Consider the following 113622-nt stretch of genomic DNA (forward strand, 5'->3'; position numbering starts at 1 on the left):
CCACCGTTCTCGTACGCGACGTACGGGAAGCGCCAGATGTTGCCCAGCCCTACCGCCGACCCGATGGCCGCGAGGATGAAGACCTTGCGCGAGGAGAACGCCCCGCGACGGGCCTCCTGCTGGCCGGGTGCGGCCGCACTGCTGGAGTGTTCTGCGCTCGCCATGGGTGTGTCTCCTGACGTCGTTGTCGGGCTCCCGGCATCGTAGGACACGACCGCGCTTCGTGCGCTCCGGCTGGCCGGGCCGTTCCCGCCCCGCCCCGCCCCGCCCTGGTGCGGTGGCGGTAGCGTGCGATCCACCCTGACCCCGCCTCATGGAGGAGATCACCATGGCCGTCGACCCCACCGGATCGGACCTCAAGCGCTACCTGGCCGAGGACGAGGGAGGCGAGGTCGTGATGCTGAACTTGCTGCGATTCAAGCCCGAGGGACGTGACTCGTACGCTGCCTACTCCCGCGCGATCGCGCCGTTCGTGGCCAAGGTGGGCGGCTCGGTCGTGTACGCGGGGGAGTGCGGCACCGCGTTGGTGCCGGCCGCCGGCAGCGGCTGGGACGCCGTGCTCCTGGTGCGTTACCCGTCCCGCTCGGCGTTCTCACAGATGGTGGCCGACCCCGACTACCAGCAGATCACGCACCTGCGCACCGAGGCGTTGGAGGAAGCCGTCCTGCAGGCCACGTCTGACTGGGGCTGACCGGCCGCTGACGGCTCAGGTGCCGCAGTAGCTGACGTACCGACCGAAGTCGGGTGGGGCCGGTTCGGCGAAGCGCTCCAGTCCGGGATGCTCGTCGAAGGGGTGCTGGACGGCCGCCAGGAGCTCGCCGAACGGCCCGAGGTCGCCCGCGGTCGCGGCGTCGAGCGCTTCCTCGACCCGGTGGTTGCGTGGGACGTAGGCGGGGTTGGTGCGCTCCAACAGCTCCGCGTCGGGAAGGAGCTCACGCCAACGCGCCAACCACGCGTCGAGGCCAGCCAGGTTGGCGACGAGTCCGCGGAGCGGCTCGGCGTCACCGCGTGCGGCGCCAGCGAGCGCCCGGAACCCGCTGGTCCAGTCGACGTGGTTCTCGCCCAGCAGCACCAGCAGCTGCTCGCCGAGGTCGACCGCTTCCTCGGTGCCGGACGCGAAGCCGATCTTCGCGACCAGGCCCGCCGCGTACGTGGCGCCGTAGCGGGAGCGGAACGCGCCGAGCGCCTGCGTCGCGAGCTCGACGCTGCTGTCCTGGTCGTCGGCGATCAGCGGCAGGAGGGTCTCGGCGAACCTGGCGAGGTTCCACTCGGCGACCAGGGGCTGGTTGCCGTAGGCGTAGCGGCCGCCGGTGTCGATCGAGCTGTGCACGGTGGCGGGGTCGAACGCCTCCATGAAGGAACACGGTCCGTAGTCGATCGTCTCGCCGGAGATCGTCATGTTGTCGGTATTCATCACGCCGTGGACGAAACCGATCAGCATCCACCGTGCGACGAGGTCGCCCTGGGCCGTGGCCACGGCCTCGATCAGCGCGAGCGCCGGGTTCGCGGCCTGGGCCGCAACCGGGTGGTGGCGCGCGATCGCGTGGTCGGCCAGGCGACGCACCAGCTCGACGTCGCCGGTCGCGGCCGCGTACTGGAAGGAGCCGACGCGCAGGTGACTGCTCGCCACCCGGGCCAGGACGGCGCCTGGCAGATCTCTCTCGCGACGAACCTGGCGTCCGGTGGCCACGACTGCCAGCGATCGCGTCGTCGGTACGCCGAGGGCGTGCATCGCCTCGCTGGTGAGGTACTCGCGCAGCATCGGCCCGACCGCGGCCCGGCCGTCGCCTCCGCGGGAGAACGGCGTGCGTCCCGAGCCCTTGAGGTGCAGGTCGTGGAGTCGCCCTTGGGGGTCGCTCAGCTCGCCGACCAGCAACGCGCGGCCATCGCCGAGGCGAGGTGAGTACCCGCCGAACTGGTGTCCGGCGTAGGCCTGCGCGACTGGGGTGGCGCCCGCCGGCACGAGACTGCCGGTGAGCAGACGCGCCCCGGCGTCGCCGCCCAGCATCTCCGGGTCGATCGCGAGCTCCGCGGCCAGCGGCTCGTTGAGCACCAGCACCCGAGGGTCGAGGGCCTCCTCGGCCTGCCAGGGGAGGGCAAGCTCGGGCAGCTCCGTCGCGAACCGGTTCGCGATCGGGAGCAGTTCGGGATTCGTCGTCACCTCGTCGAGCCTACGGACCGCGTCTGGCTCGAGGAGCGGGTTCACGGTGACGGGTTGCAGATCTGGTCATGGCCCAGCGCACCCTCATGACCTCCGCGTCCGCCCCCGCAGCAGTGGCGTCGCCGGGCCGGCCCCAGCCGCGGCGTCGACACGGTGGCCGCCTGACAGGTCCGCGCGCCCAGCGCCGCTGAATCGTGTCTCTCCACCGGCACACGCGCACGGACTGCCCGAGGGCCCGTCCTGGACGGTCAGCTGGGCGAGCCTCGACCGGCGGCGCAGTCCCTGGACCACACGCCGAGGCCTACGGCGCCGGGATCGAGTCAGGTCGTCACGACGTCACCGTGGCGCTCAGCCGGCATCGCGCAGGATCGCCTGGGTCGCCGAGTGGCGCTCGCTGCGGCGGTCCAGGTAGGGATTGAGCACGCCGCGCAGAACCGACATCGGGCTCCACCGTCGTGGCGCGATGACGCGGGGTGCTCGGCGCTCGATACCCCGAACGATCACCCCGCCCGCGACCCGTGGCTCGAGCTTCTTCATGAGGACCTGCGGGAACGTCGCCTTGAGGCGGGCGCCGATCGGGTCGGCGAAGGCATCGTGCGTCATGGCCGTGTCGATGAATCCGAAGTACGCGACCGTCGCGGAGGCGCCGTGCTGGACCAGCTCGCTGCGCAGCGCTCGGCCGTACTGCTCCACCGCGGCCTTGGACATGGCGTAGGGCGCCACCAGCATGCCATTGGAGAAGGCGTAGATCGACGACACGACGACGACGTGCCCCCCGTTGGCGGTGATGTGCGGCAGGGCGGCTCGGACGGTCCGGTGGACGCCGTGGATGTTGACGTCGATCACGCGCTCGAACTCGCCCGCGCTCATGGCCCGGATGGTCGCCGGCTGGTTGGCGATCCCGGCGTTGGCCACGACGACGTCGAGGCGACCGAGCTGGGCCACGACCTGGGTCACGATGTCCTCCATCGCGGCCGAGCTCGTCACGTCCGCGACCAGGCCGATCGCGCCTTCTCCGAGCATCTTGGCCGCCATCGAGGTCGCCTCGGGATCGAGGTCGACGATCGCGACTCGAGCTCCTCGCTCGAGCAGCGCGCGGGCGGTCTCCAAACCGATTCCGCGGGCGCCGCCGGTGACGAGGGCGACCTTGGAGGTGAGGGGGTAGGCGCTCATGAGTGAACCGTTCTCTCGCGGGGACTGCTCGACCGGCCGAGGTGCCGATCGAGGAAGGTGATCTGGTCGCACAGGGCCTGTTGCTGCCAGGGGCCGTCGTAGACGTCGAAGTGGTCGACCGGGTAGGACAGCAGCTCGGCGGTCCCGGCGGCTCGGCGGACCACCTCGACTGCCGCGGCCGGAGGGGCCACCGCGTCGTTCTCGCCGACCTGTACCAGCAGGGGGAACCTCGCGCGCCGCGCTTGACGCAGGGGCCGGCTGAAGGCCACGGTCAGCGCCGCACGGGCGCCGACCAGGTTGCGCCAGGTCGGACCCGCGACTGCGGTGTAACCGGCCACGGCCCCGGGCGCAGTGATGATCGCGACCGATCCGGGTTCGCCGACGACGGGCAGGTAGTGGGGCTGTCGGGATGTCAGGGCCCGCGCGACGTCCCGCAGCCCGTGAACCAGCAGAGGCGCGAGGCGACGGACACCGCCGTGCCGCGCGATCGCCAGCAGGGCGGCCCGACCGTCCATCGCCGGTGTCAGGGAGATCGCTGCAGCGACCCGTCGGTCCTGGACGGCCACCGGGAGCACGTGCCCGCCGGAGTACGACGTTCCCCACAGAATGATGCGGTCGGGGTCGACGCCGACGAGCCGGCGGGCCGCGGCAATCGCGGCGTGGTAGTCGGCACGTTGGCGGCGGTACGACACGAGCTGGCGAGGCTCGCCGCCCGAGGCGCCGAAGCCGCGGTAGTCGAAGAGCAGCACGTCCAGGCCCGCCGCCGCGAGCCCCTCGGCGTACCCGAGGAGTCCGGTGTCGCGGGTGCCCCCGAAACCGTGCGCCATCACGACGCACGGCCGGCCCCTTGACCCGTCATCCGCGGGCACTCGTGCGACGAAGTGCCACGCGGCACACCTCACGCCGTCGCTGCTGAACGTGAGGTCTTGGCGCACGACGTTCATGCGGTGGTCAGGGTCGTGGCCGGGGACTCGAAATGCAGCAGGCCGTCGTCGATCGGCTCCTCCACGAGCATCCGGCAGTCGCGCCCGTAGTGCATGAGCACCTTCCACGGCTCCTTCGAGCCCTGGCGCGGCAGGGTGTCCTTGGCCCGCTGGACGTATCCGGACTGGAGCTGGTCGAGCATCCCGATGTCGAGGCGGGAGCCCTCCTCGTCGCGGGGTGTGGCGACGGTGTGGCCCGCGTCGTCCATCTGCTGCATCAGGCGGCACAGGTACTCGCCGGCGATGTCGGACTTCAGGGTCCACGGCGCGTTCGTGTACCCGAAGATCCACGCCAGGTTCGGGACGCCTTCGACGAGCACGCCCTTGTACGTCAGCTGGTCGTGCAGCTCCTTGGCCTCACCGTCGACGAACAGCTTCAGCCCGCCGAGCATCTGCACCTTCAGGCCGGTGGCGGTGATGATGACGTCGGCCTCCAGCTCCTGCCCGGACTCCAGCAGGATGCCGCGGGGCGTGAACCTGTCGACATGGTCGGTCACGACCGAGGCTGCTCCGCTGGCGAGGGCGTCGAACAGGTCGCCGTTCGGCACGGCGCAGAGCCGCTCGTCCCAGGGCATGTAGGTCGGCGAGAAGTGGCTCATGTCGACGTTGGGTCCGACCTTGCGACGAACCTGGGAGAGCAGGAACCGGCGCATCGTCCTGGGCCAACGTCGGCAGGCGAGGTAGAGCCCACGGTGCACGAGGATGTTGCGCTGACGAGAAATCGCGTACACCCAGGAGTCCGGCAGGAACCGGTTGAGGACGCCGGAGATGCTGTCGACAGCGGGCACCGACAGCACGTACGACGGCGATCGTTGGAGCATCGTGACGTGCTCGGCTGTGCCGGCCATCGAGGGGACCAGGGTCACCGCAGTGGCGCCACTGCCGATGACCACGACCTTCTTGCCGCTGTAGTCGAGGTCCTCGGGCCACCGTTGCGGGTGGACGACGAGCCCCTCGAACTCGCCGGCCCCGGGGAACGTCGGCTCGTGACCCCGGTCGAAGTCGTAGTAGCCCGTGCAGCTGACGAGGTAGCCGCACGTGTACGAGCGGGTCTCGCCGCTGGCCTCGTGCACTGCGGTCACGGTCCACTGTGACTGCGCGGTCGACCAGTCGGCGCGGACGACCTGCATCCCGAAGTGGATCTTCTCGTCGATGCCGTGCTCGGCCGCCGTGTCGGCGATGTACTGGCGAATGGATCCGCCGTCGGCAAGCACCTTGCGGTCGTTCCACGGGCGGAACTTGTAGCCGAAGGTCAGCATGTCGGAGTCGGAACGGATTCCGGGGTACTGGAAGAGGTCCCAGGTGCCTCCCAGTCGGTCACGCCGCTCGAGGATCGCCACCTCCTTGTCGGGGAACTGCCGGGCCAGCTGGCAGGCGGTGCCAATGCCCGAGAGGCCGGCTCCGATGATCAGGACGTCGAGGTGGGGGGTCGTGGACATGAGTTCAGCGTCGCCGCCACTGGACGAACAGGTCTTGACACGGCACGACATACTTTTGACAGTTGCGGACAGGAGGACCGATGTGGCAAGCCTCATCCGCGCGACCAACCTCTGGGGTTACGCCGAGGTCGTCCGCGAGCTCGGGGGCGATCCGGACGAGCTCTGCGCGAGGTTCCACCTTCCCGCGGGCGTGGCCCGAGAGCAGGAGGCGTTCGTGGCGTTCGACGCGTTCGTGCGGTGCCTGGAGGCCGCGGCCACCGAGCTCGCGTGTCCGGACTTCGGCCTGCGAGTCTCGAAGTGGCAGGGGCTGGACATCCTCGGACCCGTTGCAGTCATCGCCCGCAACGCCCCAACGGTGCACGATGGCCTGACGTCGGTCGCGCGCTACCTCTACGTCCATTCCCCAGCGCTCGAGCTGGCGATGCAGCCTCGCCCGGCCGGAGCGGGCCTGCGGTTCACCTACACCGTGCGGGAGTCGACGCTCACGCACCTTCGCCAGGGCTACGAGCTCAGCATGGCCAACGCGGCGCGCATCGTGCGCCTGCTGGGTGGCGCAGGTGCGGGCCCGAGCCTGGTGTCCTTCCTCCACCCGCGGCAGGGGCCGCAGGCCGCCTATGAAGAGGCCCTCGGATGTCCGGTGCGTTTCGAGCAGCCGTGGTGCGGTTTCGAGATCGGCGCCGACCTGGCGACCCGGTCGATCGACGGCTCCCACCCCGAGACCAGGCGCATGGCCACGATGTACCTCGAGTCGACCTACGCACCCGGTTCGGCCACCTGGAACCAGCGGGTCGCTGAGCTGGCGCGTCGACTGCTTCCCACCGGGAACTGCACGGCCACCGCGATCGCGGAACAGCTGGCCGTGCACCCGCGCACCCTGCAGCGGCTCCTGGCGGCCGAGGGGGATCGGTGTCAGGACGTCATCGAGCGCGTCAGGCGGGACCAGGCGGCGGCCTACCTGGCAGATCCACGCCTGCACCTGAGTCAGATCGCCGGCCTGCTCGGCTATTCCGAGCAGAGCACGCTCAACCGTTCGTCTCGGCGGTGGTTCGGGACGACGCCACGCCAGTACCGCGCTGAGGTGACTCGCTCGGCCCCGTGAACATCGTCGGGGTCGTGCGGACGACGGCGTCACGCCCGACGCCGGCGAGATCGTTGGCCCGAGCCGTATCGCGCTGACGAGCGCCCGCCAACGAGCGGCGGGGATCGATGCCGGACCGGACCAGATCGGCGTCGAGCAGCCGCATGAGGGCGTCAGAACCCGCGTCAGTAGCCGCGGCCGGGGTTGAGGATGCCGGACGGGTCGAAGGCCGTCTTGATCCGATGCATGAGGGCCCGCTCGGCGGCGCCGACCTGGCGCTCGAGGTAGTCGATCTTGAGCGAACCGATGCCGTGCTCGCCACTGACGGTCCCGCCGAGGTCGATGGCCGCCAGGACGATCTGGTCGAAGCATGCGTAGGCGCGCTCGGCAGCGCCGGCCTCCGTGGCGTCGTAGACGATCGTGGGGTGCAGGTTGCCGTCCGCGGCGTGTCCGAAGACGCCGACGGTGACGCCGTGCTCGGCTGCTGCCTTCGCGATCCGCGCCTCGAGATCGGGCAGGCGATGGATCGGCACGCAGACGTCGTCGAGCAGGGTGGTGCCGAGTCGTTCGAGTGCCGTGAGCGCCACGCGGCGGGCTTCCATCAGGGCCGTGCCCTCGTCGGTGTCGTCGGTGTGGAAGGCCGCGAGGGCACCGTGGGCGGCTGCGACCTCGACCACGGCGGCGATCTCGGCGGCGTGATCGCTTCCATCGGTGACCACGAGCAGAGTGGGCACCTCGTCGAGGCCCATCCGCGTCATCAGGTTGACCGCGCGCACGGTGGTCTCGTCCATCAGCTCGACGGCGCTGGGCCGCGCCACCCGCTCGATCGCCAGCACGGCCTCGACGGCGGCTGCAACGGTGGGGAAGGTGAGCGCGGCCGTGGCAGTGCCGGGCGATGCGGGCAGCAGGCGCACGGTCGCCTCGACGACGACACCGAGGGTGCCCTCCGAGCCGACGACCAGACGGGTCAGGTCCAGCCCGGCGACGTCCTTGTGAGTCGCTCGGCCGGTGCGGATCGTCTCGCCCCCAGCCAGCACCACGGTGAGTGCAAGCGTGTGATCTGCGGTGACGCCGTACTTCGCGCAGCACATGCCGCCGGCGTTGGTCGCGATGTTGCCGCCGATCGACGAGATGGCCCGGCTGCCGGGGTCGGGTGCGTAGAAGAGTCCGTGCTCCCGAGCGGCAGCGTCGAGGTCGGCATTGAGCACGCCCGGTCCGACGGTGGCCGTGCGCGCGACGGGGTCGATGGTCAGGGCCGTCAAACGCGACACGTCGAGCACGATGCAGCCGTCGAGAGCGTTCGCGGCACCGGCCAGGCCCGTTCCTGCTCCGCGGATGACCACGGGAGCTGCGTGCTGATCAGCGATGGTCAGGACCGTCACGACGTCGGCCGCGTCGCCGGCACGCACGACGGCCAGCGGCCTGCCCGCGACGGCGACCAGACACTGGTCGCGGCGGTACGCCTCCATCGACGTCGGCTCGGTGATGACCCGGCCGGCCAGGGCGTCGACCAGCTCCTCGAGCAGCCCATCGGCCAGGCTCATGACTCGGTGACGGGCTCGTAGAAGCCGCGGATGTGCGCCACGACGAGATCGGCGGCGCGCCTTTGGGCGCCCGAGTCGAGGGCCGTCACGATCGCCTCGTGCTCGTCGCAAAGGCCGCTCAGCACCGAGACCGGATCGCCATGCTCGCTCAGGGCCGTGCGAAGGTAGCCCGCGATCGTGCCGCGCATGACCTCCACCACGAGACCGATAGCGGCATTCCCGCCCGCATGGGCCAGGCTGACGTGAAAGTCGACGTCGGCGAGGTGGAAGGCCTCGATGTCGCCGGCGTCGGCGGCGACGCGCATGATCTTCAGGCACTCGCGCGTCGAGGCCGGCACGACGTTGACGGACTGGACCGCGTCACGCTCGAGCAGCACGCGAAGTGCAACCAGGTCGGGCAGCGTCACAGCCGAGACCCGCAGGGCGGTCGTCAGCGCTGAGGCCGCCGTCGAGGCAAGGCGGTCGTGGGTCACTCGCGGGCGAGAGGTCGATACCGACTCGGCGCCGGTCACCAAGCCCTGTGACTGGAGGACCCGCAGCGCCTCACGCACACTGGACCGCCCGACGCCGAAGGTGCTCGCCAGGTCGGACTCCGTCGGCAGCTCCTCGCCAGGAGGGAGGTCGCCGACGACGATCGCCTCACGCAGTCGCGAGGCGATCTCCAGGCTCAGCGGCAACCGTGCGACCGGCGCGAGATGGGTGGACATGCGAGTCACTGTAGCGCTTGCCCGCCCGCTTGCCTGCTTGTCAGACAAGTGGTTGACTCAGGGGCGTGATGCGATCCACATCACATTCCTGATGGTCCACCTGGAGGTCCGCCATGTCCGAGCAGCTCACCCTTGACCCCGCCACCACGGCCGTCGTGCTGATCGAGTACCAGAACGAGTTCACCACTCCCGGCGGCGTGCTCCACGACCCTGTCGCAGCGGTCATGGAGAAGACCGGCATGCTCGCCAACACGGTTGCCTTCGTCGAGCAGGCCCGCGCCGCCGGCGTGACGATCATGCACGCCCCGATCACGTTCGCTCCCGGGTACGGCGAGCTCACGCGCCACCCGTACGGGATCCTCGCCGGGGTCGTGAACGGCAAGGCCTTCGAGAAGGGCAGCTGGGGCGCGGCCATCGTCGATGACCTCGCGCCGACCGAGGACGACATCCTGATCGAGGGCAAGCGTGGGCTCGACACCTTTGCCAGCACCAACCTCGACTTCATCCTGCGCAGCAAGGGCATCACCACGGTGATCCTCGCCGGATTCCTCACCAACTGCTGCGTCGAGTCGACGATGCGTTCGGCCTACGAGAACGGCTATCGCGTGATCACGTTGACCGACTGTGCGGCCGCGACGTCCGTCGAGGAGCACGACAACGCCATCACGTACGACTTCCCGATGTTCTCGCTGCCGATGGAGTCGAAAGCCGTCGCCGCGGCGCTCTGACGGGTGTGCCGCCCCCGTCGTCCCGGCCCCCGCAGGCACGGGGCGCGTCCAGGTAGGGCGCAGTGGATCCACTCCGGCGACCTGGTCGTTGATTTGCGATCCGTCGGCCAGGCGTGGTGATGGACCGATTCTGCGACAGGAGGTCGGCTAGCCATGCGGAACGCCCCGAGCGACCGAAGGCCACGTGGGGCGTTTCCACTGACTAGACGGGGCTTTCGCCGTCGAGGTCGAACGACCGGAACTGATCGAGACCCACCAACTCAGATGCCTGTAGCGAAGCGCCGGGGTCTGCCCCGAGTCTTGCTGACGCTCGGGGGTCGGAGTGATCAGGCCGCGTCTGCGGCGGTGTAGATCGTCTCAAACTCGACGGGGGTGAGCGTGCCGAGGACCCTCTGGCGAGGTCAGCGGAGATGCGGGTGGGCCACCTGCTGGCGACGGTGAGGCAGGCGCCCCGCCTGCGGCAGCCGCGTGCCGATTCTGCGGGTGCTTCACCTGACCTGACGGATGCGGCGAAGACGCTCGGGGTGTCGGTGACCAAGCTCGAGTCGGCGCTGGGGGGTCCGCCACCCGACTTCGAGGAGGCTGCCAAGACTCTGGGCCTTTCCGTCGACGAATTGATGGCTGCACTCCCGTCGGATGCCACCACCAGTCAGGGGTCGTGACTCACGTGCCGGCTTCCTGACGGCCGTGGGGGAGGAGGAGCGTGAAGGTTGACCCACCTCCGGTGGTCGGGCTGACCGTGACCGATCCGTGGTGCTCGTGGGCGATCTGTTGGGTGACGGCGAGTCCGAGGCCGGCACCGCCCTCACCGTGTCGAGCGCGGGACGAGTCGGTTTGGTAGAAGGGCAGGAAGATCCGCTGCTGCTCGGCCTTGTCGATCCCGGCTCCGTGGTCGATCACGCTGATCTCCACGGCCCCCGGCGGCGCCTCCACGGCAATGGTGATGGGCGTCGAGCTGGGGGTGTGCGTGCAGGCGTTGGCACCAAGATTGAGGATGGCCTGATGGATCCGGGCGGGGTCGCCGGCCAGCGCCGCAACGTTTCTCGGACCGATTTTGGCCTCGATCTGGCGGTCGGGGTGCGCCGCCCGCAGGTCGTCGGTCACCGCTCGCACGACCTGAGGAACGTCGACGTCGGACACGACGTGGGCGCGCGTCTCGTCTCCACGGACCAGCTCCAACATGGAGTTGACCAGCCAGTTGAGTCTGACGCTCTCGTTGCCGACGCGTGACATGGCGCGGTCCAGGGCTCCCGGCTCGGCGAGCATCCCACGCTCGTACAGGTCGCTGTACCCCTTGAGCGCGGTGAGTGGAGTGCGGATCTCATGGGAGACGTCACCGAGGAAGCGCCTCATGTCGTCGCGCGCCTGTGTGGCTGCTGCCTCCGAGTGCTCGCGCTCAGCAAGTGCGGCGCGAAGCCGGGCGACCATCCGCTCGATGTCGGTCGAGAGGTCGGAGACCTCCCGGGACCCACCGGCCGTGGCCACGTCGGTGTCGAGCGCCCCTTCCGCGATCTGGTTGGCCGTGGTCGCCATCGTCGCCAGGGGTCGGACCAGCCGGCCGGCCAGCCACCACGCCATCGCGGACTCAAGCAGGGCGATGCTGATCCCGCCGATGATCAGGGTCCGCCGGAGGGCGTCGGTCGTGGCGCGGTAGCCGTCCAGGGACAGGGCGGTGATCCGGACGCGTCCGTCGGGCTGCGGTGAGACGAGGACCCGGTAGGCACCGATCTCGCTGGTCGTGCGCTCCCGAGTCGCGCTCAGAGCGACGAGGGTGTCGCTGGCAAACGGGTTCTCACCACCTTGCGTGGCAGTGACGTCGCCGTCGGGCGACACGGTGAGCTGGACGGGCGCCTCCGCCCCGGTGGTCGCGTAGTCGGTGGGGCCCGTGCTGGTCGGCGGGGTCGCCCCGCTTGGTGGACCGGTCGGTGGCTGGGTCAGATCGACGCGTTCGGCGCGGGCGAGCTCCTGGTCGATCGCGGCCATCCGGGTCGAGCGATCGCTCGAGTCGACGTAGATGGCGAAGGCCATGAAGCCCACGGCGATCGTGGCCAGGAGCGGGACGAGGATCACCCAGTGCAGCGAGATGCGGTTCATCGAGGGCCTTCGCGCAGGACGTAGCCGAGGCCGCGGCGGGTGTGGATCAGCTGCGGGCGATCGTCGTCGAGCTTGCGGCGCAGGTATCCGACGTACAGTTCCACGACGTTCTCGGTGCCGTCGTGGTCGCGGCCCCAGACGTTGTCGAGGATCTGTGCCTTCGACAGCACGATTCCTCGGTTGACCATGAGGTATTCGAGCAGCCGGTGCTCGGTGGCCGAGAGGTCGATGAGCACCCCGGCCCGGCGTACTTCACGACCGGCGGGGTCGAGGGTCAGGGACCCGACCTGGATCAGACCGCCGGAGTCGTCGGACGTGGTGCGGCGGAGGATGGCTGCCACCCGCATCACGAGCTCGTCGACGCTGAAGGGTTTGGTGAGGTAGTCGTCGCCGCCGGTGGCGAAGCCGCGGATGCGGTGCTCGGTCTCGTCGCGGGCGGTCAGGAAGAGGACCGGTGCGCCCGATCCTGCCTCGCGCAGACGGCGGCAGACTTCGAACCCGTCGATGCCGGGGAGCATCACGTCGAGCACGATGAGGTCGACCCCACCTGCCATCGCGAGCTCCAGGCCCGCGTGTCCCTGGGCTGTCTGGGTGACGGAGTGCCCCTGGAACCGCAGCGCGGTGGACACGATGTCGTTGATCGAGGGGTCGTCCTCGACGACGAGGATCCGGCGGGGGGATGCCGGGGTGAGGTCAGGGCGCATCGGTGCCATCCAGGGTGTGGAAACTGTGATGAGGCTGTGATTGGCTCCACAGTGCTGTCACAGTGGCGCCCCCCATGCTTCGATCATGGACCACCCACGCGATCGCCACTCGGGAGCACCTCGCTTGCTTCGCCGACTCCCGGTGCTGGCAGTGTCAGTGGCAGGCATGATTCTGCTCGCCTCCTGCAACTCCTCGACCTCCGACTCCGGATCCGGCGAGGCGACCACGTCCGACTCCACGGCGACGGTCGGCCTCGACACCTCCCTGTTCCTGGACGGGGCACTGACCGAGGAGCCCACGACCGAGGACTGCACCCTCAGTGGCGGCGCCGAGACCACGTGCTTCCGGATCACGGTCGCCGGCTATCCGGTCGATCGCGAGGTCGGGCCGTTCTGCCCTGCGACGATCACCGATGGCCCCGATGCGGGCGGCATCTGGTTCGACGGCGACAACCTCTACGACCTCGACGGGGCGTTCATCGAGGGCCTCGCGGAGACCTACGACGACGACGGCTGGAAGATGTACGACGACGAGGGCAACGTGCTGGTCACTGAGACCCAGGCCGAGTTCGAGGCTGCCGCCCGCCCCGACGTGGACCCCGCCCTTGCGAACCACTGCATCCAGGGCGAGGTGGCGTGGCTCGACAACGGTGAGCCCATCACGAGCGAGGTGCTGATTCCGACGACGCCCGTAGCGGCGGACGAGGCCACCAGCGCGCAGGCCGTCCTGGGTGTCACTCTCGACGGGGTGCGCATCGACGCCTCCGCGCCGGTCGAGCAGATCCTTGGCGCCTACACGATCGCGGCGTTCGACGACTGCGGCGGCCACTTCAACCCGGTAGAGGGCTACCACCTGCACGGGGCAGTCGGCTGTTCCGAGGTCGGCGAGGCCCTTGACGGGGAGACCGCGCAGTTCGGGTACGCGCTCGACGGCTACGCGGTGCACAGCCCGTACGAGGAGGGCGAGGCCCCTGACGACCTCGACGCGTGCAACGGACACACCACCGACGACCTCGGTTACCACTACCACGCCAACCCCGCGTCCGAGAACCTCGTGATCGCCTGCCTGGTGGGCCAGACCGTCGAGTCCGAGGATGGAGGGGGAGGACCGCCCGGCGGAGGAGCCCCCGGCGCCGGTGCCGGCGGATGAGACACCCGAGCATCCCTGCCACGCCCGCCCGGCCGCTCCGTCTCGTCGCCCTGACTGCGGCCGTCCTGCTGGCCGCCGCAGCGTGCGGGTCGAGCTCGACCGACGCCGCGGGGGGCACCACGGCCGGCGATGGGAGCGTGGACATCTCATCGCTGTTCGTCGACGGCGCCTTGACCTCGGAGGCCGCGACGGTGGACTGCACGCTGGAGAACGGCAGCGAGACCACGTGCTACCAGCTCGAGGTCGCCAGCCTGGCCTCGACTGTCGACACCGATGGCCCATACTGTCCCGCCACCACCAGCGACCTCGGTGGCGTGTGGGTCTGGGACGGCGACGCACCCGGTCTCTACGCCCTCGACAGCGGCTTCTGGGACCTCGTGTCTTCGCAGGGCTACGAGTTCGCCGACGCCGACGGCAATATCACCATCACCGACCCGGCCGAGGGTGCTGCTTCGTCCTCGACCACGGCGAATTCCTGCCTGGAGGCCACTGCTGACGGCTCCTACCACCTGCAGGTCCTGATCCCGACCACTCCCGAGCTGCTCGACACGCCCACCGACCTGTCGACCATCTCGCAGGTGGGGCTTGCGGTGGACGGCGTCACGATCTTCGGTGACGCGCCGTCGGTGGCTGACCGGGGAGGGCTGCCGGCCCTGGATGCGTGCGGCGGCCACATCGACCCGTCGGGCTACTACCACTGGCACTTCGGCGCCGCGTCGATCCAGACCAACCTCGACGAGGCAGGAGCTCCCGTGACCTGTTCGGTCGAGCAGGACGCAGAGGCGCTGGTCGGTTTCGGCTACGACGGCTTCGGGATCTATGGCCCCGAGGAGGACCGGGACATCCCCAGCGACCTTGACGAGTGCTCCGGCCACATCTCCGAGACCGCCGAGTTTGGCGAGACCTACCACTACCACCTCACCTACGACTCCCCGAACCTGCCGACCTGCCGGGCCGGGGCGACGGCCGAGTCCGCGTTGACCAGCCCCGACAATGCCGACGTCGCGCTGCCCAACGGCGAGGGGCCCGGCGGTGGTGGCTCGCCGCCGTCCGGTGGCTGACGGGTGACCCGGCCACGAATGACCCGATGGCTCGCGTCCACGCTGGTGACGTTCGGCTGCGCTGGCGCGATCCTCGCCGGCGCCGTGCCCGCCCTGGCCCACGACGACACCAGCGGCGCGATCGTCCTCGACGTCACGGACCAACGAGTCCTCGGCACCGCGCAGGTCTCCTTCGCCGAGCTCGGTTACCAGGACACCTCCGGTGACGGGCTGGTGGGTGCCGACGAGCTGCGAGCCCAGGAAGCCAACGTGACGACGAGCCTGGTGAAGGTTCTGCGTGAGCATGCGGCACTCGAGGTCGACGGCCAGAAGGTCGACATCATCGGGGCCGGACCGGCCCCGATCGGTGAGGGCCAAGTCCCCGCCACGAAGTACGTGGAGATCATCTTCGCGACCGGCCCCCACGACGGCGACGTCTCCCGCGTGGACCTTTCCTGGTCCTTCACCTCGCCGACCGACCAGGTGGTGCTGTCCGGACCGAACGGACCCGTGACCGGCCGACTGGGAGACGACAGCACCATGTCGATCTCCCTCGACGCCGCCTCGACCGTCCGATCGTTCTTCCTCACCGGCCTCGACCACGTGCGATCCGGCCTCGACCACATGCTGTTCCTGGTGGTCCTCACCTTCGCCGTGGTGGGCTCCACGGTCTCCCGCACCACCACGTGGCGCGTCGTCAAGCTCGTCACCGCCTTCACCATCGGCCACGCGACGAGCCTCTGCTTGGCCTACTTCGACATCGTCTCGATCCCCCCGCAGTGGGTGGAACCAGCGATCTCGCTGTCCATCGTCGCTGCCGCCGTGCTCGCCCTGCGGGGCAGGGGCGAGACGATCCGCCCCTGGATCGCCGCGACAGTCGGCCTCGTGCACGGCCTGGGATTCGCCTCCAGCCTCGGCGGGCTCGGCCTGGCCACCACCCACGAGGTGGGCGCTCTGGCCGCCTTCAACATCGGCATCGACGTCGCGCAGACCGCGGTCGTCCTCCTGGTCATCCTCGGCATCTGGATCTCCGGTCGAATGCTCGCTGAACGCCACCAGTGGGTCCGCATGGCCGTCTGCAGTGGCGCCGGTCTGGTCGGGCTCGGCTGGACGGCCTCACTTCTGGCCGCCTGACCCATCCATCCCCCTCCGACAGGCGAACGCCCGTGACCACCCCGACCGCTTCCCTCTCCGTCCTGCTGACCTCGTCGGAATCGACCGACACGTCCTCGACGATGGTCTGGCTCTTCTGGATCGCCACGGCCGTCGCCATCTCACCCCTGGTCGCTCGCGCGACCCGCGGACTGGTGCCCGACGTCGTCTCGCTATTGGTCCTCGGCGCTCTGATCGGCCCCGGCGTGCTCGGTCTGGCCTCAACCGGGTCGGGCATCGACCTCCTCAGTGAGCTCGGCCTCGGACTGCTGTTCCTGATCGCGGGCACCGAGATCCAGCCGGCGACCCTTCGCGCCGCACAGGGACGTCAGGCCGCCGCCACCTGGATCTTGTGCATGCTCCTCGGATTCTCGGTGGCGTGGGTGTTCATCCCGGTGGCGGACTTCTCGGTGGCACTCGTCCTGGCCCTGGCGATCAGCTCCACGGCACTGGGGGCCCTGACCCCGATCCTGCGCGACATCGGCCTGGAGTCCACACCGCTCGGCAGAGCCGTCGTCACCCACGGAGTCATGGGCGAGCTCGGACCCATCCTGGTGATCGCCGTACTGCTGGGCTCGCGCGCGAGCCTGACCACCGTGGCGGTGCTTCTCGGGTTCGCCCTGCTCGCGGTCCTCGTGGCGATCGCGCCTCGCGCCCTCCTGCTCCGCATTCCCGGGGTCAGCCGCGCGATCGTCCAGGGCATGCACGGCACCGGCCAGACCGGCATGCGCTTCATCTTCTGGCTCCTTCTTTCCCTGATGGCCGCCGCTGCCGTACTGGATCTCGATCTCGTGATCGGCGCCTTTGCCGCGGGTTTCGTCCTTCGCGCGATCGCACCGGACGATGCCCACTTCCTCGACGAGAAGCTCACGGTCGTGGCGTGGAGCTTCCTGGTGCCGGTCTTCTTCCTCACCACCGGCATGGATGTCGACGTCGCCGCGGTGGCCACCTCCCCGGGACTGCTGACGGTCTTCGTCCTGATGATTCTCGGGGTTCGCGGAGGCGTCGTACTGCTCAGGGAGCAGTTCACCCCCACGGCCTCCGAGCTCACCACCGCCACCGAGCGCGTGCAGCTCGGCTTGTACGCCGCCGCCGGATTGCCCATCATCGTGGCCGTCACCGAGGTCGCCGTCGAGGGCGATCTCATGCCCGGCCACGTCGCCTCCGTGCTGGTCGCGGCCGGCATCATCTCCGTGACCCTGTTCCCGGCGTTGGCGCAGGGCCTGCCGCATGTAGCCTCAGCCAGGTCACGACAGCACCTCAGACGAATGCGTCGAAGCCGGCGGCCATGATCGCCCCGGCGAGTCCGGAGACTCTGGTGTGTCCCGGCTTCCACGGAGTCGACGTTTGTGGATTCTGGCGTCTGACATCAGGAGGTACAGAGGGGACGACTGGGCTGTTCGGCCGAGTTCAGACGCAGGGTCCTTGACCTGCTCGCTGCCGGGCGGAGCGTCGCGAGTCTCGCGCACGACCTCGACATCAGTGATCAGACGATCTACGACTGGCGCCGTCAGGATCGTCTTGATCGAGGCGAAACGTGTGGCATGGGCACGAGCGAGAGAGGCGAGCTCGTGATGGCGAACAAGCGGATCCGTGAGCTCGAGACCGAGCTGGCTGTTGCCCGCCGGGCGGTCGATTTGCTGAAGGAGGAGACCAGCCCAAAAGGCGGTTCGCGGCGGTCGAAGTGATCGCCGCGGAGGATCACCCCGCGCAGGTTGCCTGCCGGGTGCCGGGTGTCTCCGAGGCTGGGTCCTACGAGCACGCCCGAGCGTGTGGGTCTCCGATTTCACCCATGTCCGCAGTTGGGGGCTGGGTCTATGTCGCGTTCATCGTCGACGTCTTCGCCCAACGGATCGTGGCCTGGCACGCGCAGACGTCCAAGGAGACCGACCTGGTGATGGTCCCGCTGCGGATGGCGTTGTGGCAACGAGGTCGCGAGGGGCATCCGACCGTCGCTGGCGGGCTGATCCATCACTTGGATGCCGGCTCGCAGGGACTTGACCCAGACCACCGCCACCGCCGATCCGAAGCCCCCGTTTCTGACCAAAATGTTGGTCGAAACGGGGGCTTTGGTGTCTCGGGGTGGGCGTGCGGTGAGCCCGGGGTGTGTCGATGTCTGCCGCTCGCTACGCCGCGCCTGGCCTCGCCGCGTTATGGCCATCATCGGCGATGCGGTTGGGTGTGTGGCTGCCGACCCCGGGTCAGGCCTGGCTCAACGCCGACGCCGCTGGGGTCGACGTCTGGAGGCTCGGTCGTCGCGCATCTGATCCCGTGGAAATGCCGCGATGGCGATCGGCCAGTTCAGAGATCTGCAGGAGTCGTCGATGTGGGAGAGTGCCGTCATGGCGAAGACGAGCGTCCTCGACGACTACGAAGAAACCGGACGGCGCTTCACCGCAGACGGCGTGGGCAGTTTCGTGCTCGACCAGGGGTCTGGCGACCCGGTGGTCTGCATGCACGGTGTGCCTGCGTCGGCTTACCTTTATCGCAAGGTTGTGCCCAAGCTGGCGGCGCATGGGCTGCGTGGAATTGCGTTCGATCTGCCTGGCCTGGGCCTCGCCGAGCGCCCCGTCGGATTCGACTACACGTGGTCGGGACTGGGGCGGTGGAGTGTTGCCGCCATCGACGCGTTGGGTCTGGAGCGGTTCCATCTCGTGGTGCACGACATTGGCGGACCGGTGGGGTTCGAGGTGGCGGCGGCCATGCCCGAGCGGGTGGCGTCACTGACCGTGTTGAACACCGTGGTCGACGCCGAGGACTTCCGCCGGCCGTGGTCGATGGAGCCCTTCGCCCACCGGTACGTGGGGCGCGCCTACCTCTCCATGCTGAACAAGCCGATCTTTCGAACACTCATGCGCATGCAGGGTGTGGCAGACATGAAGGCGGTGCCAGCCCGGGAGCTGGACGCCTACGTCGACCTGCTGAAGCGTGGTGACAACGGCGCCGCATTCCTGCAGATCATGCGCGGCTTCGAACGCACAGCGCAGAAGCAGAAGCTGTATCGGGGAGTGGTCGCCGGCGATCGTTACCCCGTGCAGGTGGTGTGGGGCGAGAGGGATCCCGCCTTGACGCTGGATGAGCACGGTCAGATCGTTCTACGTGCGGCAGGGCTCTCCTCGTCGGTGAACCTCCCGGGCAAGCACTTCCTGCAAGAGGACCAAGCCGGGCCTCTCGCGGCGCAGATCGCCGCATTCGCCAACGGGAGCTCCATCACGTCCTAGGTGTACTCAGCAGACACGTTGGTGACGGTTGGGTCTTGTGAAAGGTAAGGACCTCCGGGCTTAACGGAGATGTCTAAGTCGCCCACTGGCCCAGGAGGTCTGAATCGCCCCGGGTCTGGTGGAGGCATTGGTGTGTCCCGAGTTCAACGTGGTCGGAATTTCGTGGATTCTCGTGCCACTGTGATGATGCGGTTGCGTTCGAATTCTACCGGGCTGAGCATGCCGAGCTGACTGTGCCGACGCTTGCGGTTGTGCCAGATCTCAAGGTATTCGAACATCGCGTTGGCCAGCTCGATGCGCGTGTTCCACTTCTGTCGGTCGAGGAGTTCGACCTGCATCCGTGACCAGAAGTCAGTTGTCACCTACGGCTGCATCACGCCCGTGTCCTGTTTTAGCTGGGGTCCAGCTGTGACCCGGAGACGATATCGTGAATCAAGTCGCGGCCTGTGGCATCCGACCCGTCCGGAAGCACGCGTCCCTGGCGCACCTCGGAAGGTCGTCGATGAGAGCGGGCGCGTCCTTAGTCGCCTCGCTTCGGCTCACGGCGCAACGCGACGCGCGGTCATCTTGCTGAGACACGTGCGACTGCCAGTGGGATCTCGATCGGCAAGGTGGGTTCCGCACGCGGATCCTAGGCCGTGGGATGTACCAATTCTGTAACAAGAGGGCGACTAGATATGCCGAACGCCCCCAAGTGACCGAAGGTCGCTTGGGGGCGTTCGTCCTGATTTGGCGGGGTTTCCGCAGTCGAGGCCTAACTACCGAAACTGACGGAAACCTGCTGGATCAGATGTCGTAGTACAGCTCGAACTCGTGCGGGTGCGGTCGCAGCTGCACGGGGAGGATCTCCTCGCTGCGCTTGTAGTCGATCCACGTCTCGATCAGGTCGGGGGTGAAGACACCGCCGGCCGTCAGGAACTCGTGGTCGGCCTCGAGGTTGTCGAGCACCGCGTTGAGCGAGGTCGGGACCATGTCGATGGCCTCGTACTCCTCGGCGGGGAGCTCGTAGATGTTCTTGTCGATCGGGGCGGCGGGCTCGATCTTGTTCTTGATGCCGTCGAGACCCGCGAGCAGCAGCGCCGAGAACGCCAGGTACGGGTTCGCCGACGGGTCGGGGCAACGGAACTCGATGCGCTTGGCCTTCGGGTTCGAGCCGGTGATCGGGATGCGCACACAGGCCGAGCGGTTGCGGGCCGAGTACACGAGCGCGATCGGGGCCTCGAAGCCCGGGACCAGACGGTGGTACGAGTTCACCGACGGGTTCGTGAACGCCAGCAGGCTCGGGGCGTGCTTCAGGATGCCGCCGATGTAGTGACGCGCGAGGTCGGAGAGTCCGCCGTAGCCGGCCTCGTCGTAGAACAGCGGCTCGCCGTTGTTCCAGATCGACTGGTGCACGTGCATGCCCGAGCCGTTGTCGCCGAACAGCGGCTTCGGCATGAAGGTGACCGTCTTGTCGTTCGCCCACGCGGTGTTGCGCACGAGGTACTTGAACTTCATGACGTCGTCGGCCGCCTTGAGCAGCGTGTCGAACTTGTAGTTGATCTCCGCCTGGCCGGCCGTGCCGACCTCGTGGTGACCACGCTCGAGCACCAGGCCCGCGTTCGACAGGTTGGTCATCATGTCGTTGCGCAGGTCCTGCGTCTGGTCGGTCGGCGAGACGGGGAAGTAACCACCCTTGAACCGGACCTTGTAGCCGCGGTTGTCGTCGATGCCGTCGCTGGTGGACCAGGCGGCCTCCGCGGACTGGATCTCGTAGAACGACTTGTTGGCGCTCGTGCCGTAGGCGACGCGGTCGAAGATGTAGAACTCGGCCTCGGGGGCGAAGAACGCGGTGTCGCCGATGCCGGTGGTGGCCAGGTAGGCCTCCGCCTTGCGGGCGACGTTGCGCGGGTCGCGCGAGTAGGCCTCGCCCGTGATCGGGTCGTGGACGAAGAACTCCATCGCGAGCGTCTTGCGACGCTTGAACGGGTCGAGGTACGCCGTGCCGAAGTCGGGGAACAGGACCATGTCGGACTGGTCGATGCTCTGGAACCCGCGGATCGACGAACCGTCGAAGGCGACGCCGTTCTCGGCCGCGTCGGCGTCGAACGTCCACGCGGGCAGGGTGACCTGCTGCTGGATGCCGGGAAGATCGGTGAAACGGACGTCGAGGTACTCGACGCCCTCGTCCTTGACGAACTTGAAGAACTCGTCGGCATTGCCGAACATTGGGCCTCCTTGGCCGCTGGGCGGCACAGGTAGTCGGGTTTCCACGTGGCAGACGCCAGCGCCTGCCCCCACGAAACTAGGCGGGGGCAGTTTCCCGACCGTCAACGGTTTGTTTCAGCCAAGTTACATGTGTCGGGCAGGTATCGCGCAGGCCGCATCGCCTGCCTCGCTAGGCTCGCCATGTGAACGACACCGAACCGTCGCTCGGCCGGCGCCTCGCGGCGCTGTTCATCGACTGGGTCATCGCCGCCATGGCAGCGGCCCTGTTCTTCGGCGTGAGGTACCCGCCGGAGAACATCCCGCAGAACCTGGTCATCACGGCGATCTTCGTCGGTCAGGTCGCGATCCTGACGGGGCTGCTCGGGGTCTCGATCGGCAAGCGGATCATGAAGCTGCGCGTCGAGAACCCGGCCGGGCGCCCGATCGGCGTCCCGCGCGCGCTGCTGCGGTCGCTGCTGCTGACGCTGATCATCCCCGCCCTCGTCATGACCGACGACAAGCGCGGGCTGCACGACCTCGCGGCAGGGTCGCGCGTCGTGCGGTTCTGAGGCGTGCGGTTCTCGGCGGTCAGTCGGTCGGGACGGGGGAGGCCTCCACGGGGTTGCGCTCGACGCTGACCGAGCGGTCCTGCGCATCGAAGCAGAACCGGGCCGTGCCCTCGTACTGCTCGTCCTCGGGGGCGCTGAGGACGAGCGTTCGTGCGTACCGGCACCGGTCGACGTCGAGGGCCGGGAAACCCCCCTCGGCCACGAAGTCGCGCTCGAGGTCCTCGGACACGATGGCGCCCTCGGCCTCGACGTCCTCGATGGTCAGGCCGTCCTTCGCGATGAGCTCCCCGTAGGTGTCGGGGGTTATCTCGCCCGACGTGAGCTCGCGCGGCGTGGGCTCGGCGGCGCCGCACGCGACGAGCACGACGGTGGTGGCGGCGAGCACGAGGGCCCGGCGGAACACGGTCAGCCGCGCATCATCTTGCGCGCCGACTTCATCGACGTGGGCACGGGACCGCGCGGCATGGGGGCAGCGGGACGCATGGCGTCGAGGGCCTTGAGCTTGTTGACGATCGCGGTCTGCTCGGCCGGCTTGACGGCCTTCTTCATCTTCTGGATGTGCCGGTTGAGCTTCGGGAGCGGCACCTGGCCCTCCTCGCGACCCACGATGACCTCGACGATCGGCACGGACTCGCCCACGATGCGGGCGTGCTTGCGCTTCTCGGAGGCGATGAGCGACTTGACCCGGTTGGGGTTACCCTCGCCGACCAGAATGACGCCGGGCTTGCCGACGACCCGGTGGACGATGTCCTGGTTCTTCGTGAAGGCCACGACCGGCTTGACGATCCAGCCACGGCGCAGCATCTGCAGCGCGCTCGCGGCGGCACCGGCCTGACCCTCGACCTGGGCGTAGGCGGCCCGCTCGGCGCGGCGTCCGAAGACGATCAGTGCGGCGAGGACACCCGTGAGGATGCCGAACACGACGGCCAGGATGATGCCGAGCACGCCACGGTCGAACAGCAGCAGCATCGCGACGGCGAAGACGCCACCGACGAGCAGGAACCACAGCAGCAGGATCAACCCGATGTTGGGGTCGGAGTTCTTCGTGATGCGGAAGGCCTGACGCATCTGGGCGATGCGGCCGGTGGCCGGGGCGGGAGTTCCTGCAGACATGCCGTCAGTCTAGGTGGTCGGTGGGACGTCGGGGCAGCGCACCTCGGGGAGGGTTTCGAGGCTCGGGCGCCAGAGCGCACTCGCACCTCAACCAGCGGGGGCCGGTCAGCGCGCGAGAGCGCACTCGCACCTCAACCAGCGGGGCGGGAGCACTCCACCAGCGGGGTCGATCAGGCGCGCGCGCTCTCGCGGGCCTCGATGGCCTGCTGGTAGAGCCGGCCGGCGCGGTACGACGACCGCACGAGCGGGCCGGACATGACGCCGGCGAAGCCGATCTCGGTGGCCTCGGTGGCGAGCTCGACGAACTCCTCGGGCTTGACCCACCGCTCGACGGGATGGTGGCGCTTGGAGGGGCGCAGGTACTGCGTGATCGTGATCAGGTCGCAGCCGGCCTCGTGCAGGTCGCGCAGCGCCTCCGAGACCTCCTCGCGCGTCTCGCCCATGCCCAGGATCAGGTTGCTCTTGGTGACCAGGCCGAAGTCACGGGCCTGGGTGATGACGTCGAGCGAGCGCTCGTAGCGGAACGCCGGGCGGATGCGCTTGAAGATGCGCGGCACGGTCTCGAGGTTGTGCGCCAGGACCTCGGGGCGGGACTCGAAGACCTCGGTCAGCAGCTCGGGGACGCCGTTGAAGTCGGGGATCAGGTTCTCGACGCCGGTGTCGGGGTTGAGGGCGTGGATCTGGCGGACGGTCTCGGCGTAGAGCCAGGCGCCGCCGTCGGGGAGGTCGTCGCGGGCGACACCGGTGATGGTGGAGTACCGCAGCTGCATCTTCTGCACCGACTCGGCCACACGACGCGGCTCGTCACGATCGAGCGCGGAGGGCTTGCCGGTGTCGATCTGGCAGAAGTCGCACCGACGCGTGCACTGCTCGCCGCCGATGAGGAACGTGGCCTCACGGTCTTCCCAGCACTCGTAGATGTTGGGACAACCGGCTTCCTGACAGACCGTGTGCAGGCCCTCGCCCTTCACCAGGCCCATGAGCTCGGTGTACTCAGGACCCATCTTCGCGCGGGTCTTGATCCACTCGGGCTTCTTCTCGATCGGGGTCTCCGCGTTGCGGACCTCGAGTCGCAGCATCTTGCGTCCGTCAGGTGCGATGGTCACGCCTTCCACTGTACGCCTGCACACCAGCGCCGAGCCGAGGGCCGGAACCCGTACTCTCGGGGCGTGACCTGGCTGACCCGCGACTGGCAGCGCCCCGTGCCGACGCCTCGTCTGCTGCGCAACGACCTGGTCCTCGGAGTCGTGCTGGCCCTGCTGTCGGTCTTGTCGCTGGTGGTGTTCCGCAGCGCCGGAGGTGTCGCCGAGCCGGAGCACGGCAACGAGTCGTACCTCTGGTTCGTCGCGGCGGGGGGCCTGCTCGGCCTGCGACGCCGGTTCCCGCTCGCCGTGCTGCTGCTGGAGTCGGTGATCTTCGTGGTGATCGGCGAACGGTTCGCCGATCTCGCGCTCGTCTTCACGATCCAGATGGTCCTGTTCACCGCTCTCTACGCGGCGTGGGCGTGGTCGCGCACGGCGAGGGCGCTCTACGCCACGACATTGGTCGTCCTGGTCGGCATGTTCGGCTGGCTCTTCTGGAGCTTCACGCAGCCGGGGATGCTGCCCGGCGAGGGCGACGGTGGCCTCCTCCTGCCGCGTGACACCGCCGTCATCATCTACTCCGTGGCGATCAACGTCGTCTACTTCTTCGGCGCGATCGCCTGGGGGCAGGCGGCCTGGATGAGCGCGCGTCGCCGGGCCCTGCTGGAGGCCCAGTTCGAGCGCGAGCGAGGCCACCAGGTCGCCGAGCGACGGCAGGCGGTGCAGGCCGAGCGGGTGCGCATCGCCCGTGACCTGCACGACGTCGTGGCGCACCACGTCAGCAGCATCGGCATCCAGGCCACCGGCGCCCGCCGCATCCTCGGCCGTGACCCGGACCGTGCCGCAGGCGCCCTCGCCACGATCGAGGCGTCGTCACGCCAGGCCGTCGCCCAGATGCACCAGCTCGTCGGCCTGCTGCGCGAGGGCGACGAGGACTCCACCCGCGAGCCCCAGCCCGGTCTCTGCGACGTCCTGACGCTCGCCGATCCGCACGGCGTGCCGCGGGTCGAGGTCGAGGTCGTGGGGCAGCGCACCGACGTCGACGGCAGCGTGTCGCTCAACCTGTTCCGCATCGCGCAGGAGGCGGTCACCAACGCCCGCCGGCATGCCCAGGCCAAGCGGGTGCTGGTGACCCTGCGCTACCTCGACGACACCGTCGAGGTCGAGGTCGTCGACGACGGCCACGGCACACGCGACGACGGGCCCGCCCCCGCGGACGAGGGTGGGTTCGGCCTGGCCGGCATCCGCGAGCGCGTGGCCATGCTCGGCGCGCACCACGAGATCGGCAACCGCCCGCACGGCGGCTTCCGCGTGCGCGTCCGGGCGCCGCGACAGACCCGCTGAGCGACACCACCCGAGGGAGACACCATGACGACGGTCCTGCTGGTCGACGACCAGGACCTCATCCGTACGGGGTTCACGATGATCCTCGACGCCGAGGACGACATCGACGTCGTCGGCGAGGCCAGCGACGGCGCGGAGGCCCTCCGGCAGGTCGCCGCCCTGCAGCCCGACGTCGTGCTGATGGACGTGCAGATGCCCGGCGTCGACGGCATCGAGGCCACCCGGTCGATCGTGGCGGCCCACGCCGACACCCGGGTCGTCATCCTCACGACCTTCGACGACGACCAGTACCTCTTCGACGCGCTCAATGCCGGCGCGAGCGGGTTCCTGCTCAAGAACTGCCCGGCCGACGACCTGGTCAACGCGATCCGCCTGGCGGCCGGCGGCCACTCGCTGCTGGCGCCCGAGGTCACCGAGCGGGTCATCGCCCGGTCCGCACGCAGCGCCCGCGCGGCCGACCCGCGGCTCGACGACCTCACCCAACGGGAGCGGGACGTGCTGGTCGCGATGGCCAAGGGCATGAGCAACGCCGAGATCGCCCAGGCGCTCTTCGTCAGCACCGCCACGGTCAAGTCCCACGTCTCGCACGTGCTCGCCAAGCTCGATGCTCGCGACCGCGTGCAGGCCGTCATCACCGCCTACGAGTCCGGCCTGATGAACTGAAGGACGCCGTCCCTCCGTCGGAGGGATGAAGTCCTTCGACGCACGGGTGAGGCTCGGAAGCGGTCCTGCGGCCGATGTGGCACGCCGCAGTTCCTCTTAGGTTTGAGACATGATCGACGTCCGCAACCTCAGCCGTCAGTTCGGCGACCACCTCGCCGTCGACGACGTGAGCTTCAGTGTCCGACCCGGGCGCATGACCGGTTTCGTCGGTGCCAACGGCGCCGGCAAGACCACCACCATGCGCATGATCATGGGCGTCCTCGCGCCCAGCGCGGGCGAGGTGCGGTGGAACGGGGAACCGATCACCGCCGACACCCGTCGCACGTTCGGCTACATGCCGGAGGAGCGCGGGCTGTACCCGCGCATGAAGATCCGCGAGCAGCTCGTCTACTTCGCCCGGCTGCACGGCTTCAGTCGCGCCGACGCCAGCTCGCGCGCCGAGGACCTGCTCGAGCACTTCGGCATCATCGACCGCGCCGACGACCTGCTCGACGACCTCTCGCTCGGCAACCAGCAGCGCATCCAGATCGCCGCGGCGCTCATCCACCAGCCGTCCGCGCTCGTGCTCGACGAGCCGTTCAGCGGCCTCGACCCGCTCGCCGTCGACGCCATGGTCGACCTGCTGCGGCGTGAGGCCAAGGACCTGCCGCTGCTGTTCTCGAGCCACCAGCTCGACCTCGTCGAGCGACTCTGCGACGACCTGGTCATCCTGTCCGGCGGTCGGCTCGTGGCCTACGGCCCGGTCGACGAACTGCGCGGGCAGGGCGCCGAGCGGTACCGGGTCGTGATGGACGGCAGCGACGCCGCCTGGCTCCGCGACCTTCGCGGGATCGAGGTGCGCGACGTCGACGGAGCGACGGCCCTCGTCGACCTCGACGGCATCACGCCCACCGATCTCACCCGTGCAGCGCTCGACCGCGGCCCCGTCGTCGAGATCAGCCGAGCACGCCAGCCCCTGTCCGAGATCTTCCGGGAGGTCATCCGATGAGCACGTCAACCCCCGCACGCGGCGCCTGGCGCCTCGTCGCCGAGCGCGAGATCACCACCCGTGTCCGTGAGAAGTCCTTCCTCATCGGCGTCGTGGTCACCGTCCTGCTCGTCGCCGGCGCCGTCGTGGCCGCGTCACTGCTCTCCGGCAAGGCCAGCACCGAGGAGATCGGCGTCGTCGGTCCCGAGGCGTCCGCCATCGTGGAGGCCGCTGACGGCGGGCCGATCGCCGAGAACGACAACACGTCGTTCAAGGCCACCGAGCTCGACTCCGTCGACGAGGCCGAGAAGGCCATCGAGGCCGAGACGATCGACGTCGCCCTGGTGCCGGCCGATGACGGCGGGTTCCGGATCATCAGCCTGACCGCGGTCGACGGCACGATCGAGCAGGCGATCACCGCCGCCGTGTCGCAGACCGTGCTGCAGAGCAACGCCTCGGCCCAGGACGTCGACCTCGACGCCCTGAGTGCCGGCACGACCACCACCACGAGCGTCCTCGAGCCCGTGCCGGAGAACGACGGCGCGCGCACGGCGGTCGCCACGGTCATGGTCGTGCTGTTCCTGCTGACCGTCATGATCTTCGGCCTGCAGATCGCCCAGAGCGTGACGCAGGAGAAGGAGAGCCGCGTCGTCGAGATCCTGGCCGCGGCCGTCCCGATCCGGGCACTGCTCTGGGGCAAGATCGCCGGCAACACCGTGCTCGCGCTGACCCAGGTGCTCCTGGTCGTGGCCGCCGGTGTCGGTGCCGGCTTCGCGATGGGTGAGACCGCGTTCATCAGCGACGTGGGCTGGTCCCTCGTCTGGTTCCTGGTGCTGTTCCTGCTGGGCTTCATCGCCATGGCGACCCTGTGGGCCGTGGCCGGTTCGCTCGCGGCCCGCGTGCAGGACATCAACTCCACGACGTTGCCGATCCAGGGGCTGCTGTTCCTGCCCTACTTCGCGGTGTTCGCGGGCAACGACGGTCTCACCGAGGTGTTCTCGATGCTGCCGATCTCGGCCACGATGGTCATGCCCATGCGGCTCGCGACCGAGACGGTCCCCGCCTGGCAGCTGGGCATCGCGGTCGGCGGCACGATCGTCGCCGCGGTCCTGCTGGTCAAGCTCGGCGTGCGGATCTACGAGCGCTCGCTGCTGCGCACCGGCAACAAGCTGGGCTATCGCGAGGCACTGAGCCTCGCGGCCGACTGACCCGGCGTCAGGACCGACGCGTCGTGAGCACGGGCACCGTGGGGTGCTCGTGCTCACGCGCGACGTCGGGGCTCGACACGTACGGGTCCCAGCGCAACAGCTCCACCAGGTGGGGGCGCACGGCAGCGGCCGCCTCGGGCACCGTGACGTCGCGACCGAGCTCGGCCGAGAGCGTCGTGACGCCGGCATCGGCGATGCCGCACGGCACGAAACGGTCGTACCACCCGAGGTCGACGTCGGCGTTGAGGCTGAATCCGTGCATCGTGATGCCGCGAGAGACGCGGATGCCGATCGCGGCGATCTTGCGCTCCTGGCGACCAGGACCCGCGGCGAGCCAGACCCCGGAGCGGCCCTCGACCCGCCCCGCTGTGACCCCGAGGTCGCCGACCGCGCGGATCAGCGCCTCCTCGACCCGGCGGACGTAGTCGACCACCAGGACGTGCGAGGGCAGCTTGGTGATGGGGTAACCGACCAGCTGGCCAGGACCGTGGAAGGTGATCTTGCCGCCGCGGTCGACGTCGATCACGGGCGTGCCGTCCTGGGGCCGCTCGAACGGCTCGGTCCGTCGTCCCGCGGTGTACGTGGGCGGGTGCTCGAGGAAGAGCGCGGTGTCGCCGATCTCGTCGTCGGCCCGCTGCGCGAGCAGGGTGCGCTGGAGGTCCCAGGCCTCGGAGTACTCGAGGGCGTGGTCCCCGAACCAGTCGTCGCGCACCTGCAGATCGCTCACGCCACTCAGGGTACGCCCGGGCCGGCGGCGCTGTGGACGGGCGTTTGGCACGGACCGCCTCACCCACCACGCTGGCGCCATGGACCTCTGGGGGATCACCGCGGTCGGCTACCTGGTGTCGCTGCTCGGCGTCGCCGGCGGTGGCCCGGGCTGCACGGAGCTGGCCGGCCTCGACCTGCAGCGCAGCCTCGCGTGGGAGTCGGGGTCCCCGTCCGACGTCGAGTCGCTCTACGTCACTGCGGCGTCGGCGGAGCCTGACGTGGCGGCGCTGCGGCAGTGGACCGGTCGCGGGCTCGAGGTCGAGTCGGCGATGTTGGTGATCGGGTCGTGCACCGCGGACACGCGGACACCGGACCTCGTGCGGCTCACGGTCGTCGACCGGCTCGCGCCCACCCGCGCCGTGGACGGCTCCGGTGTCGCCACCTCGTTGCCCGTCGACACCTGGTCCGGCCGCCACGTCGTCCTGCAGCAGGTCGACGGCAGGTGGCGGTACGCCGAGGTCACGCCGGAGTAGGCCCAGGTGGTGGGCTTGATGGTTTCGAGGCTCACGCCGCAGGCGGCGTTCGCACCTCAACCAGCGGTCGGGCTCATCAGGACTTCAGGCCGAGCCCCAGGGTCGACTCGATGTCGGGGGCGTCGAAGCGGAACCCGGCCTGCGACAGCGCCATCGGTTCCAGGCGCAGCGATCCGAGCAGCTCGTCGGAGAGCCCTCCGAGGGCCAGCTTCAGCGCGGGCGCGGGCGCCTTGAGGAACGCCTTGGCGTCGACCGCCTCGGCGAGGGCCTTCGTGAACTGCCGGTTCGTGACCGGATCGGCGGTGGCCAGGTTGACCGGGCCGGAGACGTCGCCCTCGGCCAGGTGCACCACGGCGCGCACCCAGTCGCGGCGCGAGATGTACGACATGTACTGGTCGCCCGAGCCGAGCACGGCCCCGCCGTAGCGGCGGAACGGGATGGCCATGAGCTTGAGCGCGCCGCCGGACTCGTCGAGCACGAGCGAGGTGCGCAGGAAGCAGACGCGGGAGCCGGCGTCGACGGCCGGGCGGGCTGCGGCTTCCCACTGCTGCGAGACGGTGGCGAGGAATCCCTCGCCCGCCGTGGCGGACTCCCGGAGCACGGTGTCGCCCCGGTCGGCGCCGTAGTACGACATGCCGGACGCCGACAGCATCGCGGCCGGACGCTTCGACCGCGCGACCGCCCGCGCGAGCGTGGACGTGGCGGCGACGCGCGAGCTCAGGATCTTCTCGCGGTACGACGCGGTGCGGGGCCACCGGGAGATCGGCGCGCCGCTGAGGTTGATCACGACGTCGGCGTCGTCGATCAGCCGCTGGTCGAGATCGCCGGAGTACGGGTCCCAGCGCGACGCGTCGGCATCCTCGGCGCCGCCGCGGACGAGCCGCGTGACCGAGTGTCCCCGGTCGCGCAGCTCATCGACGAGGGGGACCCCGAGGAAGCCCGAGGCACCCCCGACGACGACCCGCAACGTGTCAGCCATGGCTCAGGACCCGAGCTCGGCCTCGAACTGGCCGCCCTGCAGGCGCTGCTTGACCGCCGTGAGGAATCGGCCGGCATCGGCGCCGTCGATGATGCGGTGGTCGTACGTCAGCGCCAGGTACGCCATGCTGCGCACCGAGATGCTGTCGTTGCCCTGCTCGTCGGTGGTGACCACGGGGCGCTTGACGACAGCACCGACACCCAGGATCGCGACCTGCGGCTGGTTGATGATCGGCGTGTCGAACAGGGCCCCGTTGCTGCCGAGGTTCGTGATCGAGAACGTGCCACCGGACAGCTCGTCGGGCTTGATCTTGTTGGTGCGGGTGCGCTCGGCGACGTCGGCGATCTTGCGGGCCAGTCCCGCGATCGACAGGTCGCCGGCATCGCGGATGGTCGGCGCGAGCAGACCACGCTCGGTGTCGACCGCGATCGAGAGGTGCTCGCCGTCGGGGTAGGTGACGGTGCCGGCCTCGATGTCGAGGGCCGCGTTGAGCTGCGGGTACGCCTTGAGCGCCTCGACGGCGGCCTTGGCGAAGAACGGCAGGAACGTGAGCTTGACGCCCTCGCGCTCACCGAATGACTCCTTGTGCTTGGAGCGCAGCCGCGCCACCTCGGTGACGTCGACCTCGTGGACCTGGGTGAGCTGGGCCGAGATCTGGAGGGACTCGACCATGCGCGAGGCGATCACCTTGCGCAGGCGCGAGACGTTCTCGGTCTTGCCGCGCAGCGCGGACGGCTCCGGTGCCGACGCGGCGGGAGCCGATGCGGCCGGGGCCTCGGAGGCGGGTGCTGTGTCCTCGGCCGGGGCCTTCTGCTTCTCGGCGGCCTCCAGCACGTCGGCCTTGCGGATGCGGCCACCGACACCGGAGCCGGTGACGGTCGACAGGTCGACCCCGTGCTCCTTGGCGAGCTTGCGGACGATCGGGGTGACGTAGCCCTCGCCCTCGTGGGAGGAGGAGGTGGACGGCGAGTCGACCGACTCGGTGGTGCCGCCCTGCGACTCGGGGTTGGCCGGTTCGGGCTCCGACGACTTCTCCTGCTCCGCGGTGTCCTCGGCCTTCGGCTCCGGCTCGGGGGCCTTCTCGGGCTCCGGCTCGGGCTCGGGGGCCTTCTCGGGCTCCGGCTCGGGCTCGGAGGCCTTGTCCTCGGCCTTCGGCTCGGCCGGCTTGGCGTCGCCGGAGCCGATGATCGCGAGCTCGGCGCCGACCTCGACGGTCTCGTCCTCGTCGACCTTGATCTCGAGGAGCGTGCCGGCGACGGGGGAGGGGATCTCGGTGTCGACCTTGTCGGTGGAGATCTCGAGCAGGGGCTCGTCGACCTCGACGGTGTCACCGACGGCCTTCAGCCACTGCGTGACCGTGCCCTCGGTGACGCTCTCACCGAGCGCGGGGAGCGAGACCGAGGGCACCTCGGTCACGCCCGTGGCGGGCTCGGCCTCGGCCTGGGGGGCCTCCGCCGGCTTGTCGTCGTCCTGGGCCTCGGGCTCGGGCTCGGGCTCGTCGGCCGTGTCGTCGGCGGGCTTCTCGACCTCGGCGTCCTCGGTCTCCTCGGGCTCGGCGGGTGCCTCGTCCTCGACCGGGGCGTCGTCGGAGCCGCTCTCGTCGGCGTCGCCGATGATCGCCAGGATCGCTCCGACCTCGACCGTGTCGTCCTCCTCGGCCTTGATCTCGAGGAGCGTGCCGGCGACGGGGGAGGGGATCTCGGTGTCGACCTTGTCGGTGGAGATCTCGAGCAGGGGCTCGTCGACCTCGACGGTGTCACCGACGGACTTGAGCCACTGGGTGACGGTTCCCTCCGTGACGCTCTCGCCGAGGGCGGGCAGGGTGACTTCGGTAGCCATGTTCGGTGTTCCTTCCGCCGGCTCAGGCGTGGGAGTGGAGGGGCTTGCCGGCCAGGGCCAGTGCGGCCTCGCCGAGGGACTCGTTCTGGGTGGGGTGCGCGTGCACGAACTGCGCGACGTCCTCGGGGTAGGCCTCCCAGTTGACGATGAGCGAGGCCTCGCCGACCTGCTCGCCGAGGCGGGTGCCGATCATGTGGACGCCCACGATGGGGCCGTCCTTCTCGCGGACGAGCTTGATGCTGCCGGCGGTCTGCAGGATCTGGGACTTGCCGTTGCCGCCGAGGTTGTACTCGACGATCTCGACGTTGTCCTCGCCGTACTTCTCCTTGGCCTGCGGCTCCGTGATGCCGACACTGGCCAGCTCGGGGTCGCAGTACGTGACGCGCGGGACCCCGGCGTCGATGACCGGAGGCGGGTTGAGGCCCGCGATCTCCTCGGCCACGAAGATGCCGTGCGCGAAGCCGCGGTGGGCCAGCTGCAGGCCGGGGACCAGGTCGCCGACGGCGAAGACGCCCTTGGCGTTGGTGGCGAGGCGCTCGTTGGTGGGCACCCAGCCGCGGTCGACCTCGACACCGGCCTCCTCGAAGCCCATGCCCTCGCTGCGTGGGCCGCGGCCCACGGCCACGAGCACGAGGTCGGTGTCGATCGTGTCGCCGTTCTCCAGCGTGACGACCGCGCCGGAGTCGTTCTGCTCGACGCTCTTGAACTTCACGCCGGTCTTGAAGGCGATCTTGCGCTTGCGGAACGCGCGCTCCAGCTGCTTGCTCAGTGACGGGTCCTCCAGCGGCACGAGCGTGGGCAGGCCCTCGATGATCGTGACGTCGGCGCCGAACGACTTCCAGACGCTCGCGAACTCCACACCGATGACCGAGCCGCCGATGATGACGACGCGATCGGGAACCTCGCTCATCTCGAGAGCCTCGTCGGAGGTGACGATGCGCCCGCCGATGTCGAGGCCGAGTGTGCGGGCGGTGGAGCCGGTCGCGAGGATCACGTTCTTGCCGGTGTACTGCTCACCGTTCACCTCGACCACGCCGCCGCCGTCAGGGTTGGTCGAGGCGAGCTTGCCCTCGCCCTCGACGACCGTGATGTTCTTGGCGGACTTGATCAGGCCCTGCAGGCCCTTGTAGAGCTTCTCGACGACGCCGGCCTTGAAGGCGTTGACGCCCTTCATGTCGATGCCGTCGAAGGAGGCGTTGACGCCGAAGGTCTCGGACTCACGGGCCGCGTCGGCGACCTCGGCGGAGTGCAGCAGCGCCTTCGTGGGGATGCAGCCGTTGTGCAGGCACGTGCCGCCGAGCTTGCCCTTCTCGACCAGGGCCACCGTCAGGTCCAGCTGGCTGGCGCGAAGTGCGGCCGCGTAGCCGCCGCTCCCGCCGCCGAGGATCACGATGTCGTAGGTGCCAGGGCCGTTCGGGGCGTCCGCCACGATGTCCTCCGTTGAAGCGTCGTCGTCGAGTGGTGATTCACTCACCTGACAGCCATCTTTGCACTCGGCGGGTGACCGCGCGCAGCGGGGCTGGAGGGGTGTCGCACCTACTCCGGAGTCACTTCTCGACCGCCCGTCCGGCACACTGTCTGCCATGGGTTGGTGGAGCAGGCGCAAGGGCTCGCGGACGGCGTCGGGTGCCGCAGTGTCGGACCGGGACGCGAGTCGCGCGGACCTCGAGCACCTGCGCGGGTTCGCCCGGTCGCGGTCCGGGGTCGAGGCGTTCGTGGAGCCGGCGACGTCGGTGACGCAGACCACGGTGGTCTTCGTGGCCGGTGACGGCGAGTGGACGCGCCGCCGCGTCGCCTCGCCGAAGGTGGCCGGCGACGTCGCGCGCAAGCTCGGCGTGCCGATCTACGACACCAACCTCGTCGGGTACCCGCAGCGCATGCGCGACTTCGACCAGCGCCAGCGTCTCAACCCGACCGCCCGTGGCACGGTCAACGCCACGCCCGCGCCGTCGCAGACTCCCCAGGAGCAGGCGGCCATGATGACGCTCGAGGTCCTGGCCGGGGTCGACCCGTTGCCGGACGACCCGACCCGCGACGAGCTCGTGCACCTCTGGCGCCAGGCGCGTGCCAAGGCGCACCCGGACCGTCGTGAGGGCAAGCGCGACGCATGGGACAAGGTCGAGAGCGCCGCGCGGGTCCTGGGGCTGGACAACTAGGGCGCGGTACTTCCGACCGTCTTTCCGCCCAGCGTGGTTTCGGACAAGCGGCCACGGACCAGGCGAGCGGGGTCGCGAGCGCCGGCAGGTGGCCGCCGCCGGACCGACGATGATGCATCGCGGTAGCTGGGGCCACCCAGATGCATCGGTGTCCGTTCCCGGGAGACCAGCGATGATGCACGGCGGTCGCTCGGACAGCCGGGATGCATCATCGTGCGTCCCGGCCCCCGCGTTGGTCCGTGGCCGCTTGTCCTCGACGACGGCGGGCCCCAGGACGAGATCCGAGCCGCGGGAGCGGCCGGAGACCTACGCCGTCAGGTCGCGCGCGAGCTGCACCAGGGTGCGGACCGCGACGCCGGTGCCGCCGTTGGGGATCTCGCCGTAGGGCGCGCCGTCGTTGAACGACGGCCCCGCGATGTCGAGATGGGCCCACGGGACGTCCCCGACGAACTCGCGCAGGAAGGCCGCGGCGAACAGGGTGCCGCCGTAGGGCTTCGGGTTGTGCTGGCGCAGGTCGGCGATCTTGGAGGTCTTGACCGCCGCGGTGATCTCGGTCGGGATCGGCAGTGGCCACATCGGCTCACCCGCCGTGCCGGAGGCAGAGGCCAGGCGGTCGATCGTGGCGTCGTCGCTGCCGAGGATGCCGCTGGTGCGCTCGCCGAGGGCCACGACGCAGGCGCCGGTCAGCGTCGCGACGTCGACGATGAGGTCGGGCGTGGTCTCGGTGGCCAGGGCGAGACCGTCGCCGAGGACCAGGCGGCCCTCCGCGTCGGTGTTGAGCACCTCGACGGTGGACCCGTTGCGCATCGTCAGCACGTCGCCGGGTCGCGTCGCGGTGCCGCTGGGCATGTTCTCGGCCAGGCAGGCGTAGGCCGTGACCTTGATCGGCAGGCCGAGCTTCGCGATCGCGAGCGTCGCGGTGACGACCGCGGCAGCACCGGCCATGTCGATCTTCATCGTCGCCATGCCGGGCCCGGTCTTGATCGAGAGTCCGCCGGAGTCGAACGTGATGCCCTTGCCGACGAGCGCGAGGTGCTGCTTCGCGCCCCGGGGGGCGTAGGACAGCGTGACGAGGCGCGGCGGGGTCTCGGAGCCGCGGCCCACGGCCAGGATGCCGCCGCACCGCTCCTTGGCGAGACGCTTCTCGTCCCACACCTCGACCTTCACCGCGGACCCGGTGACGTCGGCGGTGAGCGCGCTGATGGCGTCGGCGAACGTCGGCGGACGCAGGTCGCCGGGCGGCGTGTTGACCCAGTCGCGGGCCTGCGCCACGGCATCGGTCACGGCCTCGGCCTCCTCGACCGCGCGGCCGGCGGCCGACTGCCGGGCGAACGAGCTCAGCACGACGTGCTCGGCCGGTCCGCTCGCGTCCTCCGACGACGAGGTCTGGTAGGCCGTGAAGCGGTAGCGACCGAGCCGGACGCCCTCGGCGATCGCGACGGTGTCCTCGATGCTGGCCGGGTGAAGCGCCACGGCGACCGAGCCCTTCGGTGCACGCCGCACGCCGCGCGCCGCGGCGGCTCGCAGGTCGCTCGCGGTCGGCTCCGCGGGGAGCGCGACGGCCACGACGACTCCGGCCGAGGCGCGATCACCCGCCGGGAAGACGACGATCTCGTCGTCCTTGCCCGAGAAGCCCAGCAGGTCGAGGGCGTCGGCGACGCCCTCGCGTTCCTGATCGCCACGGATTCCCAGGACCAGGACGTCGGCCTTGGCGGTGAGCGGCTGGGCCGTGCTCAGGGACACGGTGGGGAGGTCGGTGCGGACGGTGCTGTTTCCGGTCGGGGCAGCCATGACCTCAACCTAGCGTGGGCCGCTAGGTTGGCCGCCATGGATCTGCTCCACTCGCCCCTGCACGATCGTCACGTCGCCCTCGGCGCGAAGTTCGCCGAGTTCGGCGGCTGGGAGATGCCCCTGGAGTACTCCGGCGTCGTCAGCGAGCACACGGCCGTGCGCGAGGCCGTGGGCGTGTTCGACGTCAGCCACCTGGGCAAGGCCGTGGTGCGCGGCACCGGGGCCGCCGAGTTCGTCAACCGCTGCCTGACGGCCGACCTCGACCGGATCGCGCCCGGCAAGGCGCAGTACTCGCTCTGCTGCGACGACGACGGCGGCACGATCGACGACCTCATCGTGTACCTGCGCAGCTCGTTCGAGGTCTTCCTGATCCCCAACGCCGCCAACACCGCGGCGGTCGTCGCCCGGCTCCAGGCCGCCGCGCCGGCAGGCATCGAGGTCGTCGACCAGCACCGCGAGCTCGCGGTCATCGCCGTCCAGGGCCCGCGGAGCGACGAGGTGCTCGCGGCGCTCGGCCTCCCGAGCGACCACACGTACATGTCGTTCGAGCCCGGCGCGGTCGACGGCCACGAGTTCACGGTGTGCCGCACGGGCTACACGGGGGAGCGGGGCTACGAGCTCGTCGTCCCCGTGGCCGGTGCCGTCGCGGTGTGGGACGCGGTCCTCGCCGCGGGCGAGCCGCACGGCATCGCGCCCGCCGGCCTCGGCGCCCGCGACACGCTCCGCACCGAGATGGGCTACCCGCTGCACGGGCACGAGCTCTCGACCGAGATCAGCCCGGTCATGGCCCGCACCGGCTGGGCCGTGGGCTGGAACAAGCCCGAGTTCTGGGGCAAGGCCGCCCTGGAACAGCAGCGCAGCGAGAAGACCGTCCGCACCCTGCGGGCCCTCCGCGCCGACGGCCGCGGCATCCCCCGACCGGGCATGGTCGTGCGCGACGTCGACGGCTCGGCGATCGGCGAGATCACCTCCGGCACGTTCTCGCCGACGCTGCGCCAGGGAATCGGCCTGGCCCTGCTCGACCCCGGTGTGCCGGAAGGCGCCCAGGTCACGGTCGACGTGCGCAAGCGTTCCGAGGCGTTCACGGTGGTCAAGCCCCCGTTCGTCAGCCCCTCGACCAGCAGCTGAACCCCCACCACCCCACCGACATCGGGAGATCGACATGACCTGGACCTGGAAGTACGAGGACGCCGACGGCACCGAGGTCGGCACCTCGGCCCCCTTCGAGGCCCGCGGCGACGCGGAGTCGTGGATCGGCGAGGCGTTCGGCGAGCTCGCCGACGACGGCGTCGCCCAGGTGCGGCTGTTCGAGGGCGAGAAGGAGATCTACGGCCCGATGTCGCTCAGCCCCGAGTGATCGGCCGCCGCAGAGCCGCGGGATGCGGGCGGAGCCCCGCCCCTTGAGGTGCGACGAGGAACGAGGAGCCTCGAAAGGGGTACCTCAGCCCGCCGCGTGACGGTGGTTTCGAGGCTCGCGCGCTGGCGCGCACTCGCACCTCAACCAGCGGGTGGGGCGAGCTGGTCAGCCAGCGGGAGCCGTCAGTAGCGTGACTTGAAGGGCTCGCCGCGCTTGATCGCGGGCTTCGGCAGGCGCAGGCGACGGATCTGGCTGCTGCGAAGCACCGCGTAGGACGTCGTGCCCTTGAACGAGGCGACGTCGGGGAACTGCTCGCGCATGCCCTTCTTGAGGCTGCGGACGAGCAGCACCTCGTCGAACAGGGTGGCGACGATCGTGAACGACCAGAGCAGGCTCACGATCGTGGCCGTGGCACGCGCGTTGAGGAACTGCGGGCCGAAGATGTTGAACAGCAGCATGAACACCAGGGTCGGGAGCAGGAACTCCGCGATGTTGTGACGACGGTCGACGTGGTCGCGCACGTACGCCTTGACCGGACCCTGGTCGCGCGGGGGGAGGTAGTCGCCCCGGCCCGAGTTGAGCGCCTCGCGCTGCTTGGTGCGGATCTCCTGGCGTCGCCGACGGTCCTGCTCGGCGCGCTGCTTGCGCGTCAGGGCGGGGCGGCGCTCCTGGCGACGGGCGGCCTCGGCCTCCTTGCGGCTCGGCGTGGGCCGGTTCTTGCGCTCGGGCGGGGGCGTCTGCTCGTCGGTCACGGCGTCACCCTATCGAGCGGGCCCCATGGGCCGGTCGAGGCGTCACGCGGGAACTTCCGCGGGCCCCGTACGCTGCTGGCATGGGGCTGTGGGACCGGATGCGCGGTATCGCCCGCTCACGTCGCGACACCGGCGACGCGGGCTGGAGCGAGCGCATGGACACGACCGTCCGTGACCAGCAGGCCACGCTCGCGCAGCTGCGTCGGGCCCTGGCCGACCTCTCCACCAACCGTCGCCGCGTCGAGTTCCAGCTGAAGAAGCTCCAGCAGCAGGCCGCCCAGCTCGACGCCACCGCCCAAGAGCGCGTCACCGCGGGCGACGACGAGGGCGCGCGATCGGCCCTGACCCGCAAGGTCACGACCGACCGGGCGATCGCCGACCTCACCGACCGCCACGCCACGTTGCTGGCCGACGAACGTCGCCTCACCGGCACCGCCGACGAGGTCCAGACCCAGATCGAGGACTTCCGCATCCGCAAGGACACCCTCGTGGCCCGCGAGTCCGCCGCCACGGCGAAGACCGAGATGCACCGCATCAATCGCGACCACGGGGCGATCGCCGGCGACCTCGACGACGTCGAGCGCCACACGCGCGAGGCCGAGGCCACGGCGGCGGCGTACGACGAGCTCGCCGATCCCACCGACGCCGCGAGCTGGGACCGTGCCTTCGAGGGCGGGTCCGTGGAGGCCGGCGCCCCACCGCAGACGCTCGAGGAAGGTGGCACCCGTGGCCCGAAGTCGCTTCCGGAGTGATCGGGGCCTGACCCTGCGGATGGGCGGCGTCAGCTTCGCGCTGGGTCTGCTCTACGTCGCGTTCGGCGCCGTGCTGATCTCGGTGTTCTTCAACGGCGGCGGCGTCGGCGGCGGAGTCATCGCGCTCGCCATCGTGCTCGGCATGGCCTGGAGCCAGTGGTACTTCTCCGACACGCTCGCGCTGAAGTCGATGCGCGCCAAGGTCGTCGAGCCGCACCAGGCACCCGAGCTGCACGCCATGATCGACCGACTCTGCGCCCTGGCCGACATGCCGAAGCCGCGCGTCGCCGTCGCCGAGACCGACATCCCCAACGCGTTCGCCACGGGCCGCACCCCGAGCCACTCGGCGGTCTGCGTCACGACCGGGATCCTGCAGCGCCTCACGGCCGAGGAGCTCGAGGGCGTCCTGGCCCACGAGCTCGCCCACGTCGCCAACCGCGACGTCACCGTCATGACCGTGGCGTCGACCCTCGGCCTGCTGGCCGGTTTCATCACCCGGTGGGGCATGTACCTCGGGATGGGGCGGTCGCGCGACCGCAACGGCGCGGTCGGCTTCCTCATCGTCTTCCTGGTCAGCATCGTGGTCTACGCGATCAGCTTCGTGCTGACCCGCTCGCTCTCGCGCTACCGCGAGCTCAGCGCCGACCGCTCGGGCGCCTACATCACGGGCAAGCCGTCGCAGCTCGCCTCGGCCCTCAGCAAGATCTCCGGCGACATGGCCCGCATCCCGTCCAAGGACCTGCGCGACACCGGGGCCGTCAGCGCCTTCTTCTTCGCGCCGGCGCTCAACCGCGACTCGGTCTCCGCGATGTTCTCGACGCACCCGCCGCTGGAGAAGCGCATCGCCCAGCTGCAGCAGATCTCCCGAGAGCTGGGGGAGCACTGATGGGCTTCCTCGACTCCCTGCTCGGCCGCAGCAAGCCGCCGCAGGCCGATCTCGACATCCTGTTCCAGGTGCCGCAGGCCGTCATCTCGCTCGAGACCCAGGGATTCACGTTCACCGGCACCGGCGGCGTGTGCTTCCGCGACGTCGAGGGCAATGCCGACAACGTGTCGATCGACGAGGCCGAGCAGCTGGTGCGACTCGACGGCAGCGCCACGGTCGAGCGTTCCGACGACGCGTTCGGGTTCCACTGGATCACCGTGACCCGTCCAGGCGACGCCCCGGGCCTGTGCACCGACCTCCACGCGGTCAACTCCGGTCTCGACCAGGCCGGGTTCGGCAGCTCGCTGCTGTGCTCGACGGTCGTCTTCACGACACCGGCCGGAGGGCGCCTGGGTCTGGTCTACCTGTTCAAGCGCGGCACGTTCTACCCGTTCGCGCCGAGCGGCGCCCAGCAGCGCGACAACGCCCTCGAGCTCCAGGTGCGCGGCATCGTCGGCCACGACGTCCCGGTCGAGGCCGACCTGACCCGCTGGCTCGCCCTGTGGGGCGCCCCGCACCTGGCGTGAGCCCCCTGTCGTGGGTCCGGGCCTCCTTGTAGGTTGAGTGACGTGAGCCTCACGTCCCTGACGACCGACGAGCTGTCCGCCTTCAAGACCGACCAGGAGACCGCCTACGCGGCCCTGGGGTCGGCCGGGCTCAAGCTCGACATCACGCGCGGCAAGCCCTCGCCCGAGCAGCTCGACCTCGCGTCGGACCTGCTGACACTGCCGGGCGCCGACTACCGCGCCGCCGACGGCACCGACACCCGCAACTACGGCGGACTCCAGGGGCTGGCGGAGCTGCGCGGCATCTTCGCGGAGCTCCTCGGCCTGCCGGTCGAGCAGCTGCTGGCGGCCGACAACGCCAGCCTGTCGCTCATGCACGACACGCTGACGTTCGCGCTGCTGCACGGCACGCCGGAGTCGCCCACGCCGTGGGTCGGCCAGGACATCGCGTTCCTGTGCCCGTCGCCGGGGTACGACCGCCACTTCGCGCTGGCCGAGCACCTCGGCTTCCGCCTGATCCCCATCGACCTCCACGAGGACGGCCCCGACGTCGAGCAGGTGCGCCAGCACGCCGCCGACCCGGCGGTCAAGGGCATCTGGATCGTGCCCACGTACGCCAACCCGTCCGGCGCCGTCGTCAGCGAGGCGGTCGCCGCCGAGCTGGCCTCCATCGAGACCGGCGCCCCCGACTTCCGCATCTACTGGGACAACGCGTACGCGGTGCACCACCTCACCGATGAGCGCGTCAAGACGCCCGACATCGTCGGTCTGTCCTCGGCCGCGGGCCACCCGAACCGGCCGCTCGTGTTCGCCTCGACCTCCAAGATCACCTTCGCCGGATCCGGAGTCTCGTTCCTCGGCGGATCGCCGGAGAACATCGCCTGGTACCTGAAGCACGTCGCGGTCCGCACGATCGGGCCCGACAAGGTCAACCAGCTCCGGCACGCGCGCCTGCTGCGCGACGCCGACGGCGTGCTGGCGCTGATGGACCAGCACCGGCAGATCCTCGCGCCGAAGTTCGCGATCGTGGAGCGGGTGCTCACCGAGCGTCTCGCCGCTCACGACGTCGCCACCTGGACGCAGCCCCGCGGCGGCTACTTCGTGAGCCTCGACGTGACCGACGGCACCGCCAACCGCGTCGTCCAGCTCGCGAAGGACATCGGACTGGCCCTGACGCCGGCCGGCTCCTCGTTCCCCTACAAGTCCGACCCCCGCGACCGCAACATCCGCATCGCGCCGTCGTTCCCGTCGCTCACCGATCTCGAGGCCGCGATGGAGGCGCTCGCGACGTGCGTGCTGCTCGCCGCCGCCGAGAAGACCCTGACCGCGTGACGCGGTCGGCCTGACGTGATCGTCCCCGGGTGAGGGTCCTCGTCGCGCCCGACAAGTTCGCGGGAACCCTGAGCGCCGCCGAGGCCGCGGCGGCGATCGCCGAGGGCTGGAACCGGCACGCGCCGGCCGACGTCGTCACGTGCCTGCCCGTCGCCGACGGCGGCCCCGGCTTCTCCGGCGTCCTGGCAGAGGCCCTCGGGGGCCGCGTCGAGGCCGTGACGGTACGAGGTCCGCTCGGGACGCCGGTCACGGTGGATCTCGTGGTGACCGAGTCCGACCAGGGTGTGGTCACGGTGCACGTCGAGTCGGCCCAGGCCTGCGGCCACGACCTCGAGCCCGAGGTGGCGCCCCTGCGCGCCTGCAGCGCCGGTGTGGGCGAGGCGCTGGGCGCCGCGATCGACCTGGGGGCCGACCGCGTGGTGCTCGGGCTGGGGGGCTCCGTCACGACCGACGCAGGTGCCGGGTTCCTGGCCGCGCTCGGTGCCACCGCCGACGTCGACCTGACCGGCGGGCCGGAGGCGCTCGACGGGGTCACACGGGTCGACCTCACCGCGGTGCGCGAGCGCGTGGCCGGAGTCGAGCTCGTCGCGGCGATCGACGTCCGGGCGCCGCTCCTCGGCATGTTCGGGGCGGCCCGGACCTTCGGTCCGCAGAAGGGCATGGACGACGAGCAGATCTGGCGGGTCGACCGCCTGCTCGACGGCTTCGTCGACGCCGTCTGCGGCTCCGCTCCCTCCCAACGCCGGACGGCCGAGGTCGAGGGCGCCGGAGCGGCGGGCGGCCTCGGGTTCGCACTCGCCGTCCTGGGCGCCGTGCTGGTACCCGGCACGCAGGTCGTGTTGGACGCGATCGGCATCGACGCCCACGTCGCCGCCGCCGACCTCGTCGTGACGGGGGAGGGGGCCTACGACATCACGTCGCGGTCGGGCAAGACCGTCTTCGGGGTCGCGGAGGCTGCCGCCCGTCAGGCGCGGCCGTGCATCGTGCTGGCGGGCCGCGTAGACGTGGGAGCCCGCGAGATGCGAGCCATGGGTGTCGAGTCCGCCTATGCGGTCGTCGACGTCGTGGGGGAGGCGGCGGCGGTCAGCGACGCGGCCACCCACCTGGCGTCGCTCGCCGAGCGGGTCGCCCGCACGTGGTCGCCCGCGTCCTGAGGTTCGGCGCGTACGATGGACGGGAGCGGGAACAGAATCGTGCGAGGCGCGGTTGACCCGATCAACACCTCGAACCCGACCGCAGGAGATGACATGACTGTCGAGAGCAGCACCGACGTCGAGATCCAGTCCAGCCCGCCGGCCGACGGCATCACGCTCTCGTCGGTCGCGGCCGCCAAGGTCAAGAGCCTCCTCGAGCAGGAGGGTCGCGACGACCTCGCCCTGCGCATCGCGGTCCAGCCCGGCGGTTGCTCGGGCCTGCGCTACCAGCTCTTCTTCGACGAGCGCACGCTCGACGGCGACGAGATCCGCGACTTCGACGGCGTCAACGTCGTCGTCGACCGCATGAGCCTGCCGTACCTGCACGGTGCCACGATCGACTTCGTGGACACCATCGAGAAGCAGGGCTTCACGATCGACAACCCCATGGCCACGGGCTCGTGCGCCTGCGGCGACTCCTTCCACTAGTCACACCAGCTGCTCCGCAGCACAGGCTCCCCGCACCACCCACCGGTGGTGCGGGGAGCCTTCTGCGTGGCGGGGTCCTGACATCCGCGGGTGGTGGCCTCACCGACATGCTCCGGGTACCGGTCTGCAGCGCCGGCAAGACCGTCTAGGCTCGCCCCATGCATCTCGCCATCGCCGGTTCGATCGCCGCCGACCACCTGCAGACCTTCGCCGGACGCTTCTCGGACTCCCTGGTCCCTGACCAGCTCGACAAGCTGTCCGTCTCGTTCCTGGTGCAGGACCTCGACATCCGCCGCGGTGGCTGCGCCGGCAACATCAGCTTCGCCCTGGCGAACCTGGGCCAGCGCCCGACGCTCGTGGCCGCGGTGGGTCGCGACTTCGCCGAGCAGGGCTACCAGGCCTGGCTCGAGAAGGCCGGCGTCGACTGCTCGCGCATCCACGTCTCGCCGTCGCTGCACACCGCGCTGTGCACCATCACGACCGACGAGGCGCACGCCCAGATCGTGACGTTCTACCCCGGCGCCATGGCCGAGGCCGGCACGATCGACGTCGCCGCGCTCCACGCGGAGGCTCCCGTCGACCTGCTGCTCATCGGACCCGACGACCCGGGTGCGATGCTGCGCCACACGCAGGCAGCCCGGGAGATCGGCCTGCCCTTCGCCGCCGACCCGTCGCAGCAGCTCGCGTGGGCCGACGGTGACCTCATCCGCCAGCTCATCGAGGGCGCCGCGTACCTGTTCACCAACGACTACGAGGCCGCCCTCGTCGAGCAGAAGACCGGATGGTCCGCCGACGAGGTCAAGGCCGCCGTGGGCGTGCAGGTCATCACGCGAGGCAAGGACGGCGTCACCGTGATCGACGCCGACGGCACCCGCCTCGAGGTCTCCGCGATCCCGGACGTCGTGGCCGTCGACCCCACGGGTGTCGGCGACAGCTTCCGCGGCGGATTCCTCGCCGGCCTCGCCGCCGGCCTCGACCTCGAGACGTGTGCGCAGATCGGCAGCACCATCGCCGCCAGCGTCGTCGAGACCACCGGCACGCAGGAGTACACGCTCGACGGGGAGGCCTTCCTGGCCCGCCTGGCAGGCGCGTACGGTGATGCTGCGGCCGAGCGTGTCGGTGGCGCCCTGATGATCTCCGACAACCTGTCGTAGATAGGATGTACTTATCTGCTGACGGCGGGCGCGCTGGAGTACTGTGCACCTGTCATCACGTGACGATCTTGAACCAGAAAGGCGCCCCGTGGGTCGATTGAAGTTGGCGATTCTCGCCCTTGCAGCGGTCGTGTTGAGCGGCTGCTCTCCTGTCGACGACTCCGACATCAAGCGCTTGGCGCTCCCGGTGGCCGGAAGCGATCGCACCCAGTACGTCTGGGACCTCTGGCTCGGCGCCTGGATCGCCACGGCCGTCACCTTCGTGCTGGTCTTCGGCCTGCTGGTGTGGTGCATGGTGCGCTACCGCCGACGCAGCGACGACGAGATCCCCGTGCAGGTCCGTTACAACCTCCCGATCGAGGCGCTGTACACCTTCGCGCCCGTCATCATCGTCGCGGTCTTCTTCTTCCACACCGTGACCGCCCAGAACGCGATCCTCGAGAAGGTCGACGAGCCGGACCACACGATCGAGGTCGTCGGCTCCAAGTGGCAGTGGGCCTTCAACTACCTCGACGAGGACACCACGGCGGGCGAGGACGTCTACGACTTCGGCACCCCCGAGAACCCGGCCGAGCTGTGGCTCGCCGTCGACGAGTCTGTGCGCTTCGACCTCAAGTCGCCCGACGTCATCCACTCGTTCTGGATCCCCGAGTTCTACTTCAAGATGGACGTCGTGCCGGGCAAGGTGAACTCCTTCGACGTCACGCCGACGCGCGAGGGCACCTTCACCGGTCGCTGCGCCGAGCTGTGCGGCCTCTATCACTCACGCATGATCTTCAAGGTCAACGTGGTCTCCCGCGCCGAGTACGACGCGCACCTCGAGTCGCTCCAGAGTGATGGCAACATCGGTCGACCGACCGGTGCCGAGGAAGCCGACAAGATCGCCGGTCTGGATCCCGAAGGAGCCGAGGACTGATGGCCACCACCACCGCCGCGTTCGACACCGGTGAGGCTCACGTCGAGCCGGGTCCCCAGATCGCGGGCAGGACACTGCCGCAGAAGATCATCACGTGCCTGACGACGACCGACCACAAGGTCATCGGCAACATGTACCTGGTCACGTCCTTCGCCTTCTTCATCATCGGCGGCGTCATGGCCCTGGTGATCCGCGCCGAGCTGGCCCGGCCTGGCACCACGTTCGTCGACGACGAGACGTACAACCAGCTCTTCACGATGCACGGCACGATCATGCTGCTGCTGTTCGCGACGCCACTGTTCTTCGGGTTCGCGAACGTCATCATGCCGCTGCAGATCGGCGCTCCCGATGTCGCCTTCCCCCGGCTCAACATGTTCAGCTACTGGCTGTACCTGTTCGGTGCGCTCATCACGGTCTCGGGCTTCCTGGCGCCGACCGGGGCGGCGAGCTTCGGGTGGTTCGCCTACGCGCCGCTCTCGGACGGCGTGAACTCACCCGGTGTCGGTGGTGACCTGTGGGTCATGGGCCTGTACCTCGCCGGCATCGGCACGATCCTCGGCGCGGTCAACTTCGTGACGACGATCTTCTGCATGCGCGCCCCGGGCATGACGATGTTCCGGATGCCGATCTTCGTCTGGAACGCGCTCGTCACGAGCCTCCTGGCGTTGATCGCCTTCCCGATCTTCGGTGCGGCGCTCCTGGCGCTCGCTGCCGACCGCATGTTCGGTGCCCACGTGTTCGACGCCGCCAACGGCGGACCCATCATGTGGCAGCACCTGTTCTGGTTCTTCGGCCACCCCGAGGTCTACATCCTCGCGCTGCCGTTCTTCGGCATCGTGACCGAGATCCTGCCGGTCTTCGCCCGCAAGCCCATCTTCGGTTACGTGGGGCTGGTCGGTGCCACCCTGATGATCGCGGCCCTGTCGGTCGCGGTGTGGGCCCACCACATGTACGTCACGGGTTCGGTCGACCTCGCGTTCTTCAGCTTCATGACGTTCCTGATCGCGGTGCCCACCGGGGTCAAGTTCTTCAACTGGATCGGCACGCTATGGGGGGGATCTCTGTCCTTCGACACCCCGCTGATCTTCTCGCTCGGCTTCCTCACGACCTTCCTCTTCGGTGGTCTGACGGGTGTCATCCTGGCCTCGCCGGCCCTCGACTTCCAGCTGTCGGACTCCTATTTCGTGGTCGCGCACTTCCACTACGTCGTGTTCGGCACGGTCGTGTTCGCGATGTTCGCGGGGTTCTACTACTGGTGGCCCAAGATGACCGGGCGCATGCTCGACGAGAAGCTCGGCAAGATCCACTTCTGGCTGCTGTTCATCGGTTTCCACCTGACGTTCCTCGTGCAGCACTGGCTGGGCGTCGAGGGCATGCCACGCCGGTACGTCGACTACGCCCCGAGCGACGGCTTCACGACCCTGAACGAGATCTCCTCGGTCGGCGCGTTCCTGCTCGGCGCCTCCATGATCCCGTTCTTCCTCAACGTCTGGAAGTCGCGCAAGAGCCCGCTGGTCGGGCTCGACGACCCGTGGGGCTGGGGCCGGTCGCTGGAGTGGGCCACGAGCTCGCCCCCGCCGCGCCACAACTTCCACTCGTTGCCGCGCATCCGCTCCGAGAGCCCGGCGTTCGACCTGCACCACCCCGAGATCGCGGCGCTCGAGCTCCAGGACAACCCGGACGAGCAGTCGATCTTCGCCGATGCGCCCGACGTCGCGGGCAAGCCCGGCACCGAGGGCACGCCGAACAGCCCCACCTCGAACGACAGGGAGTCCTGACCCATGAAGGCCGAGCTCTGGACCATCGCGTCGTGTGGCATCTTCTTCGCGCTGATCACCCCGATCTACTGGGTGCTCACGAGTGACCCCACCGGTTCGGTGGCGCTGCTCATGACCACGCTCCTCTGCGTGCTGATCGGGTTCTACCTGGCCGTCGTGGCCGGACAGATCCCGGAGCGACCCGAGGACCGCAGCGACGCCGAGATCATCGACGGCGCCGGCGAGCTCGGATTCTTCCCGGCCTCGAGCTGGTGGCCGCTGTTCGCTGGGCTGTCGTTCGCGACCGTCGTGCTGGGTGTCGTGTTCGGCTGGTGGCTCTTCATCATCGGCGTCGCGGTCGGAGCTGTGTCGCTCGTGGGCTGGGTCTTCGAGTTCTACCGCGGCGTGCACAAGCACTGAGCCGCCACCAGCACTGAGCCGTCCTGCGACACCCGCCCGTCCGCACCTCGTGCATGGCGGGCGGTTCGCATCCGGCACGTAGCATGTACGGGTGAAGAAGCTACTCCTCGTCCTCCTGGCGGCCGTGCTCGTCCTGTCAGGCTGCACCGGCAACGGATCGAGCTCGAGCGACGACCAGGACTCGGCTGAGGCCGCCGTCCTCGCCGCGAACGTCGATGACGCTGTGGCGGACGTCGACGTCGCGACCGTGGTCGAGGTGTCGCTGCAGCACGGCACCTTCGAGTCCGTGGCGCTCACGGCGGCCGACGGCAGCGTGATCGCGGGTGCCCCCGTCGAGGACGGTGGCAGCGATGCCGTGGACCCCGACGCCACGGGAAGCACCACCGAACCCTCGAGCGACGAGCAGGTCTCCGGCACGACGTGGGCCGCCTCGGATCGGCTCGAGCCGGCCACCGCGTACACCCTGACGGCGACAGCGGTCGGCGACGACGGCGAGACCGTGGACCTCACGCGAACCTTCACCTCGATGGCGGTGGCGGAGGACGACGAGATCTTCCCGTCGGTGGCCCCCCTGGCGGGTGAGACGGTCGGGGTCGGCATGCCGGTCGTGGTGCTGTTCGACCACCCCGTCACCGATCGCGCGTCGTTCGAGACGCACATGTTCGTGGCCAGCACCCCGGCGCAGACCGGGAGCTGGTACTGGCTCAGCGACACCGAGGCCCACTGGCGGCCGCAGGAGTACTGGCAGGCGGGCACCTCGGTGCAGGTGCAGCTAGACCTCAACAGCGTGCCCGGCGGCGACGGCCGCTACGGACAGGAGAGTCGCGTCATCGACTTCGCGGTCGGCAGCTCCAACATCTTCACCGTCGACATCACGGCTCACACGATGTCGGTCGAGCGCGACGGCCAGGCGGCCGGTACCTACCCCGTCACGACCGGCGACTCGAGCCACCGCACACGGGGTGGCACGAAGATCATCATGGAGAAGCACGAGTCGATCGACATGGATGCCGCCACGACCGGCGTCGACAGCAGCGACCCGAACTACTACCGCGTCGAGGGCGTCCGGTGGGCCATGCGCCTGACGTACTCGGGGGAATTCATCCACGCGGCTCCCTGGTCGGTCGGCCAGCAGGGCCGCGCCAACGTCAGCCACGGCTGCGTCGGCATGAGCACCGAGAACGCCGGACAGGTCTTCTCGAACGCCCTGCGCGGTGACGTGGTCAACTTCGTGAACGGGTCCCGCGCGCTCGAGCCGGGCAACGGGTGGACCGACTGGAACGTGTCGTGGGACCAGTACCAGCAGGGCTCCGCCCTCTACCAGGCTCCCGCCTGACGGTTCCCGCCCCGGTGCGGTGAGCCCGGGCCCATTCGCGTCCGTGGGATGGGTCCTAGCCGTACCCACAGTGCAAGGGCTTCGGCGCGGGAGGTGTGGCCAGTGGAAGATCTGTCGATCGGCCTGCTCGACCTGTGGTGACCCCGTGGGCGGCGAAGAACTCCCCGGCCAGTCGCGTGTGGTCGTCGACGGCCGCGTGGACGGCGCAGAACCCGATGCCGCCGGCCTCGGACGCCTTCGCTGCGTTGGTGCGCTTTCCAGCCGCCGTCGTCAGGGATCCGGCCGGCGTTCGTGAGGTCGATGTAAATCAGATCGCCCGCGATCTCGCGCTCGCAGCGGCGGGTCGTGGCCTTCGAGGCGCGGATGACGTGATGCGGACGCGGCGACCGGACCGGTCTGGCCCTCGGCGCGGAACCGAGTGGCCCACCGGCTCGCACACTGACGACCCGATCGTCACCACCGTGCCCGCCGAGTACATCTGGTTCACCGCCGGAGGTGGTGGGGGCACTCACCGCCCGCAACGCCGAAGCCCGGCCCCCGCAGTGGGGAGCCGGGCTTCGGCGTGTGTTGCTGGTAACCGTCAGTGCGACTTGGGCACACCGGCGTCCGAGACGCCGCCGAACTCGTCGCCCCGGTTGCTCGGGTGACCGTCGAAGTGCGACAGGTGCTCCTCGGCGTGGTGCACGTCGTCGACCGTGGGCTTGTCGAGCACGCCCTGGTAGTAGAAGTTCCGCAGGCGGGCCCGCAGACGCTCCTTGCGACCTTCCTGGTTCTCGACACCGTTCTCGTCGAGCAGCGCAGCACCCTCCAGCTGGGGCAGACGCTGACGCGCCGTGAGCTCGTACTGCGTCGCGGCCGGCAGGGGAGCGTGGCGCTCGGCGTAGCCGCCCGAGGGCGATCGCTCGATGACACCGGTCTCGTAGCCGTGCAGCACGTTGTCGTGGTCGCGGTGCTGCAGACCGATGCAGATCCGGCGCACGATCAGGAACGCGATGACCGGGAACAGGAAGAACCCGACCCGGAAGATCCGCGTGAGCGTGTAGATGTCGAGGCCGAACTGCGTCGCGATGATGTCGTTGCCACCCGCGGCCCAGCCGACGCCGTACATCGTCATGGCGGCGACACCGAGTGCCGTGCGCGTCGGCGCGTCACGAGGACGCTCGAGCAGGTGGTGCTCACGGTCGTCCTGCGTGATCCAACGCTCGATGAACGGCCACAGGGCCAGGGCCGTGAACAGCAGGCCCAGACCACCCATGCCCGGGATCACGACGTTCCAGCTGAAGGTCCAGCCGAAGATCGTGCTCTCCCAGCCCGGCATCAGACGCACCAGGCCCTCGGAGAAGCCCATGTACCAGTCAGGCTGCGAACCGGCCGTGACCTCGGACGGGTTGTAGGGGCCGTACGCCCAGACCGGGTTGATCTGGATGATCGCGCTGAACAGGGCCGTGAAGCCGAAGACGACGAAGAAGAAGCCGCCGGCCTTGGCCGCGTACACCGGGAGCATCGGGTAGCCGACGACGTTCTCGTTGGTGCGTCCGGGCCCGGGCCACTGCGTGTGCTTGTGGTAGACGAGCAGCAGCATGTGGGCCGCGATCAACCCCAGCAGCAGGGCCGGGATCAGCAGGATGTGCGCCATGTAGAGGCGCGGGATGATCAGCTCGCCGGGGAACTCGTCGCCGAACACGAAGAACTCCACGTAGGAGCCGACGAACGGGATCGACCGGATCAGGCCGTCGACGAAGCGAAGACCCGTGCCCGAGAGCAGGTCGTCGGGCAGCGAGTAGCCCGCGAATCCCTCGATCATGCCGAGCGCGATCAGGCCGACACCGATGAGCCAGTTGACCTCACGCGGCTTGCGGTACGCGCCCGTGAAGAACACGCGCAGCATGTGCACGATCATCGAGGCGATGAACAGCGCGGCCGCCCAGTGGTGGATCTGCCGCATCAGCAGACCGCCGCGGATGTCGAAGGAGATGTCGAGGGTCGAGGCGTAGGCCTGCGACATCTCGATGCCCTTGAGCGGCTCGTACGAGCCGTTGTAGATCGTCTCGCCCATGCTGGGCTGGTACCAGAAGGTCAGGAAGGTGCCGGTGATCAGCAGGATCACGAAGCTCCACAGCGCGATCTCACCGAGCATGAACGACCAGTGCTCGGGGAAGATCTTGCGCATGTTCTTGCGCGCGATGCCGGCGACGCCGAGGCGGTCGTCGATCCAGCCCACGGGGCCGGCAGCCTTCTTGCCGCCCTTCGTGTCCTGGATGGGGGTGTAGGTGTCAGTCGCCATTACGCACCGTCCCGGTCATTTTCCTGGTCGAGCTTCTTCTGGTCTCGCGCCAACTCGGGGTAGCTCGGCGCCACGATCTCGGGGAAGTCGCTCATCGCGATGATGTAGCCCTGCTCGTCCAGGCCCAGGGGCAGCTGGGGGAGCGGGCGGTGCGCCGGGCCGAAGATGACCTTGCCGTTGTCGGCGAGGTCGAAGGTGGACTGGTGGCACGGGCAGAGCAGGTGGTGCGTCTGCTGCTCCCAGAGCGAGATCGGGCATCCGACGTGGGTGCAGATCTTGGAGTAGCAGAGGATGCCGTCGATGCCCCAGTTGGCCTTCTCGGCATCCGGGGTGATGTCGGCGGGGCGCATGCGCACCACCACGACGGCAGCCTTGGCCTTGGCGGCGAGGAGCTCGTGACCGTGGATCTCGGCCTCTTCCTCGCCCTCGGCGGGGAAGAACACGGCGGGCTCGCCGTTGATGAGCTGGCCGACCTCGATGTCGGACGGCCGCAGGGGCAGCCCGGAGATGTCGTTGACGACCCGCATGCCCTTCTTCCAGACCGTCTGGGCCTGGCCGTACGGGAGCGGACCGAGGTCACGCAGCAGGAAGACGCCCGGCAGGGCCAGCGCGCCGACGGCGCCGAGGAGCGAGTTGCGGATGAGCGGTCGGCGACCGATCTGCGACTCCTTGATGCCGGCGTTGAGGTCGTCGAGCACCGCCATGCGGTCGTCGTCGGAGGACTTGGCCGGATGGCGCATCTCGACCATCTCGTGGTCCTGCATGATCTTCTTGGCCCACTGGATGATGCCGATGCCGATCAGCAGCAGCGCACCGCCCAGGGTGGCGCCGAGGGCGAAGTTCTGGGCGGACCAGCCGAGGAACGTGGTCTCGAAGTCGACCGTGACGTACGCGACGCAGAAGCCGATCGCCAGGAGCGTCGCGACCCCGAACATCAACGAGATCTGACGCTCGGTGCGACGGGCCTGGGCCTCGTCGACGTCGGTGACGCGGTAGTGGTGCTCCGGGAGTCCCGGGTCGGCGATGGGCTCGGCGACCGGGAGGTTCGAACCGTGCGTGTCGAGCTCGCTCACTGCTGGGCCCCCTTCGGCTTCTTGGTGGAACGGGTGCCGTGCGCCGCGATCCAGATCGCGAAGCCGACGAGACCGCCGATGCCGAACAGCCAGGTCCAGACGCCGTCGGCCACGGGGCCGATGCCGCCGCCGCCGAAGCCGCCGTAGTTGGGCTGGTCCTGGACGGCCTTGATGTAGGCGATGACCGCGCGCTTGTCCTCGGGCGTGATGACGTCGTCGGAGAAGACCGGCATCTGCTGCGGGCCGGTCTGCATGGCCTCGTAGATGTGCTTGGCGCTGACGCCCTCGAGCGTGGGGGCGTAGCGACCGTCAGGCAGGGCACCGCCGGCGCCGACGGAGTTGTGGCACGCGGTGCAGTTGGTACGGAAGAACTCGCCACCGAGGCTGATCTCGTCGGCCGAGGCGTCCTCGACGTCGAGGTACTCGTCCTCCGGGATGGCCGGACCGGGTGCCAGCGAGGCGATGTAGGCAGCGAGCTGCTTGGTCTCCTCGTCGTTGTACTCGGGGGTCTTGCGGGGCGCCTGCGGGGCGCTCTGGGCCATCGGCATGCGGCCCGTGCCGACCTGGAAGTCGACCGCGGCCGCTCCGACGCCGATCAGTGACGGGCCGTAGTTGCCACCGCTGCTGGTGATGATGCCCTCGGCGTTCTGGCCGTGGCAGCTCGCGCAGCCGATGACGAACAGCTCGCGTCCGGCCTCGATGTCGTCGAGCGAGGACGTGTCGGCCGTGGCTCCCTTGGGGGCGAACGCCATGTAGAGCACGGCGGCGATACCCAGCGCTCCCAGGATCACGAAGACGCCGGCCAGTGGATGCCGTCGCCGGGTCGACAAGGTGCGCACCGGGTACCTCACTTCGATGTCGTGACTACTACGGGATGTCGTTGGCTACAGAGTAACCGCACTACTACAGGATGTCGTTGGCTACAGCGTAGCCGCGCGCGGGCACAGAAATGGGGTTAGGTGAGCCTTGCTCACTGCAGGATGTAGATGGAGGCGAAGAGCGCCACCCACACCACGTCCACGAAGTGCCAGTAGTACGACACGACGATCGCGCTGATCGCCTGCTCGTGGGTGAACTTGCGTGTCACGAAGGTGCGTCCGATGACCAGGAGGAAGGCCATCAAGCCGGCGACGACGTGGATGCCGTGGAAGCCGGTCGCGAGGTAGAAGAGGCTGCCGTAGGCCGACGACGAGAGCGTCAGGCCCTCGTGGATGAGCTCGGCGTACTCGGTGGCCTGACCGCCCACGAAGATCGCGCCCATGATGAACGAGAGGGTGAACCACTCGCGCATGCCCCACTCGCGGACGTTGAGCAGACCGGCGCTGCGCCCGGCCTTGCCGCGTGCCGCGGCGAAGACGCCGAGCTGGCACGTGACCGAGGACGCCACCAGGATCGAGGTGTTCGTCGCCGCGAACGGGAAGTTCAGCAGCTCGGTCTCCTGGGCCCACAGCTCAGGGGTGACGTTGCGGACCGTGAAGTACGCGGCGAACAACGCCGCGAAGAACAGCAGGTCGCTGGCCAGCCAGATGATCGTGCCGACCGTCACCATGGACGGGCGGCCTTCCTGGCCGTGAAGTCGGGACGCGGGGATCGCGGAAGTAGTCGCCACGCGTTCATTATGTACGATCCGAACGTGTCCAGTGACCGCCCCCTGCGTGTCCTCGTCTACAGCGACGACCGCGACGTCCGTCAAGCCGTGCTGCGCGCCCTGGGACCCCGGCCCCACCCCGATCTCCCGCCCCTGGAATTCGTGGAGGTCGCGACGCAGCCCGTCGTGCTGCAGCACCTCGACGAGACCCGGGCGTCCGAACGGATCGATCTGGTGATCCTCGACGGCGAGTCGGTCCCGGTCGGTGGGCTCGGCATCGCGCGCCAGATCAAGGACGAGATCTTCCGGGCGCCGCCCGTCGTGGTCGTCACGGGTCGCCCCGGCGACGTCTGGCTCGCGCACTGGTCGCGCGCCGACGCCGTCGCGAGCCATCCGATCGATCCGCTGACGTTCGCGGAGACGGTCATCGGCGTCGTCCGCGACGTCGTCGCCAGCGGCTGATACGGCAGGCTGGGCCCATGACCCACACGTGGCCCGACGTCCTGTCGTCCCTGACCGCCCGCCGCGACCTCGAGCCCGCCGCCGTCCGGTGGGCGATGGGGGAGATCCTCGACGGCCAGGCCTCGGACCCGCAGATCGCCGGCTTCGCCGTGGCGCTGCGCACCAAGGGTGAGACCCGGGCCGAGCTCCAGGCGCTGGCCGACCAGATGCTCGAGTCGGCCGTCAGGCTCACGGTCACCGACCGGGTGCTCGACATCGTGGGCACGGGCGGTGACCTCGCCAACACGGTCAACATCTCCTCGATGTCCGCGGTCGTGGCCGCTGGCGCCGGCGCCGGCGTCGTGAAGCACGGCAACCGGTCGGCCTCGAGCTCCAGCGGCTCGGCCGACGTGCTGGAGGCGCTCGGGGTCCGTCTCGACGTCCCGCCCGACCGGATCCTCCAGGTGTACGAGCGGGCCGGCATCACGTTCTGCTTCGCGCGGGTCTTCCACCCCTCGTTCCGCCACATCGGTCCCGCGCGTTCGGCCCTGGGCATCCCCACCACGTTCAACTTCCTCGGACCGCTGACCAACCCGGCCTCGCCGGCGGCCATCGCGATCGGCTGTGCCGACGCGAGCATGGCGCCGCTCATGGCCGGCGTGCTGGCCGAGCGTGGCAACGACGGCCTGGTGTTCCGCGGCGACGACGGTCTCGACGAGCTCACGATCACCACGACCTCGCGGGTCTGGGTCGTGGCCGGCGGCGCGGTCGCCGAGGAGACGCTGGACCCGACCGACCTGGGGCTCGACCGGGCGCCGGCCGGTGCCCTGGCCGGCGGTGACGTCGCCCACAACGCCGACGTGTTCCGTCGGGTGCTCGACGGCGAGACCGGAGCGCCCCGCGATGCCGTGCTGCTGAACGCCGGTGCCGGGATCGCCGCGCACACCGGGGAGGCCGGCTCCCTGGTCGAGCGGCTCGGCGCGGGGATCGAGCGGGCCCGCGACTCGATCGACTCCGGCAGGGCGCGGGACGTGCTGGCTCGCTGGGCGGCCGCGACCGAGGATCTCGTCGGGTAGACCCGCGGGCGCGGTCGCGGCGTAGGCTGAGCCCGTGATCACCGCGATCGTCTTCATCCATGCCGACGTCGCCCGCCTGTCGGGCATCGCCGACGAGATCTCGCAGGTCCCGGGGGTCAGCGAGGTCTACTCGGTGACCGGCGACCTCGACCTCGTGGCCATGGTGCGCGTGCGCTCGATCGACGGCGTCGCCACGACCGTGACCGACGGCATCAACACCGTCGAGGGCGTCGAGGCGACGCAGACGCAGATCGCGTTCCGGACCGTGAGCCAGCACGACCTCGATGCGGCCTTCAGCATCGGTCTCTGAGCCTCACCGCACGTGGCGGGCCGCCGACGGGTAGCCGGAGCGCCACGTGCCGCTGACGAGCCGGACGCCCGGAGCGGTCAACCACCGGCGCACGATCTCGACCTCCTCGACGGTGCAGGCCGGCGCCGGGCCTGCGGCCGGCGCGACCGTCTCGGCGGTCGCGAGCAGCTGGGCCAGCCACGGCTCGTACGGCCGGCCGTGGGGGAGGACGCCCGCCGCGGCCAGGCGACCGTGGCGCACGACGTGCATCTCCCAGCCGTCGTCGCGCCGTGAGGCCGCCACGATCTCCGGCTCGCGGGTGAGCTCGAGCAGGCGCTGGGTGCGGTCGACGCCCCGCACGAGGGAGGCGAGCCGGTCGCGGACGACGGCGGCGTCTTCGTAGCGCTCCTGCGCGGCGAGGTCGCCCATGCGGCGGCCGAGGGCGTCGACGACGGCCTGCGGGTCGGACTCGAGCGCTGCGCGGAGCCGCTCGACCTCCTCGGCGTACCGCTCGGGGGTGACGGCCTGGTCGCACGGGGACAGGCAGCGTCCCATCGCAGCCAGCACGCACGGCGACGAGCGGGGAGCCCGGCCGAGTCGCTGGGTGCACTGGCGTACCCGGAACACCTCGTGCAGGGCGTCGAGGGCGGCGACGGCGTCGGCGCGGCCACGGAAGGGTCCGACGTGCAGGGCGTCGGGCGAGACCTTGGCGACGATTGAGAGGCGGGGCCAGGGCTCGACCGTGAGCCGCAGCCACGTCGTGCGCTCGGGGAACTTCGATCGCCGGTTGTAGGGCGGCCGGTGGCGGGCGATCAGACGCAGCTCGCGCACCTGTGCCTCGAGCCGGGTGGCGCAGGAGACCGCTTCGACCCGCTCGGCGAGGCCCACCATCTCGCCCATGCGGGTGCGGGTCTCGGCCCGCGTGAAGTAGGAGCGGACCCGGGTGCGGACGTCGCCCGAGGTGCCCACGTAGAGGACCTCGTCGCGCCGGTCGCGGAACAGGTAGACGCCGGGCGTGTGCGGGAGCTTGTCGGCGAGATGACGCTTGCGGCGCTGGGCGACCGTGACGGTGGAGGTGAACTCGCGGGTCTCCTCCAGCGAGTGGACCCCGAAGGTGCCGAGCCGGCCGATCAGGTGGTGGAGCACGTCGACCGTGGCCCGCGCGTCGTCGAGCGCGCGGTGGTTGGGCGTGGTGGTGGCGCCGAGGTGCGCGGCGAGGGTGGAGAGCTTGACGTTGCGGACCTCGTCCTTCAGGAGCACGCGGCGAGCGAGGACCACGGTGTCGAGCACCTCGAACTTCGGCCACGGGATCTCGAGCTCTCGGGCGGCGTGCTTGAGGAAGCCGACGTCGAACGGGGCGTTGTGCGCCACGAGCACGGTGCCCCGGGCGAACTCCAGGAAGCTCGGCAGGACCTCGGCGATGCGCGGCGCCGACACGACCATGGCGTCGGTGATGCCCGTGAGCACCGTGATGAACGCCGGGATCGACTCGTCGGGATTGACGAGGGTCTGGAACTCACCGAGGACCTCGCCGCCGCGCACCTTGACCGCACCGAACTCGGTGATGCGCGATCCCTTGGCCGGCGAGCCGCCCGTGGTCTCGAGGTCGACGACGCAGAACGTGACGTCGGCGAGCTGGCGACCGAGATCGTCCAGAGCGGCCTGGCTCCAGCGTGCTTCCTTGGCCATGGGACGACACGCTAGGCGGCGGGTCAGACAGAAGGGCGACGCCCGGGAGCCCCGACGAGCCTCGTCCGGACGCCGACTCCCCGTCGTTCCGCGGAAAGTGTCCGAGGAGGGTCCTAGCGTCCACGACATGGACACCGAATCCCACGACCCCGTCGTCGTCGACTGCGACCGATGCGTCGTCCGCAGCCCGGCTGCCTGCGGCGACTGCGTCGTCACCTTCCTGCTGGGTGCACCGCCCGCGGGCATCGAGATCGCGGCCGACGAGCAGGCGGCGCTGGACGCCCTGGCCGACGGGGGCCTCGTCCCTCCGCTGCGCCACGTCACGGCGATCCCCGACCGCCACTCCGACTCCGCCTGAGATTTGAAGCCGTCACCCACCCCCGCGTAAGGTGACTCCTTGTGCGTCCGGAGAACGCCGATCCCCCCGATCGGCGGCGGACCCACCATCGTGATGGTCAGGCGTGGGGAAGACGCCTGAACGCTCGGTGTTCGATCGTCTGGAGAAGTGCGTGGCCTCCACTCACCACCCTGCCCGAAGCATTCCTCGTCGCCTCGCCGTCGTCGTCACGGCGACGGTTCTCGGCGCCGGCCTCGTCGTCGGTTCCGCCCAGGCCGAGCCCGACCGTGCCGATGCCGTGGCCCAGGTCGAGCAGGCGTTCAACGCCGCCGCGGCGGTGAACGAAGAGGTCAACCAGCTCACGAGCGACATCGCGTCGGCCCAGGCGTCGATCGCCGCGCTCGACGCCGAGATCGCCGAGATCCAGGCGGACTACGACGAGCAGCGTGACGCGCTCGGCTCGGTCATCGCCCAGCAGCAGATCGACTCGCCGCTCGGCACGACCGCCAGCCTCTTCGGCAGCGACGATCCGACCAGCTTCCTGGAGGGCCTCAGCGCGGTCCAGGCGTTCAACTCCTCCCAGGCCGAGGCCCTCGACGCCGCCTCGAGCACGGCTGACGACCTCGCCAGCCGACAGACCCAGCTGGAGCAGCTCTCCGCTCAGCTCGAGGCCGACAAGGCCGACGCCGACACCAAGCAGGCCGAGGTGCAGGACGCCTACGACGCTGCCCAGGCCCAGCTCTCGCAGCTCGACGAGGCGCAGCGGGTCCAGTTCGACACGGCCAACACCACGTCGCTGCCGGCCAACCCCGGCGCGGCGCCGAGTGCCTTCTCCGGGTCGGCGATCGACTTCGCGCTCAGCCGCATCGGGGTGCCGTACCGCTACGGCGGCAACGGTCCCGACTCCTACGACTGCTCGGGCCTCACGAAGGCGTCGTTCGCCGCCGCCGGCGTCAGCATCCCGCGCACCGCGAGCGCTCAGTACAGCGCGTCGACCAAGGTCTCGATGAGCGACATCCGGCCCGGCGACCTCGTGTTCTACGGCAGCATGTCCCACGTCGCGATCTACCTCGGCAACGGCCAGGTCGTCGAGGCGCCGAGCTCGGGCAGCTCGGTGCGCGTCACCTCGATGCGCAGTGACTTCACGAAGGCCGGCCGGTTCGGCTGAGCCGGACCGCACGGCCGTGAGTCCCTCGCCCCGTCGCGCGACGCCGACCCTGGTCGCGCTCGGGGTGCTGCTGGCGCTCGTGGCCGCGCTCCTGGTCTGGCAGCGCCCGTGGGCGTCGCAGGACCCGTCGGCCGCTGCGGACGACTCCGACCTCGACGCGCGCCTGCGCAGCCAGCTCACGTCGGCCACGGCCGCGACCGACGCGGCCGGCTGGGCCGCGGAGTTCGGACCGGGCGGCGTCGGGGTGGGCCAGGCCTCGTGGGAGGCCCGCGAGGCGCTGGGCGTCGACGACGCGACCCTGACGCTCCTCAGCGTCGGGGCCGCCCCCGATCGCGACGACGGCACACGCTCCGCGGTCATCAGGGTGTCCTGGACGACAACCGACGACGCCCTGCTCGGCCCCGCCGAACAGGTCACGGCCACGGTCGCCGCGCGGGTGCGCTCCGCGGCCGGGACCAACGAGGTGGACGTGCTCGGCTTCGGACCCCGTGACGGCGGGTCCGCCTCGGACCCGCTCCCGCTGTGGCTCGCCGGCGAGGTCGTGGTGAGTGGTAGCAGCGACGTCCCGGTCGTCACGGTCGCCGCCGCGGACGGTCCCGGCGTCCCTGAGGCCGCAGCGCTGACCGCCGTGGGTCAGGCCCAGGTCACCGCTCTCACCGGCAGCTCGTCGCGGGCCGCCGTCATCGTGCCGTCGAGGGCGCAGGACGCGGCGGCCCTGCTGGGCCGGGCGCCCGACGCGCTCGGTCCGGTGGCCGGCGTGACGACGAGCCTGCCGGGAGTCGGGTCGCCCGTCGTGGTGCTGAACCCGGGTGAGTTCGCGCGCATGGACCCCCGCGGCAGTCAGATCGTCGTGACCCACGAGCTGACGCACGCGCTGACCGACGTCGTCGGCACCACGGCTCCCACCTGGCTCGTCGAGGGCTTCGCCGACTGGGTGGCCCTGCACGACGACACCGCGCCGCTCGCGACCTCCGCCGGCGCCCTGCTGACGCAGGTCGCCCAGTCGGGCCCGCCCGACGCCCTGCCCACCGACGAGGACCTCGCCGGACCCACGTCCGGTGCCGCGTACCAGGGTGCGTGGCTGTCGGTGGTCGTGCTGGCACGGGACCACGGCGGCGACGAGGCCGTCCTGCAGGTCTATCGCGCGGTCGCGGGTGGCGCGCCGGTCGAGCAGGCGCTCGCAGCCGTCGGGACCTCGGTCGCCGAGCTCACGGCGCAGTGGCGCGACTACCTCGTGTACAGCGCCTCGACCGTGTCGTGAAAATCGCGCAGCACCGCGGTGCGCCTGACCTTGAACGACGGGGTCAGGTAGCCGTTCTCCTCGGTCCAGTCCTCGTCGAGGATCACGAACTTCCGGATCGACTCGGCCTGTGACACCAGCGTGTTGGCGTCGTCGACGGCGTCCTGCACCTTGGCCGTGAGGTCGGCGGAGTCGAGCGGGCCGTCCCAGCCCTCGGGGTCGATCGTCACCAGGGCGGCGATGAACGGCTTGCCGTCGCCGACCACCAGGCACTGGCTCACGACGGGGTGCGAGCGGACCCGGTCCTCCAGCACCGCCGGAGCGACGTTCTTGCCACCGGCGGTGACGATGATCTCCTTCTTGCGACCCGTGATGCGGACGTAGCCGTCGGCGTCGACGTCGCCGAGGTCGCCCGTCGCGAACCAGCCCTCGGCGTCGACCGCCTGGGCGGTGGCCTCGTCGTTGTTCCAGTACTGCGTGAAGACCTGCGGACCGCGGACGTGCAGCTCGCCGTCCTCGGCGACCCGGAACTCGGTGTGGGGGAACGGCTGGCCGACCGTCCCCACCCGGTGGGCGTCGGGCGTGTTCACGGTCAGGGCGGCGGTGGTCTCGGTCAGGCCGTAGCCCTCGAGCACCGTGATGCCGATGCCCCGGTAGAAGTGCGCCAGGCGCTCGCCCAGGGGCGCGCCGCCGGAGATCGCCCAGTCGGCGCGTCCGCCGAGCGCGGCCCGCAGCTTGGCGTAGACGAGTCGGTCGAACAGCGCGTGCTGGCCGCGCAGCACGACGCTCGGCTTGCGGCCGTCGGCCTCGGCGCGACTCGTCGCGATCGCGACGGTGACGGCCTTGTCGAAGATCTTGCCCTTGCCGTCGGCCCAGGCCCGGGTGCTCGCGGTGTTGAACACCTTCTCGAACACCCGCGGCACCGCGAGCACGAACGTGGGCCGGAACTCGCCGAGGTGCGTCGTGAGGTCGGTGATGTCGGCGGTGTGCGCGAGCACCGTGCCGGAACGGATGCTGCCGATCTGGATGATGCGGGCGAAGACGTGGGCCAGCGGCAGGAAGAGCAGGGTCGAGGCCCCCTCGACCGAGAACAGCTGGGGAAGCCGTTCGAGGGCGCCGGCCAGCTCGGCGCGGAAGTTGCCGTGGGTCAGGACGCACCCCTTCGGGCGTCCCGTGGTGCCGGAGGTGTAGATCACGGTGGCCGGGGACTGGCTCGTGAGGGTCGAGCGACGGGCCTCGAGCTCGGCGTCACTGACGTCGTGGCCGGCGGCCGTGAGCGCAGCCACGGCGTCCGACTCCAGTGACCAGACCGAGCGCAGCGACGGCGCCTCGGGGCTGGCGGCATTGACCCGCTCGACGTGGGTCGCCGACTCGGCGACGCACGCGACGGCCCCGGAGTCGCTGAGGATCCAGGCGATCTGCGCGGTCGAGGAGCTCTCGTAGACCGGGACGGTGACGGCTCCGGCCCACCAGATCGCGTAGTCGAGCAGCGTCCACTCGTACCGGGTCTTCGACACGATGGCCACGCGGTCGCCGGGCTGCACGCCGCTCGCGACGAGCCCCTTGGCCACGGCCGTGACCTCGCGGTGGAACGTCCCGATCGACACCTCGCTCCAGCCGTTCCGCGTGCGCCGGGCCAGCGCGGGCGCGTCGGGCGCCCCGAGCCGGTCGAGGACGTCGAGGGTCAGGTTGCCGTCGAAGGGATCGGTGCTCACGCTCGCGAGATTACTCGCCGGTCGCCCGGGTCCTGGTGCCCGCCCGAGGCCGGGGCGCCGGGAAGGTGGGCGGCCGCACCGGCGGCCTGCACGTGGATACGATGACCTCCACACCTTCCACGAGGCAGGAGAACCGATGGCGCGCACGTCCGGTGACATCGTCGTGGCCGCTCCTGCGGCCGACGTGATGTCGGTGATCGCCGACTTCGCCGCCTATCCGACCTGGGCCACGGGGGTCCGCCGGTGCGAGGTGCTCACGACCCTCGACGACGGGCGGCCCGAGACGGTCCGCTTCGCGCTCGACGCGACCCCCATCCGCGACGAGTACACCCTCGGCTACACCTGGCACGGCGACACGGGCGTCTCCTGGGAGATCGTGGAGGCCGGCGAGGTCCTGACCTCGATGGACGGTGCCTACGAGCTCGAGCCGGCCGACGCGGGCACGAAGGTCACCTACCAGCTGCGCGTCGACGTCTCGATCCCGCTGCTGGGGATGCTGAAGCGCAAGGCCGAGAAGGTCGTGATCGACTCGGCCCTCAAGGGCCTCAAGAAGCACGTCGAGGCTGCGGGTGCCTGACGCCGAGGAGCCGGTGGGCACGCTCGCCGAGGAGGCCGCCCGCCTGCTGGCCGCCGTCGTCTCCGGAGGTCGCAGCGACGTCAGCGAGGACGACTCCGTGCCCGGCCCGGACGACAGCGCGACGAGCCACCGGTGCACGCACGGCTGGTGCCCCCTGTGCCAGGCGGCCGACTACGTGCAGGAGCACCCCGAGGTCGTGACGCAGGTACTGGTGGCGGGTGCCGAGCTCCTGAAGGTCGTGCGTGACGCGGTCGAGAAGACCGCCGGGCGCGCCCACGGCCACGACGAGGAGCAGCAGTGAGCGGCCTGGAGGTCGGCGTCGACGTCGGTGGCACCAAGATCGCCGCGGGCATCATCGACGAGACCGGCGCGATCGTGCGGTCGGCGCGGCGCCCCACGCCCGGTTCCACCGACATCCCGGCGGCGATCGCGGAGCTGGTGCGCGAGATCGCTCGGGAGCAGAGCGTCGCCGCGGTCGGCATCGGCGCTGCGGGCTTCATCTCCGCGGACCGGCAGACGGTGCTCACGGCACCCAACATCGACTGGAACGACGAACCCCTGGGGCACGACGTGTCCGCCTTGCTCGGAGTGCCGGTCGTGGTCGAGAACGATGCCAACGCGGCGGCCTGGGCCGAGCACCGCTTCGGCGCGGGCCGCGGGGCGCACCAGATGCTCGCGGTCACGGTGGGCACCGGGGTCGGCGGTGGCCTGGTGGTCAACGGGCACCTGGTGCGAGGCGCCCACGGCATCGCGGCCGAGGTCGGCCACATCCGGTTCGAGCGGGGCGGTCTGCTGTGCGGCTGCGGCCTCCACGGCTGCCTGGAGCAGTACGCGAGCGGCACGGCCCTGGAGCGGCGCGCCGAGGGCCGGCTCGTCGGTCCCGACGGCGGGCCCGTCTCGGGTCCCGAGATCACTCGGCTGGCGAACCAGGACGACCCGGCGGCCTGCGCGCTCCTGGCCGAGTTCGGGCGCGACCTCGGCGAGGGCATCGCCACCCTCGTGGCCGTGATCGACCCCGAGGTCATCGTGATCGGCGGAGGTGTCGCCGAGGCCGGCGACCACCTGCTCGACCCGGTGCGTGCGGGCCTGGCGGCCTTCCTCACCGGCGGCACCGAGCGCCCGGGACCGAAGGTCGTCGCGGCCGAGCTCGGCAACCAGGCCGGACTCGTCGGCGCTGCCGACCTCGCGGTCGATCTCGGCGATGCCTGAGCGCCTCGCCGTCGGCATCGACATCGGCGGCACGAAGATCGCCGCCGGTGTCGTCGACGAGGACGGACGGATCCTGGCGCGCCGACGTCGCCTCACCCCCTCGACCGACGCCGAGCTCGTGCTCACGGCCATCGCCGAGCTCACCGAGGAGCTGCGCGACGAGCACCCGGTCAAGGCGGTCGGCATCGGTGCAGCGGGGTTCATCGACGAGTCGCAGTCGACCGTGATGTTCTCGCCGCACCTCGCGTGGCGCAACGAGCCGTTGCGCGACCGGGTGGCCCGTCGCACCCGCCTGCCCGTGCTGGTCGACAACGACGCCAACACCAGCGCCTGGGCCGAGTGGCGGTTCGGGGCGGCGCAGAACGTGCCGGACGTCGTCACGGTCACCCTGGGCACCGGCATCGGCGGGGCCATCGTGATCGACGGCCAGCCGTACCGAGGCGCGCACGGCATGGCGGGGGAGTTCGGGCACCAGCAGGTCGTGCCGGACGGGATCCTCTGCGAGTGCGGCAACCGCGGCTGCTGGGAGCAGTACGCGTCGGGGCGGGTGCTGTCCCGGCGCGCCGCGGCCGAGGTGGCCGCGGGCACGCCGGCCGGTGGTCGGCTGCTCGAGCTCGCCCGGCTCGACCAGTCCCCGGCCGACGCGGCGCAGGTCGCGGTCGACGGCACGCACGTCACGCGCCTGGCCGCGTCCGGCGACGCGACGGCCGTGGCGTGGATCGCCGAGGTGGGTCACTGGCTCGGCATCGGGCTGGCGAACCTGTCGGCCTCGATCGACCCCGGCCTGTTCGTCATCGGTGGGGGCGTCAGTGACGCCGACGAGATGCTGCTGGCTCCGGCTCGAGCGGCGCACGCCGATCAGCTGGTGGGTCGTGGCTTCCGCTCCGAGGCGCGGATCGTGCGGGCCCACCTGGGCCCCGACGCCGGCCTCGTCGGAGCGGCCGACATGGCGCGGATCAGAGCACGGCGCCGTCGCCCGGCGAATCCGGCCGGCCGCGCGCGGGTAACCGCGAGAACAGGTAGGTCGCCCCGGCGCAGGCGATGAAGCCTGCCCCGAGGACCATGCCCCGCGGCAGGAAGACGCCCACGATCGTGCACACCACGAGCAGGGCGGGCACGCCGAGCGCGGCGACCCAGGCCGCGGTCGTGGGCCAGGCCATCTGAGGGATGCCGACCGGATCGACCTGCCGGTAGAACGGCTCGTCGGGCAGCTGGTCGAACTCCGGCTCGTCGAGCTCGACGGGGATCGCTCGCTCCGGCTTCGGACGGCGTGGCTCGAGGGGAGGCTCGGCGCTCGACAGGTCGTCGGGCAGCTCGAGGTCGAGCCCCTCGACGATCTCGTCGAAGCGGGTGCGCATGCGGTCGGCGTCGTCAGGCACCGGTGGCTCCCGGGGTTGCTCCCGTGACGTGCTGCGCCACGAACTCGTCGGTGCGCGCGAAGATCAGCGGCGCGTCGTGGTCGAGTGTCGCGACGTGGAAGCTGTCGACCAGCGTGACGTCGTCGACGACGGACGAGGAGACTCCGGCCAGGACGAGCTCGCGGCTCCACGGATCGACGACGTGGTCGTCGGTGGACCGGAAGAACAGGAGCGGGGCCTGGATCCGCCCCAGGTCGCGCCGCACGTCGGCCCACAGCTTCGTCATCGAGGCGAGCGCCTTGAGCGGCGTGCGGTCGTAGCCGTACTCGTCGGTGCCGGGCCGCTTGATGTCGTTGCCGATGCCGGGCATCGACGGCAGCACGTGCTGCAGCAGCGGGACGAGCTTGAGGTCCTTGCGGCGCGATGCGATGGCGGGGTTGACCACGACGACCGCGTCGACCGTGTCGGGGTGCTGCTCGGCGAGACGGAGGGCGAGGCAGCCGCCCATCGAGAGGCCGCCGACCACGACGTGGTCGCAGCGCTCGCGCAGCTCCAGGAGCTCGGCCTCGACCGTGGCGTACCAGTCCTGCCACCGGGTGCGGTTCATGTCCTGCCACGACGTGCCGTGGCCGGGCAGGCGCGGGACCCGCACGGTGTGACCCTGGCGGACGAGGTGCTCGCCCCACGGGACCATCGACGCGGGGGAGCCCGTGAAGCCATGGCTCAGCAGGAAACCGACCGTCCCGCCGTCGTGCGAGAGCGGGGCGGCCTCGGGCCGCACGTCGGTACCGGATGCTGCAGAGGGGCTCGCCATGACGCCATCGTATGTCGCCCGCGTCACGTCGGAGTAGAGTCGGCGCCGACCGCCTGAAGGAGGCCGCGTTGTTCTACTGGTTCCTCAAGTTCCTCGCCCTGGGACCGTTGCTGCGCGTCGTCTTCCGACCGTGGGCGGAAGGCCTGGAGAACGTGCCCAAGGAGGGCGGCGTGATCCTGGCGTGCAACCACCTGTCGTACAGCGACTGGCTCTTCATGCCTCTCGTGCTCTCGCGCCGTGTCACGTTCGTGGCGAAGGCCGAGTACTTCGAGGGTCCGGGCGTCAAGGGCTGGTTGCAGAAGACGTTCTTCTCCGGATCCGGCCAGGTCCCGATCGACCGCACGAGCGGCTCGGCGGCGGCCGGTGCCATCAAGACCCAGCTGCGACTGCTCACCGAGGGGCAGATGTGTGGCATCTTCCCCGAGGGCACGCGCTCGCACGACGGCAAGCTCTACCGGGGCCGCACCGGTGTCGCGCGGATCGCGCTCGAGTCGGGCGTGCCGGTCATCCCCGTCGCCGTGATCGGCACCGACGTCGTGGCGCCGCCGGGCAAGGTCTTCGGCAAGCGCATCCGGCCCGGGGTGAGGTTCGGTGCACCGCTCGACTTCAGCCGCTACGAGGGCATGGAGGGCGACCGCTACATCCTGCGCGCCATCACCGACGAGATCATGTACGAGATCATGCGACTGTCCGACCAGGAGTACGTCGACCTCTACGCGCAGGACGCCAAGAAGCGCAGCCTGAAGGCCTCGGAGGACGCCGAGGCGGCCGAGGTGCAGGAGGAGCTCGGGTCCGGTCGCTGAGGCGGTGGGGGGTCCGCTGCGGCGAGGCTTATATCCTTGGCCGGTGAGCATCCCCAGCCTGGCTGACCTGCACGCGATCGGTGCCGCGCAGCAGCCCACCTACACGGACCCGGACGCGCGTGACGCGGCCGTCGACACCCTGCGACGCATGCCGCCGCTGGTGTTCGCCGGCGAGTGCGACGCCCTGCGCGACCGCCTCGCCCAGGTGGCGCGGGGCGAAGCCTTCCTCCTGCAGGGCGGCGACTGCGCCGAGACCTTCGAAGGGGTCACGGCCGACAACGTCCGCAACAAGCTGCGGGTCCTGCTCTCGATGGCCGTCGTGCTGACCTACGCCGCGAGCGTCCCGGTCGTCAAGGTCGGGCGCCTGGCCGGCCAGTACGCCAAGCCGCGCTCCTCCGACACCGAGACCCGTGACGGCGTGACCCTGCCGGCCTACCGCGGCGACGCGGTCAACGGCTTCGACTTCGAGCCGCAGTCGCGTGCGCACGACCCCCAGCGGCTCGTCGACGTGTACAACGCGTCGTCGTCGACGCTGAACCTCGCCCGCGCGTTCACCAAGGGTGGCTACGCCGACCTGCGCCAGATGCACTCCTGGAACAACGACTTCGTCCGCAGCAGCCCGCTCGGCCAGCGCTACGAGTCGATGGGGCGCGAGATCGACAAGGCGCTGTCGTTCATGGACGCGATCGGGATCGATCCCGCCCAGCTGCACACGGTCGACTTCTACTCCTCCCACGAGGCGTTGCTGCTGGAGTACGAGCACGCCCTCACGCGGATCGACTCGCGCACCGAGCAGCCCTACGACGTCTCGGCCCACTTCCTGTGGATCGGCGAGCGCACGCGCCAGCTGGACGGCGCCCACGTCGAGCTGCTCAGCCGCATCGCCAACCCCGTGGGCGTCAAGCTCGGTCCGACGACCTCGGCCGACGACGCGATCGCCCTGGCGGAGAAGCTCAACCCCGACCGCATCCCGGGCAAGCTCACGTTCATCACACGCTTCGGCGCCGGCAAGATCCGCGACGGTCTGCCGCAGATCGTCGAGAAGGTCACCGCCGCGGGCATCGAGGCCGCCTGGGTCTGCGACCCGATGCACGGCAACACGTTCGCCACCGACAACGGCTACAAGACCCGCGAGTTCGACGACGTCATCGACGAGGTCCGCGGATTCTTCGAGGTGCACCGCTCGCTGGGCACCTGGCCCGGAGGCGTCCACGTCGAGCTGACCGGTGACGACGTCACGGAGTGCATCGGCGGTGGCAACCGTCTCTCGGCGGCCGACCTGTCCACGCGCTACGAGACCCTGTGCGACCCGCGCCTCAACCGGGCGCAGTCGCTCGAGCTCGCGTTCCTCGTGGCCCAGATGCTCGGCGAGGCCACGGACTGACGGGTCCGCCGGCACCTGACGTGTTCGGTCCTGATGCACAAAAGCCGGCCACGGACCGACCGGCCGCCCACGTCGCTCGGTCCGTGGCCGCTTGTCTTTAGCCCACGGCCCGGGCCAGCTCAGTGGCTCGTCACCCCTCCGGCTGCACCCGCAGGGTCATGAGGGTCGTGGCCAGGGAGTCGTACTGGCCGCAGAGCAGGCAGAACTCCACGAGCGTGGCGTCGTCGAGGTGCTGCTGCAGAGCGGCCCAGGCGATGTCGTCGATGTCGCGCTGGGTCACGAACTGGTGAGCGGCCTCGAGCAGGGCCTGCTCGCGCGGGCTCCAGCCCTCCCAGTGGCGGTCGCCGGCGTGCTGGACCTGCTCGGCGGTGAGGCCGACCCGTCGACCGATGCGGCGGTGGTGGTTGAGCTCGTACTCGCAGGCGCGGGTCGTGGCGACGTGCAGGATGACGAGCTCGGTCTCCGTGCGTGGCAGACGCCCGCCCGGCATGAGCCGACCGGAGTACCAGAGCCAGGCGCGGAACAGTCCCCGCTGCCGGCCCAGGGTCGTGAAGATGTTCGGGCGAGGGCCGCCCACGACCCTGCCCGCGATCGCCGCGATGCCGTGGTTGACGAGGCCGAGCTCACGCCGGCCTCCGGGGGCGATCCGAGGAGTGCTGTCCATGGGCACGATCCTAGACGATCGTCCCAGATCAGAGGCCGAAGAAGCTGACCGTCGTGCCCTTCTTCTGCGCAGACCCCCCGGTAGGGGTCTGGCCGATCACGGTGTAGTTGCGGTTGTTGCCGAACGAGGCGGCGTCGGGCACGAAGCCCGCGGCCTCCAGCGTCTGGATCGCCTGGTCGCGCTTCATGCCCACGATGTTCGGGACCGGGATGAGCTCGGGGCCCTTCGAGACGACCACGCCGATCGTGTCGCCACGCAGCTTGGTGCCGCCGGCCGGGTTCTGGCTGATGACGACACCCGGCGCAACGGTGTCGCTGAACTGCTCCTCGACCTCGACCACGAAGCCGAGGCCCTCGAGCCCTGCCACCGCGGCGTCCCGACCCTGGCCCGTGAAGTCCTGCACCTCGATCGGTTCGCGGCCCAGGCTGACGATCACGTCGATCGCGGTGTCGCGCTTGACCTGGTCACCGACCGCGACGCCGTCGACCCCGATGATCTGGCCCTCGGGGACCTCTTGGTCGTAGGCCTCGGTCTGCTCGCCGAGCTCGAGCTTGGTGTCCTCCAGGATGGCCGCGGCGCCCTCGGGTGTCTGTCCGCGCAGGTCGGGGACGACGTACCGCTCCGGCCCCTTCGACACGACGGCCTCGATGCGATCGCCCGGCAGGATGCGATCGCCCGGGCCCGGGCTCGTGGAGATGACCGACCCCAGTGGCACGGTCTCGGAGAAGGCCCGGGAGTCGACGGCGAACGTGTAGCCGGCCTCCTCGGCGGTCGCCTGCGCCTGCTGCTCGGTCATGTTGACCAGGCTCGGCGTGGGGTCGTACCGCCCGATGCCGAAGTACCAGCCACCCAGACCGGCGAGCAGCGTGAGCACCAGGGCCAGGACCAGCAGGATGCGGCCGCGCCGCGACGTCTGGCGATCGTTGCCGGCCGGCGGGCTCGGCGCCGCGGTGCGGGGCTCGGGCCGGCGCGGGGGTGCGGGGGAGCCGGGGGCACCCTGGCTGGACCCGGCGGGGTTCGGCGCCGGGGCCATCGGTGTCGCGCCGCTGAGGACCATCGTGGAGGTGCCCGCGCCGGCACCCGCCCCGGCCACGACCTCGGTGTCGGCACCCTCACCGGCGCCGCCGGCGACGGGAGCGGTGTCGACGTCGGCGCCGGCGCCGTCGGACCCGGGGCTGGCGATGACCGGCGAGGGCCGCAGGTCGGCCGCGAGCTCGGGATCGTCCTCGACGCCGTCGCGCAGGGCCCGCTGCACCTGGCGCAGCTGCTGGAGGAGCACGCGAGCATCGGCCGAGCGACGGTCGCGGTCACGGCTGGTGGCCCGCGCCACGAGGGCGTCGACGTAGTCGGGCAGGCCCGGGCGCTCGGCCGAGGGCGGCCCGATGTCCTCGTGGACGTGCTTGTAGGCGACCTGGATGGGCGTCTCGGCATGGTGCGGCTTGAGACCCGTGAGCATCTCGTAGAGCATCGCGCCGACCGAGTAGACGTCGGAACGGGCATCGGTGCCCGCGTTCACGACGACCTCGGGAGCCAGGTACGACACCGTGCCGATCAGCGTCTTGCCCGTGGCGGTCGTGGAGGAGCTCACGGCCCGGGCCAGGCCGAAGTCGGCCACCTTGACGCTGCCGTCGGGCGTGATGAGCACGTTCTCGGGCTTGATGTCACGGTGCACGATGCCGGCGTCGTGCGCGGCGACCAGCGCGATGAGGACCTGCTCGACGAGGTCGAGCGCCCGCAGGGTGGGCATGGGGGACTCGTGCCGCATGACGTCACGCAGCGTGCGACCGGGGACGAGCTCCATGACGAGGTAGGTGATGGGTCCGTCGCTGCCCTGGTCGAACACCGCGACGACGTTGCGGTGGTTCAACCGGGCCGCCGACTTGGCCTCGCGCTGGAACCGCTCCGTGAACTGCTCCGGGTCGCCCAGGCCCTGGTGCATGATCTTGACCGCGACCTCACGGTCGAGCCGGGTGTCCTGCGCCGTGAAGACACTCGCCATGCCGCCGCGGGCGATGAAACCGGTGATGCGGTACCGGCCGTGCACGAGCTGGCCGATCATGGCGTCGTCACCCACGACTGCCATGTTCCACCTCCTCGCGCGCACAGACCGGGGGACCGCCGGTCAGCGGCCCTGCCCGGCGAGTCTAGTGAGTGGGTCAGCGATCTCGGCGGACCGCGCGGTCGATGAGCGGCGCCAGCGTGTCCCGGGCCACGGCCGGCAGCGCGGCCAGGGCCTGGGTGGCCTCGGTGGCGTAGCGCTCGATCTCCGCCTCGACGTCGTCCAGTGCACCGCTGGAGCGCACCAGGTCGGCGGCGCGATCGACGCCTTCGACCGTGCCGAGGGCACCGGTCAGGCGGGACGCGTCCTCAGGGGCGAGCCGTGCCAGGGCGCGGGCCACCAGGAGCGTGCGCTTGCCCTCGCGCAGGTCGTCGCCCGCCGGCTTGCCGGTCGTGGCGGGGTCGCCGAAGACCCCGAGCACGTCGTCGCGCAGCTGGAAGGCCGCTCCGAGCGGCATCGCGACCGCGCTGAGCCGCAGCAGCAGGTCGTCGTCGGCGCCGCCCAGCACGGCGCCGAGGTGGAGCGGGCGCTCGATCGTGTACTTCGCGGTCTTGAGTCGCACGACGAGCATCGCGGCCTCGGCGTCGACCTCGGTGCGAGTCTGGGCGACGACGTCGAGGTACTGGCCGAACGTGACCTCCGTCTTGCACACGTCGAGCACCGAGAACGCCCGCGACAGTCGTGCCGCCCCGGGGCCGGAGGCGAGGTCGGGATCGATCGACGCAGCGTGCCTCAGCATCTCGTCGCTCCAGGAGAGCATCAGGTCGCCGAGGAGGATCGCGGTTCCGGAGCCGAATCCGACGGCGTCGCCGGCGCGACGCTCCTGGCGGTGGAGGCTCTCGAAGGCGCGGTGGACGCTGGGACGTCCGCGGCGGGTGTCGGAGGCGTCCATCAGGTCGTCGTGGACGAGGGCGCTGCCCTGCAGCCACTCCCAGGAGGCAGCGGCCGTGACGACCGCCGGTGGAGCAGGTGTGGTGGCAGCGGTGCCCGTGGCGGCACGCCACCCGGCGAGGCAGAACAGCGGTCGCATCCGCTTCCCGTCCGCGACGAAGCCGGTCGCGGCGTCGATGAAGCCGTCAAGGTCGGGGTGCACGCCGGTCCAGCGGCCCCGCTGGCGTTCGACGAACTCTGCGAGTGCCGTGTCGATCGTCACGAGATCGACGGGGGAGTTGTCGGCCGGACTCACGCCGCGGACGATACCGTGACCCCGTGCCCGACCTTGACCGTGCGTTGCTCGACCAGCTCGCCAGCGCCGCCCCGACCGTGTCGTTCGAGTTCTTCCCCCCGAAGGACGATGCCGGCGAAGACGTCCTCTGGGCCACGATCACCGAGCTGGAGACGCTCCGGCCCACGTTCGTGTCCATCACCTACGGGGCGGGCGGGACGAGCCAGGACCGCACCGTGCGTGTCACCTCGCGCATCGCGCAGGAGACGAGCCTGTGCCCGGTCGCCCACCTGACGCTGGTCCGGCAGACCCGCGACGAGGTGGCCGGCGTGCTCGACGAGTACGCGGAGGCCGGTGTCCAGCACGTGCTGGCCCTGCGTGGTGACCCGCCCGGAGGGCCCCGGGCGGACTGGGAGACCCATCCGGACGGCATGGACCACGCGATCGACCTCGTCGAGCTCGCCGCGGGCCAGGACCGCTTCATTCTCGGTGTCGCCGCCTTCCCCGAGGGCCACCCCGACGCCGAGAGCCGCGACCACGACGCCCAGGTGCTCGTCGACAAGGCGCGGGCCGGTGCCGAGTTCGCGATCACCCAGCTGTTCTTCCGGCCCTCTGACTACTTCGAGCTCGTCGAGCGGGTCCGCGCCCTCGGGTCGGACCTCCCGATCATTCCGGGCATCATGCCGATCCTGAACTTCGGACAGGTCGCACGCATGGCCGAGCTGTCCGGCGCCGAGATGCCGCGTGAGGTGCTGGACGTCATCGAGCCGATCGCCGACGACCCGGCCAAGGTGCGCGCCGCCGGTATCGAGCTCGCCACGCAGCTGTGCCGCGACCTCGTCGCGGGCGGCGCTCCGGGTCTGCACTTCATCACCCTCAACCGGTCCAAGGCGACCCGCGAGATCTGGGAGGCGCTCCGCGCCGACGGCGTCCTCTGAGGGCGTGTCGATCCGCCCGCCTCGAGGGGCGGGGGCAAGCGGCATGGACCGGCGGCCTGGGTGGCGGCACGGGTGAACTGACCGCGTGTCCGAGATGTGCGCGCAGTTGTGGGGTTTGGCTACGTGTGAACCCCACATCTGAGCGCACATCGTGGCCCACGCGCTCTTGCCGGTGCGGACGCCTAGCGCGGCACGGCGCCCAGGGCGCCGGAGATGGCGGCGGTCGCCATGCCGATCTGCTCGAGCCGGGGCCCGGGATGGGCGTGTGCGCCCGCGTGGAAGAGCCCACCGCTCGGCGCGACGCCGGGGCGACGGAACATCGACGTCCACCCGGTCCACATCCAGCCGTCGTCGACGTGGGCGACGACCTTCGACGGGTTGAGGTCGTGGCGCTCGAGGACCCGGTCGCGCAGGTCGATGCCGAAACGGGCCAGTGCCGCGAGGACGTCCTCGCCGCTGCGGTGCTCCAGCGTCCACACGCCCGCGGACGTGCGATGGGCGAGGACGGGGGGATTGCCGTGCACGAGCGTCTCGACGCCCAGCTCGGGCGGGTCCTCGCCGAGCACCAGCAGGGTCCGGGACGACGGCACCGCCGGAATCCCCGACCGGTGGACGTCGCCGGTCGGTACCGCACGGTTGCACCAGACCACGACCTCGCAGTCGATGCGTCCGGCGTCGGTGTCGACGCCGACGACCTGGTCGCCGTCGCGGGCCACCGCGAGCCCGCGCGTCCCGGTGCGCAGGTCGACCTTACGCTCGGTGAGCCGCCTCTCGAGGGCGGCGGCGAGGCCGGGCCAGTCGCCGTCGAAGTTCCAGAGGCCGAAGGAGCGCTCGACGTAGTGCCAGACCGACAGGAACGCCGGGGTGGCCCCGCGGTCCAGGCCCTGGTGGCGCACCGGGTCGAGCACGAGCTTGCGCAGGCGGGGGTCGCCGAAGCTCCGGCGGCCGAACGACGTCATCATCCGCCGGGTGTGCAGCAGCTTGCGTGCCTCGCGGTCGAAGTCCTCCGGGCCGTTCAGGACCTGGTCGTACGACTGGCGACGCAGCACCTCCCAGACCTCGCCGAGCGAGTCCACCCACGGCGACCAGGTGTCGAACCCCACGACGGACTCGATCGCGTCGTGCTGGTCGCTGCGACGACCGTGAGGGAGGTCGAGCACCGAGCCGTCCGCGAAGACGTGGCGGCGAGGGGGCGCGGGAGTCAGGCCGAGGCTGGCCTCCATCGTGCGCCCGGACTTGCGGAAGAGGTCACGGAAGACCCCCGGCGTCGTGACGGCCTGGGGGTGCAGGTTCCAGCGTCGCCCGTCGATCTCGATCCCGTGGAGCGCGCCGCCGACCCGGTCGGACGCCTCCAGGAGCGTCACGTCGTGGCGTGACTTGGCCAGCCGGACCGCCGCGGACAGCCCCGCGAAGCCAGCGCCGACGACCACGATCCGAGACATGCGAGCACCCTAGTGCGGACTCCGGGTGGTCGGGTGACCGAAGGGCGCCTAGACTTTGGGGAAACGCCATTGCTCAGGAGGCAACCGTGCCGCTGTCAGACGAGGAAGCCCGACTTCTCCAGCAGCTCGAGCAGTCGCTCGCTGCCGAGGACCCGGCCTTCGCCTCGACGCTGCGGGGGTCGGCGCTGGAAGCCCGCAACCGGCGCTTCGCGGTGTTGGCAGCCATCGGCTTCGTCGCCGGGCTGGGCGTGCTGTTCTACGGCACGATGCTCACCTACACGTGGCTCGCGGTCATCGGCTTCGTGCTGATGATCGGCAGCGGCTACCTCTTCGTCCACTCGTGGCGTCGCGGCTTCGGCTCGGGGTCCGAGGCCTCGCCGCAGGCTCGTGCGGCCGGACCCCGCGCGCCGCGTGGCAGCGGCTCGGGTCGTCCCCAGAAGCCGCAGAAGTCGGGCAGCTTCGTCGAGCGCATGGAACAGCGCTGGCAGAAGCGCCGCGACGACAACGGCGGTTTCTGACCCCTCCACCCCGCTCCACCTGACGGACCGAACCCTCTGGGTTCGGTCCGTTCTTGCGTGCGCCCGGCACGTCTGGGGCCGCTCGCCCGCCGCTCGGCGCTCCACCCTCCTCCCCGGAGCACCTCTCCTCGCGGTCTGACGGCGATTTCTCGGCGTGTGTCCCGCGACACGCGCACGTTCAGGGCGCTCAAATGCAGGGCGTTTGCCCCCTGGGTGGTGCAAAGTGGAGTACTGTGGAGCAAAAGGGAGCAGCCGAGATGAATCGGCGTGAGGTGGAGGAGGTGCGCCGTGACCGTCGAGTCCGCGCAGTTCTTCGGCACGTTCACCCCCAAGCTCGACGAGAAGGGCCGCATCTTCCTGCCGGCGAAGTTCCGCGCGATGTTCCACGAGGGCGTCGTCCTGGCGAAGGGTCAGGAGAACTGCATCTACGGGTGGAAGCCCGAGACGTTCTCCGAGCTCACGCAGAAGCTGCGGGCGTCGTCGTTCACGAACCGGCAGGTGCGCTACTTCCAACGCTCGCTGTATGCCAGCGCCTCGACCGAGGTGCCCGACAAGCAGGGGCGGGTCGCGATCCCGGCGCTGCTGCGCGAGTGGGCCTCGTTGGAACGCGACTGTGCCGTGATCGGCGCGATGGACCGGATCGAGATCTGGGACGAGCAGCGCTGGACGCAGTTCACCGCCGAGCAGGACGAGGCCTTCGCCAACCTCGGCGACGAGGAGGACTTCGACCTGTTCTGACGCACGACCACTCGTCCGTGGAGCGAGATCTCCGACCGAGCGGCCCTGGCGCACTTCCCCGGTGCCAGGACTGCACGGCCGGGGGTCTGGACCCACGGCCGCACCCGCAGGACCCGCTGCATCCCGACCCCGTTGCACCACGCACTGCTGTCCCCGAGGAGCGCCGATGACCACCCCGTCCCACGTGCCGGTGGCGCTCGAGCGCGTGCTCGAGCTGCTGGCCCCGGCCGTCGAGGCCGCGGGGGACCGTGCTGTCGTCGTCGACACGACCCTGGGTCTCGGCGGTCACGCGCGGGCCTTCCTCGAGACGTTCGAGCAGGCCCGCGTGATCGGCATCGACCGCGACCCGAACGCCCTGCGCATCGCCCGGGAGCGGCTCGCGGAGTTCGGTGACCGCTTCACGGCGGCCGAGGCCGTCTACGACGACATCGCCCGGGTCGTGGCCGAGGCCGGTGCGCCGACCGTGTCCGCGGTCCTGTTCGACCTCGGGGTGTCCTCGATGCAGCTCGACCAGGCCGAGCGCGGGTTCGCGTACTCCCAGGACGCGCCCCTCGACATGCGGATGGACGCGAGCGGGCCCCTGACCGCCGCCGACGTGCTCAACGACTACGACGCGCGGGACCTCGCGCGTGTCCTGCGGGTCTACGGCGAGGAGAAGTTCGCCAAGCGCATCGCCGACAACGTGGTGCGGGCGCGCGAGACCGAGCCGTTCACGACGAGCGCGCGCCTGGTCGACCTCGTGCGCCAGAGCATCCCGCAGGCGGCGCGCCGCACGGGCGGCAATCCGGCCAAGCGCACGTTCCAGGCCCTGCGCATCGAGGTCAACGACGAGCTGCGCGTGTACGAGCGGGCGCTGCCCGCCGCGCTCGACGTGCTCGACGTGTCGGGCCGGGTGGTCGTGCTGTCGTACCACTCGCTCGAGGACCGCATCACCAAGCGTGGGTTCAGTGCGGTCACGACGAGCACGGCGCCGCGCGACCTGCCGATCGTCCCGGAGGACCAGCGTCCCCGGTTCAAGCTCCTCACCCGCGGTGCCGAGGTTGCCTCGCCCGCCGAGATCGAGGCCAATCCCCGAGCCGCCTCCGTGCGTGTCCGGGCCGTGGAGAGGGTGGCTGCCGCATGAGCGAGCGCCAGCGAGCGAACATTCAAGATGACCTCATGACGGTGTCGCCTACCGTCGCTTTTTCCGAGGCGGTGCCGTCATGAGCGAGCGCCAGCGAGTGGACAGGTCATGAGCGCTGCACCGGCACGGTCGACGGTTCGACCCGCTGCACGATCCGCTGCCGTCCCGACCCGCGACCTGTCCCGGGCCGGCGCGGCTCGTGAGCGAGCCCTGCGCATCGTCGCGCCCGCCCGGGCACGGGCCCGCCGCGCGCCGTTCGTGGTCGTGGTCGTCACGATCTTGTCGGTCGGGCTGGTCGGGCTCGTCGTCCTGAGCACCGCCCTGCAGAACCAGGCCTTCGAGCTGGCGCGGCTGCAGGAGCAGTCCACGAGCCTCGCGGTGCAGCAGCAGCAGCTGGAGTACGACGCGGACCGCCTGGCGAACCCGGCGTCCTTGGCCGCGGCCGCGAGTGCGATCGGCATGATCCCCAACGAGACGCCCGTCTTCCTCAAGCCCGACACCGGCGAGATCATCGGTGTCCCCACCGCGGCCGGGAGCCGACCGTGAACGCCTCGACCCGCGCGCGACGCGCCGGTGTCGTGCGTCGACGCGTGCAGATCAGCCTCGCGATCGTCCTCGTGGTGTTCCTGGCCTTCGGGGCGCGGCTGCTGCAGATCCAGGGCTTCGACACCAGCGCCTACGCCGCGATGGCGAGCGATGCCGGGACCCGCTCGACCGTGGTGCCGGCCGAGCGCGGCGAGATCCTCGACCGCAACGGGGTCCCGCTCGCGACGAGCTTCGACGGGATCACCTTGACGGCCGACCCGAAGCTGACCGCCGAGAACGCCCCTCAGATCGCCGGGATCCTGCGTGAGGTGCTGGGGTCCGACATCGACTACTTCGACGTCATCGACCAGCTCCGCAAGCCCGACAGCCGGTTTGTCTACGTGGTCAAGGACGTGCCCGCGTGGCAGGCCGACCAGGTCATGGACGGGCTGAGGGAGGCCGACCTGAACGGGGTCTTCGTCCAGCACGAGAGCCTCCGTTCGTACCCGAACGGCTCCGTCGCCGCCAACCTCATCGGGCGCCTGAACGACGACGGCCAAGGTGTCGGCGGCCTCGAGCAGAAGTACGACGAGCTGCTGTCGGGCACCGACGGGTCGGCCACCTACAACGTCTCGCCCACGGGGGAGAAGATCCCGCTGGCCGACAGCCAGGTGACCGAGATGGTGCCGGGCAACGACGTGCGGACGACGATCGACAGCGACCTGCAGTGGTACGCCGACGACGCGCTGTCGCAGGCCGTGCAGGCCGCGGACGCCGACTGGGGCCTCGCCGTGACGCTGGACGTCCAGACGTGCGAGGTCCTGCAGATGTCGCAGGTTCCCACCTTCGATGCCGACGCGAAGACCGACCTCACCGACGCGAAGACCGTGAGTCGGGGGCTGCAGACGGTCTACGAGCCGGGTTCGGTCATGAAGACCGTGACGATGGCCGCGCTCGCCGACCAGGGCAAGATCGCGCCGACGACCCCCATCAGCGTGCCGTCGTCGATGTTGATCGACGGCTTCACGATCGGCGATGCGTGGGACCACGGCCAGCTCAACCTCACGGCAGCCGGCGTCATCGCGAAGTCCTCCAACCTCGGCACGATCATCGCCGCCCAGCAGATGGACGACGAGACGATGCACGAGTACCTGACGCGTTTCGGGTTCGGCCAGAAGACCGGCGTTGACCTCCCCGGCGAGTCGGTCGGCATCCTGACCGATCCCGCGGGCTGGTCGAAGGCGAACCACGCCACGATCTCGTTCGGCCAGGGCGTGTCGGTCACCGCGATGCAGATGGTGCGTGCGGTCGGCGCGATCGCCAACGGCGGCCAGATCTGCGATCCCTCGGTCGTCAGCGGACTGCAGTCGCCCGACGGCGTGACGACGGCGACCCCGCAGGACACCCCGCAGCAGATCATCTCGCAGGACGCCGCACGGTCGGTCACGACCATGATGGAGGCCGTCGTGACCGATGAGGGCTCGGCCCCGGCCGCCCAGATCCCGGGCTACCGCGTGGCGGGCAAGACCGGCACGGCGTGGCGCGTCGACCCCGACTCGGGTCGCTACGTCAGCGGGTCGCACACGGTCTCGTTCGTCGGGTTCGCCCCGGCCGACGCCCCGCGCTTCCTGACCTACGTCGTGATCGACAACCCCACCGCCGCCGCCAGCGGCGGTGGCACGGCGGCCCCGGTGTTCCGCGACATCATGTCGATGGCCCTGCAGCGGTTCGGCATCCTGCCGACGGGCGCCGGAGCGCCGCAGACGCCGACCACGTGGTGAGCCGCGCGCGCTCGTTCCTCGCGCTCATCTCCGTGTCTCGCTAGAGCGAGCCACGGGGCGGCTCAGTCTCGCTCCGCTCGACCAGTGGTCACCACCGGTGGTGAGCCGCGCGCGCTCGTTCCTCGCGCTCATCTCCGTGTCTCGCTAGAGCGAGCCACGGGGCGGCTCAGTCTCGCTCCGCTCGACCAGTGGTCACCCCCGGTGGTTGAGGTGCGAATGCCCGCAAGGGCGTGAGCCTCGAAACTCCGGTTGGCTGGCCGCCTGGGTCGGACCCGACAGGCGGCCACGGACCAGGCGCTGTGGCGCGCAAGCGACGATGCATCTGGGCTGCCCTGGCTGCAGGATTGCATCACCCCTGGTCCCGAACGCCCCCTCGGCAGCGGTCAGGTCGCCGACCCGCGCTCTAGTGCTGGGACTCGTAGGCCTCGGTGAGGGAGGCGGGGATGCGGCCGCGGGTGGGGACGTCGAGGCCCTGCGCGACGGCCCAGGCACGGACGTCCTTGGGCGAGGGGCCGCCGGAGGCGGAGGACGCCTTGCGGGCCGCCCGGGTCCCCGAGGCGCGGCGAGCGACTGCGACGTACGGCGCGAGGGCCTCGCGAAGCTCGTCGGCCTCGGTCTCGGTCAGGTCGATCTCGTAGCTGGCGCCGTCAAAGGCGAAGTGCACGGTGGGGGAGCTGGACTCGATGTCATTTCCGCTGAGGTCGGAGAAGTATTTCGCAATGGTGCGTTTAGCCATAAATCGGAGAATAGGCAACGGGTGGGAATTCGACAATACGAAGAAGTGGCGTGACGAGCGTTCGCCGACCCGGCCGGTAGTCTCGAGCGGTGCCTGACCTGATGCGTGACCGTCCCTCGACGACGCCCCGCCGTCGCCTGGCCGACCTGGTCACGAGCGCCGGCGCCTCGGGTCCAGGTGTCACCGGTCACCGTGACGTCGACGTCACGGGGATCGTCCTCGGGAGCCACCAGGTGGTGCCCGGCGACGCGTTCGCGGCGCTCCCGGGCGCGCGCGCCCACGGTGCACGTTTCGCGGGCGACGCCGCGGCCGCCGGTGCCGTCGCGGTCATCACCGACGTCGACGGGGCCGCCCTCCTGGCCGAGGAGCCGCGCCTGACCGGGGTCCCCGTGGTGGTGCTCGACGACCCCCGCGCCGACCTGGGCCGCCTCAGCGCCGAGCTGTACGACCACCCCACCCGGTCGTTCACGACGCTGGGGGTCACCGGCACCCAGGGCAAGACCACCACGACCTACCTCGGCGAGGCCGCTGCCGGGCCGCCGGCTGCGGTCGTCGGCACGATCGGCACCCGCATCCTCGGGCGCCCCGTCGCCTCGGCGCTCACCACGCCCGAGGCCCCGCAGCTGCAGGCCCTGTTCGCCGTGATGCGGGAGGAGGGCGTCCGCACCTGCGCGATGGAGGTGTCGAGCCATGCGCTCGTGAAGCGCCGGGTCGACGGCTTCGCGTTCGACGTCGGCGTGTTCCTCAACCTGGGGCGCGACCACCTCGACTTCCACCGCGACCTCGACGACTACTTCGACGCCAAGGCGCAGCTGTTCACGGCTGACCACGCGCGGCGGGGGGTCGTCAACGTCGACGACACCTTCGGTCGTCGCTTGGTCGACCGGGCCGAGGTACCCGTCACGACGTTCTCGACCGAGGGTGCGGTGGCCGACTGGCGCGCCGTGAACGTGCGGTCGCACCGGCTCGGCTCGGAGCTGCAGCTCGTGGCGCCCGACGGGTCCGCCGTCGACGTCGCGGTGCCGCTGCCGGGAGCTTTCAACGTCTCCAACGCGGTGGCCGTGCTCGTCGCCCTCGCGGGTGAGGGACGCGACCTCGGCGAGCTCGCCCGGGGCCTGGCGGCCTCGCCCGGCGTGCCCGGGCGGATGGAGCGCGTCGAGGCGGGCCAGGACTTCACGGTCGTCGTCGACTACGCGCACAAGCCCGATGCCGTCACGGCCGTGCTGCGCGCGCTGCGTCCGGTCACGGCGGGCCGCCTGATCGTCGTGATCGGCGCCGGGGGAGACCGCGACACGGGCAAGCGGCCCACGATGGGCGCACTCGCCGCCGAGCTCGCCGACCTGGTGGTCGTGACCGACGACAACCCGCGGTCCGAGGACCCGGCCCGGATCCGGCAGGCAGTCCTGGAGGGTGCCCGGGGCGGTCCCGCCGAGACGGTCGAGATCGGCGACCGTCATGAGGCGATCGCGCACGCCGTCGGTACGGCCCGGCGCGGCGACACCGTCGTGGTCGCGGGCAAGGGTCACGAGTCCGGGCAGGAGATCGACGGCGTGGTCCACCCCTTCGACGACCGCGACGTCGTGCGCAACCTCCTCGAGGGACGGGTGGATCGGTCGTGATCGAGCTCTCCGTCGGCCGCATCGCCGAGATCGTCGAGGGCCGGGTCGTCGGCGACCGCGAGGCGCACGTGACGGCTCCGGCCGTGATCGACTCGCGCCAGGTCGTCCACGGGGGGTTGTTCGTCGCGCTCCGGGGGGACCACGCCGACGGGCACGACCACGTCAGCGGCGCCGGCAGCCGGGGCGCCGCTGCGGCGCTGGTCGCCCGCGACCTGCCCGGGGCCGAAGTGCCGCTGGTCGTGGTCGAGGACGTCACGGTCGCGCTGGGACGGCTGGCCCGACACGTCCACGACGTCCTCGCCGCCGACGGACTCGTCACGATCGCCCTGACGGGTTCGGCGGGCAAGACCAGCACGAAGGACCTGCTCGCCCACCTGCTCGAGCCGGCCGGCCCCACAGTGGCGCCCGAGGGTTCCTTCAACAACGAGTGGGGCGTGCCGCTCACGGTGCTCCGGGCCGATCGGAGCACGCGGTTCCTGGTCGTCGAGATGGGGGCCCGAGGGCTCGGCCACATCGCGACGCTGTGCCGGATCACGCCGCCCGACGTCGCCGCGGTGCTGAACGTCGGCACGGCCCACGTGGGGGAGTTTGGCGGACTCGACCTGACGGCGCAGGCCAAGGGCGAGATCGTGGAGGCCCTCCGGCCCGACGGCAGGGCTGTCCTCAACCTCGACGACCGCCGGGTGCGCGCGATGGCCGATCGCACCGCGGCGTCGGTGCTCGGCTTCGGCGAGGACCCCGCAGCGGAGGTCCGGCTGGCGTCGCTCGCGCTCGACGGCACGGGCTTCCCGGCGCTCACGCTCGTCCACGCGGCGGAGTCCGTCGACGTCGTGCTCCCGCAGCTGGGACTGCACCACGGTGCCAACGCCGCGGCGGCCGTCGCGATGGCCGTCGCCGCTGGGGTGCCGTTCGTCGAGGCAGCCTCCCGCCTGGGCACGGCCACCCCCCGGTCGCCCCACCGGATGGCCCGGCACGTCACGAGCGAGGGCGTCGTCGTGGTCGACGACGCCTACAACGCCAACCCCGAGTCCATGACGGCGGCGATCGGCTGGCTCGCCGAGGCGGCGGGCGGCCGCGGGGTCGCGGTCCTCGGGGCCATGCTCGAGCTCGGCCCCGAGTCGGCCGAGCTGCACCGGCGCGTGGGCGAGCTGGCGCTGCAGTCGGGCCTGCGGTCCGTCGTCGCCGTGGGCGCGGAGGCAGCGCCGATCGCCGCAGGTGCCGGCGACATCGGCGTCACGGTGGCCGACGTCACCGAGGCCGTCGACCATCTCCGGGCGAGCCTGCGCCCCGACGACGTCGTCCTCGTGAAAGCATCGAGGGGCGGTCGGTTGGAGCGGGTCGTCGACGCACTGCGCGGCCCCAACCGGCATACTGCCGGGGGACCGCACACCCCGTAGGGGCCCGGTCGCCAGGGCCGACCCGTGGAGCCCGCCCGTCCGCCTGATCGAGAAGGAGCACCACCCCCGATGCTGGCCATCCTGATCGCTGGTGCCGTGGCGCTGATGAGCACGTTGCTCGGCACGCGCCTCGCCATCAAGGTGCTGGTCTCCAAGGGTTACGGGCAGCTCATCCGCGACGACGGTCCGACGTCGCACCACGTCAAGCGCGGCACGCCCACGATGGGTGGCCTGGTCATCCTCGTCGCGGTCGTGATCGGCTACGGCGCCGGACGACTCCAGGTCGGTGTGCCGCCCAGCGCCTCGGCCCTGCTGCTGCTGTTCCTGTTCGTCGGCCTCGGCGCCATCGGATTCCTCGACGACTACATCAAGATCTCGCGCCAGCGCAGTCTCGGACTGCGCAGCAAGGCCAAGATGGTGGGGCAGATCTCGGTCGGCCTGGTCTTCGCGCTGCTCGCGATCAGGTTCGAGGACGAGAACGGCGACACGCCGATCACGCACGCGATCAGCTTCACGCGCGACCTGCCCGGCTGGGAGCTGCCCACCGTGCTGCTCGTCATCTGGGTGCTCATCCTGATCGCGGGCACGAGCAACGGCGTCAACCTGACCGACGGCCTGGACGGCCTCGCCACGGGCGCCTCCGTCATGGTGTTCGGCGCCTTCGTGCTGATCAACATCTGGCAGTTCAACCAGAGCTGCGCCATCGCGCCGGGCGCGAAGTGCTACGACGTCCGCGACCCGCTCGACCTCGCGATCGTGGCCTCGGCGCTCACGGGCGCGTGCTTCGGCTTCCTGTGGTGGAACACCTCGCCCGCCAAGATCTTCATGGGCGACACCGGTTCACTGTCGCTCGGCGGCGCGATGGCCGGCTTCGCGCTGATGACCCGCACCGAGCTCCTCCTCATCGTGCTCGGCGGCCTGTTCGTCATCATCACGGCGTCGGTGATCCTGCAGGTCGGGTACTTCAAGCTCTCCGGCGGCAAACGGATCTTCCGCATGGCCCCCCTGCAGCACCACTTCGAGCTGCTCGGGTGGGCCGAGATCACGATCGTCGTGCGGTTCTGGCTCATCAGCGGGCTGTGCGTCGCGACGGGCCTCGGCATCTTCTACTGGGAATGGGTCGTCGGTCTGTGAGCGAGCGCGACCGTGCGGATCCTCAGGCCTTGGGCCGGGAGGACCGCTGGACCGGTGTGCGGGCGGTGGTCGCGGGACTGGGCGCCAGCGGGTACGCCGCGGCCGACACGCTGCAGCACCAGGGTGCCGAGGTCGTCGTGCTCGACCACGCGATCCCCGAAGGAGCCCAGCGGGAGAAGGCGACGCTCCTGGAGATCCTCGGCGTCGACGTCCGCATGGGGCCCGAGGCCGGCGTGTCGCTCGACGACGTCGACCTCGTGGTCACCTCGCCCGGGTGGCCGCCCTCGACCCCGCTCTTCCTCGAGGCCGCCGAGCGCGGCATCCCCGTCTGGGGCGAGGTCGAGCTGGCCTGGCGTCTGCGTGGCCCCGACGCGGCGCCGTGGCTCGCCGTCACGGGCACCAACGGCAAGACCACGACGGTGCAGATGCTCGACGAGATCCTCCGTGCCGAGGGCCTGCGTTCCGCGGCCGTCGGCAACGTGGGGCGTCCCGTCCTGGAGGCCGTCATGGATCCCGAGCCCTACGACGTCCTGGCGGTCGAGCTGTCGAGCTACCAGCTCCACTGGAGCGAGTCCCTCTCGTGCGAGGCGTCGGTCGTGCTCAACGTCGAGCCCGACCACCTCGACTGGCACGGTGACGAGGCGGCGTACGCCGCGGCGAAGGGCCGCGTCTACCAGCACGCCCGCCTCGCCTGCGTCTACAACGTGCAGGACGCCACGACCGAGCGGCTCGTGATGGATGCCGACGTGGTCGAGGGGTGTAGGGCGATCGGGTTCACCCTCGGCACCCCCGGGCCCGGCATGATCGGCCTCGTCGAGGACGTCATCGCCGACCGCGCGTTCGTCGAGGACCGACACACCAGTGCCGCCGAGCTGGGCACGCTGGCCGACCTGGAGCGGGACGGCGTCCCGGCGGCACCCCACGTGGTCGCCGACGCGCTGGCGGCCGCCGCGCTGGCCCGCGCCCACGGAGTCTCGCAGCGGGCCGTGCGCGACGGGCTGCGCAGCTTCCGCCTCGACGCCCACCGGATGGCGCTGGTCACCGAGGCCGGGGGAGTCCGCTGGATCGACGACTCCAAGGCCACCAACGTGTCGGCGGCCCGGGCCGCGCTCCACTCCGCCGCGGACGTCGTGTGGGTGGCCGGGGGGCTGGCGAAGGGTGCGACGTTCGACGAGCTCGTGCTCGACGTCCGTGACCGGCTGCGTGGGGTCGTGCTGGTCGGACGCGACCGCGAGCTGATCGCCGACGCGCTCCGGCGACACGCGCCCGAGATCCCGGTGATCGAGGTCGACAGCGGCGAGACTGACCCCATGGAAGCGGTCGTCGCGTCCGCAGCCTCGCTCGCCCGGGAGGGCGACACGGTGCTGCTCGCCCCGGCGTGCGCCTCCATGGACCAGTTCCGCAGCTATGCCCACCGTGGTGAGGCGTTCGCCGCAGCAGTGCGGCGTCACACCCGAACCTGAGACCCACTCCTGACACCCTTCCCCCAGGAGCAGCACCCCGTGAGCCCGTCATGAGCACCGCATGAGCACCACCACCGACCGCCGTCCCACCGAGGCGCTGCGCCGCGTGCTCGAGCGCCCCCTGGCGTCCTACCAGCTCGTCCTCGGCGCCTCCGCGCTGCTGGTCGGTCTGGGTCTCGTGATGGTCCTGAGCGCGAGCTCGGTGCTCGCGTTCCGGTCCGGCGGCAACTCGTACGCGATCGTCACGAAGCAGGTTCTCTTCGCAGTGCTCGGTCTCGCGGGCGCCTACGCCGCCCTCAAGCTGCCACTGTCGTTCCTGCGCCGGGCCGCCGCCCCGCTCCTGGGCATCGTGGTGCTGCTGATGCTCATGACCCTCGTGCCGGGCATCGGTGTCGAGGTCGGCGGCAACCGCAACTGGCTCCCGCTCGCGGGAGGCTTCCGCCTGCAACCGTCGGAGTTCGCCAAGCTCGCCATCATCATCTGGATCGCCGCCCTGTACGCGAAGCGGCAGAAGGCGCTGCACGGTCGGCGCTCGACGCACGCGATGCTGATGCCGGTGGTCCCGATCGCGGGCGCGGTCGCCGGGCTGGTGGTGCTGCAGAAGGACCTCGGCACCGCCCTGGTCCTGTTCGCCGTGATCTTCGGGCTCCTCTGGGCCGTGGGTCTGCCGCGCAAGCTCGTCGCCGCGGGCGCCGCGCTGCTGGGCGTCGCGCTGGTGCTGCTCGTCGCGACCGCGCCGCACCGGGTCGACCGGCTCTTCAACTTCATCGACCCGATGTCCGACCCGGACCGCACCGGGTACCAGGCGATCCACTCCATGATGGCCCTGGCCACGGGCGGCTTCTGGGGCGTGGGCCTGGGCGGCAGCCGCCAGAAGTGGGGCGCGCTGCCCAACGCTCACACCGACTTCATCCTGTCGGTCGTGGGCGAGGAGCTCGGCCTGTTCGGCACGCTGATCGTGCTGATCCTCTTCGTCGTGCTCACCGTGGCCGGCGTCCGCATCGCCCTGCGCACCCGCGACCCCTTCGCGCACTACCTCGCGATCGGCATCACGGTCTGGATCAGCGTCCAGGCGGCGATCAACATCGGCATGGTCCTGGGTCTGCTGCCGGTCATCGGCATCACCTTGCCGCTCATGTCCTACGGCGGCTCGAGCCTGCTCGTCACGATGACGGCACTCGGCCTGCTCGCCCGCTGCGCCCTCACCGAGCCCGGCGCGGAGCGGGCCCTGTCGACCAGGCGGTCCACCCGCCGCAAGCAGGCGGTCCGATGAAGGTGCTGCTGGCCGGGGGAGGCACCGCGGGTCACACCTCGCCGTTGCTCGCCACCGCCGAGGTGCTGCGCGAGGCCGGCGTCGAGGTCACGTGCCTCGGCACGCCGCGCGGCCTGGAGGTCACGCTCATCCCGCAGGCGGGCTACCCGCTCGAGCTGGTGCCGCCGGTGCCGCTCCCGCGCAAGCCCGGTGCCGATCTCGCCAAGGTGCCCGTGCGCCTCAAGCGCTCGGTCGCGGCCGCGCGGGAGGTCATCGAGCGCGTGCAGCCCGACGTCGTCTGCGGCTTCGGTGGCTACGTGTCGGTCCCCGCCTACCTGGCCGCGCGCAAGCGCGTGCCGATCGTCGTGCACGAGGGCAACGCCCGACCCGGCATCGCCAACAAGCTGGGGGCGCGGTTCACGACCCACGTCGCCACGAGCTTTCCGGGCACCGATCTTCCGCACGCCCAGCTGATCGGGCTGCCGATCCGGCGGCTCATCTCGGGTCTGGACCGTGACGCGCTCCGCGCCGAGGCGCGCGCGTTCTTCGGGCTCGAGGCCGATCGGCCCACCCTGCTCGTGACCGGCGGGTCGCAGGGCGCTCGCCGCATCAACCACGCGGTCTCCGGCGCAGCCCGTGAGCTGGCCGATGCGGGGGTGCAGGTCCTGCACGTGGCCGGCCGGGTTGACGAGGCCGCGCCGGACCGGCACCAGGGCGATCCTCCGTACGTCGTCGAGGGATTCGTCGACCGCATGGACCTCGCCTACGCGGCGGCCGACTTCATCGTCTGTCGTGCCGGGGCCAACACGGTCACCGAGGTCGCGGTCACCGGACTCCCGGCCGCGTTCGTGCCGCTGCCGATCGGCAACGGCGAGCAGGCCGTCAACGCCCATCCCGTCGTGCAGTCAGGGGGCGCCCTCCTGATCGACGACGCCGCCTTCACGTCCCGGTGGGTCGAGCAGGTCGTCGTGCCGCTGCTGCGTGACACCACGCGTCTGGCGCAGATGAGCCAGGCCGCCGCGCACGAGCTGCCGCGCGACGCCGACCAGCGCCTCGCGCAGATGGTGCTCGACGCCGCTGCCGGTGCCCCGGGTCCTGCGGACGGGGTGCGCTGATGCGGGTCCCCGTGCCGGACGTCATCGTGCCGGCCTCCTCGCTGCGCCACGTGCACCTGGTGGGTGTCGGTGGTGCCGGCCTGTCCGCCATCGCCCGGCTGCTGGCCCAGCAGGGCGTCGAGGTCAGTGGCAGCGACCAGGCGATGTCGGCCGTCACCCGAGCGCTCGTCGACGAGGGCATCACGGTGCACCTGGGGCACCGCGCCGAGAACGTGGCGGGCGCCGACACCGTCGTGGTCTCGACCGCCGTCCGCGAGGACAACCCCGAGGTCGTCGCGGCGCAGGCGGCCGGTGTGCGGCTGTGGCCCCGCTCGGCAGGGCTCGCGGCGCTGATGGCCGGTCGGCGCACGACGGCCGTCGCCGGCACGCACGGCAAGACCACCACGACCGCGATGCTGACGTGCGCGCTCCTGGAGGCCGGTGTCGATCCCTCCTTCGCGATCGGCGCCGAGGTCGCTCGGCTCGGCACCAACGCGCGGCTCGGTCGGAGCACCGACCTCGTCGTGGAGGCCGACGAGTCCGACGGCGCCTTCCTCGTCTACCACCCCTCCGGCGCCGTGGTGACGAACGTGGACGCCGACCACCTCGATGTCTGGGGCACGCCCGAGGCGTACGCCGGCGCGTTCGACGACTTCGTCGACACCGTGGGCGAGTTCCTCGTGCTCGACGCCGACGACCCGGGCGCGTCGCTGCTGGCCGATCCGGGTCGCGCCCGGGGCCTGGACGTCATCACGTGCGGGTTCGACGCCTCGGACGTCACCTGGACGGGGTCGGAGCTCCGGATCGACGCGAGCGGCACCCGCTTCACGGCCACGGGTCCCGACCAGGCCCAGGTCGCGGTCGCGCTCAGCGTGGTGGGCGCGCACTACGCGAGCGACGCCCTCCTGGCCCTGGCCACGGCCCACCGGCTCGGCGCCGACGTGAGTGCCGCGGCCGCGGGGCTCACGACCTACACCGGGGCGGCGCGTCGCATGCAGCACCTCGGCGACGCCGGGGGTGTCCGGGTCTACGACTCCTATGCGCACCACCCCACCGAGATCACCGCCGACCTCGCCGCCGCTCGCGCGGTGGCCGGCCACGACCGACTGGTCGTCGCGTTCCAGCCCCACCTCGTGAGCCGCACCCGCCTGTTCGGCCGTGCGATGGGCCGGGCCCTGTCCAGCGCCGATCGCGTCGTGGTCGCCGACCTGTACCTGGCCCGAGAGGATCCCGACCCCGCGGTGACCTCGGCCCTGGTGGTCACGTCGGTCGAGGGCACGCCGGCGAGCGAGGGTGGTCCGATCGAGCACCTCGACGGGGTCCTCGCCGGGCTCGTCCGTCCGGGCGACCTCCTCCTCACGCTCGGTGCGGGCGACATCACGACGGTCGGACCTCGCCTGCTCGAGCGTCTCGCGGCGCCGTCCACCGAGGGCTGAGCGGGTCCATGGCCACGCGCGGACCGGGCGACACCCGGCGACTGTTCGGGCGTCGGCGTCGTGCTGCGCGGCTCCACTCGGCGGCGCGGGTGCTGATCGCCGTCGCGGTGCTGCTGCTGGTGCTCGGCGGTGCCTGGGTCGTGACGTTCTCCTCCCTGCTCGCTGCCGACGGGGTCGAGGTCACCGGCACCGATCAGCTCACGAAGACCGAGGTCGAGGCCGCCGCCGCGGTGCCGATCGGGCGTCCCCTCGCCCGGATCGACCTCGACGCCGTCGAGGAGCGGGTCCGGGCCCTTCCGCTGGTCGAGTCCGTCGAGGCGTCGCGGTCCTGGCCCGGCACGGTGCAGCTGCGCATCACGGAGCGCACCGCGGTCGCCTGGATCGAGATCGACGGAGAGTTCCGAGGCGTCGACCGCTTCGGGTCGGACTTCCGCCGCTTCGACGCGCCGCCGGACCTGACGGAGATCCGCGTCGACACCAATGATCCGCGTGACCGGCAGCAGTCGTTCGAGGGCCTCGGGGCGGTCGTGGACGTGTTGCGCTCCTCGGCTCCCGACCTGCTGGCGGCCATCGAGTACGGCGAGGCCGAGACCCAGGACTCCCTGATGTTCCAGCTCACCGACGGCCGGAGCGTCCGGTGGGGGAGCGCGGAGGACAGTGAGCGCAAGATCGAGGTCGTCTCGGCGCTGCTGCGCACCGTGCAGGCGTCGGAGTACGACGTGAGTGCACCGGAGCAGCCGACGACCCGGGAGTGACCAATCGACGGGCGAGGCGTCGGCGTGTCGCGCCGATCCGCCCGGGCCGGGGCACGTACCGTCGGACACGAACGAGGTTGACATAACTACAACCCTCTACTAGAGGGTCAGGGTTCTGGCCACCTCGCCCCAACAGTCTCGAACCCCCAGACGCACACCCACCCTCGCGGTGGATCTCGCCCGGAAGGAACCCCATGGCGGTCCAGAACTATCTCGCCGTGATCAAGGTCGTCGGCATCGGCGGCGGTGGCGTCAACGCCGTCAACCGCATGATCGAGGTGGGGCTCAAGGGTGTCGAGTTCATCGCGATCAACACCGATGCCCAGGCCCTGCTCATGAGCGACGCCGACGTCAAGCTCGACGTCGGTCGCGACTCCACCCGCGGCCTCGGCGCCGGCGCCAACCCCGACATCGGCAAGCGCGCCGCCGAGGACCACGCCGAGGAGATCGAGGCGGCCATCAAGGGCGCCGACATGGTCTTCGTGACGGCCGGCGAGGGCGGCGGCACGGGCACCGGCGGAGCACCGGTCGTGGCGCGCATCGCCCGCTCGCTCGGTGCCCTCACGATCGGCGTCGTGACGCGGCCCTTCAAGTTCGAGGGCCGCAACCGCTCGGGACAGGCCGACGCCGGCATCCAGGCGCTGCGCGAGGAGGTCGACACCCTCATCGTGATCCCCAACGACCGGCTGCTCTCGATCAGCGATCCGAACGTCAGCCTGCTCGACTCCTTCCGCCAGGCCGACCAGGTCCTGCACCAGGGCGTCTCGGGCATCACCGACCTCATCACGACACCGGGCCTGATCAACCTCGACTTCGCTGACGTCAAGTCGGTCATGTCCGACGCCGGCTCGGCCCTCATGGGCATCGGCTCGGCGCGCGGGGAGTCCCGGGCGGCCGTCGCGGCCGAGATGGCCGTCTCGAGCCCGCTGCTGGAGGCGTCGATCGAAGGCGCTCGCGGCGTGCTGCTGTCGATCGCGGGAGGGTCCGACCTGGGCCTGTTCGAGATCAACGAGGCCGCCGGGCTCGTCGCCGACGCGGTGGACCCCGAGGCCAACATCATCTTCGGTGCCGTGATCGACGACGCGCTCGGTGACGAGGTGCGCGTCACCGTCATCGCCGCGGGCTTCGACGGGGGCGAGCCCAAGGTCCGCGACGCGTCCCAGCCGGCCCTCCTGCGGGAGAACGGGGCCGTTCCCGCCGCGCCGAGCGAGGAGAAGCCGCCGGCGAAGGCGTCGGAGTACCTCAAGCCCGACCCGCACCTCGATGGTCCCCTGGAGCCGGTCGAGGTCGAGTACGACGACGACCTCGACATCCCCGACTTCCTGCGCTGAGTGTTCCTGTTCCACGAGCGCCTCGACCACGGCGTCGAGATCGCGTTCACGGGGTCGGACCGCGACCTGCGTTCACCTGACGCCTACCCCGAGCTCGCCCGCGAGCTCGGGGTAGGCGTCGTCGGGGCGGTCCACCAGGTGCACGGACGCGATGTGGTCACGCTCGACGCCACCTGGCCGATCCGCGGGGGCGCGCTCGACGACGAGCTGGCCGATGCCGACGCGGTGCTCCTCGACCGCCCCGGAGCGGCCGTCGCCCGGGCCGCCGACTGCGTGCCGATCGGTGTGGCCGATCTCGATGCCCCCCGTGGCGCCGTCGTGCACGCGGGGCGCGTGGGTCTCGTGGCCGGTGTCGTCCCTGCGGCGGTCGGTGCCCTGCGCGACGCCGGCGCGGTCCGGATGCGGGCCTGGGTCGGTCCACGCGCGTGCGGTCACTGCTACGAGGTGCCCGAGGACATGGCGGCCCAGGTCGAGGCCGCCGTGCCCGGCACGCGGTCCCGCACCACCTGGGACACCCCGGCCCTCGACATCGGTGCCGGCGTCATCTCCCAGCTGGTCGCCGAAGGGGTCGAGGTCGTCGACGTCGGCGGATGCACGATCGAGGACCCGCGGCACCACTCGTACCGGCGCTCCGGTGACGCCGCCGGACGCCACGGGGTCGTGGTGGTCGTGCGATGAGCGAGCCCCAGCGAGCGAACCATCCCGGTGTCATCGCACGGCGGCCGTACCGTCGTTCTTCCACGGTGGTCGTGCGATGAGCCCTGAGATCCCCGCCAGGCAGCAGCAGCTGCGGGAGAACCTCACGACGGTCGAGGAGCGGATCCGCACGGCGTGCGCCGCGGCCGGCCGCGACCGGGCCGACGTCACGCTGATCGTCGTGACCAAGACGTATCCGGCCAGCGACGTCGCACTGCTCGCCGACCTCGGGATCACCGACGTCGGCGAGAACCGTCACCCCGAGGCGGGGGAGAAGGCCGCGGAGGTGCTGGCTCCGCTCCGCTGGCACTTCATGGGTGGCCTGCAGACGAACAAGGCCGGTGCGGTCGCGCGGTACGCCGACGTCGTGCACTCGGTCGATCGGGCCAAGCTCGTGGCATCGCTCGGGCGCGGCGCCGTCGCGGCCGAGCGCGAGCTGGAGGTGCTCCTGCAGGTCGACCTCGGTCCCGAGTTCGACCGACCGTCCGACGGCCGGTCGGGTGCGGCCCCCGCCGACCTTCGCGCCCTCGCTGACGCCGTGGCGGGCACCGAGCGCCTGCGTCTGGGTGGCGTCATGACGGTGGCCCCGCTGGGCGTCGACCCCGCGCCGGTCTTCGAGCGGCTCGCGATCTTGGCCGAGCAGCTGCGATCGGACCATCCCGGAGCCACGGTCATCTCGGCCGGCATGAGCGGCGACCTGGAACCGGCCGTCGCAGCGGGCGCGACACACCTGCGTGTCGGGAGCGCGATCCTCGGTGAACGCCCGCCACTCGGGTAATGTCACTCATGTGATTTGAGTCAACTCTCGAACCACGAACCACGAACCACGGTGCCGGTCCACCCGCACCAGACACACGAGGGGCAGTCATGGCTGGCGCAATGCGAAAGATGGGCGAGTACCTCGGCCTCGTCGAGCAGGCCGACTACGACGACGTCTACGACGACGAGCCGGCTCCCTCGCGAGAGCCCCGAGGCGCCGAGGCTGCGGCCCCGGTCCGCGAGCACGGTGCTCGTGAGCAGCGCGCGGCGCGCACGCCCGCGGTGATCCGCCCGGCTGCCGTCGCGCACATCGACGACCGTCGCCGCCGTGAGGTCTCCTCGGCCGACGCCGAGCTGACCCGGATCGAGACCGTCACCCCGCGCACGTTCAACGACGCCCGCGTCGTGGGCGAGAACTTCCGCAGCGGCGTCCCGGTCATCATGAACCTCACCGAGCTCGACGACTCCGACGCCAAGCGCATGGTCGACTTCGGCGCGGGCCTGGTGTTCTCGGTCCACGGAGCGATCACCCGCGTCACCGCTGGTGTCTTCCTGCTCACCCCGGCCAATGTGGTGGTGTCCGACGAGGACAAGCAGCGCATTGCCGGCGGTGGCCTCTACGACCGCACCTGACCGCGTATGCCTTCTGGCGTCGCCGACATCGTCCTGCTGGTCCTCTGGATCGCGATCGTCCTGCTCCTGGCTCGATTCGTCATCGAGTGGATCCAGGTGTTCGCCCGTAACTGGGCACCCAGTGGCTGGGTCGCCGTGCTGTGCGAGGGGATCTACTACGTCACCGATCCGCCGCTGCGCGCGATCCGTCGCGTCATCCCCCCCTTGCGGCTCGGACAGGTCATGCTCGACCTGTCCCCGCTGATCCTGCTGATCGTGATCCAGATCCTCATGAGTGTGGTCCGAGCCACCGCTACCTGAGACACCCGTGGGGCGGGTGTGGCAGGAGTGGATGATCGACCGGTACCGTAGGATCGACCGGAAGTCTCAACCCGACCATGAGGTGAACTGATGCCCCTGACTCCTGAGGACGTGCGCAACAAGCGCTTTACTCCCGTGCGCCTGCGCGAGGGATACGACATGGGAGAGGTGGATCAGTTCCTCGACGAAGTCGAGTCCGAGCTGGAGCGTCTCACTGTCGAGAACGACGAGCTGCGCGCGAAGGTCGCGGCCGCCTCCACGGGCGAGCCGACCGGCCTGATCCCGCAGGTCGCGCCCCCCGCGCAGGAGGCGCCGGCTCCCGCCGTGGCGGCACCGCCCGTCGCCGAGCCCGAGCCTGAGCCCGAGCCGGAGCCGGCGCCGGTCGCTGCTGCGCCGGTGGCCAGCAAGCCGTCGATCGCCGACGCCTCGTCCGCCGCGGCGCGACTGCTCGAGATCGCCTCGACCAACGCCGACCAGCTCATGGAGGCGGCCAAGGAAGAGGCCGACCGCATCGTGGGCGAGGCCCGCGCCAAGGCCGAGCGTCTCGAGACCGAGTCGCGCGGCAAGGCCGATCGTCTCGAGACCGACGCCCGCATCCGCGCGCAGAAGCTCGACGACGAGACCAAGCAGCGTCGTGAGCAGGCGCTGGCCAGCATCGAGCGCGAGCGCTACGAGGCCCAGCGTGAGGTCGAGCACCTGCGCGCCTACGAGCGCGAGTACCGCGCGCGTCTGAAGAACTACTTCCAGACGCAGCTCGAGCAGCTCGCCTCGTCGGACAACACCCCCGAGGCCAGTGCTGCTCCGGAGAGCAACGGCACCGGCACCGGTGCCGGCGAGCAGGCACCGCGCCGTATGCGCTCGCTGCTCGGCGACGACGACGTCTGAGACGTCCCCGGTCGGAAGCACGAGGGGCCCCCACCAGCACACGCTGGTGGGGGCCCCTCGTCGTTGCCCAGTGCCCGTCCGACGCTCGCCCCTGGTTCCCACAAGCAGGCTTGGACCCGAGCCTCCAGATGTGCTGCCTCATCCACCACACACCGCGAGGTGTCTGGTGGATGAGGCAGCACATCTGGGCCGGGCGGTCAGGCGGGGCTGAGCGGAACCACGCTCGCCCCGTCCGTGCGCTCTCGCTCGTGGTCAGACCTTCGTGACGGCGAAGCCGAGGCCGATCTCGTCGTCGGTGAACGGCAGGCCCGACGTGTCCTCGGTGCGCGTGACCTCGAGGGCCAGCACCTCGTCGGCGATCTCGCGCCCGTGCACCTCGATGGCCTCGGCCACGGCGGCGGTGCCGCCCCAGCGCAGCGTGATGCGGTCGGTGATGTCGAATCCCGACGACTTGCGCGCCTCCTGCACGGCCCGGATGACCTCGCGGGCCAGACCGGCCCGGCGCAGCTCGTCGTCGAGCTCCAGGTCGAGCGCGACGGTCTCGCCCTGGTCGTTGACGACCGACCAGCCCTCGCGCGGCCGCTCGGAGATGACGACGTCGTCGAGCGTGACCTCGACCGTGGCGCCGTCGACCATCACCGTGGCCGTGCCTCCGCCCTGCAGCGTCGTGGCCAGGTCCGTCGGGTCGGCCGCGGCGATCGCCTCGGCCACCCGGGGCGTCTGCTTGCCGTGGCGCTTGCCGAGAGCACGGAAGTTGCCCTTGACCGAGTGGTCGACGAGCGCCCCTCCGGCCTCGCCCAGCGCGTCGAGGCGCCCGACGTTGAGCTCCTCGCAGACCTGGGCGCGCAGCTCCTCACCGAGGCTCTGCCAGGCGGAGGAGGCGATCAGGGCGCGGCGCAGCGGCTGGCGGACCTTGGCCTTGGCCTCCGCCCGGGCCGCGCGCCCGAGCTCGGTCACGCGACGGGCCAGGTGCACGCGCTCGTCCAGACCGTCGACCACGAGGGTCGGGTCGGCGACGGGCCACGCGGCCAGGTGCACCGACGCCGTCGCCGAGGGTTCGACCGGACGCACGACGTCCTGCCAGACCCGCTCGGTGATGAACGGCACCAGCGGCGCCATGAGGCGCGTCAGGACGTCGATCGTCTCGTGGAGGGTCGCGAGCGCCGCGGGGTCGCCGGCCCAGAAGCGGCGGCGCGAGCGACGGACGTACCAGTTCGACAGGTCGTCGACGAATCGCGCGATGCGGGCACCGGCGGACTGCGTGTCGAACTGCTCCAGATCGGAGGTGACGTCTGCGGTGAGCAGCTGCAGCTGCGAGAGCACCCACCGGTCGAGCACGTCGCGGTCGGCCGGTGGCGGCACGTCCGCGCCCGGTGCCCAGCCCGCAGCACGCGCGTAGAGCACGTGGAAGGCCACGGTGTTCCAGTAGGTCAGCAGGACCTTGCGCACGATCTCGGTGAGCGTGACGTGGCCGATGCGGCGCGCCGACCAGGGGGAGCCGGAGCTCGCCATGAACCAGCGCAGCGCGTCGGCGCCGTGCTCGTCCATGAGGGGCATCGGGAGCAGGATGTTGCCCAGGTGCTTGCTCATCTTGCGGCCGTCCTCGGCCAGGAGGTGGCCCAGGCAGACGACGTTCTCGTACGACGACTTGTCGAACACGAGGGTGCCGACCGCCATGAGCGAGTAGAACCAGCCACGGGTCTGGTCGATCGCCTCGCAGATGTACTGGGCCGGGTAGGCCCGCTCGAACTTCTCGGCCGAGCCCGGGGCGTGCGGGTAGCCCCACTGCGCGAACGGCATCGAGCCGGAGTCGAACCAGACGTCGATGACCTCCGGGACCCGGCGATAGGTGCCGGCCTGGCCGTCGACCGTGAACGTGACGTCGTCGATGAACGGGCGGTGCGGGTCCAGGTCGGACAGGTCGCGCCCCGTGAGCTCGGACAGCTCCTTCAGCGACTCGATGCAGACGATCTGGGTCGGGTCGGCGTCATTGCGCCAGATGGGCAGGGGCGTGCCCCAGAAGCGGGAGCGGGAGAGCGCCCAGTCCTGGTTGTTGTCGAGCCAGTCGCCGTAGCGCCCGTGCTTGATCGTCTCGGGGAACCAGGCGGTGCCCTCGTTCTCGGCGATCAGCTGGTCCTTGATCTGGGTCGTGCGGATGTACCAGGCGGGCAGCGCGTAGTACATGAGCGGCGTGTGGCAGCGCCAGCAGTGCGGATAGGAGTGCTCGTAGTCGAGCCCCCGGAACAGCAGGCCGCGCGCCTCGAGGTCGGCGACGAGGGTCGGGTCGGCCTCCTTGAAGAACGCGCCGCCGACGAGGGGGACGTCGGCCTCGAAGTGGCCGTCGGACGTGATGGGGTTGACGACCGGCAGGCCGTAGGCCCGACAGACCTCCATGTCGTCGGCACCGAAGGCGGGGGACTGGTGCACCAGTCCCGTGCCGTCGTCGGTCGTGACGTACTCGGCGAGCACGACGAAGTGGGAGTCCGGGACGTCGATCAGCTCGAACGGACGTTGGTACGTCCAGCGCTCCATGTCGCGGCCCGGGAAGGTCTCCTCGATGACCCAGTCGTCGCCGAGGGCCGCGGACACCAGGCCCTCGAACACGATCACGCGGTCGTCGCCGTTGCGGGCGATCGCGTACGTGTGGTCGGGGTGCACCGCGACTGCGGTGTTCGACACGAGGGTCCAGGGCGTCGTGGTCCAGACGAGCAGGTCGACGCCGGTGTGCGGGCCGCTCGTGAGCGGGAACCGGACGTAGACCGAGGGGTCGACGATCGTCTCGTACCCCTGTGCGAGCTCGTGGTCGGACAGCGTGGTGCCGCAGCGCGGGCAGTAGGGGGCCACGCGGTGCGACTCGACGAGCAGGCCCTTGTCGAAGATCTGGCGCAGGCCCCACCACACGCTCTGGACGTACTCGCTGTCCATCGTGCGGTAGGGGTGGGCCATGTCGGTCCAGTAGCCCATGCGATCGGTCATGTCCTCGAACTGACCGACGTTGCGCAGCACCGCCTCGCGGCACTTCGCGTTGAACTCCGCGATGCCGAAGGCCTCGATGTCGGGCTTGCCGTTGAAGCCCAGCTCCTTCTCGACCGCGATCTCGACCGGCAGGCCGTGGCAGTCCCAGCCGGCCTTCCGCTCCACCAGGTGGCCCTGCATCGTCTTGAACCGCGGGAAGACGTCCTTGAAGACCCGTGCCTCGACGTGGTGCGTGCCCGGCACGCCGTTCGCCGTCGGCGGGCCCTCGTAGAACGTCCATCGCGGGGCGTCGGCGCGTTCGGACAGGCTCGCTGCGAAGGTGCCCTCGGACTCCCACAGGTCGAGGATCTCGCGCTCCAGCCCCGGGAGGTCGATCTGCGCCGGGACGGCGCGGTACACGGGTCGATCGGAGGAGGCGGACCCGGTGTCGGGTGCGGTGTCGGAGGTCGGGGGAGAGGTCACACGCGCGATTCTACGGAGCGCCGTCAGGGCACCTGCGGCGAGGCGAAGTTGCCACGCTTGGCGCGGCGGTCTACTGTCCGGCGCATGCCGAAGTCGACGCTCCTCGTCCGCAGCGACGAGGACCCCTGGTCCGAGAGTGAGCTGGCGGAGGTCAAGTCCGAGCTGGAGGCTGATCTCGGCCGCTTGCGAGACGAGCTCGAGCAGACGGCCCGCGACCTCGCGGACCTGCTCGACGACGGCTCGGACGGTGCCGGCAACGACCAGGCCGACGTCGGCTCGAAGGGTCTGGAGCGCGACGCCGAGCTGTCGCTGCGCGCCAACCAGCAGGAGCTCCTGTTCCAGACCGAGAAGGCCCTCGGTCGGCTCGCCGACGGCAGCTACGGCCAGTGCGAGTCGTGCGGCGAGGCGATCGGCAAGAACCGTTTGATGGCCTTCCCCCGCGCGACCTTGTGCATCCCGTGCAAGCAGCGCGAGGAACGACGCTGAACGCTGAGGCTCCCGGGGGCCACAAGGCCCGCGGCCGGCTCCTGATCGGGTTCGGTGCCGGAGTCCTCGCGGCGTGGGCGCTCGACCAGGCCACCAAGGTCTGGGCGGTCGCGCGACTGGAGGGCCAGGACCCGATCCGGGTCGTGCCCGACGTCCTCGAGCTGCGGTTCCTGCGCAATCCCGGGGCCGCGTTCGGCCTCGGCACCTCGATGACGGTGCTGCTGACGATCATCGCGATCGGTGTGGCCGTGGTCGTCGTCCGGCTGGCGCCGCGCCTGCAGGACGGCGTGTGGCGCCTGGCGCTCGGACTCCTGCTCGCCGGCACGACCGGCAACCTGACCGACCGCCTCCTGCGCGAGCCGGAGCCGCTGCGGGGCCACGTCGTCGACTTCATCGACTACGGCGGCCTGTTCGTGGGCAATGTCGCCGACATCTACCTGACCGCCGCGGCGATCCTGATCCTGGTGCAGTCGTGGCGCGGCATCGGCCTTGACGGCCGCCGTGACCTCGACCGTCCCGAGACCGGCAAGCACGAGCGCACCGAGCCGGGCGGGGAGCATCGTGCGGGCCCCGACGGCCCCGACGACATCGCCGAGCACCCCGACGGGGGACACTAGGTCCCGTGAGTGACCTCCGCGTGATCGCCGTCCCCGAAGGACTCGAGGGCGAACGGGTCGACGTCGCGCTCGCCCGCCTGCTCGGGCTGTCCCGTTCGCGGGCCGCCGAGCTCGTGGCCGACGGGCACGTGCTGCTCGACGGCAACCCGCCGGCCAAGTCCGAGCGCGTCCTCGCCGGAGCCATGTTGGAGGCCACGATCCCGTCGGTCGTTCCCGTGCGGGTCGAGGCGATCCCGGTCGACGACCTGAAGATCGTGCACGACGACGACGACCTCGTGATCGTCGACAAGCCGGTCGGCGTCGCGGCCCACCCCGGCGTCGGCTGGAACGGACCCACGGTGCTCGGCGCGCTCGCCGCCCGCGGGTACCGGATCTCCACCTCGGGCGCACCCGAGCGCCAGGGCATCGTGCACCGGCTCGACGTGGGCACGAGCGGTCTGATGGCCGTGGCCAAGTCCGAGCACGCGTACTCCGTCATGAAGCAGTACTTCCGCGATCGCGTCGTCGACAAGACGTACCACGCGCTCGTGCAGGGACACCCCGATCCGCACACCGGCACGATCGACGCACCCATCGCCCGCCACCCCAAGCACGACTTCAAGTTCACGGTGCGCGACGGTGGCCGGGCGAGCGTCACGCACTACGACACGCTCGAGGCCCACCGGTACGCCTCGTTGCTGACGATCAAGCTCGAGACGGGGCGCACGCACCAGATCCGCGTGCACCTGAGCGCCCTGAAGCACCCGTGCGTCGGCGACCCGCTCTACGGCGCAGACCCGACGCTCTCGTCACGCGTCGGTCTCGAGCGCCAGTGGCTGCACGCCGTCGGCCTCGGTTTCGTGCACCCCCGCACGGGCCTGGCCGTCGACTACGAGTCGACCTACCCCGATGACCTCCAGAAGGCGCTCGACCTGATCCGCTCGCTCGACTGAGCAGGGGCTCGCCGTCGCCGGGTGGCGTTTCAGCGTGGTTGCTGACAAGCGGCCACGGACGACGGCGGAGGGGTCTCCGGGGTGCCGAGCGTTGCCGGGTAGACCGAGGACGATGCATTCCGGTTGCTGGGGCTACCGCGATGCATCGTCGTCGGTCGCCCCGCCGGGTGGTCCGTGGCCGCTTGTCCGCGCCACCCGCAGCGGTCACGAAACCGACGATCGGCCGAATTCTCGACCTTTCCGACCAAAAGTGTCCGCCGCCTCCGGCAGGCTGGCCCCCATGTCCGACATGATCCGCGCGACCGGGCTGGTCAAGCGCTACAAGAACACCACCGCACTGGCGGGGCTCGACCTCGTGGTGCCCGAGGGCACCGTCCTGGGGCTGCTCGGTCCCAACGGGGCCGGCAAGACCACCGCGGTGCGCATCCTCGCCACGCTGCTGCGTCCTGACGAGGGCTCCGCACAGGTCGCGGGCGTCGACGTGCTGGCCGATCCCATGGGGGTCCGATCCCGCATCGGCCTGTCCGGCCAGTACGCGGCGGTCGACGAGCACCTCACGGGTTTCGAGAACCTCGAGATGGTCGGTCGTCTCTACGGCATGAGCCGCAAGCAGGCCTCCTCCCGGGCGCGTGACCTGCTCGAGCGCTTCGACCTGGTCGACGCCGGCGACCGCCCGTCCAAGACCTACTCCGGCGGCATGCGCCGTCGCCTCGACCTGGCAGGAGCGCTGGTGGCCGAACCGCCCGTGCTGATCCTCGACGAGCCCACCACGGGACTCGACCCGCGCAGCCGTCAGCAGATGTGGGCCGTCATCCGCGACCTCGTGTCCGACGGCACCACGCTGCTGCTCACGACGCAGTACCTCGAAGAGGCCGACCTGCTCGCCGACGACATCGTGGTCATCGACCAGGGCAAGGCCATCGCCCGCGGCACGGCCGACGAGCTGAAGTCCCGCACGGGGGGCGAGCGGATCGAGGTCGTCGTGGCCGACGTCGCCCGCCTCGACGACGCGGCGCGTGCCCTGGCCGGCGTCGCCCAGGGCGAGGTCCAGGCCGACCCGGCGCGACGCTCCGTCACGGGCGCGGTCGACGACGACGGGGCCGGCCGGCTCATGCAGGTGCTGCAGGCCCTGCGCGACGACGGCGTCGAGCTGCTCGACGTCGGGCTCCGGCGACCCACCCTCGACGACGTGTTCCTCACCCTGACGGGCCGCGCCGCCGAGGACGACGCGCCCGCATCCGAGACCGAGACGGAGGTCCGCTCATGAGCGCCACCCGCACCAGCCCCCTGCGCGTCGCCACCGACGGCTGGGTCGTCGCCAAGCGCAACGTCATCAAGATCAAGCGGGTCCCGGAGATCCTGGTCTTCGTCCTGCTGTCGCCGATCATGTTCGTGCTGCTGTTCGCGTACGTCTTCGGCGGTGCCATCGACGCCGGCGCCGGGCTCGACTACAAGGAGTTCCTCGTCGGCGGCATCTTCGCCCAGACGGTCGTCTTCGGTGCCACCTTCACCGGCGCTGGTCTGGCCGAGGACATGCAGAAGGGCATCATCGACCGGTTCCGGTCCCTCCCGATGTCGCGCTCGGCGGTCCTGGTGGGTCGCACCACGAGCGACATCATCTACAACGTGCTGTCGCTCATCATCATGGCGCTCACGGGCCTGCTGGTCGGGTGGCGCATCCGCGAGGGCGTCCTCGATGCGCTCGCGGCGTTCGCGCTGCTCATCCTGTTCGCCTACGCCATCAGCTGGATCATGGGCTACATCGGCCTGCTGGTGCCGAGCGTCGAGGTCATCAACAACGCGTCGTTCCTGGTCATCATGCCGCTGACCTTCGTCTCGAACGCCTTCGTGCCGCTGGAGTCGTTCCCGAGCGGGCTTCGCACCGTCGTGGAGTGGAATCCCGTCTCGGCGGTCACGCAGGCCGTCCGCGAGCTGTTCGGCAACACGTCGGCCGCCGTCCCGGTGCCCGATGCCTGGTCGATCCAGAACCCCGTGCTCTACACGTTGATCTGGGTGGTCCTCATCCTCGTGGTGTTCGTGCCGTTGTCGGTGCGCCAGTACCGCATCGCCAGCAGCCGCTGACACCGGCGGACGCACCTGCAGGAGGCCACGGGTTCGCGAGTGGCCTCCTGCGGGTGCACCGTGGCCCGCACCTGTCCTGCCACAATGGAACGATGAGCTTGGTACGGCAGTCCGAGAAGCTGAGAGACGTCCTCTACGACATCCGGGGACCCGTCAGCGCCCGAGCCGCCCAGCTGGAGTCCGAGGGCCATCGCATCCTCAAGCTCAACATCGGCAACCCCCAGCCGTTCGGCTTCGACGCGCCGGCCGAGATCCTGCAGGACGTCATCGCCGGGCTGCCCGGCTCTGCCGGTTACTCCGACTCCCGCGGCATCCAGTCCGCGCGTCGCGCGGTGGTGCACCACTACCAGCTCACTCCCGACTTCCCGCCGCTCGACATCGACCAGGTCTGGATCGGCAACGGCGTCTCCGAGCTGATCCAGATCGCGCTGCAGGCGCTGCTGAACAACGGCGACGAGGTCCTGATCCCGATCCCGGACTACCCGCTCTGGACCGCGGTCACGAACCTCGCCGGCGGCACCCCCGTGCACTACCGGTGCGACGAGGACAACGAGTGGAACCCCGACCTCGACGACCTCGAGGCGAAGATCACCGACCGCACGCGGGCGATCGTCGTGATCAACCCCAACAACCCCACGGGCGCGGTCTACTCCCAGCAGACCCTCGAACGCATCGCCGAGCTGGCACGCCGGCACGATCTCGTGCTGATGGCCGACGAGATCTACGACAAGATCCTCTACGGCGACGCCGTGCACCACGCGATGGCCGGCATCGCTCCCGACGTGCTCACGCTGACCTTCAACGGTCTGTCGAAGGCGTACCGGGTGTGCGGCTACCGAGCCGGATGGCTGGCGGTCACGGGTCCGCTCGAGCGGGCCCGCGACTACCTGGAGGGCATCACTCTGCTGGCGTCGATGCGCCTGTGTCCGAACGTGCCCGCCCAGAATGCGATCCAGGTCGCGCTCGGCGGCTACCAGTCGATCCGGGAGCTGATCCTGCCCGGGGGGCGGCTGCTGGAGCAGCGCGACACCGCCGTCACGGAGCTGCGCAAGATCCCGGGTGTCACGGTCGTCGAGCCCCGGGGGGCGCTGTACGTGTTCCCGCGACTCGACCCCGAGATGTATCCGATCAAGGACGATCAGCAGTTCGCGCTCGACCTGCTGGAGTCGGAGAAGATCCTGCTCACCCAGGGCACCGGCTTCAACTGGCCCGACCCCGACCACCTGCGGATCGTCACGCTGCCGTGGTCGCGCGACCTCGCCGAGGCGATCGGTCGGATGGGGGAGTTCCTGTCGACCTATCGGCAGGCCTAGCACGTCCGAGGGTCAATTCGGCGGCCTCAGGGCGATCGCGCGGCTAACATGGACCGCACGCTCCTCCACCCCCACGGAATCGGATGCCGGTGAGTCACCCCCACGACAGCGACGAATCGATCCTGCGCCTTGCCATGTCCTCGCTCGAGGACAATGTCGAGCGCGAGCAGGACCCGCCCCGTCGCGCCCTCTCCGCCCGCGACCTCACGTCTCTCCGTCGCCCCGTCGTCGGCGGGCGGCGGCGATCCAGCGGCTCTCGGGCCGAGGAGGCGGTGAGCCCGGCGGCTCCGGCACGTGCGGGACGCCGGGCTGCGGGGGTCCCCTTCGAGGTCGATCGGGACGCACCGGAGCCGGTCGACGCGGCGGCGTCCGAGGAGGTCGCCGAGCTCACGCACCGCGTGACTGAGCTGCTGGCGGAGCGCGAGTCGTTGCAGCGGCGCCTCGCCGAGGGCGCCGACGAGGTCGACGAGCGCGAGGCGCGCGTGGCCGATGCCGCCATGCGGGTCGTCGCGCTGGAGGCCGAGGTGGCCCGGCTCGAGCGTCGTCCGGCCCCGCCCGAGGAGGCCGGCCGGGAGATCGAGGGTCAGCTCGCCGAGATCCTCGCCGAGCGCGACCAGCTCGTCGCCGAGCGCGACCGGATCCGTGCCGAGCGCGACGAGCTCCTGGCCCGTGCAGCGCGCAGCACCGAGCAGGTCGACGCCCTGCGGGCCGAGCTCGGCCAGGTCGACGCACGCTCCGCCGACCTGCCGGCGCAGGTCTCGGAGCTGTCGACGCGCGTGTCCGAGCTGACGGCCGAGCGCGAGTCGCTCGAGCGACGCCTGGGCGAGGGCGCTCACGAGGTCGACGACCTCCGTCGTCAGACCTCGGGTCTGGAGCGAGACCTCGACGGCTCGCGGGCGCGGGTCGCCGACCTCGAGGCCGAGGTGCGGCAGATGCAGGACCGCACGCAGGACCTCGAGGCCGTGCGGGAACGACTCGACGTCGCGGACCGCGAGCTGGTCGAGACCCGCCAGGCGCTCTCCGAGCGGGAGCGTGATCTCGTCGAGATCGCCGCCGACCTCGTCGAGGCCGCCCGACGCGCCGAGCGTGCCGAGCGGGAGAATGCCGACCTGCGCCGCCAGGCCGCCGAGCACGTCACGGCCACCGAGGCGATGCAGACCGGTCACGCGACGGCCACCGCCGGCCTGGAGGCCGACCTGGATGCCGCCCGCGCGGCCACCGCCGACCTGGAGACCCGCGTCGGCAGCCTCCTGCGATCCCTGTCGGACCGCGAGGACGACCTGGCCGCGGCCGCGCAAGCAGCGGTCCAGCTGGCCCAGGCGCGCGAGGACATCGAGGACTACGAGGCCGAGGCCGAGTCACTCAGCGACCAGGTCGTGGCCCTGCAGGACGAGCTCGTGGCCGCGGAGGAGCGTCACGCGGCCGAGGTCGCGGCGATCATGGCCGAGTTCTCGGCGTTGCGCCGCGGCTGACCCGGCCGGACAGCGGCGGGGGAGGCGTGGCGTCACGGTCCCGTCGGTGGGCTCGACTAGGCTGACACCCTCTCCGCGACCCTCGTCGCGATCGAGACCGTGACCTGCCGCGACTCACGTCCCGGCACTGCCGTGAGGAGGCCGTCCACGCGATGTCGAGCGACTCGTCCTTCGTGCACCTGCACGTCCACACCGAGTACTCGATGCTCGACGGAGCCTCGCTCCTGGACGGCCTGTTCGAGCGCACGGCCGGTCTCGGGATGCCCGCCATCGCGATGACCGACCACGGCAACCTGCACGGCGCGTACGACTTCTGGTCCAAGGCGCGCCAGCACGGCGTCAAGCCCATCATCGGCCTCGAGGCGTACCTGACCCCGGGCACCCACCGCTCCGAGCGACGCCGCGTCCGCTGGGGCAAGGGCAACTCCGAGGAGGAGGGCGGCAACGACGTCTCCGGCGGCGGCTCGTACACGCACATGACGATGCTCGCCACCAGCACCGAGGGCATGCACAACCTGTTCCGCATGTCATCGCTGTCGAGCCTGGAGGGCTACTACTTCAAGCCCCGCGCCGACCGCGAGCTCCTCAACCGCTACGGCAAGGGCCTGATCGCCACCACGGGTTGTCCGTCCGGCGAGATCCAGACCCGGCTGCGCCTGCGGCAGTACGACGAGGCCCGCGCAGCGGCCGCCGAGTTCCAGGACATCTTCGGCAAGGAGAACTTCTTCCTCGAGCTTATGGACCACGGCCTCTCGATCGAGAAGGTCGTGCGCGACGACCTGCTGCGGCTGGGCAAGGAGCTCGGCATCCCGCCGGTCGCCACCAACGACTCGCACTACAACAACCCCGAGGACGCCGACGCCCAGGAGGCGCTGCTCTGCGTCAACTCGGGCAGCCGGCTCTCCGAGCCCACGTACGCCCAGGGCGGCAAGCGCTTCGCCTTCGACGGGGGCGGCTACTACATCAAGTCGGCCCAGGAGATGCGCTCGCTGTGGGAGGACTCCTACGGCATGAAGGAGGCCTGCGACAACACGCTCCTGATCGCCGAGCGCTGTGACATGGAGTTCACCGAGTCCAACGGCGGCTACATGGCCAAGGCCGACGTGCCGCCCGGCCACGACGAGGAGAGCTGGTTCGTCGAGGAGGTCTGGCGCGGCATCGAGGCCCGCTATCCCGGCGACGCCCTCACCGACGCCGTCCGCGCCCGGGTCGACATGGAGCTCGACGTCATCAAGACCAAGGGCTACTGCGGCTACTACCTCGTGGTCGCCGACTTCATCAACTGGTCCAAGGAGAACGGCATCCGGGTGGGCCCGGGTCGTGGGTCCGGTGCCGGCTCGATCGCCGCCTACGCCCTGCGCATCACCGACCTGTGCCCGCTCACGCACGGCCTGATCTTCGAGCGGTTCCTCAATCCCGAGCGTCCGTCGATGCCCGACTTCGACATCGACTTCGACGAGCGTCGTCGCGGCGAGGTCATCAACTACGTCTCGCGCAAGTACGGCTCCGAGCGCGTGGCCCAGATCGCCACGTTCGGCCGCATCAAGTCCAAGCAGGCCATCAAGGACGCCACGCGCGTGCTGTCGTACGACTTCCCGCTCGGGGAGAAGATCACCAAGGCGCTGCCCGCCGACATCATGGGCAAGGGCGTGCCGCTCGGCGACCTCTTCAACGACCAGCACCCGCGGTACAACGACGCCAAGGAGTTCCGGGAGATGCACGCCCAGGACGCCGAGGTCCGCACGATCTACGACACCGCGATCGGGCTCGAGGGCCAGATCCGGCAGTGGGGCGTGCACGCGGCCGGCGTCATCATGAGCAGCGAGCCGCTCATCGACATCGTGCCGATCATGCGGCGCGACCAGGACGGCGCGATCATCACGCAGTTCGACTACCCGATGTGCGAGGCGCTCGGGCTGGTCAAGATGGACTTCCTGGGTCTGCGCAACCTCACGGTGCTCGACGACGCGCTCGAGAACGTCCGGCTCAACCGCGGCGTCGAGGTCGTCCTCGAGGACCTCACGTTCGACGACCCGGCCACCTACGAGCTGCTGTCGCGCGGCGACACGCTCGGGGTGTTCCAGCTCGACGGCGGGCCCATGCGTGCCCTGCTGCGCAGCATGCGCCCTGACAAGTTCGAGGACATCTCGGCCGTCGGCGCGCTGTACCGGCCCGGCCCCATGGGTGCCGACTCGCACAACAAGTACGCCCGGCGCAAGAATGGCCGCGAGCCCATCGAGCCCATCCACCCCGAGCTCGAGAAGCCGCTCGAGACCGTGCTGGGCGAGACCTACGGCCTGATCGTGTACCAGGAGCAGGTCATGGAGATCGCCCAGGTGCTGGCGGGATTCAGCCTCGGCCAGGCCGACAACCTGCGCCGGGCGATGGGCAAGAAGAAGAAGTCCGAGCTCGACAAGCAGTACGCCGGCTTCCAGGCCGGGATGCTCGAGCGTGGCTACGCCCAGCAGGCCATCACGGCCCTGTGGGAGATCCTGCTGCCGTTCTCCGACTACGCCTTCAACAAGGCCCACTCGGCCGCCTACGGGGTCATCAGCTACTGGACCGCCTACCTCAAGGCCAACTTCCCGGCCGAGTACATGGCAGCGCTGCTCACGAGCGTGCGGGGCGACAAGGACAAGTCCGCCATCTACCTCAGCGAGTGCCGGCGCCTCGGCATCCAGGTGCTGCCGCCCGACGTCAACGAGTCGCAGGCCAACTTCGCCTCGGTCGGCACCGACATCCGCTTCGGCCTCACCGCGATCCGCAACGTCGGCGAGAACGTGGTCGGCGGCATCATCGAGGCTCGCGAGGAGAAGGGCGCGTACACCGACTTCGCCGACTTCCTCGACAAGGTCCCGCTCACGGTGTGCAACAAGCGGGTCCTCGACTCGCTCATCAAGGCGGGTGCCTTCGACTCCATGAAGCACGGCCGCCGCGCGCTCGTCACGATCGCCGAGGAGGCGGTCGACCAGCACCTCGACCTCAAGCGCAACGCCGCGATCGGCCAGGACTCCCTCTTCGGCGGGGTCGACGACGACGGTGGTGGCGGGGTGTCGATCACGATCCCGCCCGTGCCGGAGTGGGACAAGACCCAGCTGCTCGCCTTCGAGCGCGACATGCTCGGCCTCTACGTCTCCGACCATCCCCTGCTGGGTCTCGAGCACGTCCTGCAGGCCAGTCGCGACGTCTCGATCGTCGACCTGGTCACCGACACCGAGCGCCCCGACGGCTCGATGGTCAAGCTGTGCGGCCTCGTCACCGGGGTGCAGCGCCGCCTGTCCAAGAAGGGCGACACCTGGGCGTCCATCACGCTGGAGGACCTCGAGGGCTCGGTCGAGGTCATGGTGTTCCCGGCCGCCTACGCCCTGGCGGCCGACCTGCTGCGGGCCGATCAGGTGGTCGCCGTCAAGGCGCGGGTCCGCCGCAAGGACGAAGGCCTCGACCTCATGGCCACCGAGGTCACGATGCCGGCCATGAGCGTCGGCGGCAGCGAGGCGCCGATCGCCGTCACCATGCCAGTGGCACGCTGTACCGCAGACATGATTGCGCGCTTCAAGCAGGTGCTCGCCGCCCATCCCGGGGCCAGCGAGGTCCACCTCAGACTCGTCAGCTCCTCGGGCACCCGCGTCATGCGTCTGGACCGGGCGTACCGCGTGACCCAGTCGTCGTCGCTCATCGCCGACCTCAAAGAGCTCCTCGGCCCGAACTGCCTCGCATGAAGTGGCCGCTGAGCGTGCTCCTCATGACGGTCCTCACCGGGCTCGCCGGCGCCGTCGTGTGGGTCCAGCTCGCCGAGCCGGCGCGCTGGACCGTCGCCGACGGCAGCCTGCAGATGGGCCAGGAGGCCGTCACCGCCCAGTTCGCCGTCTCGATCGCGTTCGCGGTGGTCGGTCTGGGCGGGGGACTTCTGCTGGGCTTCCTGCTCGGTGTGCTGGCGCGCCCGGTCGGGTGGCCACTGGTCGTCGTCGCGGCCGGAGCCGGAGCGGTCGCCACGCTGATCGCCTGGCAGCTCGGCATGGTGTGGGGTCCGCCGGACCCCTCCACGGTCAGCGGGGTCTCGACGGGCGACACGATCCCCGACGAGCTCACCGTCACGATCCCCGCGGCGTTCCTCGCGTGGTCCATCGCGGCGATCGCCGGTCTGCTGCCGGGTGTCGCGCTCAACCCCTCGGCGCGCGCCGACGCCCGCGCCGAGGAGCAGCGCTGGCAGAAGGCTGCGTCCTCAGCGGCCCACGGCCGCCACGATCCCCATGGTGAGGTCGATCAGGTCCTGCGGTGACAGCTCGAGGTCGAGCCCGCGCTGGCCGCCCGAGACCAGCACGGTGTCCCAGAGCTCGGCCGTCTCGTCGATGACCGTGGGGTGGCGACGCTTCTGCCCGATCGGTGAGATGCCGCCCAGGACATAGCCCGTGGCCCGCTGGGCCGCTGCGGGGTCGGCCATCCGGGCCCGCTTGGCGCCGAGGGCCGACGCGGCCGCCTTCAGGTCGACCGAGCAGCTCACCGGCACCACGACGACGGCCAGGCCGTCGTCGGCCTGGACCATCAAGGTCTTGAAGACCCGGTCAGGGTCGACGTCGAGGGCTTCGGCCGCCTCCAGACCGTATGAGGTCGCCCGGGGGTCGTGCTCGTAGGCCCGGATCGTGAAGTCGACGCCGGCCGCCTTGAGCGCCTCGGTCGCCGGCGTGCCCGCACTGCTCATGCCGGATCCGCCGGATCCGCCGGATCGGCCGCGGCGTCAGGTCGAGGACGTTCGATGGTCCAGCGCACCGCGAGCCCGAGCACGAGCGCCCAGAACGCGCCGCCGACGCCGCCGATCGTGATGCCGGACGCGGCCACCAGGAAGGCGACCGCCGAGCTGGTCCGGTGCTCCGTGTCGTCGAGCGCACCGCGCATCGCCGCCGCGAACGCCGCCAGCAGCGCGAGCCCCGCGACGGACTCGACGATGCCGGGCGCGGCCGATGCGGTCAGCGCCACGAGCGCCGCGGAGGCCGGAGCCAGGACGAGATAGGCCACGCCGGCCGTGGCTGCGGCGATCCAGCGGCGGTCCTTCGCGCCGGCTCCGTCGCCGGCCGTGAGAGCGGCCGACAGTGCGGCGAGGTTCATCGCGTGCCCGCCGAACGGGGCGACGATCGCGGTGCCGGCTCCGGCGGCCACCATGCTCGGGGTCCACGGGACGCGATAGCCGTACGACGCCATGACGGCGACTCCGGGGATGTTCTGCGACGCCATCGTCACGACGGTCAGCGGCACCGCGATGCCGATCACGGCCGCGACGGTGAAGGCCGGCGTCGTCCAGCTCAAGGTCGGCACGAGATCGGCACGCGGCACGGCGGCGTCGCTCGTCGCGAGGTCGGTCGCCATGACGCCGAGGGCGACGACGAACGCGATCGGCACCGCCCACGTCGGCAACCACCGCGTGGCCACCAGCCACACGAGCAGGATCGGCGCGATCAGGGCGGGGGAGTCGGCCACGGCCACGAACGGCGCGAGGCACAGCTGCAGCAGCACCCCGCCCAGCATCGCCTGGGCCAGCGGGACGGGGATGCGACCGATGAGCCGACCGAGGGCAGGCACGAGACCGGTCAGCGCCAGGAGCACCCCCGTGACGGCGAAGGCTCCCACCGCAGCGGCCCATCCACCGTCGACGGTGCCCGTGCTGACCAGCAGCGCGGCCCCCGGTGTGGACCAGGCGAACGACAGTGGGAGCCGCGTCCAGGTGGCGAGCCCCAGCATCACGAGCCCGAAGACCAGGCAGAGGGCCAGCAGTCCGCTCGCCGCCTGGGCCGGAGTCGCGCCGACGGCCCGCAGACCCGCGATGACGACCGCGAACGAGGACGTGAATCCGACGAGCGCCGCGACCAGACCAGCCACGATCGGTGCGCGCACGCCCGCGGAGTCGATGGCTGGAGGTCGCGCGTCGGACACGGCGCGTAGCCTACGCCGCCGCCTCCGTAGACTTCGCTGCGTGCTCCGACGTCTTGACCTGCGCCAGCTGACCCCCGAAGCCCACGAGTGGCAGCGCGTCTACGGTCATGCCGTTCCGCGCGCCGAGCTCGACGTCGACCAGGCGCTCGACGCGGTGCGGCCGATCTGTGAGGACGTCCGTGCGCGAGGCGCCGACGCGGTCCTGGACGCCGGCGAGCGCTTCGACCGGGTTCGTCCTGCGCAGCTGCGGGTGCCGGCCGAGGTGCTGGCCACCGCGCTGGCCGAGCTCGATCCCGCGATCCGCGCGGCGCTCGAGGTCTCGATCGCGCGTCTGCGCGTCACGAGCGAGGCCGAGCTGGAGCACAGCGTCACGACCACCGTCGCGGACGGTGCGGTCGTGGAGCGCCGGATCGTGCCGATGCAGCGCGTGGGTCTCTACGTGCCCGGAGGCCTGGCGCCCCTGGTCAGCACCGTCGTCATGAACGCCGTCCCGGCCCAGGTGGCCGGCGTGGCCGGCGTCGCCCTTGCCAGCCCGCCCAGCCGCGAGCACTGGGACGGGGCCGGATGGCCGCACCCGTCGATCCTGGCGGCGTGCGCGCTGCTCGGCGTCGACGAGGTCTACGCGGCCGGCGGCGCCCAGGCGCTCGCGATGCTGGCGTACGGCACCGACGACTGCGCTCCGGTCAACCTCATCACCGGGCCGGGCAACATCTACGTGGCAGCCGCCAAGCGGTACCTCCAGGGCACCGTCGCGATCGACTCCGAGGCCGGGCCGACCGAGATCGCGGTCATCGCCGACGCGAGCGCCGACGCCGACCTCGTCGCGTCCGACCTCGTGAGCCAGGCCGAGCACGACCCCATGGCGGCGTCCGTCCTCATCACCGACAGCGAGGACCTCGCCGACCGCGTCGACGTGGCGCTCGCGGACCAGGTCGACCGGGCCCGCCACGTCGACCGGATCCGCACCGCCCTGGCGGGGCGCCAGTCGGGCACCGTGCTCGTCCGTGACATCGACCAGGCGATCCAGGTGGCCAACGCCTACGCCGCCGAGCACCTCGAGATCCAGACCGAGGACTCCGCCGGGGTCGCCGCGCAGATCGTGAACGCCGGTGCCGTCTTCGTCGGCTCCTTCAGCCCCGTGTCGCTCGGCGACTACGCGGCCGGCTCCAACCACGTCCTGCCCACCGCGGGGTGCGCGTGCCACTCGTCGGGGCTCTCGGTGCGCGCGTTCTGCAAGAACATGCAGGTCGTCACGTACTCCGAAGCGGCCCTGCGCGAGGTGGGTCCGCACGTCGTGACCCTGGCCGAGGCCGAGAACCTGCCGTCCCACGGCGCCGCCGTCTCGATCCGGCTGGCCCGCGATGTCTGATCGCCGCCCGGAGCCCGGCACCCCCGCCGGGTCTGATCGCCGCCCGGAGCCCGGCACCCCCGCCGGGGTGCCGGACTGGGTGCCGCTGCGTGACGAGCTGCGGGGCGAGGAGCCCTACGGTGCGCCGCAGATCGACGTGCCGGTGCGGCTCAACACCAACGAGAACCCGTACGGGCCGAGCGAGGCGACCGCCGACGACATCGCCTCGTCCGTGCGCGCCGCGGCGCTTGACCTCAACCGCTACCCCGACCGCGAGGCATGGGGCCTGCGCACGGCGCTCGCCGACTACCTCTCGCGCGAGGTGGCCGGGCTCGACGCGAACCGGGTGTGGGCGGCCAACGGGTCGAACGAGGTCATGCAGCAGATCCTGCAGGCGTTCGGCGGTCCCGGACGCACCGCGCTGTCGTTCGCGCCCACGTACTCGATGTACCCCGAGTACGCGCGCAACACCCACACGCGCTGGGTCGCCGGGCAGCGCCGCGACGACTTCGGCATCGACGCCGACTCCGCGGTCGCGCTGATCGAGGCCGAGCAGCCCGACGTCGTGTTCCTCACCTCGCCCAACAACCCCACGGGCACCGCGCTCGACCCGCTGCACACCCGCGCCGTGCTGGAAGCCGCGCCCGGCATCGTGGTGGTCGACGAGGCCTACGCCGAGTTCCGCCGGGCCGGCACCCCCTCGGCGCTCGAGCTGCTCGCGCAGTTCCCGCGGCTGGTGGTGACCCGCACGATGAGCAAGGCGTTCGCGCTGGCCGGCGGGCGACTGGGCTACCTGGCCGCCGACCCGGCCATCGTCGACGCGCTGCGGATCGTGCGCCTGCCCTACCACCTGTCGTCGGTCACGCAGGCCGCAGCGGAGGCCGCCCTGCGCCACGCGCCTGAGCTGCTGGCGCAGGTCGACGGGCTGCGGGTCGAGCGCGACCGCACCGCGCAACGGCTGCACGACGACGGCTTCACCGTGGCCGAGTCCGACGCCAACTTCGTGCTCTTCGGCACCTTCTCCGACCGGCACGCCGTGTGGCAGGGACTCGTCGACCGCGGAGTCCTGGTGCGCGAGACCGGACCCCTAGGATGGCTGCGCGTCTCGATCGGCACGCCCGACGAGATGCACGCGTTCCACACCGCACTCCAGGAGGTGACCGATGTCGAGGCACGCTGACCCCGCTGTGGCCGCAAGCGATGCGCGCGGCCCCCGCACGGCCCGGATCGAACGGAAGACCTCCGAGTCGCACGTCGTCGTCGAGCTCGACCTCGACGGCAGCGGGCAGCACGACATCTCGACCGGCGTCGGCTTCTACGACCACATGCTCACCGCGCTCGCGCGGCACTCGTTGATCGACCTCACGGTCAAGACCGAG

General features: G+C 70.6%; 110 protein-coding genes and 2 pseudogenes (2 of these 112 only partly in view). 75 read left to right on the top strand and 37 right to left on the bottom strand.

Annotated elements, in window-relative coordinates; translation table 11 throughout:
- Positions 1–164, bottom strand: partial view of a sodium-dependent transporter gene (locus tag V6S66_RS05690; protein WP_334205780.1) — the start only. Its footprint begins 1390 nt before the window's first position; only the first 164 of its 1554 coding nucleotides appear in the window; its start codon is at positions 162–164; its stop codon lies off the left edge, out of view.
- 164 nt (positions 165–328) lie between these two features.
- Between V6S66_RS05690 and V6S66_RS05695 the strand changes: the two genes are divergently transcribed.
- Positions 329–691: a DUF1330 domain-containing protein gene (locus V6S66_RS05695; protein ID WP_334205781.1), complete on the top strand. Its 363-nt coding sequence runs from the start codon at positions 329–331 to the stop codon at positions 689–691.
- 15 nt (positions 692–706) lie between these two features.
- Here V6S66_RS05695 and V6S66_RS05700 read toward each other — a convergent pair whose 3' ends face one another.
- The 4 genes from V6S66_RS05700 to V6S66_RS05715 all read right to left on the bottom strand — a co-directional run bounded on the left by V6S66_RS05700 (position 707) and on the right by V6S66_RS05715 (position 5756).
- Positions 707–2161, bottom strand: coding sequence for a protein adenylyltransferase SelO (locus V6S66_RS05700; protein WP_334205782.1), 1455 nt, complete (start codon positions 2159–2161; stop codon positions 707–709).
- 348 nt (positions 2162–2509) lie between these two features.
- Complete coding sequence (locus V6S66_RS05705; RefSeq protein ID WP_334205783.1) at positions 2510–3334, bottom strand: short-chain dehydrogenase/reductase; 825 nt, start codon at positions 3332–3334, stop codon at positions 2510–2512.
- Positions 3331–4278, bottom strand: a complete 948-nt coding sequence (locus V6S66_RS05710) for an alpha/beta hydrolase (RefSeq protein WP_334205784.1) — start codon at positions 4276–4278, stop codon at positions 3331–3333. The genes V6S66_RS05705 and V6S66_RS05710 overlap by 4 nt, the downstream gene beginning before the upstream one ends.
- The gene (locus tag V6S66_RS05715; RefSeq protein ID WP_334205785.1) at positions 4275–5756 is read right to left on the bottom strand and encodes a flavin-containing monooxygenase; all 1482 of its coding nucleotides are present in this window, start codon (positions 5754–5756) and stop codon (positions 4275–4277) included. Before V6S66_RS05715 ends, V6S66_RS05710 begins: the two co-directional genes overlap by 4 nt.
- 82 nt (positions 5757–5838) lie before the next feature.
- On the opposite strand from V6S66_RS05715, the gene V6S66_RS05720 reads away from it, so the two are divergent.
- Positions 5839–6855: an AraC family transcriptional regulator gene (locus tag V6S66_RS05720; RefSeq protein WP_334205786.1), complete on the top strand. Its 1017-nt coding sequence runs from the start codon at positions 5839–5841 to the stop codon at positions 6853–6855.
- Positions 6856–7019: 164 nt separating this feature from the next.
- On the opposite strand, the gene V6S66_RS05725 is transcribed toward V6S66_RS05720, so the two are convergent.
- Positions 7020–8378, bottom strand: coding sequence for an FAD-binding oxidoreductase (locus V6S66_RS05725; RefSeq protein WP_334205787.1), 1359 nt, complete (start codon positions 8376–8378; stop codon positions 7020–7022).
- Positions 8375–9085 carry a FadR/GntR family transcriptional regulator gene (locus V6S66_RS05730; RefSeq protein WP_334205788.1) on the bottom strand — a complete coding sequence of 237 codons (711 nt, stop codon included), beginning with the start codon at positions 9083–9085 and terminating at the stop codon, positions 8375–8377. Before V6S66_RS05730 ends, V6S66_RS05725 begins: the two co-directional genes overlap by 4 nt.
- A gap of 113 nt (positions 9086–9198) precedes the next feature.
- On the opposite strand from V6S66_RS05730, the gene V6S66_RS05735 reads away from it, so the two are divergent.
- Both V6S66_RS05735 and V6S66_RS05740 read left to right on the top strand, forming a co-directional pair.
- Entirely contained in the window at positions 9199–9813 is a 615-nt protein-coding gene (locus V6S66_RS05735) for a cysteine hydrolase (RefSeq protein WP_334205789.1), read from the top strand.
- Between the two features lie 416 nt (positions 9814–10229).
- A complete protein-coding gene (locus V6S66_RS05740) occupies positions 10230–10475 on the top strand; it encodes a hypothetical protein (protein ID WP_334205790.1) in 246 nt (81 codons plus the stop codon).
- Between the two features lies 1 nt (position 10476).
- Here V6S66_RS05740 and V6S66_RS05745 read toward each other — a convergent pair whose 3' ends face one another.
- Positions 10477–11907 carry a sensor histidine kinase gene (locus V6S66_RS05745; protein ID WP_334205791.1) on the bottom strand — a complete coding sequence of 477 codons (1431 nt, stop codon included), beginning with the start codon at positions 11905–11907 and terminating at the stop codon, positions 10477–10479.
- Complete coding sequence (locus tag V6S66_RS05750; RefSeq protein ID WP_334205792.1) at positions 11904–12611, bottom strand: response regulator transcription factor; 708 nt, start codon at positions 12609–12611, stop codon at positions 11904–11906. The genes V6S66_RS05745 and V6S66_RS05750 overlap by 4 nt, the downstream gene beginning before the upstream one ends.
- Before the next feature lie 166 nt (positions 12612–12777).
- Here V6S66_RS05750 and V6S66_RS05755 point away from each other — a divergent pair, with 166 nt between their 5' ends.
- The 7 genes and pseudogenes from V6S66_RS05755 (at position 12778) to V6S66_RS05785 (ending at position 19174) form a co-directional block, all read left to right on the top strand.
- Positions 12778–13761, top strand: a complete 984-nt coding sequence (locus V6S66_RS05755; RefSeq protein ID WP_334205793.1) for a YHYH protein — start codon at positions 12778–12780, stop codon at positions 13759–13761.
- Positions 13758–14822, top strand: a complete 1065-nt coding sequence (locus V6S66_RS05760) for a YHYH protein (protein ID WP_334205794.1) — start codon at positions 13758–13760, stop codon at positions 14820–14822. The genes V6S66_RS05755 and V6S66_RS05760 overlap by 4 nt, the downstream gene beginning before the upstream one ends.
- Before the next feature lie 18 nt (positions 14823–14840).
- A complete protein-coding gene (locus V6S66_RS05765) occupies positions 14841–15935 on the top strand; it encodes a HupE/UreJ family protein (RefSeq protein ID WP_334205795.1) in 1095 nt (364 codons plus the stop codon).
- 32 nt (positions 15936–15967) lie between these two features.
- Complete coding sequence (locus V6S66_RS05770; RefSeq protein WP_334205796.1) at positions 15968–17245, top strand: cation:proton antiporter; 1278 nt, start codon at positions 15968–15970, stop codon at positions 17243–17245.
- Between the two features lie 99 nt (positions 17246–17344).
- Entirely contained in the window at positions 17345–17641 is a 297-nt protein-coding gene (locus V6S66_RS05775; RefSeq protein ID WP_334207227.1) for a transposase, read from the top strand.
- A gap of 85 nt (positions 17642–17726) precedes the next feature.
- Positions 17727–17949: pseudogene (locus V6S66_RS05780) on the top strand (DDE-type integrase/transposase/recombinase); the annotation flags it as partial.
- A gap of 289 nt (positions 17950–18238) precedes the next feature.
- Entirely contained in the window at positions 18239–19174 is a 936-nt protein-coding gene (locus V6S66_RS05785) for an alpha/beta fold hydrolase (RefSeq protein WP_334205797.1), read from the top strand.
- A gap of 143 nt (positions 19175–19317) precedes the next feature.
- Here the strand turns inward: V6S66_RS05785 and V6S66_RS05790 are convergent, their stop codons facing one another.
- The gene (locus tag V6S66_RS05790) at positions 19318–19536 is read right to left on the bottom strand and encodes an IS3 family transposase (protein ID WP_442885893.1); all 219 of its coding nucleotides are present in this window, start codon (positions 19534–19536) and stop codon (positions 19318–19320) included.
- 424 nt (positions 19537–19960) lie between these two features.
- The gene (gene glnA / locus V6S66_RS05795; protein WP_334205798.1) at positions 19961–21382 is read right to left on the bottom strand and encodes a type I glutamate--ammonia ligase; all 1422 of its coding nucleotides are present in this window, start codon (positions 21380–21382) and stop codon (positions 19961–19963) included.
- Positions 21383–21564: 182 nt separating this feature from the next.
- On the opposite strand from glnA, the gene V6S66_RS05800 reads away from it, so the two are divergent.
- Entirely contained in the window at positions 21565–21930 is a 366-nt protein-coding gene (locus V6S66_RS05800; protein WP_334205799.1) for an RDD family protein, read from the top strand.
- A 19-nt stretch (positions 21931–21949) separates the two neighbouring features.
- On the opposite strand, the gene V6S66_RS05805 is transcribed toward V6S66_RS05800, so the two are convergent.
- The 3 genes from V6S66_RS05805 to lipA form a co-directional block, all read right to left on the bottom strand.
- A complete protein-coding gene (locus V6S66_RS05805) occupies positions 21950–22333 on the bottom strand; it encodes a hypothetical protein (RefSeq protein WP_334205800.1) in 384 nt (127 codons plus the stop codon).
- A 2-nt stretch (positions 22334–22335) separates the two neighbouring features.
- Positions 22336–23043 carry a DUF4191 domain-containing protein gene (locus V6S66_RS05810; protein WP_334205801.1) on the bottom strand — a complete coding sequence of 236 codons (708 nt, stop codon included), beginning with the start codon at positions 23041–23043 and terminating at the stop codon, positions 22336–22338.
- A gap of 170 nt (positions 23044–23213) precedes the next feature.
- Positions 23214–24122: a lipoyl synthase gene (lipA, locus tag V6S66_RS05815; protein ID WP_334207228.1), complete on the bottom strand. Its 909-nt coding sequence runs from the start codon at positions 24120–24122 to the stop codon at positions 23214–23216.
- Positions 24123–24212: 90 nt separating this feature from the next.
- Between lipA and V6S66_RS05820 the strand changes: the two genes are divergently transcribed.
- The 4 genes from V6S66_RS05820 to V6S66_RS05835 all read left to right on the top strand — a co-directional run bounded on the left by V6S66_RS05820 (position 24213) and on the right by V6S66_RS05835 (position 28307).
- Positions 24213–25469, top strand: coding sequence for a sensor histidine kinase (locus tag V6S66_RS05820; protein ID WP_334205802.1), 1257 nt, complete (start codon positions 24213–24215; stop codon positions 25467–25469).
- Positions 25470–25493: 24 nt separating this feature from the next.
- Complete coding sequence (locus tag V6S66_RS05825; protein ID WP_334205803.1) at positions 25494–26132, top strand: response regulator transcription factor; 639 nt, start codon at positions 25494–25496, stop codon at positions 26130–26132.
- A 109-nt stretch (positions 26133–26241) separates the two neighbouring features.
- The gene (locus V6S66_RS05830) at positions 26242–27120 is read left to right on the top strand and encodes an ABC transporter ATP-binding protein (RefSeq protein ID WP_334205804.1); all 879 of its coding nucleotides are present in this window, start codon (positions 26242–26244) and stop codon (positions 27118–27120) included.
- Entirely contained in the window at positions 27117–28307 is a 1191-nt protein-coding gene (locus tag V6S66_RS05835) for an ABC transporter permease (RefSeq protein WP_334205805.1), read from the top strand. Before V6S66_RS05830 ends, V6S66_RS05835 begins: the two co-directional genes overlap by 4 nt.
- Positions 28308–28314: 7 nt before the next feature.
- On the opposite strand, the gene lipB is transcribed toward V6S66_RS05835, so the two are convergent.
- Positions 28315–29034, bottom strand: a complete 720-nt coding sequence (gene lipB, locus V6S66_RS05840) for a lipoyl(octanoyl) transferase LipB (protein ID WP_334205806.1) — start codon at positions 29032–29034, stop codon at positions 28315–28317.
- 79 nt (positions 29035–29113) lie between these two features.
- Between lipB and V6S66_RS05845 the strand changes: the two genes are divergently transcribed.
- Positions 29114–29548 carry a hypothetical protein gene (locus V6S66_RS05845; RefSeq protein ID WP_334205807.1) on the top strand — a complete coding sequence of 145 codons (435 nt, stop codon included), beginning with the start codon at positions 29114–29116 and terminating at the stop codon, positions 29546–29548.
- A 76-nt stretch (positions 29549–29624) separates the two neighbouring features.
- On the opposite strand, the gene V6S66_RS05850 is transcribed toward V6S66_RS05845, so the two are convergent.
- The 3 genes from V6S66_RS05850 to lpdA are packed head-to-tail and all read right to left on the bottom strand — an operon-like array spanning position 29625 to position 33840.
- Positions 29625–30527, bottom strand: a complete 903-nt coding sequence (locus tag V6S66_RS05850) for a TIGR01777 family oxidoreductase (RefSeq protein WP_334205808.1) — start codon at positions 30525–30527, stop codon at positions 29625–29627.
- A gap of 3 nt (positions 30528–30530) precedes the next feature.
- On the bottom strand, positions 30531–32366 hold the full coding sequence (gene sucB, locus V6S66_RS05855) for a 2-oxoglutarate dehydrogenase, E2 component, dihydrolipoamide succinyltransferase (protein ID WP_334205809.1): 1836 nt from the start codon (positions 32364–32366) through the stop codon (positions 30531–30533).
- 22 nt (positions 32367–32388) lie between these two features.
- Entirely contained in the window at positions 32389–33840 is a 1452-nt protein-coding gene (gene lpdA, locus V6S66_RS05860; protein ID WP_442885894.1) for a dihydrolipoyl dehydrogenase, read from the bottom strand.
- Between the two features lie 109 nt (positions 33841–33949).
- Here lpdA and V6S66_RS05865 point away from each other — a divergent pair, with 109 nt between their 5' ends.
- Entirely contained in the window at positions 33950–34522 is a 573-nt protein-coding gene (locus V6S66_RS05865) for a hypothetical protein (RefSeq protein ID WP_334205810.1), read from the top strand.
- A gap of 306 nt (positions 34523–34828) precedes the next feature.
- On the opposite strand, the gene V6S66_RS05870 is transcribed toward V6S66_RS05865, so the two are convergent.
- The gene (locus V6S66_RS05870; RefSeq protein WP_334205811.1) at positions 34829–36313 is read right to left on the bottom strand and encodes a leucyl aminopeptidase; all 1485 of its coding nucleotides are present in this window, start codon (positions 36311–36313) and stop codon (positions 34829–34831) included.
- Positions 36314–36349: 36 nt separating this feature from the next.
- Between V6S66_RS05870 and gcvT the strand changes: the two genes are divergently transcribed.
- Together gcvT and V6S66_RS05880 are read left to right on the top strand one after the other, a co-directional pair.
- Positions 36350–37441, top strand: a complete 1092-nt coding sequence (gene gcvT, locus V6S66_RS05875) for a glycine cleavage system aminomethyltransferase GcvT (RefSeq protein WP_334205812.1) — start codon at positions 36350–36352, stop codon at positions 37439–37441.
- A gap of 34 nt (positions 37442–37475) precedes the next feature.
- Positions 37476–37670 carry a hypothetical protein gene (locus V6S66_RS05880; protein WP_334205813.1) on the top strand — a complete coding sequence of 65 codons (195 nt, stop codon included), beginning with the start codon at positions 37476–37478 and terminating at the stop codon, positions 37668–37670.
- A 182-nt stretch (positions 37671–37852) separates the two neighbouring features.
- On the opposite strand, the gene V6S66_RS05885 is transcribed toward V6S66_RS05880, so the two are convergent.
- Positions 37853–38422, bottom strand: coding sequence for a DUF3043 domain-containing protein (locus tag V6S66_RS05885; RefSeq protein WP_334205814.1), 570 nt, complete (start codon positions 38420–38422; stop codon positions 37853–37855).
- An 80-nt stretch (positions 38423–38502) separates the two neighbouring features.
- Here V6S66_RS05885 and V6S66_RS05890 point away from each other — a divergent pair, with 80 nt between their 5' ends.
- The 11 genes from V6S66_RS05890 (at position 38503) to V6S66_RS05940 (ending at position 49142) form a co-directional block, all read left to right on the top strand.
- Entirely contained in the window at positions 38503–39174 is a 672-nt protein-coding gene (locus V6S66_RS05890) for a PspA/IM30 family protein (RefSeq protein WP_334205815.1), read from the top strand.
- The gene (htpX, locus tag V6S66_RS05895) at positions 39149–40060 is read left to right on the top strand and encodes a zinc metalloprotease HtpX (RefSeq protein WP_334205816.1); all 912 of its coding nucleotides are present in this window, start codon (positions 39149–39151) and stop codon (positions 40058–40060) included. Before V6S66_RS05890 ends, htpX begins: the two co-directional genes overlap by 26 nt.
- Positions 40060–40626: a PspA-associated protein PspAB gene (pspAB, locus tag V6S66_RS05900; RefSeq protein WP_334205817.1), complete on the top strand. Its 567-nt coding sequence runs from the start codon at positions 40060–40062 to the stop codon at positions 40624–40626. Before htpX ends, pspAB begins: the two co-directional genes overlap by 1 nt.
- A 42-nt stretch (positions 40627–40668) precedes the next feature.
- Complete coding sequence (locus V6S66_RS05905; RefSeq protein WP_334205818.1) at positions 40669–41937, top strand: aminotransferase class I/II-fold pyridoxal phosphate-dependent enzyme; 1269 nt, start codon at positions 40669–40671, stop codon at positions 41935–41937.
- 29 nt (positions 41938–41966) lie between these two features.
- On the top strand, positions 41967–43091 hold the full coding sequence (locus tag V6S66_RS05910) for a glycerate kinase family protein (RefSeq protein ID WP_334205819.1): 1125 nt from the start codon (positions 41967–41969) through the stop codon (positions 43089–43091).
- Positions 43092–43184: 93 nt separating this feature from the next.
- Positions 43185–43559, top strand: coding sequence for a HesB/IscA family protein (locus V6S66_RS05915; RefSeq protein ID WP_290580311.1), 375 nt, complete (start codon positions 43185–43187; stop codon positions 43557–43559).
- A gap of 158 nt (positions 43560–43717) precedes the next feature.
- A complete protein-coding gene (locus V6S66_RS05920; protein WP_334205820.1) occupies positions 43718–44713 on the top strand; it encodes a carbohydrate kinase family protein in 996 nt (331 codons plus the stop codon).
- A gap of 88 nt (positions 44714–44801) precedes the next feature.
- A complete protein-coding gene (gene ctaC, locus V6S66_RS05925; RefSeq protein ID WP_334205821.1) occupies positions 44802–45629 on the top strand; it encodes an aa3-type cytochrome oxidase subunit II in 828 nt (275 codons plus the stop codon).
- Positions 45629–47407: an aa3-type cytochrome oxidase subunit I gene (gene ctaD, locus V6S66_RS05930; RefSeq protein ID WP_334205822.1), complete on the top strand. Its 1779-nt coding sequence runs from the start codon at positions 45629–45631 to the stop codon at positions 47405–47407. Before ctaC ends, ctaD begins: the two co-directional genes overlap by 1 nt.
- Positions 47408–47410: 3 nt before the next feature.
- Positions 47411–47806 (top strand): cytochrome c oxidase subunit 4, encoded by a 396-nt coding sequence (locus tag V6S66_RS05935; RefSeq protein WP_334205823.1) that lies wholly within the window; start codon positions 47411–47413, stop codon positions 47804–47806.
- Positions 47807–47897: 91 nt separating this feature from the next.
- Positions 47898–49142 (top strand): L,D-transpeptidase, encoded by a 1245-nt coding sequence (locus V6S66_RS05940; protein ID WP_334205824.1) that lies wholly within the window; start codon positions 47898–47900, stop codon positions 49140–49142.
- Positions 49143–49278: 136 nt separating this feature from the next.
- Here the strand turns inward: V6S66_RS05940 and V6S66_RS17015 are convergent.
- The 5 genes and pseudogenes from V6S66_RS17015 to ctaE all read right to left on the bottom strand — a co-directional run.
- Positions 49279–49510 (bottom strand): annotated as a pseudogene (locus V6S66_RS17015) (IS481 family transposase); the annotation flags it as partial.
- A gap of 212 nt (positions 49511–49722) precedes the next feature.
- Positions 49723–51426, bottom strand: coding sequence for a cytochrome bc1 complex cytochrome b subunit (qcrB, locus tag V6S66_RS05945; protein WP_334205825.1), 1704 nt, complete (start codon positions 51424–51426; stop codon positions 49723–49725).
- On the bottom strand, positions 51426–52499 hold the full coding sequence (gene qcrA / locus V6S66_RS05950) for a cytochrome bc1 complex Rieske iron-sulfur subunit (RefSeq protein ID WP_334205826.1): 1074 nt from the start codon (positions 52497–52499) through the stop codon (positions 51426–51428). Before qcrA ends, qcrB begins: the two co-directional genes overlap by 1 nt.
- Positions 52496–53338, bottom strand: coding sequence for a cytochrome bc1 complex diheme cytochrome c subunit (gene qcrC, locus V6S66_RS05955; protein ID WP_334205827.1), 843 nt, complete (start codon positions 53336–53338; stop codon positions 52496–52498). The genes qcrA and qcrC overlap by 4 nt, the downstream gene beginning before the upstream one ends.
- Before the next feature lie 131 nt (positions 53339–53469).
- Positions 53470–54108, bottom strand: a complete 639-nt coding sequence (gene ctaE, locus V6S66_RS05960) for an aa3-type cytochrome oxidase subunit III (RefSeq protein ID WP_442885895.1) — start codon at positions 54106–54108, stop codon at positions 53470–53472.
- Positions 54109–54132: 24 nt separating this feature from the next.
- Here ctaE and V6S66_RS05965 point away from each other — a divergent pair, with 24 nt between their 5' ends.
- The 3 genes from V6S66_RS05965 to V6S66_RS05975 are packed head-to-tail and all read left to right on the top strand — an operon-like array spanning position 54133 to position 55914.
- Entirely contained in the window at positions 54133–54549 is a 417-nt protein-coding gene (locus V6S66_RS05965; RefSeq protein WP_334205828.1) for a hypothetical protein, read from the top strand.
- Between the two features lie 17 nt (positions 54550–54566).
- Positions 54567–55604 (top strand): anthranilate phosphoribosyltransferase, encoded by a 1038-nt coding sequence (trpD, locus tag V6S66_RS05970; RefSeq protein WP_334205829.1) that lies wholly within the window; start codon positions 54567–54569, stop codon positions 55602–55604.
- A 34-nt stretch (positions 55605–55638) separates the two neighbouring features.
- Positions 55639–55914 carry an Lrp/AsnC family transcriptional regulator gene (locus tag V6S66_RS05975; RefSeq protein WP_334205830.1) on the top strand — a complete coding sequence of 92 codons (276 nt, stop codon included), beginning with the start codon at positions 55639–55641 and terminating at the stop codon, positions 55912–55914.
- 3 nt (positions 55915–55917) lie between these two features.
- On the opposite strand, the gene V6S66_RS05980 is transcribed toward V6S66_RS05975, so the two are convergent.
- Positions 55918–57582 carry a DEDD exonuclease domain-containing protein gene (locus tag V6S66_RS05980; protein ID WP_334205831.1) on the bottom strand — a complete coding sequence of 555 codons (1665 nt, stop codon included), beginning with the start codon at positions 57580–57582 and terminating at the stop codon, positions 55918–55920.
- Between the two features lie 127 nt (positions 57583–57709).
- On the opposite strand from V6S66_RS05980, the gene V6S66_RS05985 reads away from it, so the two are divergent.
- From V6S66_RS05985 to V6S66_RS05995, 3 genes are all read left to right on the top strand, one after another.
- Positions 57710–57940 carry a hypothetical protein gene (locus V6S66_RS05985; RefSeq protein ID WP_334205832.1) on the top strand — a complete coding sequence of 77 codons (231 nt, stop codon included), beginning with the start codon at positions 57710–57712 and terminating at the stop codon, positions 57938–57940.
- A gap of 151 nt (positions 57941–58091) precedes the next feature.
- Positions 58092–59087: a C40 family peptidase gene (locus tag V6S66_RS05990; RefSeq protein WP_334205833.1), complete on the top strand. Its 996-nt coding sequence runs from the start codon at positions 58092–58094 to the stop codon at positions 59085–59087.
- 16 nt (positions 59088–59103) lie between these two features.
- Positions 59104–60348, top strand: coding sequence for a hypothetical protein (locus tag V6S66_RS05995; protein WP_334205834.1), 1245 nt, complete (start codon positions 59104–59106; stop codon positions 60346–60348).
- On the opposite strand, the gene V6S66_RS06000 is transcribed toward V6S66_RS05995, so the two are convergent.
- Positions 60315–62042, bottom strand: a complete 1728-nt coding sequence (locus V6S66_RS06000) for an AMP-dependent synthetase/ligase (protein WP_334205835.1) — start codon at positions 62040–62042, stop codon at positions 60315–60317. The genes V6S66_RS05995 and V6S66_RS06000 overlap by 34 nt on opposite strands.
- Positions 62043–62178: 136 nt before the next feature.
- On the opposite strand from V6S66_RS06000, the gene V6S66_RS06005 reads away from it, so the two are divergent.
- From V6S66_RS06005 to V6S66_RS06020, 4 genes are read left to right on the top strand one after another with little or no spacing between them, the layout of a single operon-like run.
- Entirely contained in the window at positions 62179–62619 is a 441-nt protein-coding gene (locus tag V6S66_RS06005; RefSeq protein WP_334205836.1) for an SRPBCC family protein, read from the top strand.
- A complete protein-coding gene (locus V6S66_RS06010; RefSeq protein WP_334205837.1) occupies positions 62612–62920 on the top strand; it encodes a hypothetical protein in 309 nt (102 codons plus the stop codon). Before V6S66_RS06005 ends, V6S66_RS06010 begins: the two co-directional genes overlap by 8 nt.
- Positions 62917–63828, top strand: coding sequence for an ROK family protein (locus tag V6S66_RS06015; RefSeq protein WP_334205838.1), 912 nt, complete (start codon positions 62917–62919; stop codon positions 63826–63828). The genes V6S66_RS06010 and V6S66_RS06015 overlap by 4 nt, the downstream gene beginning before the upstream one ends.
- Positions 63821–64873 carry an ROK family glucokinase gene (locus tag V6S66_RS06020; protein ID WP_334205839.1) on the top strand — a complete coding sequence of 351 codons (1053 nt, stop codon included), beginning with the start codon at positions 63821–63823 and terminating at the stop codon, positions 64871–64873. The genes V6S66_RS06015 and V6S66_RS06020 overlap by 8 nt, the downstream gene beginning before the upstream one ends.
- On the opposite strand, the gene V6S66_RS06025 is transcribed toward V6S66_RS06020, so the two are convergent.
- Both V6S66_RS06025 and V6S66_RS06030 read right to left on the bottom strand, forming a co-directional pair.
- Positions 64785–65207: a hypothetical protein gene (locus V6S66_RS06025; RefSeq protein WP_334205840.1), complete on the bottom strand. Its 423-nt coding sequence runs from the start codon at positions 65205–65207 to the stop codon at positions 64785–64787. The two genes, V6S66_RS06020 and V6S66_RS06025, sit on opposite strands and share 89 nt — an antisense overlap.
- On the bottom strand, positions 65200–66000 hold the full coding sequence (locus tag V6S66_RS06030) for an alpha/beta hydrolase (RefSeq protein ID WP_334205841.1): 801 nt from the start codon (positions 65998–66000) through the stop codon (positions 65200–65202). The genes V6S66_RS06025 and V6S66_RS06030 overlap by 8 nt, the downstream gene beginning before the upstream one ends.
- A 68-nt stretch (positions 66001–66068) precedes the next feature.
- Between V6S66_RS06030 and V6S66_RS06035 the strand changes: the two genes are divergently transcribed.
- Both V6S66_RS06035 and V6S66_RS06040 read left to right on the top strand, forming a co-directional pair.
- Positions 66069–66803 (top strand): lysophospholipid acyltransferase family protein, encoded by a 735-nt coding sequence (locus tag V6S66_RS06035; protein WP_334205842.1) that lies wholly within the window; start codon positions 66069–66071, stop codon positions 66801–66803.
- Positions 66804–66846: 43 nt separating this feature from the next.
- Positions 66847–68187, top strand: coding sequence for a class II 3-deoxy-7-phosphoheptulonate synthase (locus V6S66_RS06040; RefSeq protein ID WP_334205843.1), 1341 nt, complete (start codon positions 66847–66849; stop codon positions 68185–68187).
- Between the two features lie 130 nt (positions 68188–68317).
- On the opposite strand, the gene V6S66_RS06045 is transcribed toward V6S66_RS06040, so the two are convergent.
- The 3 genes from V6S66_RS06045 to V6S66_RS06055 all read right to left on the bottom strand — a co-directional run bounded on the left by V6S66_RS06045 (position 68318) and on the right by V6S66_RS06055 (position 72096).
- Positions 68318–68851, bottom strand: coding sequence for a carboxymuconolactone decarboxylase family protein (locus tag V6S66_RS06045; RefSeq protein ID WP_334205844.1), 534 nt, complete (start codon positions 68849–68851; stop codon positions 68318–68320).
- 28 nt (positions 68852–68879) lie between these two features.
- Positions 68880–70934 carry a Stk1 family PASTA domain-containing Ser/Thr kinase gene (gene pknB / locus V6S66_RS06050; protein WP_334205845.1) on the bottom strand — a complete coding sequence of 685 codons (2055 nt, stop codon included), beginning with the start codon at positions 70932–70934 and terminating at the stop codon, positions 68880–68882.
- A 73-nt stretch (positions 70935–71007) separates the two neighbouring features.
- A complete protein-coding gene (locus V6S66_RS06055; protein WP_334205846.1) occupies positions 71008–72096 on the bottom strand; it encodes a polyprenyl synthetase family protein in 1089 nt (362 codons plus the stop codon).
- A 23-nt stretch (positions 72097–72119) separates the two neighbouring features.
- On the opposite strand from V6S66_RS06055, the gene metF reads away from it, so the two are divergent.
- Entirely contained in the window at positions 72120–73013 is an 894-nt protein-coding gene (gene metF, locus V6S66_RS06060; protein ID WP_334205847.1) for a methylenetetrahydrofolate reductase [NAD(P)H], read from the top strand.
- A gap of 182 nt (positions 73014–73195) precedes the next feature.
- On the opposite strand, the gene V6S66_RS06065 is transcribed toward metF, so the two are convergent.
- Positions 73196–74455 (bottom strand): phytoene desaturase family protein, encoded by a 1260-nt coding sequence (locus V6S66_RS06065; RefSeq protein WP_334205848.1) that lies wholly within the window; start codon positions 74453–74455, stop codon positions 73196–73198.
- Positions 74456–74541: 86 nt separating this feature from the next.
- Here V6S66_RS06065 and V6S66_RS06070 point away from each other — a divergent pair, with 86 nt between their 5' ends.
- From V6S66_RS06070 to V6S66_RS06090, 5 genes are all read left to right on the top strand, one after another.
- Positions 74542–74973 carry a DUF3040 domain-containing protein gene (locus V6S66_RS06070; protein WP_334205849.1) on the top strand — a complete coding sequence of 144 codons (432 nt, stop codon included), beginning with the start codon at positions 74542–74544 and terminating at the stop codon, positions 74971–74973.
- A 288-nt stretch (positions 74974–75261) separates the two neighbouring features.
- Positions 75262–75711 carry a division/cell wall cluster transcriptional repressor MraZ gene (mraZ, locus tag V6S66_RS06075; protein WP_290580372.1) on the top strand — a complete coding sequence of 150 codons (450 nt, stop codon included), beginning with the start codon at positions 75262–75264 and terminating at the stop codon, positions 75709–75711.
- Between the two features lie 166 nt (positions 75712–75877).
- Positions 75878–76834, top strand: coding sequence for a 16S rRNA (cytosine(1402)-N(4))-methyltransferase RsmH (rsmH, locus tag V6S66_RS06080; RefSeq protein WP_334205850.1), 957 nt, complete (start codon positions 75878–75880; stop codon positions 76832–76834).
- 108 nt (positions 76835–76942) lie between these two features.
- Positions 76943–77380 (top strand): hypothetical protein, encoded by a 438-nt coding sequence (locus tag V6S66_RS06085; protein WP_334205851.1) that lies wholly within the window; start codon positions 76943–76945, stop codon positions 77378–77380.
- The gene (locus V6S66_RS06090) at positions 77377–79140 is read left to right on the top strand and encodes a peptidoglycan D,D-transpeptidase FtsI family protein (protein ID WP_334205852.1); all 1764 of its coding nucleotides are present in this window, start codon (positions 77377–77379) and stop codon (positions 79138–79140) included. Before V6S66_RS06085 ends, V6S66_RS06090 begins: the two co-directional genes overlap by 4 nt.
- A 403-nt stretch (positions 79141–79543) precedes the next feature.
- Here V6S66_RS06090 and V6S66_RS06095 read toward each other — a convergent pair whose 3' ends face one another.
- On the bottom strand, positions 79544–79876 hold the full coding sequence (locus V6S66_RS06095) for a histone-like nucleoid-structuring protein Lsr2 (RefSeq protein WP_334205853.1): 333 nt from the start codon (positions 79874–79876) through the stop codon (positions 79544–79546).
- 101 nt (positions 79877–79977) lie between these two features.
- On the opposite strand from V6S66_RS06095, the gene V6S66_RS06100 reads away from it, so the two are divergent.
- The 14 genes from V6S66_RS06100 (at position 79978) to V6S66_RS06165 (ending at position 94630) form a co-directional block, all read left to right on the top strand.
- Positions 79978–81495 carry a UDP-N-acetylmuramoyl-L-alanyl-D-glutamate--2,6-diaminopimelate ligase gene (locus tag V6S66_RS06100; RefSeq protein ID WP_442885914.1) on the top strand — a complete coding sequence of 506 codons (1518 nt, stop codon included), beginning with the start codon at positions 79978–79980 and terminating at the stop codon, positions 81493–81495.
- Complete coding sequence (locus V6S66_RS06105; RefSeq protein WP_334205855.1) at positions 81492–82892, top strand: UDP-N-acetylmuramoyl-tripeptide--D-alanyl-D-alanine ligase; 1401 nt, start codon at positions 81492–81494, stop codon at positions 82890–82892. Before V6S66_RS06100 ends, V6S66_RS06105 begins: the two co-directional genes overlap by 4 nt.
- A gap of 69 nt (positions 82893–82961) precedes the next feature.
- Positions 82962–84026, top strand: coding sequence for a phospho-N-acetylmuramoyl-pentapeptide-transferase (gene mraY, locus V6S66_RS06110; protein ID WP_334205856.1), 1065 nt, complete (start codon positions 82962–82964; stop codon positions 84024–84026).
- A complete protein-coding gene (murD, locus tag V6S66_RS06115) occupies positions 84008–85489 on the top strand; it encodes a UDP-N-acetylmuramoyl-L-alanine--D-glutamate ligase (protein WP_334205857.1) in 1482 nt (493 codons plus the stop codon). The genes mraY and murD overlap by 19 nt, the downstream gene beginning before the upstream one ends.
- 61 nt (positions 85490–85550) lie before the next feature.
- Positions 85551–86762: a putative lipid II flippase FtsW gene (gene ftsW / locus V6S66_RS06120; RefSeq protein ID WP_334205858.1), complete on the top strand. Its 1212-nt coding sequence runs from the start codon at positions 85551–85553 to the stop codon at positions 86760–86762.
- On the top strand, positions 86759–87856 hold the full coding sequence (gene murG, locus V6S66_RS06125; RefSeq protein ID WP_334205859.1) for an undecaprenyldiphospho-muramoylpentapeptide beta-N-acetylglucosaminyltransferase: 1098 nt from the start codon (positions 86759–86761) through the stop codon (positions 87854–87856). The genes ftsW and murG overlap by 4 nt, the downstream gene beginning before the upstream one ends.
- Positions 87856–89271, top strand: a complete 1416-nt coding sequence (murC, locus tag V6S66_RS06130) for a UDP-N-acetylmuramate--L-alanine ligase (protein WP_334205860.1) — start codon at positions 87856–87858, stop codon at positions 89269–89271. Before murG ends, murC begins: the two co-directional genes overlap by 1 nt.
- An 8-nt stretch (positions 89272–89279) precedes the next feature.
- Complete coding sequence (locus V6S66_RS06135; RefSeq protein WP_334205861.1) at positions 89280–90026, top strand: cell division protein FtsQ/DivIB; 747 nt, start codon at positions 89280–89282, stop codon at positions 90024–90026.
- A 194-nt stretch (positions 90027–90220) separates the two neighbouring features.
- The gene (gene ftsZ, locus V6S66_RS06140) at positions 90221–91357 is read left to right on the top strand and encodes a cell division protein FtsZ (protein WP_334205862.1); all 1137 of its coding nucleotides are present in this window, start codon (positions 90221–90223) and stop codon (positions 91355–91357) included.
- Entirely contained in the window at positions 91358–92035 is a 678-nt protein-coding gene (locus tag V6S66_RS06145) for a polyphenol oxidase family protein (RefSeq protein ID WP_334205863.1), read from the top strand.
- A gap of 76 nt (positions 92036–92111) precedes the next feature.
- Positions 92112–92831, top strand: coding sequence for a YggS family pyridoxal phosphate-dependent enzyme (locus V6S66_RS06150; protein ID WP_334205864.1), 720 nt, complete (start codon positions 92112–92114; stop codon positions 92829–92831).
- An 89-nt stretch (positions 92832–92920) separates the two neighbouring features.
- Positions 92921–93445, top strand: coding sequence for a cell division protein SepF (locus V6S66_RS06155; protein WP_334205865.1), 525 nt, complete (start codon positions 92921–92923; stop codon positions 93443–93445).
- Between the two features lie 6 nt (positions 93446–93451).
- On the top strand, positions 93452–93745 hold the full coding sequence (locus V6S66_RS06160) for a YggT family protein (RefSeq protein WP_334205866.1): 294 nt from the start codon (positions 93452–93454) through the stop codon (positions 93743–93745).
- Between the two features lie 90 nt (positions 93746–93835).
- The gene (locus V6S66_RS06165) at positions 93836–94630 is read left to right on the top strand and encodes a DivIVA domain-containing protein (protein ID WP_334205867.1); all 795 of its coding nucleotides are present in this window, start codon (positions 93836–93838) and stop codon (positions 94628–94630) included.
- A gap of 252 nt (positions 94631–94882) precedes the next feature.
- On the opposite strand, the gene ileS is transcribed toward V6S66_RS06165, so the two are convergent.
- Positions 94883–98077 (bottom strand): isoleucine--tRNA ligase, encoded by a 3195-nt coding sequence (gene ileS / locus V6S66_RS06170; RefSeq protein ID WP_442885915.1) that lies wholly within the window; start codon positions 98075–98077, stop codon positions 94883–94885.
- A 75-nt stretch (positions 98078–98152) separates the two neighbouring features.
- Between ileS and V6S66_RS06175 the strand changes: the two genes are divergently transcribed.
- The 9 genes from V6S66_RS06175 to V6S66_RS06215 all read left to right on the top strand — a co-directional run bounded on the left by V6S66_RS06175 (position 98153) and on the right by V6S66_RS06215 (position 109249).
- Positions 98153–98554, top strand: coding sequence for a TraR/DksA family transcriptional regulator (locus V6S66_RS06175; RefSeq protein WP_334205868.1), 402 nt, complete (start codon positions 98153–98155; stop codon positions 98552–98554).
- A complete protein-coding gene (locus tag V6S66_RS06180) occupies positions 98527–99171 on the top strand; it encodes a signal peptidase II (protein ID WP_334205869.1) in 645 nt (214 codons plus the stop codon). Before V6S66_RS06175 ends, V6S66_RS06180 begins: the two co-directional genes overlap by 28 nt.
- 5 nt (positions 99172–99176) lie before the next feature.
- Positions 99177–100103, top strand: a complete 927-nt coding sequence (locus V6S66_RS06185) for an RluA family pseudouridine synthase (protein ID WP_334205870.1) — start codon at positions 99177–99179, stop codon at positions 100101–100103.
- A gap of 280 nt (positions 100104–100383) precedes the next feature.
- A complete protein-coding gene (locus tag V6S66_RS06190) occupies positions 100384–101370 on the top strand; it encodes an ATP-binding cassette domain-containing protein (protein ID WP_334205871.1) in 987 nt (328 codons plus the stop codon).
- Positions 101367–102185 (top strand): ABC transporter permease, encoded by an 819-nt coding sequence (locus tag V6S66_RS06195; protein ID WP_334205872.1) that lies wholly within the window; start codon positions 101367–101369, stop codon positions 102183–102185. The genes V6S66_RS06190 and V6S66_RS06195 overlap by 4 nt, the downstream gene beginning before the upstream one ends.
- A 92-nt stretch (positions 102186–102277) precedes the next feature.
- The gene (locus tag V6S66_RS06200) at positions 102278–103498 is read left to right on the top strand and encodes a pyridoxal phosphate-dependent aminotransferase (protein WP_334205873.1); all 1221 of its coding nucleotides are present in this window, start codon (positions 102278–102280) and stop codon (positions 103496–103498) included.
- Between the two features lie 134 nt (positions 103499–103632).
- The gene (locus tag V6S66_RS06205) at positions 103633–104970 is read left to right on the top strand and encodes a hypothetical protein (protein WP_334205874.1); all 1338 of its coding nucleotides are present in this window, start codon (positions 103633–103635) and stop codon (positions 104968–104970) included.
- A gap of 152 nt (positions 104971–105122) precedes the next feature.
- On the top strand, positions 105123–108689 hold the full coding sequence (dnaE, locus tag V6S66_RS06210; protein ID WP_334205875.1) for a DNA polymerase III subunit alpha: 3567 nt from the start codon (positions 105123–105125) through the stop codon (positions 108687–108689).
- The gene (locus V6S66_RS06215; RefSeq protein WP_334205876.1) at positions 108686–109249 is read left to right on the top strand and encodes a hypothetical protein; all 564 of its coding nucleotides are present in this window, start codon (positions 108686–108688) and stop codon (positions 109247–109249) included. The genes dnaE and V6S66_RS06215 overlap by 4 nt, the downstream gene beginning before the upstream one ends.
- Here V6S66_RS06215 and ybaK read toward each other — a convergent pair.
- Together ybaK and V6S66_RS06225 are read right to left on the bottom strand one after the other, a co-directional pair.
- Positions 109193–109669 carry a Cys-tRNA(Pro) deacylase gene (gene ybaK / locus V6S66_RS06220; RefSeq protein WP_334205877.1) on the bottom strand — a complete coding sequence of 159 codons (477 nt, stop codon included), beginning with the start codon at positions 109667–109669 and terminating at the stop codon, positions 109193–109195. The two genes, V6S66_RS06215 and ybaK, sit on opposite strands and share 57 nt — an antisense overlap.
- A complete protein-coding gene (locus tag V6S66_RS06225) occupies positions 109666–110895 on the bottom strand; it encodes a benzoate/H(+) symporter BenE family transporter (RefSeq protein WP_334205878.1) in 1230 nt (409 codons plus the stop codon). Before V6S66_RS06225 ends, ybaK begins: the two co-directional genes overlap by 4 nt.
- A gap of 58 nt (positions 110896–110953) precedes the next feature.
- Here V6S66_RS06225 and hisD point away from each other — a divergent pair, with 58 nt between their 5' ends.
- The 3 genes in view from hisD to hisB are tightly spaced (at most 7 nt apart) and all read left to right on the top strand, a layout consistent with a single transcriptional unit that may run on beyond the window.
- The gene (gene hisD / locus V6S66_RS06230) at positions 110954–112264 is read left to right on the top strand and encodes a histidinol dehydrogenase (RefSeq protein ID WP_442885916.1); all 1311 of its coding nucleotides are present in this window, start codon (positions 110954–110956) and stop codon (positions 112262–112264) included.
- Positions 112257–113423: a histidinol-phosphate transaminase gene (locus V6S66_RS06235; RefSeq protein WP_334205879.1), complete on the top strand. Its 1167-nt coding sequence runs from the start codon at positions 112257–112259 to the stop codon at positions 113421–113423. The genes hisD and V6S66_RS06235 overlap by 8 nt, the downstream gene beginning before the upstream one ends.
- A 7-nt stretch (positions 113424–113430) precedes the next feature.
- Positions 113431–113622, top strand: the 5' portion of a protein-coding gene (hisB, locus tag V6S66_RS06240) for an imidazoleglycerol-phosphate dehydratase HisB (RefSeq protein ID WP_334205880.1). 429 nt of this gene lie beyond the right edge of the window; the window shows 192 of its 621 coding nt (coding positions 1–192); the start codon lies at positions 113431–113433; the stop codon falls past the right edge of the window.

This window comes from Aeromicrobium sp. Sec7.5, from assembly GCF_036867135.1.
Lineage (GTDB): Bacteria > Actinomycetota > Actinomycetes > Propionibacteriales > Nocardioidaceae > Aeromicrobium.

Coding starts and splice junctions, on each gene's coding strand:
- V6S66_RS06135 (WP_334205861.1), top strand. CDS start 89,280: ATGGCCACGCGCGGACCGGGCGACACCCGGCGACTGTTCGGGCGTCGG.
- V6S66_RS05730 (WP_334205788.1), bottom strand. CDS start 9,085: ATGTCCACCCATCTCGCGCCGGTCGCACGGTTGCCGCTGAGCCTGGAG.
- V6S66_RS05725 (WP_334205787.1), bottom strand. CDS start 8,378: ATGAGCCTGGCCGATGGGCTGCTCGAGGAGCTGGTCGACGCCCTGGCC.
- V6S66_RS05980 (WP_334205831.1), bottom strand. CDS start 57,582: ATGGCCAAGGAAGCACGCTGGAGCCAGGCCGCTCTGGACGATCTCGGT.
- V6S66_RS05890 (WP_334205815.1), top strand. CDS start 38,503: ATGGGGCTGTGGGACCGGATGCGCGGTATCGCCCGCTCACGTCGCGAC.
- dnaE (WP_334205875.1), top strand. CDS start 105,123: ATGTCGAGCGACTCGTCCTTCGTGCACCTGCACGTCCACACCGAGTAC.
- V6S66_RS06030 (WP_334205841.1), bottom strand. CDS start 66,000: ATGGCGAGCCCCTCTGCAGCATCCGGTACCGACGTGCGGCCCGAGGCC.
- V6S66_RS06005 (WP_334205836.1), top strand. CDS start 62,179: ATGGCGCGCACGTCCGGTGACATCGTCGTGGCCGCTCCTGCGGCCGAC.
- V6S66_RS05835 (WP_334205805.1), top strand. CDS start 27,117: ATGAGCACGTCAACCCCCGCACGCGGCGCCTGGCGCCTCGTCGCCGAG.
- V6S66_RS05750 (WP_334205792.1), bottom strand. CDS start 12,611: ATGCGCCCTGACCTCACCCCGGCATCCCCCCGCCGGATCCTCGTCGTC.
- V6S66_RS05845 (WP_334205807.1), top strand. CDS start 29,114: ATGGACCTCTGGGGGATCACCGCGGTCGGCTACCTGGTGTCGCTGCTC.
- V6S66_RS05850 (WP_334205808.1), bottom strand. CDS start 30,527: ATGGCTGACACGTTGCGGGTCGTCGTCGGGGGTGCCTCGGGCTTCCTC.
- glnA (WP_334205798.1), bottom strand. CDS start 21,382: ATGTTCGGCAATGCCGACGAGTTCTTCAAGTTCGTCAAGGACGAGGGC.
- V6S66_RS05935 (WP_334205823.1), top strand. CDS start 47,411: ATGAAGGCCGAGCTCTGGACCATCGCGTCGTGTGGCATCTTCTTCGCG.
- V6S66_RS05785 (WP_334205797.1), top strand. CDS start 18,239: ATGGCGATCGGCCAGTTCAGAGATCTGCAGGAGTCGTCGATGTGGGAG.
- rsmH (WP_334205850.1), top strand. CDS start 75,878: ATGACCACCCCGTCCCACGTGCCGGTGGCGCTCGAGCGCGTGCTCGAG.
- V6S66_RS05735 (WP_334205789.1), top strand. CDS start 9,199: ATGTCCGAGCAGCTCACCCTTGACCCCGCCACCACGGCCGTCGTGCTG.
- sucB (WP_334205809.1), bottom strand. CDS start 32,366: ATGGCTACCGAAGTCACCCTGCCCGCCCTCGGCGAGAGCGTCACGGAG.
- V6S66_RS06235 (WP_334205879.1), top strand. CDS start 112,257: ATGTCTGATCGCCGCCCGGAGCCCGGCACCCCCGCCGGGTCTGATCGC.
- V6S66_RS05915 (WP_290580311.1), top strand. CDS start 43,185: ATGACTGTCGAGAGCAGCACCGACGTCGAGATCCAGTCCAGCCCGCCG.
- V6S66_RS06175 (WP_334205868.1), top strand. CDS start 98,153: ATGCCGAAGTCGACGCTCCTCGTCCGCAGCGACGAGGACCCCTGGTCC.
- trpD (WP_334205829.1), top strand. CDS start 54,567: ATGACCCACACGTGGCCCGACGTCCTGTCGTCCCTGACCGCCCGCCGC.
- V6S66_RS05705 (WP_334205783.1), bottom strand. CDS start 3,334: ATGAGCGCCTACCCCCTCACCTCCAAGGTCGCCCTCGTCACCGGCGGC.
- V6S66_RS06020 (WP_334205839.1), top strand. CDS start 63,821: ATGCCTGAGCGCCTCGCCGTCGGCATCGACATCGGCGGCACGAAGATC.
- pknB (WP_334205845.1), bottom strand. CDS start 70,934: ATGGCAGTCGTGGGTGACGACGCCATGATCGGCCAGCTCGTGCACGGC.
- V6S66_RS05870 (WP_334205811.1), bottom strand. CDS start 36,313: ATGGCTGCCCCGACCGGAAACAGCACCGTCCGCACCGACCTCCCCACC.
- V6S66_RS06045 (WP_334205844.1), bottom strand. CDS start 68,851: ATGGACAGCACTCCTCGGATCGCCCCCGGAGGCCGGCGTGAGCTCGGC.
- V6S66_RS06150 (WP_334205864.1), top strand. CDS start 92,112: ATGAGCCCTGAGATCCCCGCCAGGCAGCAGCAGCTGCGGGAGAACCTC.
- pspAB (WP_334205817.1), top strand. CDS start 40,060: ATGGGCTTCCTCGACTCCCTGCTCGGCCGCAGCAAGCCGCCGCAGGCC.
- V6S66_RS05810 (WP_334205801.1), bottom strand. CDS start 23,043: ATGTCTGCAGGAACTCCCGCCCCGGCCACCGGCCGCATCGCCCAGATG.
- ybaK (WP_334205877.1), bottom strand. CDS start 109,669: ATGAGCAGTGCGGGCACGCCGGCGACCGAGGCGCTCAAGGCGGCCGGC.
- V6S66_RS06095 (WP_334205853.1), bottom strand. CDS start 79,876: ATGGCTAAACGCACCATTGCGAAATACTTCTCCGACCTCAGCGGAAAT.
- V6S66_RS05865 (WP_334205810.1), top strand. CDS start 33,950: ATGGGTTGGTGGAGCAGGCGCAAGGGCTCGCGGACGGCGTCGGGTGCC.
- ftsZ (WP_334205862.1), top strand. CDS start 90,221: ATGGCGGTCCAGAACTATCTCGCCGTGATCAAGGTCGTCGGCATCGGC.
- V6S66_RS05765 (WP_334205795.1), top strand. CDS start 14,841: ATGACCCGATGGCTCGCGTCCACGCTGGTGACGTTCGGCTGCGCTGGC.
- V6S66_RS06165 (WP_334205867.1), top strand. CDS start 93,836: ATGCCCCTGACTCCTGAGGACGTGCGCAACAAGCGCTTTACTCCCGTG.
- V6S66_RS06215 (WP_334205876.1), top strand. CDS start 108,686: ATGAAGTGGCCGCTGAGCGTGCTCCTCATGACGGTCCTCACCGGGCTC.
- V6S66_RS05745 (WP_334205791.1), bottom strand. CDS start 11,907: ATGAACCGCATCTCGCTGCACTGGGTGATCCTCGTCCCGCTCCTGGCC.
- V6S66_RS05985 (WP_334205832.1), top strand. CDS start 57,710: ATGGACACCGAATCCCACGACCCCGTCGTCGTCGACTGCGACCGATGC.
- V6S66_RS05755 (WP_334205793.1), top strand. CDS start 12,778: ATGATTCTGCTCGCCTCCTGCAACTCCTCGACCTCCGACTCCGGATCC.
- ctaD (WP_334205822.1), top strand. CDS start 45,629: ATGGCCACCACCACCGCCGCGTTCGACACCGGTGAGGCTCACGTCGAG.
- lipA (WP_334207228.1), bottom strand. CDS start 24,122: ATGCTGCGACTCGAGGTCCGCAACGCGGAGACCCCGATCGAGAAGAAG.
- V6S66_RS06155 (WP_334205865.1), top strand. CDS start 92,921: ATGGCTGGCGCAATGCGAAAGATGGGCGAGTACCTCGGCCTCGTCGAG.
- murC (WP_334205860.1), top strand. CDS start 87,856: ATGCGGGTCCCCGTGCCGGACGTCATCGTGCCGGCCTCCTCGCTGCGC.
- murG (WP_334205859.1), top strand. CDS start 86,759: ATGAAGGTGCTGCTGGCCGGGGGAGGCACCGCGGGTCACACCTCGCCG.
- murD (WP_334205857.1), top strand. CDS start 84,008: ATGGGTCGTCGGTCTGTGAGCGAGCGCGACCGTGCGGATCCTCAGGCC.
- qcrB (WP_334205825.1), bottom strand. CDS start 51,426: ATGGCGACTGACACCTACACCCCCATCCAGGACACGAAGGGCGGCAAG.
- V6S66_RS06085 (WP_334205851.1), top strand. CDS start 76,943: ATGAGCGCTGCACCGGCACGGTCGACGGTTCGACCCGCTGCACGATCC.
- V6S66_RS05710 (WP_334205784.1), bottom strand. CDS start 4,278: ATGAACGTCGTGCGCCAAGACCTCACGTTCAGCAGCGACGGCGTGAGG.
- V6S66_RS05715 (WP_334205785.1), bottom strand. CDS start 5,756: ATGTCCACGACCCCCCACCTCGACGTCCTGATCATCGGAGCCGGCCTC.
- V6S66_RS05830 (WP_334205804.1), top strand. CDS start 26,242: ATGATCGACGTCCGCAACCTCAGCCGTCAGTTCGGCGACCACCTCGCC.
- V6S66_RS06065 (WP_334205848.1), bottom strand. CDS start 74,455: ATGTCTCGGATCGTGGTCGTCGGCGCTGGCTTCGCGGGGCTGTCCGCG.
- V6S66_RS06160 (WP_334205866.1), top strand. CDS start 93,452: ATGCCTTCTGGCGTCGCCGACATCGTCCTGCTGGTCCTCTGGATCGCG.
- V6S66_RS06100 (WP_442885914.1), top strand. CDS start 79,978: ATGCGTGACCGTCCCTCGACGACGCCCCGCCGTCGCCTGGCCGACCTG.
- V6S66_RS06200 (WP_334205873.1), top strand. CDS start 102,278: ATGAGCTTGGTACGGCAGTCCGAGAAGCTGAGAGACGTCCTCTACGAC.
- mraY (WP_334205856.1), top strand. CDS start 82,962: ATGCTGGCCATCCTGATCGCTGGTGCCGTGGCGCTGATGAGCACGTTG.
- V6S66_RS05760 (WP_334205794.1), top strand. CDS start 13,758: ATGAGACACCCGAGCATCCCTGCCACGCCCGCCCGGCCGCTCCGTCTC.
- V6S66_RS05920 (WP_334205820.1), top strand. CDS start 43,718: ATGCATCTCGCCATCGCCGGTTCGATCGCCGCCGACCACCTGCAGACC.
- V6S66_RS05880 (WP_334205813.1), top strand. CDS start 37,476: ATGACCTGGACCTGGAAGTACGAGGACGCCGACGGCACCGAGGTCGGC.
- V6S66_RS06190 (WP_334205871.1), top strand. CDS start 100,384: ATGTCCGACATGATCCGCGCGACCGGGCTGGTCAAGCGCTACAAGAAC.
- ftsW (WP_334205858.1), top strand. CDS start 85,551: ATGAGCACCACCACCGACCGCCGTCCCACCGAGGCGCTGCGCCGCGTG.
- V6S66_RS06195 (WP_334205872.1), top strand. CDS start 101,367: ATGAGCGCCACCCGCACCAGCCCCCTGCGCGTCGCCACCGACGGCTGG.
- V6S66_RS05695 (WP_334205781.1), top strand. CDS start 329: ATGGCCGTCGACCCCACCGGATCGGACCTCAAGCGCTACCTGGCCGAG.
- V6S66_RS06205 (WP_334205874.1), top strand. CDS start 103,633: ATGTCCTCGCTCGAGGACAATGTCGAGCGCGAGCAGGACCCGCCCCGT.
- gcvT (WP_334205812.1), top strand. CDS start 36,350: ATGGATCTGCTCCACTCGCCCCTGCACGATCGTCACGTCGCCCTCGGC.
- V6S66_RS05825 (WP_334205803.1), top strand. CDS start 25,494: ATGACGACGGTCCTGCTGGTCGACGACCAGGACCTCATCCGTACGGGG.